Annotated in this window: 94 protein-coding genes, 2 tRNA genes, 1 other RNA gene and 1 pseudogene; 60 read left to right on the top strand and 38 right to left on the bottom strand. The window is 61.4% G+C overall.

What is annotated here, in order from left to right; genetic code table 11:
• Window positions 1–2: 2 nt before the first annotated feature.
• Window positions 3–689, bottom strand: a complete 687-nt coding sequence (locus ACF8Q6_RS23440; protein ID WP_121784109.1) for a histidine phosphatase family protein — start codon at window positions 687–689, stop codon at window positions 3–5.
• A gap of 179 nt (window positions 690–868) precedes the next feature.
• Between ACF8Q6_RS23440 and ACF8Q6_RS23435 the strand changes: the two genes are divergently transcribed.
• From ACF8Q6_RS23435 to ACF8Q6_RS23420, 4 genes are all read left to right on the top strand, one after another.
• The gene (locus tag ACF8Q6_RS23435; RefSeq protein ID WP_003249850.1) at window positions 869–1438 is read left to right on the top strand and encodes a GNAT family N-acetyltransferase; all 570 of its coding nucleotides are present in this window, start codon (window positions 869–871) and stop codon (window positions 1436–1438) included.
• A gap of 149 nt (window positions 1439–1587) precedes the next feature.
• On the top strand, window positions 1588–2457 hold the full coding sequence (gene tesB / locus ACF8Q6_RS23430; RefSeq protein ID WP_003249851.1) for an acyl-CoA thioesterase II: 870 nt from the start codon (window positions 1588–1590) through the stop codon (window positions 2455–2457).
• The gene (locus ACF8Q6_RS23425) at window positions 2454–3044 is read left to right on the top strand and encodes an HAD family hydrolase (RefSeq protein WP_003249853.1); all 591 of its coding nucleotides are present in this window, start codon (window positions 2454–2456) and stop codon (window positions 3042–3044) included. Before tesB ends, ACF8Q6_RS23425 begins: the two co-directional genes overlap by 4 nt.
• A gap of 164 nt (window positions 3045–3208) precedes the next feature.
• Window positions 3209–4219, top strand: coding sequence for an NAD(P)-dependent alcohol dehydrogenase (locus tag ACF8Q6_RS23420; protein ID WP_010955388.1), 1011 nt, complete (start codon window positions 3209–3211; stop codon window positions 4217–4219).
• Between the two features lie 88 nt (window positions 4220–4307).
• Here the strand turns inward: ACF8Q6_RS23420 and ACF8Q6_RS23415 are convergent, their stop codons facing one another.
• Window positions 4308–5009, bottom strand: a complete 702-nt coding sequence (locus ACF8Q6_RS23415) for a FadR/GntR family transcriptional regulator (RefSeq protein WP_003249857.1) — start codon at window positions 5007–5009, stop codon at window positions 4308–4310.
• A 259-nt stretch (window positions 5010–5268) separates the two neighbouring features.
• On the opposite strand from ACF8Q6_RS23415, the gene ACF8Q6_RS23410 reads away from it, so the two are divergent.
• Window positions 5269–6621: an MFS transporter gene (locus ACF8Q6_RS23410; RefSeq protein ID WP_392493014.1), complete on the top strand. Its 1353-nt coding sequence runs from the start codon at window positions 5269–5271 to the stop codon at window positions 6619–6621.
• 19 nt (window positions 6622–6640) lie between these two features.
• Entirely contained in the window at window positions 6641–7996 is a 1356-nt protein-coding gene (gudD, locus tag ACF8Q6_RS23405) for a glucarate dehydratase (RefSeq protein WP_392493015.1), read from the top strand.
• Window positions 7997–8229: 233 nt separating this feature from the next.
• On the opposite strand, the gene ACF8Q6_RS23400 is transcribed toward gudD, so the two are convergent.
• The gene (locus ACF8Q6_RS23400; RefSeq protein WP_014754542.1) at window positions 8230–9117 is read right to left on the bottom strand and encodes a LysR substrate-binding domain-containing protein; all 888 of its coding nucleotides are present in this window, start codon (window positions 9115–9117) and stop codon (window positions 8230–8232) included.
• Between the two features lie 99 nt (window positions 9118–9216).
• Here ACF8Q6_RS23400 and ACF8Q6_RS23395 point away from each other — a divergent pair, with 99 nt between their 5' ends.
• The 4 genes from ACF8Q6_RS23395 (at window position 9217) to ACF8Q6_RS23380 (ending at window position 16023) form a co-directional block, all read left to right on the top strand.
• Window positions 9217–10167 (top strand): 2-hydroxyacid dehydrogenase, encoded by a 951-nt coding sequence (locus ACF8Q6_RS23395; RefSeq protein WP_161775303.1) that lies wholly within the window; start codon window positions 9217–9219, stop codon window positions 10165–10167.
• Between the two features lie 94 nt (window positions 10168–10261).
• Complete coding sequence (locus ACF8Q6_RS23390) at window positions 10262–11605, top strand: MFS transporter (protein ID WP_014754540.1); 1344 nt, start codon at window positions 10262–10264, stop codon at window positions 11603–11605.
• A 416-nt stretch (window positions 11606–12021) separates the two neighbouring features.
• Window positions 12022–13413: an amino acid permease gene (locus ACF8Q6_RS23385; protein ID WP_003249863.1), complete on the top strand. Its 1392-nt coding sequence runs from the start codon at window positions 12022–12024 to the stop codon at window positions 13411–13413.
• Window positions 13414–13629: 216 nt separating this feature from the next.
• Window positions 13630–16023 carry a TonB-dependent siderophore receptor gene (locus ACF8Q6_RS23380; protein WP_392493016.1) on the top strand — a complete coding sequence of 798 codons (2394 nt, stop codon included), beginning with the start codon at window positions 13630–13632 and terminating at the stop codon, window positions 16021–16023.
• A gap of 128 nt (window positions 16024–16151) precedes the next feature.
• Here ACF8Q6_RS23380 and ACF8Q6_RS23375 read toward each other — a convergent pair whose 3' ends face one another.
• A complete protein-coding gene (locus ACF8Q6_RS23375) occupies window positions 16152–16799 on the bottom strand; it encodes a TetR/AcrR family transcriptional regulator (protein ID WP_129932622.1) in 648 nt (215 codons plus the stop codon).
• A 123-nt stretch (window positions 16800–16922) separates the two neighbouring features.
• On the opposite strand from ACF8Q6_RS23375, the gene ACF8Q6_RS23370 reads away from it, so the two are divergent.
• The 7 genes from ACF8Q6_RS23370 to ACF8Q6_RS23340 all read left to right on the top strand — a co-directional run bounded on the left by ACF8Q6_RS23370 (window position 16923) and on the right by ACF8Q6_RS23340 (window position 24617).
• A complete protein-coding gene (locus ACF8Q6_RS23370; RefSeq protein ID WP_004576153.1) occupies window positions 16923–18959 on the top strand; it encodes an NADH:flavin oxidoreductase in 2037 nt (678 codons plus the stop codon).
• A gap of 101 nt (window positions 18960–19060) precedes the next feature.
• Entirely contained in the window at window positions 19061–20368 is a 1308-nt protein-coding gene (locus ACF8Q6_RS23365; protein ID WP_392493018.1) for a M24 family metallopeptidase, read from the top strand.
• A gap of 13 nt (window positions 20369–20381) precedes the next feature.
• Window positions 20382–21191 (top strand): amino acid ABC transporter ATP-binding protein, encoded by an 810-nt coding sequence (locus tag ACF8Q6_RS23360; protein WP_004576155.1) that lies wholly within the window; start codon window positions 20382–20384, stop codon window positions 21189–21191.
• Window positions 21191–21832, top strand: a complete 642-nt coding sequence (locus ACF8Q6_RS23355; protein WP_004576156.1) for an amino acid ABC transporter permease — start codon at window positions 21191–21193, stop codon at window positions 21830–21832. The genes ACF8Q6_RS23360 and ACF8Q6_RS23355 overlap by 1 nt, the downstream gene beginning before the upstream one ends.
• Entirely contained in the window at window positions 21829–22488 is a 660-nt protein-coding gene (locus ACF8Q6_RS23350; RefSeq protein WP_144180677.1) for an amino acid ABC transporter permease, read from the top strand. The genes ACF8Q6_RS23355 and ACF8Q6_RS23350 overlap by 4 nt, the downstream gene beginning before the upstream one ends.
• A gap of 57 nt (window positions 22489–22545) precedes the next feature.
• Window positions 22546–23379 carry an ABC transporter substrate-binding protein gene (locus tag ACF8Q6_RS23345; RefSeq protein WP_004576158.1) on the top strand — a complete coding sequence of 278 codons (834 nt, stop codon included), beginning with the start codon at window positions 22546–22548 and terminating at the stop codon, window positions 23377–23379.
• Between the two features lie 230 nt (window positions 23380–23609).
• Window positions 23610–24617 carry an Ldh family oxidoreductase gene (locus tag ACF8Q6_RS23340; RefSeq protein ID WP_392493020.1) on the top strand — a complete coding sequence of 336 codons (1008 nt, stop codon included), beginning with the start codon at window positions 23610–23612 and terminating at the stop codon, window positions 24615–24617.
• Between the two features lie 358 nt (window positions 24618–24975).
• Here the strand turns inward: ACF8Q6_RS23340 and ACF8Q6_RS23335 are convergent.
• The 13 genes and pseudogenes from ACF8Q6_RS23335 to ACF8Q6_RS23275 form a co-directional block, all read right to left on the bottom strand.
• Window positions 24976–25389 (bottom strand): annotated as a pseudogene (locus ACF8Q6_RS23335) (restriction endonuclease); the annotation flags it as partial.
• Between the two features lie 52 nt (window positions 25390–25441).
• Window positions 25442–26803, bottom strand: a complete 1362-nt coding sequence (locus ACF8Q6_RS23330; protein WP_392493021.1) for a restriction endonuclease subunit S — start codon at window positions 26801–26803, stop codon at window positions 25442–25444.
• Entirely contained in the window at window positions 26800–28341 is a 1542-nt protein-coding gene (locus tag ACF8Q6_RS23325) for an N-6 DNA methylase (RefSeq protein ID WP_392493022.1), read from the bottom strand. Before ACF8Q6_RS23325 ends, ACF8Q6_RS23330 begins: the two co-directional genes overlap by 4 nt.
• 65 nt (window positions 28342–28406) lie before the next feature.
• Window positions 28407–29918, bottom strand: a complete 1512-nt coding sequence (locus ACF8Q6_RS23320) for an RNA-binding domain-containing protein (RefSeq protein ID WP_392493023.1) — start codon at window positions 29916–29918, stop codon at window positions 28407–28409.
• A 97-nt stretch (window positions 29919–30015) separates the two neighbouring features.
• Window positions 30016–33480 carry a type I restriction-modification system endonuclease gene (hsdR, locus tag ACF8Q6_RS23315; RefSeq protein WP_392493024.1) on the bottom strand — a complete coding sequence of 1155 codons (3465 nt, stop codon included), beginning with the start codon at window positions 33478–33480 and terminating at the stop codon, window positions 30016–30018.
• Window positions 33481–33786: 306 nt separating this feature from the next.
• Window positions 33787–34062, bottom strand: a complete 276-nt coding sequence (locus ACF8Q6_RS23310; protein WP_392493025.1) for a hypothetical protein — start codon at window positions 34060–34062, stop codon at window positions 33787–33789.
• Window positions 34059–35039, bottom strand: coding sequence for an integrase domain-containing protein (locus ACF8Q6_RS23305; protein WP_392493027.1), 981 nt, complete (start codon window positions 35037–35039; stop codon window positions 34059–34061). Before ACF8Q6_RS23305 ends, ACF8Q6_RS23310 begins: the two co-directional genes overlap by 4 nt.
• A gap of 946 nt (window positions 35040–35985) precedes the next feature.
• Complete coding sequence (locus tag ACF8Q6_RS23300; RefSeq protein WP_392493026.1) at window positions 35986–37242, bottom strand: integrase domain-containing protein; 1257 nt, start codon at window positions 37240–37242, stop codon at window positions 35986–35988.
• Between the two features lie 187 nt (window positions 37243–37429).
• Window positions 37430–37828, bottom strand: a transfer-messenger RNA (tmRNA) gene (gene ssrA, locus ACF8Q6_RS23295).
• Window positions 37829–37927: 99 nt separating this feature from the next.
• Window positions 37928–38218, bottom strand: a complete 291-nt coding sequence (locus ACF8Q6_RS23290; RefSeq protein WP_004576166.1) for a hypothetical protein — start codon at window positions 38216–38218, stop codon at window positions 37928–37930.
• Between the two features lie 322 nt (window positions 38219–38540).
• Window positions 38541–41351, bottom strand: coding sequence for an FAD-binding and (Fe-S)-binding domain-containing protein (locus ACF8Q6_RS23285; protein ID WP_392489609.1), 2811 nt, complete (start codon window positions 41349–41351; stop codon window positions 38541–38543).
• 75 nt (window positions 41352–41426) lie between these two features.
• Window positions 41427–42572, bottom strand: a complete 1146-nt coding sequence (gene lldD / locus ACF8Q6_RS23280) for an FMN-dependent L-lactate dehydrogenase LldD (RefSeq protein WP_003249907.1) — start codon at window positions 42570–42572, stop codon at window positions 41427–41429.
• Window positions 42573–42634: 62 nt separating this feature from the next.
• Window positions 42635–44305 carry a lactate permease LctP family transporter gene (locus tag ACF8Q6_RS23275; protein WP_010955372.1) on the bottom strand — a complete coding sequence of 557 codons (1671 nt, stop codon included), beginning with the start codon at window positions 44303–44305 and terminating at the stop codon, window positions 42635–42637.
• 257 nt (window positions 44306–44562) lie between these two features.
• Between ACF8Q6_RS23275 and ACF8Q6_RS23270 the strand changes: the two genes are divergently transcribed.
• Window positions 44563–45330, top strand: coding sequence for an FCD domain-containing protein (locus tag ACF8Q6_RS23270; protein ID WP_003249911.1), 768 nt, complete (start codon window positions 44563–44565; stop codon window positions 45328–45330).
• A 163-nt stretch (window positions 45331–45493) separates the two neighbouring features.
• Here the strand turns inward: ACF8Q6_RS23270 and smpB are convergent, their stop codons facing one another.
• Entirely contained in the window at window positions 45494–45976 is a 483-nt protein-coding gene (gene smpB, locus ACF8Q6_RS23265) for an SsrA-binding protein SmpB (RefSeq protein WP_014592415.1), read from the bottom strand.
• A 163-nt stretch (window positions 45977–46139) separates the two neighbouring features.
• Here smpB and ACF8Q6_RS23260 point away from each other — a divergent pair, with 163 nt between their 5' ends.
• Window positions 46140–46574 carry a type II toxin-antitoxin system RatA family toxin gene (locus ACF8Q6_RS23260; protein ID WP_003249916.1) on the top strand — a complete coding sequence of 145 codons (435 nt, stop codon included), beginning with the start codon at window positions 46140–46142 and terminating at the stop codon, window positions 46572–46574.
• Window positions 46575–46637: 63 nt separating this feature from the next.
• Here ACF8Q6_RS23260 and ACF8Q6_RS23255 read toward each other — a convergent pair whose 3' ends face one another.
• A complete protein-coding gene (locus tag ACF8Q6_RS23255) occupies window positions 46638–47174 on the bottom strand; it encodes an outer membrane protein assembly factor BamE (protein WP_023390041.1) in 537 nt (178 codons plus the stop codon).
• A gap of 97 nt (window positions 47175–47271) precedes the next feature.
• Between ACF8Q6_RS23255 and fur the strand changes: the two genes are divergently transcribed.
• Complete coding sequence (gene fur / locus ACF8Q6_RS23250; RefSeq protein ID WP_003249922.1) at window positions 47272–47676, top strand: ferric iron uptake transcriptional regulator; 405 nt, start codon at window positions 47272–47274, stop codon at window positions 47674–47676.
• Between the two features lie 364 nt (window positions 47677–48040).
• On the opposite strand, the gene recN is transcribed toward fur, so the two are convergent.
• A complete protein-coding gene (recN, locus tag ACF8Q6_RS23245; protein ID WP_003249924.1) occupies window positions 48041–49714 on the bottom strand; it encodes a DNA repair protein RecN in 1674 nt (557 codons plus the stop codon).
• Window positions 49715–49906: 192 nt separating this feature from the next.
• On the opposite strand from recN, the gene grpE reads away from it, so the two are divergent.
• From grpE to ACF8Q6_RS23205, 8 genes are all read left to right on the top strand, one after another.
• Window positions 49907–50464 carry a nucleotide exchange factor GrpE gene (gene grpE / locus ACF8Q6_RS23240; protein WP_012053755.1) on the top strand — a complete coding sequence of 186 codons (558 nt, stop codon included), beginning with the start codon at window positions 49907–49909 and terminating at the stop codon, window positions 50462–50464.
• Between the two features lie 101 nt (window positions 50465–50565).
• On the top strand, window positions 50566–52491 hold the full coding sequence (gene dnaK, locus ACF8Q6_RS23235) for a molecular chaperone DnaK (protein ID WP_010955366.1): 1926 nt from the start codon (window positions 50566–50568) through the stop codon (window positions 52489–52491).
• 197 nt (window positions 52492–52688) lie between these two features.
• The gene (gene dnaJ, locus ACF8Q6_RS23230) at window positions 52689–53813 is read left to right on the top strand and encodes a molecular chaperone DnaJ (protein WP_003249931.1); all 1125 of its coding nucleotides are present in this window, start codon (window positions 52689–52691) and stop codon (window positions 53811–53813) included.
• 13 nt (window positions 53814–53826) lie between these two features.
• A complete protein-coding gene (gene dapB / locus ACF8Q6_RS23225) occupies window positions 53827–54630 on the top strand; it encodes a 4-hydroxy-tetrahydrodipicolinate reductase (RefSeq protein ID WP_012053753.1) in 804 nt (267 codons plus the stop codon).
• Between the two features lie 326 nt (window positions 54631–54956).
• The gene (carA, locus tag ACF8Q6_RS23220; protein ID WP_003249935.1) at window positions 54957–56093 is read left to right on the top strand and encodes a glutamine-hydrolyzing carbamoyl-phosphate synthase small subunit; all 1137 of its coding nucleotides are present in this window, start codon (window positions 54957–54959) and stop codon (window positions 56091–56093) included.
• A gap of 105 nt (window positions 56094–56198) precedes the next feature.
• On the top strand, window positions 56199–59420 hold the full coding sequence (carB, locus tag ACF8Q6_RS23215) for a carbamoyl-phosphate synthase large subunit (protein WP_003249937.1): 3222 nt from the start codon (window positions 56199–56201) through the stop codon (window positions 59418–59420).
• A gap of 2 nt (window positions 59421–59422) precedes the next feature.
• Window positions 59423–59899 carry a transcription elongation factor GreA gene (gene greA, locus ACF8Q6_RS23210; protein WP_024717413.1) on the top strand — a complete coding sequence of 159 codons (477 nt, stop codon included), beginning with the start codon at window positions 59423–59425 and terminating at the stop codon, window positions 59897–59899.
• Window positions 59877–60326: a hypothetical protein gene (locus ACF8Q6_RS23205; RefSeq protein ID WP_012053750.1), complete on the top strand. Its 450-nt coding sequence runs from the start codon at window positions 59877–59879 to the stop codon at window positions 60324–60326. The genes greA and ACF8Q6_RS23205 overlap by 23 nt, the downstream gene beginning before the upstream one ends.
• A 12-nt stretch (window positions 60327–60338) precedes the next feature.
• Here the strand turns inward: ACF8Q6_RS23205 and yhbY are convergent, their stop codons facing one another.
• Window positions 60339–60647 (bottom strand): ribosome assembly RNA-binding protein YhbY, encoded by a 309-nt coding sequence (gene yhbY, locus ACF8Q6_RS23200; protein WP_003249945.1) that lies wholly within the window; start codon window positions 60645–60647, stop codon window positions 60339–60341.
• Window positions 60648–60749: 102 nt separating this feature from the next.
• Between yhbY and rlmE the strand changes: the two genes are divergently transcribed.
• The 16 genes from rlmE (at window position 60750) to ACF8Q6_RS23120 (ending at window position 76727) form a co-directional block, all read left to right on the top strand.
• The gene (gene rlmE, locus ACF8Q6_RS23195; RefSeq protein WP_003249947.1) at window positions 60750–61373 is read left to right on the top strand and encodes a 23S rRNA (uridine(2552)-2'-O)-methyltransferase RlmE; all 624 of its coding nucleotides are present in this window, start codon (window positions 60750–60752) and stop codon (window positions 61371–61373) included.
• A gap of 206 nt (window positions 61374–61579) precedes the next feature.
• Window positions 61580–63484, top strand: a complete 1905-nt coding sequence (gene ftsH / locus ACF8Q6_RS23190; RefSeq protein ID WP_012053749.1) for an ATP-dependent zinc metalloprotease FtsH — start codon at window positions 61580–61582, stop codon at window positions 63482–63484.
• An 8-nt stretch (window positions 63485–63492) separates the two neighbouring features.
• Entirely contained in the window at window positions 63493–64344 is an 852-nt protein-coding gene (gene folP / locus ACF8Q6_RS23185) for a dihydropteroate synthase (RefSeq protein WP_010955359.1), read from the top strand.
• Window positions 64345–64360: 16 nt separating this feature from the next.
• Window positions 64361–65701 carry a phosphoglucosamine mutase gene (gene glmM / locus ACF8Q6_RS23180; protein WP_239606833.1) on the top strand — a complete coding sequence of 447 codons (1341 nt, stop codon included), beginning with the start codon at window positions 64361–64363 and terminating at the stop codon, window positions 65699–65701.
• Between the two features lie 65 nt (window positions 65702–65766).
• Window positions 65767–66522: a triose-phosphate isomerase gene (gene tpiA / locus ACF8Q6_RS23175; protein WP_003249956.1), complete on the top strand. Its 756-nt coding sequence runs from the start codon at window positions 65767–65769 to the stop codon at window positions 66520–66522.
• A 4-nt stretch (window positions 66523–66526) separates the two neighbouring features.
• Window positions 66527–66925, top strand: a complete 399-nt coding sequence (gene secG, locus ACF8Q6_RS23170) for a preprotein translocase subunit SecG (RefSeq protein ID WP_003249958.1) — start codon at window positions 66527–66529, stop codon at window positions 66923–66925.
• A gap of 21 nt (window positions 66926–66946) precedes the next feature.
• Window positions 66947–67032 (top strand) — tRNA-Leu (locus ACF8Q6_RS23165).
• Between the two features lie 100 nt (window positions 67033–67132).
• Window positions 67133–67209: transfer RNA gene (locus ACF8Q6_RS23160), tRNA-Met, on the top strand.
• A 129-nt stretch (window positions 67210–67338) separates the two neighbouring features.
• Window positions 67339–67797 (top strand): ribosome maturation factor RimP, encoded by a 459-nt coding sequence (rimP, locus tag ACF8Q6_RS23155; RefSeq protein ID WP_003249960.1) that lies wholly within the window; start codon window positions 67339–67341, stop codon window positions 67795–67797.
• Window positions 67798–67856: 59 nt separating this feature from the next.
• Window positions 67857–69338: a transcription termination factor NusA gene (nusA, locus tag ACF8Q6_RS23150; RefSeq protein WP_003249963.1), complete on the top strand. Its 1482-nt coding sequence runs from the start codon at window positions 67857–67859 to the stop codon at window positions 69336–69338.
• A 27-nt stretch (window positions 69339–69365) separates the two neighbouring features.
• Window positions 69366–71906, top strand: a complete 2541-nt coding sequence (gene infB, locus ACF8Q6_RS23145; RefSeq protein WP_004575779.1) for a translation initiation factor IF-2 — start codon at window positions 69366–69368, stop codon at window positions 71904–71906.
• 116 nt (window positions 71907–72022) lie between these two features.
• Entirely contained in the window at window positions 72023–72421 is a 399-nt protein-coding gene (rbfA, locus tag ACF8Q6_RS23140) for a 30S ribosome-binding factor RbfA (RefSeq protein WP_003249967.1), read from the top strand.
• A 3-nt stretch (window positions 72422–72424) separates the two neighbouring features.
• The gene (gene truB / locus ACF8Q6_RS23135) at window positions 72425–73342 is read left to right on the top strand and encodes a tRNA pseudouridine(55) synthase TruB (RefSeq protein WP_003249968.1); all 918 of its coding nucleotides are present in this window, start codon (window positions 72425–72427) and stop codon (window positions 73340–73342) included.
• 147 nt (window positions 73343–73489) lie between these two features.
• On the top strand, window positions 73490–73759 hold the full coding sequence (rpsO, locus tag ACF8Q6_RS23130; RefSeq protein ID WP_003249971.1) for a 30S ribosomal protein S15: 270 nt from the start codon (window positions 73490–73492) through the stop codon (window positions 73757–73759).
• Between the two features lie 250 nt (window positions 73760–74009).
• The gene (gene pnp, locus ACF8Q6_RS23125) at window positions 74010–76115 is read left to right on the top strand and encodes a polyribonucleotide nucleotidyltransferase (RefSeq protein WP_004575780.1); all 2106 of its coding nucleotides are present in this window, start codon (window positions 74010–74012) and stop codon (window positions 76113–76115) included.
• A gap of 261 nt (window positions 76116–76376) precedes the next feature.
• On the top strand, window positions 76377–76727 hold the full coding sequence (locus ACF8Q6_RS23120) for a BON domain-containing protein (RefSeq protein ID WP_003249976.1): 351 nt from the start codon (window positions 76377–76379) through the stop codon (window positions 76725–76727).
• Window positions 76728–76802: 75 nt separating this feature from the next.
• On the opposite strand, the gene ACF8Q6_RS23115 is transcribed toward ACF8Q6_RS23120, so the two are convergent.
• On the bottom strand, window positions 76803–77105 hold the full coding sequence (locus ACF8Q6_RS23115) for a putative quinol monooxygenase (protein ID WP_392494431.1): 303 nt from the start codon (window positions 77103–77105) through the stop codon (window positions 76803–76805).
• Between the two features lie 60 nt (window positions 77106–77165).
• Between ACF8Q6_RS23115 and ACF8Q6_RS23110 the strand changes: the two genes are divergently transcribed.
• Window positions 77166–77579, top strand: a complete 414-nt coding sequence (locus ACF8Q6_RS23110; RefSeq protein WP_010955354.1) for a VOC family protein — start codon at window positions 77166–77168, stop codon at window positions 77577–77579.
• Window positions 77580–77682: 103 nt separating this feature from the next.
• Here ACF8Q6_RS23110 and ACF8Q6_RS23105 read toward each other — a convergent pair whose 3' ends face one another.
• The 13 genes from ACF8Q6_RS23105 to dksA form a co-directional block, all read right to left on the bottom strand.
• Window positions 77683–80619, bottom strand: coding sequence for a DUF748 domain-containing protein (locus tag ACF8Q6_RS23105; RefSeq protein WP_392494429.1), 2937 nt, complete (start codon window positions 80617–80619; stop codon window positions 77683–77685).
• Between the two features lie 78 nt (window positions 80620–80697).
• Window positions 80698–81567, bottom strand: a complete 870-nt coding sequence (locus ACF8Q6_RS23100; protein ID WP_392494427.1) for an oxygenase MpaB family protein — start codon at window positions 81565–81567, stop codon at window positions 80698–80700.
• Window positions 81568–81608: 41 nt separating this feature from the next.
• Complete coding sequence (acs, locus tag ACF8Q6_RS23095) at window positions 81609–83543, bottom strand: acetate--CoA ligase (protein WP_019752967.1); 1935 nt, start codon at window positions 83541–83543, stop codon at window positions 81609–81611.
• A 171-nt stretch (window positions 83544–83714) separates the two neighbouring features.
• Window positions 83715–85379 carry a glucose-6-phosphate isomerase gene (pgi, locus tag ACF8Q6_RS23090; RefSeq protein ID WP_012053741.1) on the bottom strand — a complete coding sequence of 555 codons (1665 nt, stop codon included), beginning with the start codon at window positions 85377–85379 and terminating at the stop codon, window positions 83715–83717.
• A 206-nt stretch (window positions 85380–85585) separates the two neighbouring features.
• Window positions 85586–86449, bottom strand: coding sequence for a pantoate--beta-alanine ligase (gene panC, locus ACF8Q6_RS23085; RefSeq protein ID WP_121784085.1), 864 nt, complete (start codon window positions 86447–86449; stop codon window positions 85586–85588).
• Window positions 86446–87246, bottom strand: coding sequence for a 3-methyl-2-oxobutanoate hydroxymethyltransferase (gene panB, locus ACF8Q6_RS23080; RefSeq protein ID WP_392490138.1), 801 nt, complete (start codon window positions 87244–87246; stop codon window positions 86446–86448). Before panB ends, panC begins: the two co-directional genes overlap by 4 nt.
• 262 nt (window positions 87247–87508) lie before the next feature.
• The gene (gene folK, locus ACF8Q6_RS23075; protein ID WP_010955348.1) at window positions 87509–87988 is read right to left on the bottom strand and encodes a 2-amino-4-hydroxy-6-hydroxymethyldihydropteridine diphosphokinase; all 480 of its coding nucleotides are present in this window, start codon (window positions 87986–87988) and stop codon (window positions 87509–87511) included.
• Window positions 87985–89367 carry a polynucleotide adenylyltransferase PcnB gene (locus ACF8Q6_RS23070; RefSeq protein ID WP_392490137.1) on the bottom strand — a complete coding sequence of 461 codons (1383 nt, stop codon included), beginning with the start codon at window positions 89365–89367 and terminating at the stop codon, window positions 87985–87987. Before ACF8Q6_RS23070 ends, folK begins: the two co-directional genes overlap by 4 nt.
• A 779-nt stretch (window positions 89368–90146) precedes the next feature.
• A complete protein-coding gene (locus tag ACF8Q6_RS23065) occupies window positions 90147–91589 on the bottom strand; it encodes a sigma-54-dependent transcriptional regulator (protein ID WP_392490136.1) in 1443 nt (480 codons plus the stop codon).
• Between the two features lie 4 nt (window positions 91590–91593).
• The gene (locus ACF8Q6_RS23060) at window positions 91594–94569 is read right to left on the bottom strand and encodes a sensor histidine kinase (RefSeq protein ID WP_019437283.1); all 2976 of its coding nucleotides are present in this window, start codon (window positions 94567–94569) and stop codon (window positions 91594–91596) included.
• Window positions 94553–94729 carry a hypothetical protein gene (locus ACF8Q6_RS23055; protein ID WP_003250005.1) on the bottom strand — a complete coding sequence of 59 codons (177 nt, stop codon included), beginning with the start codon at window positions 94727–94729 and terminating at the stop codon, window positions 94553–94555. The genes ACF8Q6_RS23060 and ACF8Q6_RS23055 overlap by 17 nt, the downstream gene beginning before the upstream one ends.
• A 243-nt stretch (window positions 94730–94972) precedes the next feature.
• Window positions 94973–95860 (bottom strand): tRNA glutamyl-Q(34) synthetase GluQRS, encoded by an 888-nt coding sequence (gluQRS, locus tag ACF8Q6_RS23050; protein WP_003250007.1) that lies wholly within the window; start codon window positions 95858–95860, stop codon window positions 94973–94975.
• A gap of 63 nt (window positions 95861–95923) precedes the next feature.
• Entirely contained in the window at window positions 95924–96370 is a 447-nt protein-coding gene (gene dksA, locus ACF8Q6_RS23045; RefSeq protein ID WP_003250009.1) for an RNA polymerase-binding protein DksA, read from the bottom strand.
• A gap of 210 nt (window positions 96371–96580) precedes the next feature.
• Here dksA and ACF8Q6_RS23040 point away from each other — a divergent pair, with 210 nt between their 5' ends.
• Together ACF8Q6_RS23040 and sfsA are read left to right on the top strand one after the other, a co-directional pair.
• Window positions 96581–97753, top strand: coding sequence for a pyridoxal phosphate-dependent aminotransferase (locus ACF8Q6_RS23040; RefSeq protein WP_392490135.1), 1173 nt, complete (start codon window positions 96581–96583; stop codon window positions 97751–97753).
• Window positions 97753–98466: a DNA/RNA nuclease SfsA gene (gene sfsA, locus ACF8Q6_RS23035; RefSeq protein WP_392490134.1), complete on the top strand. Its 714-nt coding sequence runs from the start codon at window positions 97753–97755 to the stop codon at window positions 98464–98466. Before ACF8Q6_RS23040 ends, sfsA begins: the two co-directional genes overlap by 1 nt.
• Here the strand turns inward: sfsA and ACF8Q6_RS23030 are convergent.
• Entirely contained in the window at window positions 98432–98773 is a 342-nt protein-coding gene (locus tag ACF8Q6_RS23030; RefSeq protein WP_221100956.1) for a Rieske (2Fe-2S) protein, read from the bottom strand. The genes sfsA and ACF8Q6_RS23030 overlap by 35 nt on opposite strands.
• A 148-nt stretch (window positions 98774–98921) precedes the next feature.
• Here ACF8Q6_RS23030 and ACF8Q6_RS23025 point away from each other — a divergent pair, with 148 nt between their 5' ends.
• From ACF8Q6_RS23025 to ACF8Q6_RS23010, 4 genes are all read left to right on the top strand, one after another.
• Entirely contained in the window at window positions 98922–99806 is an 885-nt protein-coding gene (locus ACF8Q6_RS23025; RefSeq protein ID WP_192907668.1) for a hemin ABC transporter substrate-binding protein, read from the top strand.
• A 50-nt stretch (window positions 99807–99856) separates the two neighbouring features.
• Complete coding sequence (locus ACF8Q6_RS23020) at window positions 99857–100840, top strand: FecCD family ABC transporter permease (protein WP_392490139.1); 984 nt, start codon at window positions 99857–99859, stop codon at window positions 100838–100840.
• Entirely contained in the window at window positions 100840–101607 is a 768-nt protein-coding gene (locus ACF8Q6_RS23015; RefSeq protein WP_392490133.1) for a heme ABC transporter ATP-binding protein, read from the top strand. The genes ACF8Q6_RS23020 and ACF8Q6_RS23015 overlap by 1 nt, the downstream gene beginning before the upstream one ends.
• 104 nt (window positions 101608–101711) lie before the next feature.
• On the top strand, window positions 101712–102596 hold the full coding sequence (locus tag ACF8Q6_RS23010; RefSeq protein ID WP_392490132.1) for a ChaN family lipoprotein: 885 nt from the start codon (window positions 101712–101714) through the stop codon (window positions 102594–102596).
• A 181-nt stretch (window positions 102597–102777) separates the two neighbouring features.
• Here ACF8Q6_RS23010 and ACF8Q6_RS23005 read toward each other — a convergent pair whose 3' ends face one another.
• Window positions 102778–103056 carry a TfoX/Sxy family protein gene (locus ACF8Q6_RS23005; RefSeq protein WP_010955337.1) on the bottom strand — a complete coding sequence of 93 codons (279 nt, stop codon included), beginning with the start codon at window positions 103054–103056 and terminating at the stop codon, window positions 102778–102780.
• A 157-nt stretch (window positions 103057–103213) separates the two neighbouring features.
• Window positions 103214–104776, bottom strand: a complete 1563-nt coding sequence (locus tag ACF8Q6_RS23000; RefSeq protein WP_392493517.1) for an AAA family ATPase — start codon at window positions 104774–104776, stop codon at window positions 103214–103216.
• Between the two features lie 115 nt (window positions 104777–104891).
• On the opposite strand from ACF8Q6_RS23000, the gene mrcB reads away from it, so the two are divergent.
• From mrcB to msrQ, 9 genes are all read left to right on the top strand, one after another.
• A complete protein-coding gene (mrcB, locus tag ACF8Q6_RS22995; RefSeq protein WP_392493516.1) occupies window positions 104892–107213 on the top strand; it encodes a penicillin-binding protein 1B in 2322 nt (773 codons plus the stop codon).
• A 15-nt stretch (window positions 107214–107228) separates the two neighbouring features.
• On the top strand, window positions 107229–108014 hold the full coding sequence (locus tag ACF8Q6_RS22990) for a tetratricopeptide repeat protein (RefSeq protein ID WP_392493514.1): 786 nt from the start codon (window positions 107229–107231) through the stop codon (window positions 108012–108014).
• A complete protein-coding gene (locus ACF8Q6_RS22985; RefSeq protein ID WP_003250034.1) occupies window positions 108014–108346 on the top strand; it encodes a YqcC family protein in 333 nt (110 codons plus the stop codon). Before ACF8Q6_RS22990 ends, ACF8Q6_RS22985 begins: the two co-directional genes overlap by 1 nt.
• A 408-nt stretch (window positions 108347–108754) precedes the next feature.
• The gene (locus ACF8Q6_RS22980) at window positions 108755–110479 is read left to right on the top strand and encodes an acetolactate synthase 3 large subunit (RefSeq protein WP_392493513.1); all 1725 of its coding nucleotides are present in this window, start codon (window positions 108755–108757) and stop codon (window positions 110477–110479) included.
• A 1-nt stretch (window position 110480) separates the two neighbouring features.
• Window positions 110481–110972 carry an acetolactate synthase small subunit gene (ilvN, locus tag ACF8Q6_RS22975; RefSeq protein WP_003250040.1) on the top strand — a complete coding sequence of 164 codons (492 nt, stop codon included), beginning with the start codon at window positions 110481–110483 and terminating at the stop codon, window positions 110970–110972.
• A 56-nt stretch (window positions 110973–111028) separates the two neighbouring features.
• Window positions 111029–112045 (top strand): ketol-acid reductoisomerase, encoded by a 1017-nt coding sequence (gene ilvC, locus ACF8Q6_RS22970; RefSeq protein WP_003250043.1) that lies wholly within the window; start codon window positions 111029–111031, stop codon window positions 112043–112045.
• 150 nt (window positions 112046–112195) lie between these two features.
• Window positions 112196–113047: a CDP-diacylglycerol--serine O-phosphatidyltransferase gene (gene pssA / locus ACF8Q6_RS22965; protein ID WP_028632592.1), complete on the top strand. Its 852-nt coding sequence runs from the start codon at window positions 112196–112198 to the stop codon at window positions 113045–113047.
• A 79-nt stretch (window positions 113048–113126) separates the two neighbouring features.
• A complete protein-coding gene (msrP, locus tag ACF8Q6_RS22960) occupies window positions 113127–114140 on the top strand; it encodes a protein-methionine-sulfoxide reductase catalytic subunit MsrP (protein ID WP_392493511.1) in 1014 nt (337 codons plus the stop codon).
• Complete coding sequence (msrQ, locus tag ACF8Q6_RS22955; RefSeq protein ID WP_392493509.1) at window positions 114140–114751, top strand: protein-methionine-sulfoxide reductase heme-binding subunit MsrQ; 612 nt, start codon at window positions 114140–114142, stop codon at window positions 114749–114751. The genes msrP and msrQ overlap by 1 nt, the downstream gene beginning before the upstream one ends.
• Window positions 114752–115322: the final 571 nt, after the last annotated feature.

Raw genomic sequence — 115322 nt, 5'->3', positions numbered from 1 at the left:
GGCTATTTTCCTGTGCTGGCCAATACGCGTTGCCAGTCCGGTTCGTTCAAGCGCCCCAGGATACGTGCCTTGCCATTGCCATCCACGGATACGAACAGGGCGCTGGCATAGTTGCTTTGACGTTCGCCGCCGGCAACGTGCTGCTGGCGGGCAAAGTGGTCGATGCAGCCGTTGTGAGTCACCAGCACCAGGTTGTGGCCCGCGCGTTTGTGTGCAAGCGCTTCGTTGGCGAACTGGCTGTCGCAGCTTTCGAGCCAGTCCTCGCTGGCCACCGCCTGACCCAGTATGAAGTGCGCGGTTTGCCGGGTGCGTAGTTTCGGGCTGCTGAGCAGGTCGGCTTTGTTCAGGCCCAGCTGGTGCAGCCCTTGGCCAACGCGGGCAGCGGCCTGGCTGCCGCTCAGGGTGATCCCCGTGGGGTCGTCCAGGCAGGGGCCGGGGGCGCTGTCGCAGCGTTCGGCGTGGCGGATCATCACGATCACCGCACCGTCGGCCCAGTCCTGCAGCAGGCCGCTGTCACTCAGTTGTTGCGCGTTGCCAAGGTCCACGATATGCGTCCTCGTCGCCAGCCAGGTGGTCAACGCCGCCACGACCATGCACAGGCCCAGGGCGGTTCCGACGGCTTTGCGAGTCAGGCGTCGCTTGCGCCGGGCATGAATGGCGGGGTGCCCCAGGGTGTTGCTCGATAGCATGCGTTGCTCCGTTGGCAGTGCCGCGGCTGGCGCGGTGGTGGATGGCGGCATCCTGCCAAGCGGCCTGTCGGGGGCCGGTGAAGGGCGTGTGAAAATTGCATTTGGCGGCTGCCGGCTGGGTGAAACCCGCGCCCGCGCCTACGCTGTAAACTGCAAGGCGGTAAACCGGAGCAGGCCCGATGACCCCCATCCTCGAACTGGAAAGCGCACGGCTGGTGCTGCGCCAATGGCATGACGATGACTTGCGCGAGTTCGCCGCACTGTGCGCCGACCCACAGGTGATGCGCTACTTTCCGGCGCCGCTGACGCGCGTTGAGGCGGCTGCGTTGATCGGCCGCGTGCGTGGGCATTTCAATGAGTACGGTTTTGGTTTGTGGGCCCTGGAGCGCAAGGACAGTGGCGCGTTCATCGGCATGACCGGGTTGCTCAATGTCAACTTCGACGCGCCTTTTGCCCCGGCGGTGGAGATCGGCTGGCGCCTGGCACGCCGTCACTGGGGCCTGGGCTTTGCCAGCGAGGCGGCGTGGACCTGCCTGCGTTGTGCTTTTGCCCAATTGCGCCTGGAGGAGGTCGTGTCGTTCACCAGCGAATGCAACCTGCCGTCGCAAAAGGTGATGCAAGCCATCGGCATGCAGCAGGACCTGCACGGCAGCTTCGAGCACCCCCGGCTGCCCATCGGCCACCCGCTGCGCCCGCATGTGCTGTACCGGATCGATCGCGCGCACTGGGAGCGCACCCTGCGCGCCTGAATGCACAGCCATGCCCGGCGCGAATGACAAACGCTGTATCATTTGCCTACTTGGAAGGCGCTTGCCCGTAACACGTTCAGCGCCTGTGAAATCGAGCGCCGCTCGGGCGGCGCATCGCGAGCTAGGCTCGCTCCTACGGAGAACCGCCGATGAGTCATGTGTTGGACGACCTGGTCGACCTGTTGAGCCTCGAATCCATCGAGGAGAACCTGTTCCGTGGACGTAGCCAGGACCTGGGCTTCCGCCAGCTTTACGGTGGCCAAGTGCTGGGCCAGTCGTTGTCGGCTGCCAGCCAGACAGTCGAGGACGCGCGCCATGTGCATTCGTTGCACGGCTACTTCCTGCGCCCGGGCGATGCCAGCCTTCCAGTGGTGTACTCGGTAGACCGCGTGCGCGATGGCGGCAGCTTCAGTACACGACGGGTGACGGCGATCCAGAAGGGCCAGACCATCTTCACCTGCAGTGCATCATTCCAGTACGACGAGGAAGGCTTCGAGCACCAGGCGCAGATGCCTGACGTGGTCGGCCCGGAAAACCTGCCTACCGAAGTCGAACTGGCCCGTGCCATGGCCGACCAGTTGCCCGAGCGCATTCGCGACAAGGTGCTGTGTGCCAAGCCGATCGAGATCCGCCCGGTCACCGAGCGCGACCCGTTCAACCCCAAGCCGGGCGACCCGGTGAAATACGCCTGGTTCCGCGCCGACGGCAACCTGCCGGACGTGCCTGCCCTGCACAAGTACATGCTGGCCTACGCCTCGGACTTCGGCCTGCTGACCACAGCGTTGCTGCCCCATGGCAAATCGGTGTGGCAGCGCGACATGCAGATCGCCAGCCTCGACCATTCGCTGTGGTTTCACGGCAACCTGCGCGCCGACGAGTGGCTCCTGTACGCCACCGATAGCCCCTGGGCCGGCAACTCCCGTGGCTTCTGCCGCGGCAGCATTTTCAACCAGGCCGGGCAACTGGTGGCATCGTCGAGCCAGGAAGGCCTGATTCGCCATCGCAAGGACTGGGCATGAGCCTGGGCGAGGTGCGCAACTGGGTGTTCGACATGGACGGCACCCTGACCGTGGCCGTGCACGACTTCGCCGCCATTCGGGTGGCGCTGGACATCCCGGCCGAACACGACATCCTCACCCACCTGGCGGCCTTGCCGGCAGAGGAAGCGGCGGCTAAGCATGCCTGGTTGCTGGAGCACGAAAGGGACCTGGCAACGGCCTCCACGGCGGCCACCGGGGCGGTGGAGCTGGTGCGTGAGTTGGCCGGGCGCGGGTGCCGGCTGGGTATTCTGACCCGCAATGCGCGTGAGCTGGCACATGTAACGCTGGAGGCCATCGGCCTGGCGGACTGCTTCCCGGTGGAACACATTCTCGGGCGTGACGAGGCTGCGCCCAAACCGAGCCCGGATGGGTTGCTGAAGATTGCCAGCGCCTGGGGCGTGACGCCGAGCGAACTGGTGATGGTGGGGGATTACCGCTTTGACCTGGACTGTGGGCGGGCGGCGGGGGCGCGCACGGTGCTGGTGAACCTGCCGGACAACCCCTGGCCGGAACTGGTGGATTGGCATGCGGCAGATTGCCGAGCGTTGAAGGTGATGCTGGGCTGACGCGTGTGTTGGCAATGCGGGCCTCTTCGCGGGCATGCCCGCTCCCACAGGTATTGCGCACGTCTCGGGGCCTGTGGTGCCCCTGTGGGAGCGGGCGTGCCCGCGAAAGGGCCGGATCTGTCTATGCTGAACCCCATTCTTTGCTCTGATACGGAGACCCACCCATGAGCAGCAAGGCCATCTACGTACAACCCGGCGGCGGCTACGACAAGGTCGAGGTCGGCACCTGCGAGGCCCAGGCCCCCCAGGCCGGCGAGATTACCGTGCGCCTGCACGCCAGTTCCCTCAACTACCACGATTTCGCCGTGGTCAGCGGCATGTGGGGCCCGAGCGAGCGACGCATCCCCATGGCCGATGGCGCCGGCGAGGTGGTTGCGGTGGGGGCTGGCGTCACTGAGTTCCAGGTCGGCGACAATGTGGTCAGCACCTTCTTCCCCGACTGGCTCGATGGCCAGGCCAATGTCGAGGGCTTTGCCCGGGTGCCCGGCGACGGCATCGATGGCTACGCCCGTGAGCAGGTGACTGCCCGCGCCACCGCCTTCACCCTGGCACCCCAGGGTTTCAGCCATGCCGAGGCTGCCACCCTGACCACCGCCGGCCTTACCGCCTGGCGGGCGCTGATGAGCGATGATCACCTCAAGCCCGGCGACACGGTGCTGGTGCAGGGTACCGGCGGTGTGTCGATTTTCGCCCTGCAGTTCGCCAAGCTGGCGGGCGCGACCGTGATCGCCACCTCGTCCAGCGATGCCAAGCTGGAGCGCCTGAAGGCCCTGGGTGCCGACCACCTGATCAACTACAAGAGCACCCCGGCCTGGGGTGAGAAGGTGCGCGAGCTGACTGGCAACCGCGGTGTCGATCATGTGATTGAAGTGGGCGGCCCGGCGACGCTGGAGCAGTCGATGATTGCCGCGCGCATTGGCGGGCATGTTTCGCTGATCGGCATCCTTACCGGGGTGGCCGGGCAGTTGCCGCTGGTGCAGGCGCTGGTGCGGCAGATTCGGCTGCAAGGGGTGCTGGTTGGCAGCCGAGCGCAGCAGCAGGCGATGGTGCGGGCGATCGATGCCAACGGCCTGCGGCCGGTGGTGGACAAGCATTTCGAGCTGGAACAGATCGTCGAGGCGTTCCGTTACCAGGAGAGCAACCGGCATTTCGGCAAGATCTGCCTGACCTGGTGAAGTGAGGGCAGGGTAGCTGGAGGTAACGGCCACCCTGCACGCCACTCTGTTCGTAGCCTCAAGCCCGAGGCCTTGCACTGCCTGATAGTCAGTCCGGCAGTAGCCGGTCTCGGCTGTTGGACAGGTGCAGGCACACTGCCGCCCGCGCGGCATCCGGGTCTTGTCGGCGGATGGCATTGAGGATCGCCTCATGCTCCAGGTTGGCCAGGTACGCTTGCCGCGCCAGCTTGGCCCCCGCGCGCTCGGCAAGGGCCATGCGGTTGCGCGGTATCAGGCCGTTACCCAGTTGCAGCAGCATCTCGGTGAAATACAGATTGCCGGTGGCCTCGGCAATCAGCAGGTGAAATCGCCGGTCGGCTTCGATGCAGCTGTCGCCGGCAGCGGCCAGGTCCTGATAGTCATCCAGCGCCTGGCGCATGCGCGCCAGTTGCCCCTCATCACGACGCAGTGCGGCCAGCGCGGCAGCCTGGCCTTCAAGGCCAATACGCAGCTCCAGCAGATCGCGCACATTCGCCGCGCTCTCCGCCGCAACGCGCAGCCCGGCCTGGGCCTGGCGCTCCATCACGAACGTACCGATCCCGTGGCGCGGCTCCACCAACCCCGAGGCCTGCAGCTTCGACAAGGCTTCGCGAACCACTGTGCGGCTGACCCCGTGCTCGCGCACCAAGGTGTTTTCCGAAGGCAGTTTGTCGCCTGGTTTGAAGGTGCCCAGCAAAATCTGCTGGGTCAGGCTGGAAACCAGGTCATGGGCACGGCTGTGGCCGCGTTTGCGCGCGTGTTCGGGTTCCATGTGTGATCCGCTTCTTGATTTGCTTGTACGACAAGTTAATCGATAGAAATATTTTTTGCCGATTTTTCGCGCATCCAATTCAGCATGTAGTTGATCTGTTTTTGCACGTTAGGATCAAATTGGCATTGTGACAGCTTGTATTTTGCTATTTTGCCGACGTTAATGATCTTGTCGTACAACCTCGCTGCGAATAAGCTCCTCCCCACTGCCATGTCAGACAACCCGACCCGCACAAAAACAATTAGTGGGAGATCCGCAAGTGAACGACACCCTCGCTCCGTCTGCCCGGCATGAAGGCGACGCGTTGGCCAGTGCCGTGGCCAAGGTCAAGCGCCACGTCCTGCCGCTGTTCGTCATCATGTTCATTGTCAACTACCTTGACCGCGTCAACATTGGCTTCGTCCGCCCGCACCTGGAAAGCGACCTGGGCATCAGCGCTGCGGCCTATGGCTTCGGTGCCGGGCTGTTCTTCATCGGTTACGCGCTGTTCGAAGTCCCTTCGAACATGCTGCTGCAAAAGGTCGGTGCCCGGCTGTGGCTGACCCGTATCATGTTCACCTGGGGGCTGGTGGCCACGGCCATGGCCTTCGTGCAGAACGAAACCCAGTTCTACGTGTTGCGTTTTCTGCTCGGGGTGGCCGAAGCAGGCTTCTTTCCTGGCGTGATCTACTACTTCACCCGTTGGCTGCCAGCGGCAGAGCGCGGCAAGGCCATTGCCATCTTCCTCAGTGGCTCGGCGCTGGCTTCGTTGATTTCCGGGCCGCTGGCCGGGGCGTTGATGCAGATCCAGGGCCTGGGCCTGCATGGTTGGCAGTGGATGCTGTTCATTGAAGGCATGGCCTCGGTGGCGCTGTGCTTCTTTGTGTTCTTCTGGCTCGACTCCAAGCCGCAGGACGCCAAGTGGCTGAGCAAGGCCGAGCAGGACGCGCTGGTCGCCACCATCGACCGCGAGCAGCAAGCGCGTGAGGCCATCGGCGCGGTCAGGCCGTCGGCCTGGAGCCTGCTCAAGGACCGCCAGATCGTACTGTTCTGCCTGATCTACTTCTGCATCCAGCTGACCATCTATGCCGCCACCTTCTGGCTGCCCAGCATCATCAAGCGCATGGGCGACCTCAGTGACATGCAGGTTGGTTTCTTCAACTCGATCCCTTGGCTGATCTCGATCCTGGCCATGTACGCCTTCGCCGCCGGTTCCGCTCGCTGGAAGTTCCAGCAGGCCTGGGTGGCCGGCGCCCTGCTGGTCGCTGCCACGGGCATGTTCATGTCCACCACGGGTGGGCCGGTGTTTGCCTTCGTCGCCGTGTGCTTCGCCGCGATCGGCTTCAAGTCAGCGTCGTCACTGTTCTGGCCAATCCCCCAGGGCTATCTGGACGCCCGCATCGCTGCGGCGGTGATTGCCCTGATCAACTCGGTCGGCAACCTCGGCGGCTTCGTTGCCCCCACCACCTTCGGCTTGCTGGAGCAGCAGACTGGCTCGATCCAGGGCGGGCTGTACGGCCTGGCGGTGACCTCGGTGCTGGCGGCGATTGCCATCTTCTTCGTACGCACTCGCCCCAAGGGCGCCTCTTCCGATGACCTCAAGGCCCCTTCGGCCCTGGGCCAGACCCACTGATGACTGCGAGACAACAACCATGAATATGCAGACCAATCCCGCCGTACATGCCAGCACCCCGGTGGTCACCGACTTGCGCGTGGTCCCCGTGGCCGGCCATGACAGCATGCTGCTCAACCTCAGTGGCGCCCATGGTCCGTTCTTCACCCGCAACGTGGTGGTGCTGCGCGACAGCGCCGGCAATACCGGCCTGGGCGAAGTGCCCGGCGGCGAGAAGATTCGCCAGACCCTGGAGGACGCCCGCAGCCTGGTGGTCGGCCAGCCGATCGGCCATTACCAGCGTGTGCTCAATGCCATGCGCCAGACCTTCGCCAACCGCGACTCGGCGGGCCGCGGCCTGCAGACCTTCGACCTGCGCATCACCGTGCATGCGGTGACGGCCATCGAGTCGGCGTTGCTCGACCTGCTCGGCCAGCACCTGAATGTGCCGATGGCAGCATTGCTGGGCGAGGGCCAGCAACGCGATGCGGTGAAGATGCTCGGCTATCTGTTCTACATCGGCGACCGTCAGCAGACCGACCTGGCCTACCGCAACGAAGCCGACAGCGATGACGACTGGTTCCGCCTGCGCCGCGAAAAGGCCCTGACCCCGGAAGCAGTGGTGCGGCTGGCCGAGGCCGCCAAGGCGCGCTATGGCTTCAGCGACTTCAAGCTCAAGGGCGGCGTGCTGCGTGGTGAAGAAGAGATGGAGGCCGTGACAGCGCTGGCCGAACGCTTCCCCGAAGCGCGCATCACGCTCGACCCCAATGGCGCGTGGTCGCTGAAGGAGGCCATCGCCCTGTGCCGCGACAAGCACAATGTGCTTGCCTACGCCGAAGACCCCTGCGGCGCCGAGAACGGTTACTCGGGCCGCGAGGTGATGGCCGAGTTCCGCCGCGCCACCGGGCTGCCCACCGCGACCAACATGATCGCTACCGACTGGCGACAGATGGGCCATGCCATTCAGTTACAGTCGGTGGACATTCCGCTGGCCGACCCGCACTTCTGGACCTTGCAGGGTTCGGTGCGGGTGGCGCAGATGTGTAACGACTGGGGCCTGACGTGGGGGTCGCACTCGAACAACCACTTCGACATTTCGCTGGCGATGTTCACCCAGGTGGCGGCTGCTGCGCCGGGGGATATCACTGCGATCGATACGCACTGGATCTGGCAGGATGGCCAGCGGCTGACGCGTGATCCGCTGCGCATTGTCGATGGGCATGTGCGGGTACCGGCGCGGCCGGGCCTGGGCGTGGAACTGGACGAAGACCAGCTGGCCAAGGCCCATGAGTGCTACCGCAACATGGGGCTGGGCGCGCGCGATGACAGCGTGGCAATGCAGTTCCTGATCTCGGGTTGGAGCTTCGATAACAAACGACCTTGCCTGGTACGGTAAGGCGGCTGGCCGCTCCCACCGGGATTGCGCTAGCTTCTAGAAATTGAGCAAGCCAGTTGTTTCCCCAGGTACTGCATCAGCCTCAAGCCTGCGGGGGCACCTGTGGGCTTGCCCCGCGAAGCATCCAACACAGTGCATGGCACCGGCTCCGCCGGTGTTCGCGGCTAAAGCCACTCCCACAGGGATTGCACCTGGCTTCAGGCTGGTGTGGGGCCTGTGGGGGGGCCAGGCCCTCAAGCGGCTTCAAAAAAGGCCCGCGCCATTGCAACGAAAGACCCCAGCACCGGGTTGGGGTTGTCCCGGCAGAACGCCAGGAAGATTTCTGCCTGTTGCTCCATCCCCTCCAACGGCCGGAATACCACCTGCTCCAGGCGCAGTGCCTGGGCAGAGGCCGGCACCACGGCACAGCCCAGTCCCACATTGACCAGGCCCAGAATCGAATGAGTCTGACCCAACTGGTGCAGGTAGCGCGGCTGCACTTCGTGCCGCGCAAACAGGTTGGCAATACGGTCATGGAAATACCGCCCTTCGTTGGCGCTGTACATCACGAACGGCTGCTGGTCGAAGTCGCTGGGTGTCAGCCGTTCGTGGTTCGCCAGCGCGTGCCCGGCGGGCAGGGCGGCGACGAAGGGCTCGCGGTGGATTGGCAAGTACTCCACCCGCGCGCTGGGCAGTACCTGGCGCACCAGCCCGACATCGATCAGCCCTGCTTCCAGGTCATGCACCTGAGTGCTGGAGACGCGCTCGCTGAGCACCAGCTCGATGTCCGGCAGCGTCTGCCCGGCGTGCACCAGCAAACGGGGGACCATGCTGTACGCCCCAACGGCGGTGAAACCCAGGGTCAGGCGGCCTGCTTCGCCGTGGGCGATGCGCCGCGCGGAGTGGCTGGCTGATTCGGCAATCTGCAAAATGCGCCGGGCATCCTCGAGGAAGCTCGCGCCCGCCAGGGTGAGCCGCGCCTGACGGTTGTTGCGCTCGAGCAGCAGCACACCCAAGGCATGCTCCAGCAGCTGGATCTGGCGGCTAAGGGGTGGCTGGGTCATGTGCAGGCGGGTAGCAGCGCGACCGAAATGCAGCTCTTCGGCCACGGCCACGAAGCAACGCAGCTGGTGCAATTCCACGATTCAAATCCTGAATTATTCAATCCAGCATCTATATTAGACCTGTATCAAATGCAGGCCTAGCATCGACTCATGTCTTCTCAATGCCGGAAGCCCGCGATGACTCACACCCCCATTGAAGTGCTGCTGACCCAGCCCGTACCCGAGGCGATCGATGCCCAACTGGTCAGCGCCTACCACGTGCATCGGTTGTACCAGCAGCACAACCCGCAACAGCTGCTGGACGAAGCCGCACCGCGCATCCGCGGCGTGGTCACCGGCGGTGCCAAAGGCCTGTCTACCGCGCTTATGGACCAGTTGCCTGCCCTTGAGATCATCGCCATCAGTGGCATCGGTACCGATGCGGTGGATCTGCGCCATGCGGCCAGCCGCGGCATCCATGTCACCACCACCCCGGGGGTGTTGACGGCCGACGTTGCCGACCTGGCCATGGGGTTGATCATCAGCAGCCTGCGTCGCCTGGGCGAGGGGGAGCGGCTGGTGCGCGATGGCTTGTGGGGCAAGGTCGACCTGCCGCTGGCGCGCAGGGTCAGTGGCTGCGCGCTGGGCATCGTCGGCCTTGGCCAGGTGGGCAAGGCCATCGCTCGCCGTGCCGCCGCCTTCGACATGAGCATCGCCTACAACGGCCGGCGCGAGCAGCCAGAAACGGGCTATCGCTATGAGCCGGATCTGGTTGAGTTGGCGCGCTCGGTGGATGTCCTGGTCGTGGCCGCTTCTGCTGACGGCGGGCAAGTGCTGGTGACGGCCGAGGTGCTGGAGGCGCTGGGGCCACAGGGTTACCTGGTCAATGTGGCACGTGGCAAGTTGGTCGATGAAGACGCGCTGGTGGAAGCGTTGCGCGAGCAGCGTATCGCCGGGGCAGGGCTGGATGTATTTGTCGATGAACCACGGGTGCCGCCGGCATTGCTGGACCTGAACCAGGTCAGCCTGCAACCGCACCGGGGCAGCGCGACGCTGCAGACCCGACTGGAGATGGGGCGCATGGTGCTGGACAACCTTCAGGCCTGTTTCCGAGGTGAAGTGCCACCGAATCGGGTGATCGACAGTTAGCCCCCTTTCGCGGGTACAGGTACTACAAGGCCCTTGCGGCCACCCCTTCTGCGTACAAGAACAATCGCTTCCATCGAGAAGCAAGAGGGTCCACATGAACAGCAAATCCGCCGTTGCCGCACCGCAGGCCGTGGCCGGGATCGGTCGCCATCGCTTCCTGGTGCTGGCGCTGATCTTCGTCATTACCGTCATCAACTACGCCGACCGCGCCACCTTGTCGATCACCGGCACCGAGGTGCTCAAGGACCTGGGGCTCGATCCGGTCATGCTGGGCATGATCTTTTCTGCCTTCGCCTGGGCCTACGCCCTCGGCCAAGTGCCGGGGGGCTGGCTGCTCGATCGCTTCGGTGCCCGCCGCGTGTACGGTATCAGCCTGATCCTCTGGTCGCTGTTTACCTTGCTGCAAGGCACTGTGGGCTGGATGGGGCTGGCCGGCGTCTCGGCAGCGGTGGCACTGTTTTCAATGCGCTTCATGCTTGGGCTGGTGGAGTCGCCGGCCTTCCCGGCCAACTCGCGCATCGTCAGCTGTTGGTTCCCGACCCAGGAGCGTGGCACTGCATCGGCACTGTTCAATTCGGCGCAGTACATGGCGGTGGTGGTGTTCGCCCCCTTGATGGCATGGATGACCCATGCAATGAGCTGGGAGCAGGTGTTCATCTGGATGGGGCTTCTGGGCTTGCTGCTGAGCCTGTTCTGGTTCCGCTTGTACCATGAGCCCCACAGCGCACCTGGGTTGAGCCGTGAAGAGCTGGAATACATGCGCGAAGGTGGCGCCCTGGTCGACCTGGAAAAGGAACGCAAGGCTGCCAAGAGCAAGCCGACCCGGGCAGAGCTTGCGCAACTGTTCACCAGCCGCAACCTGTGGGCGGTGTACCTTGGCCAGTACTGCATCACTGCGCTGACTTACTTCTTCATCACCTGGTTCCCGATCTACCTGATCAAGGGCCGTGGCATGACCATCATGGAGGCCGGCTGGGTGGCCGCACTGCCGGCAATCTGTGGTTTCACTGGCGGTATTCTGGGTGGCTTCGTATCCGACTGGCTGATCCGCCGTGGCGTGCACCCGTCCAGGGCGCGCAAGACCCCGTTCATCATCGGCATGGGGCTGTCCACCAGCCTGGTGCTGGCCAACTATGTGGATGGCAACGCGGCGGTCATAGCCCTGATGACCCTGGCGTTCTTCGGCAAGGGCCTGGCTGCGGTGGGCTGGGCGGTGCTGTCGGACGTGGCGCCGAAGAAGATGGTCGGCCTGTGCGGTGGCGTGTTCAATGGCATCGGCAACATTGCCGGCATCGTCACCCCGTTGGTCATTGGTTACGTGGTTGCCAGCACCGGCTCGTTTCACAACGCACTCTGGTTCGTGGCCGCCCATGGCGTGCTGGGGATCCTCGCTTACCTGTTGCTGGCCAGGCGCTTCGAGCGTACCGGGCAGGCGTAGGCAGACGCCTTGGCAACAGAGGCCCCGGGAAACCGGGGCTTTTTTGTTGGCGGCTTGCAGAAGCGGGTTCATCGAGCGTCGGCGTGCGGCGAAGATATCGGCACCGGCAACACATCCAAATGAAAAACAAAAGCACCAAATGGCCCGGTGGCGCGATCGGGCATGCCATTCGCGACATCTGGCGCTATTGGAAATGCCCTGTCGTGATCGAACAGTTCCGGGGCGTTCTCGTGTAATTAGCCACAGCCCTGCGGGGCTTAAATGAACCCCGAACCGCACTGACACCTTGCTCTGTGACGCGTGCCAAATATCAACAACAGCGCGCGAACAACGTGTCGACTTATTGATTTCAAAGGAGATATTTTCGCCTACGCCTGCCCGTCCTTCCTTGTGTCAGCAAAAAGAGAACAACATCAATGAACACCGTGGGATCTGATGGCAACCTTGCACAAGGTTTCAAGCCACGTCATGTAACGATGCTGTCCATCGCCGGCATCATCGGCGCCGGACTTTTCGTCGGCTCTGGCCATGCCATCGCGGCAGCCGGGCCAGCAACCATAATTTCCTATTTCGTGGCCGGGACCTTGGTGGTACTGGTCATGCGCATGCTCGGCGAAATGGCCGTGGCGCACCCCGACACCGGATCGTTTTCCACCTATGCCGACCAGGCCATTGGCCGCTGGGCCGGCTATACCATCGGCTGGTTGTACTGGTGGTTCTGGGTACTGGTGATTCCTATCGAAGCATTGGCCGCCGGGCATGTGCTGAACGCCTGGTTCCCGCAGGTGGACAGCTGGATCTTCGCCCTGGCTTCGGTGTTGCTGCTGGCCGGTACCAACCTGTTCAGCGTGGCCAAGTACGGCGAGTTCGAGTTCTGGTTCGCCATCCTCAAGGTCACCGCCATCCTGGGTTTCATCGGCCTGGGCTTCGCCGCGCTGATGGGCTGGCTGCCCAACCGCGAGGTCAGTGGGCTGAGCGGGCTGATGGCCGAATACGGCGGCTTTGCACCGAAGGGCTGGTCGGCGGTGGTCGGCGCGTTCATCACTGTGATGTTCAGCTTCATCGGTACAGAGGCAGTGACCATTGCCGCGTCCGAGTCCAGCGACCCGTCGCGCAACATCGCCAAGGCCACCCGCTCGGTGATCTGGCGTATCAGCACCTTCTACATCCTGTCGATCTTCGTGATCATTTCGGTGGTGCCGTGGAACGACCCGCAGCTGGCGGTGGTGGGTTCGTACCAGCGTGCGCTGGAAATCATGAACATCCCCAACGCCGCGTTCATGGTCGACCTGGTGGTGCTGGTAGCCGTTACCAGCTGCATGAACTCGTCCATCTACATCGCTTCGCGGATGATGTTTTCGCTGGCCAAGCGCGGTGACGCCCCGGCCTTCCTCAACAAGACCTCCAAGGTCGGTGTACCGCGTGCTGCAGTGTTCGGTAGCACCCTGATCGGTGCGGCCATCGCGGTCCTCAACTACTTCGCGCCGAAGGGCGTGTTCGAGTTCCTGCTGGCCAGCTCCGGCGCCATCGCCCTGTTGGTGTACATGGTTATCGCCATCTCGCAGCTGCGCATGCGCCGCCGACTGGAGCGCGAGAACACCGAACTGAAGTTCCGCATGTGGCTGTTCCCATACCTGACCTGGGCGGTGATCATTTTCATTGCCGGGGCGCTGGCGGTGATGATGTACACGCCTGAGCATCGGGCGGAAGTGAGCTCGACATTGGGCCTGGCGATCGTGATTTCCTTCCTGGGGATCGTGACGTCGAGGGGCCATGCGCAACCGGTGGCAGCGCGATCGATGGGGTGATTCAGTTCACCGGGCTGTAAGGCTAAGGGCACCCGAGGATGGGTGCCCTTTGTTTTTTGGGTTTGAGAGAGCGTTTGGATAAACAGGTGCTCGCAGATAACCGCCCCGGTAGCGCAATTCATTGAAAATAAATGAGGTGTTTTCTCATTCTCGTTCGGCATGTAGAGAAGGCCGGATTACAGGCCAGCCCGCCGACCCCCGACACGGAGCGAGAGAATGAGTTTTACCCCGGTTCCACAGCGCCACCCCTTGAGTCGTGCCCTGCATGCTGCACTGTTAGGGCTGGCAGTCAGCACCTACGCACTGCCGTCGCTTGCACAGCCTTTGAGCGCTGATCACAACGCCCCGCTCAAGCAATGGAGCATTCCCGCGGGCCCGCTGGCGCCGGCACTGGACCGCTTTGCACGCGAGGCGGGCATCAGCCTTTCGTTCGATGCGCAGAACGTGGCCAACCGCAATACCAACGGGGTGCAGGGCGCGCTGGATACACAGTCGGCACTGTCGTCGCTGCTGCGCGGAACCGAGTTGCAGATTGAGCCGCAGGGCCCGAATGCGTATCTGGTAATACCGCAACCAAAGCCTGCCGGCCCGCTGGAACTGGGTGCGACCGAGGACTACCGCCTGGCGCCTGTCATCATCAATGCCAAGGTCAAGGCCAGCGCCGACGATGACGCCAACTCGGTGGTTGCCAAGGAGCTGTGGGTTGGCGGCAAGGTAGCGACCAGCATCCTCAACACGCCCGCGTCCGTGTCGGTGGTGACCAACAAGGAAATGCAGCAGCGCAGCGTCAGCACCACCGAAGAGGCGCTGCAGTACACCCCCGGCGTGGTCAGCGACTACTACGGTTCGGACGACCGCAACGACTACTTCCTGATCCGCGGCTTCCAGGCCACCACCTACCGAGACGGCCTGACCCTCAGCTCGATGCGTGGTGTGCGCGAAGACCCTTACGCCTACGAGCGTATCGAAATTCTGCGGGGTGCCAACTCCACCCTGTTCGGCCCGGCAGACCCGGGTGGCTCGGTCAACTTCGTGACCAAGCAACCGCGTTTCGAGAAGTTTGGCCAAGGCTACGTGACCTACGGCTCCTATGACCATGCCGAAACCGGGATCGATGTAGGCGATGCACTGAACGACGAACAAACCCTGGCCGGCCGCTTCACGGCCAAGATGCAGAACAGCGACCGCGAGTACGACCACTCCCAGGACGATAACCGCTTCGTCATGGGCGGCCTGACCTGGGCGCCGACCGACTTCACCTCGGCCACGGTGGTGCTGGATTACCTGAAGACCAACAGCTCGCCGAACAGCGGTGGCTACCCGCTGGACAAGGAGTACGACCGCAGCGACTTCTACGGCGAGCCCGGCTACAACTTCCACGATGTCGAGCGCACCAGCCTGAGCGGCAACATTACCCACGACTTCGACAACGGCTTCACCCTGCGCAGCAACCTGCGCTACAGCGAGCTGACCGATGACTTTGGCTACGCCTACCTGAGCGACAACGCCTCGCGTGTTGGCACCACCATTCCACGCTACGTCTTCGGCACCGACAGCGATGCCGATCAGCTCAATGGCAACTTGATGCTGCAGTACGATGCCCAGTTCGAGCACATCGACAGCAGCACGCTGGTGGGCGTCGAGTACCTCGACTCGACGACCAAACAGAGCTCGGTCTACGGCCTGGCGCCCTCCATCGACATCGCCAACCCGGTATTCACCGGCGTGCCTGGCGGCATCACGCCCTATACCCGCAAGAAGAATGACGCCACCACCAAGGCGGTTTTCCTGCAGCAGAACCTGTCGTTCTTTGACCGCGTCATCGCGACCGCAGGCGTGCGTAATGACTCGATGGACCTGTCGAGCAAGGAATACATCGGTGGCGAGCAGACGGAAAAGGACAACTTCTCCGAAACCTCCTACCGCGCGGCACTGACCTATATCGTCAACGATGAAGTGTCGACCTACGTGAGCATGGTGGAGTCCGTCTCGCCCCCGCAAGTGGGCGTTACCCCGCAGACCGGCAAGCAATACGAAGTGGGCATCAAGTATTCGCCCATGGGCATGGACGCACTCTTCTCCGCCGCTGTTTACGACCTGACCCAGGAGAACGTCACCATTGCCGTGGTGTTGCCAAGCGGCATTATCGAGCAGCAGACGGTGGGCGAGTCACGCGTGCGTGGCCTTGACCTGGAAGCCAAGGCGCAAGTCACGCAAGACATCAGCGTGATTGGTGCTTACTCCTACATGGAGTCCGAGGTGCTGCGCGGGTCGCTGTATGACGGCTCTTCCTTGAAGGGCAATGAGTTCACCACGGCGCCCAAACACACCGCATCGTTGTGGAGCTACTACGACATACCTGGCACTGACGTGAGCGTCGGCCTGGGCGCGCGGTATGTGGGGGCGTACTACATGGATGCTGCCAATACCAAGAAGAGCGATGGGACCACGTTGTTTGATGCGGCGCTGAACTACAAGATCGCCAAAGGGACCGACCTGGCGCTGAATGTGAGCAACCTGTTTGACGAACAGCATGTGGTGGGGTCGGGGACGGCGAATTACTACAACCCGGGGCGTGAGGTGACGGCGAAGGTGAGTTACAGCTGGTAAGGTGGCCAGGGGATGGCACGGGTTGCGCCCCTGTTCGTGGGTAAACCCGTGCCTACAGGTGCGCAAGATCCTGAAGCTTGCAATGAACCCCCGTATCTTCAAAGAGGCTCATTTGTGAGTCGGTGTTTTTAGACCTTCAAATCGGCCCCGCTAAAACCGTTGCGCTGATAAAAGCGCTCCAGCTCACGGGCTTCCGGCTCCCTGCCGGTGAATATCTTCAGGTACTCGGGAATGTAGCGCATGCGCTGGGCCAGGGGCTCCCGGGTTTTCATGCTGATGTAACCGATTTGCGTCAGGTAGATGGAACGGGCGCGGGTAATCGCAGCATCGTGTTCAAAGCCGAAACGGTCGAACATCTGCCGCAATGCCTCGACGCGTTGCGCGTCTGCCTGGCCGATTTCCTGCGCCACTTCCGGCGACTGCAGCGCCCAACTGCGCATGGCGAACTCGAATTGCGAGTCGAACAATTCGCTATTCAGCCAGCAGTCGAAGACGTTGAGAATCGCCTCGGTGATGGACTCGGCATAGGCCTGGGATTTGGTCACCAGGTTGAAGGTGTTCTTATTTTTCCATTGCTCGATCAAGGCCACGAGCAAGGCATCGCGGTCTTCGAAAAACCAGTAGAAGCTGGTGCGCGACAAATTCAGTTTTTTGGCCAGCGGCATCACGCGCACGGCATCCACACCTGACTCGGTCAGGCTTTCATAGGCCGCATTGAGCCAGCCTTCCAGTGAACCTCGGCCTGCTGCTTCCGCCTTTGAGGTGGTTCCTTTCATGGGCATTTCTTCCCTTTTCAATGTGCGCTTTGTGGCAACTGTACACCATCGTCAAGAGTATTGACACCTGTGTACACAGGGGCATATTGTCGGCGTGCCTGATGACCTGTTTGCGAGACCGATATGAAAAACGATCCGCTACTTCAGCCTTATCGCCTCAAGCATTTGACCCTGCGCAACCGCATCATCACCACGTCCCACGAACCGGCCTACCCGGAAGACGGGATGCCGAAAAAGCTCTACCGGGCCTACCACGTTGAACGTGCCAAAGCCGGCGTAGCCATGACCATGACCGCAGGCTCCGCCGCGATCTCCCGTGACAGCCCACCTGTGTTCAACAACATTCTGGCCTACAAGGACGAAGTGGTCGGCTGGATGAAAGACCTGACCGACGAGTGCCACGAACATGGTGCAGCGGTGATGATCCAGCTCACTCACCTGGGCCGGCGTACCCGCTGGGACAAAGGCGACTGGCTACCGGTGGTGTCGCCCTCCCACAATCAGGAACCCGCACACCGCGCCTTCCCCAAGCAGCTTGAACAGTGGGACATCGACCGCATCATTCGCGACTATGCCGATGCCGCCGAACGCATGAAGGCCGCCGGCCTGGATGGCATCGAACTGCAAGCCTACGGCCACTTGATGGACCAGTTCTGGTCGCCACTGACCAACGAACTGGAAGGGCCGTACGGCGGCTCGCTGCAAAACCGCCTGCGCTTCACCTTCGATGTGCTCACGGCCATTCGCAAACGCGTGGGCCCGGAGTTTATTGTCGGCATTCGCTACACCGGGGACGAAGTGCTCGCCGGTGGCCTGCAAAAAGAGGAGGGCTTGCAGATCTCTCAACTGTTGAAAGACAGTGGCATGATCGACTTCCTCAATGTGATTCGCGGCAACATCGCCACCGACGCCGGGCTGACCGACATCATCCCGATCCAGGGTATGCGCAATGCTCCGCACCTGGACTTTGCCGGCGAAATCAAGACGCTGACCGGCTTCCCGACCTTCCATGCAGCAAAAATTCCCGACGTGGCCACGGCGCGTCATGCCATTGCCTCGGGGTTGGTGGACATGGTCGGCATGACCCGCGCGCACATGACCGACCCGCACATCGTGCGCAAGATCATCGAAGGCCGTGAAGACGATATCCGCCCTTGCGTAGGCGCCAACTATTGCCTGGACCGCATTTACAACGCAGGCGCGGCCTACTGCATCCACAACGCCGCGACCGGGCGTGAAACCACCATGCCTCATGAAATACCCAAGGCTGTGCAGAAGCGCAAAGTGGTGATTATCGGCGCCGGCCCTGGCGGCCTGGAGGCGGCACGTGTGGCAGGCGAGCGCGGCCACGAGGTGGTGGTGTACGAGCTGGCGGACAAACCCGGCGGGCAGATTCGCCTGACCGCACAGTCCGAGCGGCGCAAGGAAATGATCAGCATCATCGACTGGCGCATGGCGCAATGCGAGCGCCTTGGCGTGAGGTTCCACTTCAATACTTGGGCAGACACCGCGATTGTGCTCGATGAAAACGCCGACGTGGTGATCGTGGCGACCGGGGGCATGCCGCACACCGAAGTGCTGGAGCACGGCAATCAGTTTCTGGTTTCAAGCTGGGACATCATTTCCGGCGACGTGAAGCCTGGGCGCAATGTGCTGGTGTACGACGATGCGGGCGACCACGCCGGCCTGCAAGCCGCCGAATTCATCGCCCGCAGTGGCGCCAAGACTGAAATCATGACCCCCGACCGCTCGTTCGCGCCAGAAGTCATGGGCATGAACCTGGTGCCCTACATGCGCGCGTTACAGCACCTGGACACCACCTTTACCGTCACCTACCGGCTCAAGGCCGTAGAGAAACAAGGCGACCAATTGCTGGCCACGATCGGCACCGATTACAGCGACCTGACCAAAACGCGCCTGGTGGATCAGGTGGTGGTCAACCACGGCACCCGGCCGCTGGACGAGCTGTATTTCGACCTCAAACCCCTGGCCAGCAACGAAGGTGCCTTGGAGTACATGGACCTGATTGTCGGCAAGCCGCAAACCGTTGTCAGCAACCCCGAAGGGCGCTTTCAGCTGTTCCGCATTGGTGATGCAGTGGCGTCGCGCAATACCCATGCGGCCATCTACGATGCCCTGCGGCTGGTCAAGGACCTCTAGCTGCCGCATCTCGCCCACAACAATAAAGACAGCCGTCACCAGATTTAGAAACCTTTTAGTTACTGCCCCGAAAGTTGGTCTGACTCAGCGGAGGTTGTTGCATGCAAACGGGTTCTGATTCCATTGAGCTGCTCACGGCGTTAACCGAACGCGACCTGCGCTTTCGCAGCGATGCCAAGGTCACTGAACATGCCATCGCGCCGGTCGACACGGCGTTACTCGATGCGTATGCCGCCATCGATCGCAAAGCCTTGCGCCATTACCGCCTGGAGCGCATTCGCGAGCAACTGCGCGCCCAGGATTACGCCGGCATTCTGTTGGCCGATCCGATCAATATTCGCTATGCCACCGACACCAATAACCTTGGTTTGTGGGTGATGCACTCGCCCAGCCGCTATGTGTTCGTCGCCACCGACGGCCCGGTGGTGCTGTTCGAGTTCACCAGCAGCCGGCACAACAGCGAGCACGTTGAAACCATCGATGAAATTCGCCCGGCGATTCCCTGGCTGTACTTCCTCGCCGGCCCCCGCGTGCAGGAAAAAGCCGAGCGCTGGGCACAGGAGGTGGCGGACCTGATGGCCCGTCACGGTGGCGGCAATCGCCGCTTGGCGGTCGACCGCTGCGACCCTTGGGGCGCGCAGCGCCTGACACACCAGGGCATTGAGCTGTTCGATGCGCAGCCATTGATGGAGCAGGCACGCTTGATCAAATCGGCTGAAGAAGTGGCCAGCCACCGGGTGTCCATGGGCGTGTGTGACCTGGCCATTGCCCGGATGCGCACAAGCCTGGTGCCGGGGGTTACTGAAAACCAGCTGTGGAGCATCATGCACGGCACCAACGTCGCGCATGGCGGAGAATGGGCCGAAAGCCGCCTGCTCAGCTCCGGTCCGCGCACCAATCCGTGGTTTCAGGACGCCACCGACAAGGTCATCAAGGCCGGTGAAATGGTCTGTTTCGACACCGACATGGTCGGGCCCGGCGGTTACCTTTCAGACATCTCGCGCAGCTTCATCTGCCCCGGCAAGGCACCGACCATGGCCCAAGGCGACTTGCTGGACATCGCCTCACAGCAGATCAACCACAACGTCGAACTGCTACGCCCGGGCCTGTCCTTTCGCGAGTTCGCCGAGCGCTGCTGGCCGGTGCCCCAGCGCTTCGAGCACAACCGCTACATGATGATGCTGCACGGTGTCGGGCTGGTGGACGAGTACCCCAGCGTCGCCTACGCCGTGGATTTCGCCGAGTGGGGGTACGACGGCCTGTTCGAGGAAAACATGGTGGTGTCGGTGGAAAGTTACATCGGTGAACAAGGCGGTGGGGAAGGGGTGAAGCTCGAAGAGCAGGTGCTGATCAGCGCCAACGGGCCGATCAAACTCTCGCGCACACCCTTGGTCGACGGCGATCGATAGCTGGAGCAAAACCATGAGCAGCATGACTGTGATCGAAACCGCACCCACCTTGGCGCCGCGCCCGGTGGCCAGCGCCGAACCGTTCTTGCGCCTGGAAGGCATTCATAAACAGTTTGGCCCTTACCCCGTTTTGCACGACGTGTGTTTTGAAATGAACAAGGGCGAGGTGGTGGCCATTATCGGCCCCAGTGGGTCGGGCAAAAGTACCTTGCTGCGCTGTATCAACCAACTGGAGCCACCGACCAAGGGGCGGGTCAGCATGGATGGCGTGCACATCGAAGCTGGCAAGGCATTGCCCCGTACAGAGCTGCTGAAGTTGCGCCGGCGCATTGGCATGGTGTTCCAGTCGTTCAACCTGTTCCCGCACCTGACGGTGCTGCGCAACGTCAGCCTGGCGCAAATCCGCACCTTGGGCCGCAGCGCCAAAGAAGCCGACGCACGCTCCTTGCAACTGCTTGAACGCGTTGGGCTGGCTGACAAGGCCCAGCATTATCCGGCCCGCTGCTCTGGTGGTCAGCAGCAACGGATCGCTATTGCCCGCGCCCTGGCACTGGACCCTGAGCTGATGCTGTTCGATGAGCCGACCTCGGCGCTGGACCCCGAGTTGGGCCTGGAAGTGCTGGCGGTGATGAAAGAGCTGGCCGGCGAAGGCATGTCGATGATTGTCGTTACTCACGAGATGCACTTCGCCGAAACCGTGTCCGACCGGGTGGTGGTCATGGCTGACGGGCGCATCATCGAACACGGGCCGAGCCAGCGAGTGATGCGCGAGCCCGAGCATGAACGGGTGATTCAGTTCCTTCAGGCAGTGAGGAATCGCTGATGAAAGACATCCTGATGATGCTGTTGAACGGCATACCCTGGACCATTGCCGTTACCGTGCTCGCATTCTGCGTCGGCGTAGTGCTGGGGTTTCCCATCTGTGCCCTGCGCATGTCCAGGTTCAAGGTGCTGAGCATTCTGGCTGCCATGCTGGTGCTGACCCTGCGCTCAATCCCCCCGATTGTCTGGCTGTTTTTCATCTTCTTCGGCATCGGTGGCGGCTATATCAGCCTGTCGCCGTTTACCGCAGCGGTGGTTGGCCTGGGGCTGATCACGGCGGCGCATATGTCCGAGGTTTACCGCGGTGCATTCGCGGCGATTCCCGCCGGCCAGTTCGAAGCCGCCTATGTGCTTAACCTGTCGGCGCCGCAACGGTTTTTCGACGTGGTGTTGCCGCAGTTGGTGCGTATCGCCATTCCCACCTCAGCCACCTACGCCATTGGCCTGCTCAAGGATTCGGCCGTGGCCTCGACGATTGGCGTTGGTGAAATCAGCTTTCAGGCTTACCAGGTTTCACAGCAAACCTTTCAGGGCCTGAGCGTCTACAGCGCGGCGGCGGTGGTGTACCTGGTGCTCAGCGTACCAGTGGCCTTGTTCTCTCGTTGGCTGTCGGCCACGTTGAAACAGAGGATTGCCCGATGAGCGAACTGCTGACGATGTGGGGGCAATGGTTGCCGGAGTTGTGGAAGGGCTTTGTGCTGTCGATGCAGGTCACGGCCGTGAGCCTGGGCCTGGGCGTTGTGCTGGGGCTGTTGCTGGCACTGGGCGTTTCGTCGCCGAGCCGCTGGTTGCGTTACCCCTCGCTGGTGGTGGTGGAACTGGGGCGTGGCGCACCGGCGTTGATCCTGCTGCAGTATTTCTACTTTGGCCTGCCCAGCGTCAACCTCACCCTGACCTCGTTCTGGGCTGCTGCGCTGGCCATGGCTTACTGCACGGCGGCCTACACCAGTGAAATCATTCGCGGTGGCATCGAGTCGGTGGCCGCAGGGCAAACCGAGGCCGCCGAAGTGATCGGCCTCAACCGGTTCGACGCGCTGCGCTTTGTGATCCTGCCTCAGGCCTTGCGGGTAGCGCTGCCATCGCTGCTGGGGTTCTCGATCATGATGTTCCAGGCCTCGTCGCTGTGTTTCACCATCGCCCTGCCAGAAATTGTCAGCCGGGCGTCCTCCATTGGCTCTTCCACGTTCGAGTACATGCCGGTGCTGATACTGGCCGGTTTGATGTATGCCGCTGTCTGCGCCCCGGCGACCCTGGGCGTGGCAGCGCTGGAAAAAAGACTGGCCCCCAGCCAGCCATAACAACAAATCCACTCGCGCCGATTTCGGCTGCTGCTCTCTTATTGCAAAGGTGACGTCATGACTCGCTCATTCAAGCGTTTTACCCGTTGGATGTTCTTGTGCTCGACCTTGGCCGGCGCCCCTTACGCCCTGGCCGAATGCACCCCCGCGAACCAGTTTGAAACCATCACCCCGGGTGTGCTGACCGTGGCGGCGTATGTGTTCCCGCCTTACTCGATACCCGGGCCGAACAACCAGTTGAGCGGCGTGGACGGCGAGATCATCAAGCGCATCGCCGAGCGCGAATGCCTGAAAGTCAAAACCATGGTGGTGGACACGGCAGCCGTCGTCCAGGCAGTGGTGGCAAAGCGCGCCGATGTCGGCATCGGTGATTGGTATCGCACGGCAGAGCGCAGCAAGGCGTTGGGCTTGTCGGCACCGTTGTACCTGGACGTGATGGGCATCATTTCGGATGAGGGTTACACGAAGATTTCCGAACTGGATGGCAAGCGTATCGGCACCGTGCAGGGCTACCTGTGGGTGGACGATTTGAAGAAAGCCTTTGGCGATAACCTGGTGCTCTACCCAAACCCCGTGGCCATGGCCCAGGACCTGGCGTCCAGGCGCATCCAGGTTGGCGCGGACAGCTTCGCGGTGGCCGTGTCTTCGCAGCAGAAGGGCGGCTACCCCGGCAAGAGCATCAAGGTGTCCGAGCCCGATCAACGGGTCAAGGCCACGCTTGAGCCCGGGCAGAGCGCCTTCCCGTACACCAAGGCCAACGCCGCCCTAGGCGAGGCGCTGGGCAAGAACATCCAGGCCTTGCATGCCTCGGGCGAAATCGCAGAAATCCTCGCCTCGTTTGGCCTGGACCGCGAGGCTGCAAAAGTGGGTGAGCCGAGGATGATTCAGTAAAGATGACTAACTGAACGACCCAAATCCTGTGGGAGATTACCCAGCCCTCCGGGCTGCGCTGTCGCGCAGAGAACAAGGCCCGTGAGCGCGCCGCATACCCTGTGGGAGCGGGCGTGCCCGCGAAGAATCCAACGCGGTGGTTGGCACCGGCTGTGCCGGTGTTCGCAGGCAAGCCCGCCCCTGCAGGTTTTCAGCCTGCGGCACACCTACTATCCGGGAACACTGAAACCATGGACGACGAAAACCCCGAAAAGCGCCTGTCCCTGACCGATGCCACCACCTTCGCTCGACAGCTCTGCCTGGCCCACGGCGCCAGCCACGCCGTGGCCTCGGCGCTTGCCGCCGCCACGGTATCAGCTCAGGCCCATGGCCAACACGAACTCGGTTTCGGCCATTTGCCGGACTACCTAAGCGGCTTTGCCACCGGCCGAATCGCCACGGCGGCCGAGCCCATCGTGACCCAGGTCGCGCCGGCCATGATCCGCTGCGACGCCGCCCGAGGCATCGCGCAACTGGGGTTCGATCGCGCCTTCCCAGCGCTGTGCAGCAATGCGCACCAACTGGGTATCGCCCTGTTTGCGCAGTACAACGCGTTCACCTGCGGCGAGTTGGGCTATTACACCCGTCGCCTGGCGCGCGAGGGGTTGGTTGCGTTGGCGTTCACCAATGGCTCACCGCTGCTCACCGTGGCCGGCCAGAGCCGGCCGCTGTACTCCACCAACCCCATTGCATTTGCCGCCGCCAGTGACACGGGGCGGTTACTGGCGATTGACCAAGCTAGCAGCGCCACGGCCTACGTGAACCTGTTGCGGGCTGCTGAAGCGGGGGAGGCGATACCGGCAGGCTGGGCGGTTGATGCACAAGGCAATGAAACGCGCAGCGCGCGGGAGGCATTGCATGGGACGTTGCTGGCGTTTGGGGGCGGTCGTGGGGCTAATATTGCGTTGATGGTTGAGGTGCTTGCGGCGGGGGTGACGGGGGCCAATTGGTCGTTGGATGCAGGCGATTTTCGTGCTGGGAGCGAATCGCCTGGGGCTGGGATGCTGGTGGTTGGTATTGCTCCCAGGTTGCTGGATGAGTGCTTTGCTGCACGGTTGGATGAGCAGATGGCTCGGCTTGAAGCCTTGGGGGTTTACTTGCCGGGGAAGGGGAAAGAGGAAGCTTATGATTGTGCGGTTCGTGAGGGGATCAGCTTGCCGGTAGCGGCGTACGATGCGTTTAGGGGGCAGGTGGGGTAGTTATACACGTTTCTAATAGCGGCCGTGCCAGAAAACGCTAGGCGCAGCGGTTACGTTTGAAGAGTCTTTGATGCCTAGCAGGTCGGCGTGTTCGGACTTGAGGTGCCGGGGTAATCTGAAATAAGTCTGTAAAAATTTGTTTTTATTCACTAATAATTGATCAGTCCAATTGCTTGGAATGCCACTTGGAATGCTGCGTAATCTGGCTTCCCATGGACGATGCTTTGTGAGATCAGCCTCCTTCAGGATTCGAGATCGAAGTGTAGTGGACGGCTTTTGATAACCACTTTCATCCCTAATTTAGATTACCTAGGAGCGACACTCAGTTGCGCTCAGGTATTGGGGCATTGAGCACGGCTCAGCCGAGCGGTTTGTCAAAGTAATCGCTGTCGAGCCTGGGCACCTTGTAAAGCTGCGAGCTGACGCCCACCTCGTGGTGGAGCATCAGGTTGACCAGGCGTTTACCGTCTACCAGCACCAACCCCTCGACCGAGCGCGCGAAGTCAAAGGCCTGGACGGTGAAGCCGGAAGTGGTGATGAATACACCGCGTTTGGCTTTCTGCCCGGCCAGGGCGCCATAAAATGCCTGCAGGTCGGGGCGGCCGACTGTGCTCTGCCAGCGCTTGGCCTGCACGTAGACCTTTTCCAGCCCCAATGCGTCAAGTGAGATCATGCCGTCAATGCCACCGTCGCCACTGCCGCCGACTTGCTGCCGCGCCTGACGGCTCGCGCCGTAGCCCAAGCTGTGCAGCACGTCGAGTACGATGTGCTCCAACTGGTCGTAGGTCGGGACTGACATAGCTCTTTCCATCACTGATAAAGGCTTAGCCCAACGTAGCAGATCGGCGACTGCGCTTTGCCCTGGGCGCGGCGGCGCGTTGTGCCTTGATGCGATCCAGCAGCACGCTGGCCGGTTCGTCAGTCGGGTCCTGGGGCACCAGTTCGCCTCGGAAAGCCTTGGCTAGGATACTTTGGCTCAGTCGGTCAATACGCGCTTGGGCAGCTTTGACACGGATTTCTAGCTGATCCGCGAAGGTGAAGAGTTTATCGACGCGGCGGATTATTTCGCCTTGCTCCTCAACTTCGGGTACTGGGAATACGAAATCCCGACACTGCGAAAGCGATATATTGATCTGCCCCGCTGAACCCTTCGTTTCGTTAATGATGCGGCGGAGGTTCTCGCCACCGAGAAGAACAATCGAAATCCATCCTGAGACAATATTCTTGCTTGGACGAAATAGCGTAATAGCCTGATTTATATTCCACTCGGGATGGTTCGAGGGAATGGTTGCGACTTTCCCTAGCGGCGGACCTACTATATTCATCACGACATCGCCTGGTAGCGTTATCGATTTGGATGATGAATGGTGGTGAACACTTTTTGAGATGTATTGAGGGCGATACTCAAAATCAATCTGTTGATTGACGATGTTATACACCTTAAGAAACGGAATTCCCGACTCTAAAAATCCCTCTTTGGGGGTTCCTCCGCTTTGCACCTTTTCGCACACGTCTGCCGCACGCTGGTAACTCCAGTTCACTTCTGCACCATGCCGCCACTCCTCCGTCAGCTGTCCAGACACGGCAGCGGTAAGTACGGACTGTCGAAAGTGCTTGAGTAGCGCGGGAATTCCGTCGATGCGGGCTTTGAGGGTATCGATCTGGGCCAGTAGTTCATCGAGCTTGGCGGAGATGCGGGTTTGTTCGGCCAGAGGCGGTAGAGGGAGCGGAAAGGTTTCAAGTTTTTCTGAGTCGATACTCTGTACGGTCGTTCCATCCTTGGCGCATGCCGACAGAATGTCTGTGCCAAAGCTTCTGAGCATATAAAAAAAGAATTTTGGTACAACACCTTCGGTAGGCCGAAAAACCTTGATGTCCTGATTGACCGTTAACTGGACAGCTGCCAAGGCTACCGGAAACGTGTGCTGAAGAATTCCGCTGCGTGTGACCATTAATACCGAATTGGCTGGATAAAGCGTCATGCCTGCCTGGTTTATGGCGAGCTGTGAAATCCTGTCTTCGGTGTCATTAAGGACGCTCTTCTTCATGTCCTTGGGTGATACCCAAGGCACATCGCGGCTCAACCAGAAATTGGGGTTGGCCTTCGATGGGGTCTTACCACCTGATATCCCGCCAACATCCGCAATAGAAAAACTCGTCCAGCCAGTGGGCATTACAGTATTCATTCCTCCGTCCCCACTTCCAACCCCATCACCTCCGCCATCAACTGCTTCTGCGCCGCCACCTCATCCCCCGCCCCCAGCGCCTTCATCAGCTCTTCCAACTCATGCAGCGCCTCGGTCAGTTCAGCCATGGCCTCACCTGCCAGCACTTCCGGAGCGGGCAGGTCGGCGGCATCCAGGCTGCTGTCGTCCTTTAGCCAACTGATATCTAGCGAGTCACTACGCTCGTTGCGGATGTAATCACGGGTAAAACAGCGGAAGCGGCTGGCGTCACCAATACCCTCGACGTTCTCCGCGCGCGGGCTTCCACCGTTGTGATCCTCACCATAGGCGTCTTCGAAGGGTTTGAGGTGCGTAGCCCCGAAGGGCGTGCGCTTGCCGAAGCTGGGCATATTACTGCGCAGGTCATAGATCCACACGCGCTTGGTGCAACCTTCCTCCTGGCGCGGATTTTCCACTGTGCCCTTCTGAAAGAACAGCACGTTGGTCTTCACTCCCTGTGCGTAGAAGATGCCAGTAGGCAGACGCAGGATGGTGTGCAGATTGCACTTGTCCATCAGGTCGCGGCGCACGTCAGTGCCGACCCCGGCCTCGAACAGCACATTGTCCGGCAGCACCACAGCGGCGCGGCCGCCCGGCTTGAGGCCACGGTAGATGTGTTGGAGAAAGGCCAACTGCTTGTTACTGGTGCGGTACGTGAGGTCATCACGAGTCGGGCCACCGCCACCCTTGGCAGTGCCGAACGGAGGGTTGGAGAGGATGACGTCGACTTTGGGTAAATTGGCCCCGGTCTGACCTAGGGCATTGCCCAGGTGCACCACGCCTTCTTCGTCGCCTTCCATGCCATGTAGCAGTGTGTTCATTAGCGCCAGACGGCGAGTGCCGGGCACCAGTTCTACGCCAACAAAGGCGCGATTGCGCTGGAATGTCTGGGCTTTGGCATCGAGGTCGTAGTAATCGTCGGTTTGACTTTTGATATAGGCGTCAGCAGCGATCAAAAAGCCCGCAGTACCGGCGGCCGGGTCTTGTATGGTCTCGCCCGGCTGCGGCTTGATGCAGCGGATGATGCTGTCGATCAGCGGGCGCGGGGTGAAGTACTGGCCGGCGCCAGATTTGGTTTCGCTGGCGTTCTTTTCCAGCAGGCCTTCATAAAGATCGCCGAGGCCGTCTTGGCGGGCGCTGAACCAGTCGATGCCGTCGAGGCTCTTGATCAACTGCTCGAGGTGGCGCGGTTCCTTGAGGCGAGTCTGAGCGTCGGCGTAGATGGCAGCAATCAGCGGGTCCGGGTTTTTGCCAAGGTCCAGCAGCATCTGGCGGTAGTAATCAAGCAAGTTAACGCCGGACTTGCCAGCCAGGTATGGCCAGCGCGCGCCTTCGGGCAGCTTGTGGCCAAAGCTGTCGTTGTTCTGCACCTGTTCGTATTCCATCTTGATGAACAGCAGCAGCACGAGCTCGGTGACATAGTCGCTGTAGTTGATGCCATCGTCGCGCAGGACGTCGCAGAGGTTCCAGAGTTTCTGGACGATATCGGAGTTTGTCATGGGTACCTGTGGCGAAGTTTGTAAAGCTTCAGATTGCGCTGGCGCAAAGAAGTGGTTGTCTGGGCTCAGTCGTCTGAGAAGCGTTGTTCGGCTTTTAGCGCTCGGCCGGCTGCAGTCAGGCGATAGCGTTGCTTGCTGCTATTGGGCTTGTCTGGAATGGTCATCTCGACCACGCCAAGCGCCAGTAGTGGGGCCAAAACCTGCTCGCGGAACTTGCTGCGGTTGCTGCGCCCGACGAAAGTCATTAGCTCTGGCGCAGTGTGATCACCTGTCATTTTGGACAGCAGCGTTACCTGCTCTTGCTGCAAAGACAGACGAGTTTCGGCTTGTTCTCCTTCGGCAGCGGACTCAGTCCCTACTTGGGCCCTACTTGGTCCCGACTTAGTCCCTACTTGGTCCCCACTTGGGCCCGAAAGAGGCCCTTTTTCAACGGCGCGCTGAATCACCACCTTGAACTGATTACTCTGCCGGTCGTCCTCCAGCCGTATCATTGGCCAAGCATCGATAGCGCGCGGGATGCCGGTGCCCAAGCCGCGATAGGGGAGAATGTGCACAGCATGGGAGGTGAGCGTCGGGTTACGCCGGTTGGACAGGCCGAATCGAATTTTCTCGGTATCGAGCACGTCAGGCAGGTGCCCGGGACTGATCAGTTCGATGCGATCGGCGAAGATCATGATCCGGATGGAGGCGCTGACAAAGTAGTCGCGGTGGATAAGGGCATTGACCAGCAGTTCTTCAAACACCTCCTCCGGCACCTCCAGCTGGCCAAGGGTATTGAAGCCCTGCTGGCGCTGCACATGGTGTAGGTTGCGCTTTATGAAGGCAAGGCTGCGTCGATACTGTTCCTGCAGATTGCCGTCGATATCTTCGCTGTCTAGATAGTGGCGGTCATGCAGAACCGTGCCCGGAAACGCCACGGCCTTGATATCGAACGCCGGGCACAGCCGTTGAGGCGCTTGGCCGAAGAGCAGCAATCCGGCCAAATTGGGTATGTCTCCACTGGCGAGGCCAAGATTTTCCAGGATGCGGATGGTTTCCAAACCTGTCTGTTCGGGGCTCTGCCGAAAGCGTCTTTGGAAGTACTCGCCAAGCGCTTTGGCGTCGATATCCGCCACGCTGCTACCCGCGACCGGTACCGCATCGGCGCACACCAGCCCGGCCCGCTGGAACAAACGCTGCAGTTCTTCACGGGCCGTGACCCGACGCTTGTCGGCGCCGTTCTTTACCCAGATGCGACCCTGGTTGTCGACATAGGGTTTATTCAGCCCTTGTTCGACTGTCACCACCATGACCAGCCCATGCTCGGTCTGAAGGTTGCTGGACAATGGATTGATCGCCGGACGGACATTCTGTGATGCCGCGTTGGAGAGCAGTTGATTGAGTCGCGAAATGTCGGCGCTACTCAACCCGCTCACCGTGCCGGAGTCGTCTACGCCAATCAGCAAGTAGCCACCGGACGTATTGGCGAACGCCACCAACTCGGCTGCCAAGGCATCAATATTGCTGAAATCGCGCTTGAACTGATGGCGGCTGTCCTCACCACGGTCAAGGATCTGATGAAGCTCGGCAGGGGTCATTAAGCGTCTCTAGGTGTTGCAGTCGATAACTCGTGAATAGGAGGGCATTATCCCTCATGAACGAGTACGGTGGCCAACCCAGCGTTCAGGATCGGCCTCATCCCGTCTGTGCCCACAGGTTGTCATTCAGGGCGTCCAGTACCACGCCCAGGTTGCCGCCGAGCATCTTGTCCAGCCGCGTGCTGCCGCCATCGCTCTTAAACGCCTCACCAATCTGCTTCTTGTCAATAACGACCTCGTGCACCAGCTGCTTGGCCAGGCGGTCAAGCCACTTACGCTGAATTTGAGTCCAAGGCTGCAGGGTATAAATCGTCTCCATCGCCTTGGTTACGCGCTGCTCGAATGGTAGCAAAGCCTCTCCGAGGGCGGCGCGGCGGATGAAGCCGACGATACTGGCAGCGATTTCCTGGTTGGTTTGGTTGCGCCAGGCGCTTTGCAGGTTCACCTCACTGTAGCCATGCCCGTCGAGCAGCAATCGCACTTCGCGCAATTGTTCACGGGTCAGGTCTTGCGGGCGGTTGACCACTACGCCGAGGGCCACTGACTGGTTCAACTGGTTCTTAATGAAGTCGTTGAAGCTTTCTAGGTAGTCGGCGGGCTTTTGGTAATCGCCGTAGCTTTGTTCACGGACCATCAGTTCGTCCGCATGGGTGGAGATCACCGGGTAGTTCAGCGATCCCTGCAGGGCATTAACCGTTGCGAGCTGATCGAGTAGCTGGGCATGCTGCTGGATGAACTGGGCAGCTTGCTGTGGGCCGAGCTGGTGCAGGTGCTGATGCAGTTTGTCCGGGGCTACGCCCCAGGTGTTCTCTAGTTCGGCAAGCTTATCCTTTAGGGTTGGCTTTTGCTCGGCCTTATGGGTGGCCTTGCGCAGGATGCGCATAACCCGCTGGCTAAGCTGGTCCAGAACGTCATGGGCATGGCTGGTGTCTGGCTGGTTACCTGGGGCATCGAGGCTAGCGGGATTGGTCAGTTCGCTGACCAGTTGTTCGAGGCTGATGCTCGGGTCTTTCACCAGCGGCTTCATCGTATCTACTGGCTCGAGGGCGGCGTAAAGGTCTACCGGATCGTAGATCTTGAATACCGTCTTGCCGATTTCATCGCAGCGGCGAGTCGCGCGGCCTTTCATCTGTTCGTAGAGGATGCGCGAACGCACCCTGCGCATGAACACCAAGTGGCAAATGCGCGGCACGTCGATACCAGTGGTCAACAGGTCGACCGTGATGGCAATGCTCGGGTAGCGCTCGTTCTTGTACTGGCGGATCAGTTGTTTGACCTTGTCACTCTGCCCGGTAATGATCTGTACAGCCGCCTGATTGTAATCCTCGCCGTGAACGTCCTTGAAGGCTTCGTCGAGGAGGTTTTTGACCCGCTCGGCATGGGCCTGGTTAACGCAGAAGATCATCGTTTTTTCGTCGCCCGACGGGTCGAGTTCTTGTGCCAATTGCTCGCAGATGACCTTGTCGAAGCCGGGTGTAATGACACGGCGATTGAAGGACTCGATTTCGAAGTCGAGTTCGTCCTCGAGCTCGGCGACATCCACCTCGCCGGTGCTTGTATCGATGACGCTAACGCTCTCGCCCTTGGCAAAGTGGATGCCGTTTTGGCTCAGCAGGGTCTGGTAGCGGACCGGGGGTTCGTGATCGATCAGCCAGTCGTCAGCCACGGCCTCACGGTAGCTATAAGTGAATATCGGAGCACCGAAGACTTCGCTGGTGTGCTTGGCTGGCGTGGCGGTTAGCCCGATGCGGCAGGCGTCGAAGTAGTCGAGCACGCGACGATACTGCGACAGGTACTGGTTGAAGTCGCGCACCGCCAGTTCGCCTTCAGTCATTTCCTGGTCGAGGGTGTAACCGCGGTGGGCTTCGTCAACGATGATGCAGTCGAAGGCATCGATGGGCGGCGGAGTGTCCGACTGGAAGATGCGCTTGACCATGGCCTGTACAGTGGCGACCTGCACCCGTGTTTCAGCTTCAGCAGCCATGTCGCCTAGTTCTTTGACGTCGTAGATCTGCGCCAGCGTGTGGTTCTGTTCCAGCGTCGCCTCGTTGAAGGCTTCGATGGCCTGCTCTCCCAAAGCGCTGCGATCGACCAGGAAAAGAATACGGCGAAAGCGCTCGGCCTTCAGAAGGCGGTACATCAAGCCAATGATAGTGCGCGTTTTGCCGGTTCCGGTCGCCATGGCCAGCAGACAGTTGCGGCGATTGGCGGCTAGGGCCTGTTCGACGGCGCGGATGGCGTTCTCCTGATAGTCACGCAGCTTGAGGTAGGCGAAGCCTTCCTGCTGTAGTTTCACCTCGGCGTCCTCACGGCTGCGTTTGAGCTGGTCGAGTAGGCCGCTCGGCGTGTGGAAGTCTTGCAGCGGCCGGCGCAGGTTGGCCGGGCTGCGCAAGTCACGAAACCAGATGCCAGACAGCTCGGCGAGCTGCTTAATGAAGGGCCGGCCATTGCAGGCGAAGGCAAACGGGACTTTGAAGTGGCCGCCCTGGCCATCCGCCCAGCCCGTGTTCTGCCCGGCCGGTTGCAGATTGTCGGTAACGATCAGTTGGCGTGAATAGCGCTCGGCTTGGGGAATGCGGTCCGCTATGTTGACACGCTTGCGCTTGGCTTCGACGATGGCGCCTGGGATTAGGCCGGCGAACAGCACGTAATCAGCATTTTCTTTCGGCTTGCTGGTTGGCCATTCGGCGATGGCCTTGTTCTTGCCCTTTTCGGGCCGAGCGCCCTTGCTGTAGGTAAGATCGAGCGAATCGGCCTCCCAGCCGGCATCGTTCAACTGTTGATCGATGAGAATACGGGTGAGGTCTTCATTGAGGTCGAACTGGCTGCTTGCCTGCTGAGTTTTACGCGTGACCTGCTGGGCAGCTTGCGGCTGATCTTCAAGCTGTTGTTGCAGCACTTTCAGCCGCGCCTCGAAATCAACTCGAGCCTTCGATAGCTCTGCCTCGCGTTCAAGGGCAATCTGCTCGTAGACGCGGGCTTCCTCGTTCATCTGCCCAACAAGATTGGCTTGCTCTTGCCTTTCTTGCGCCAATAGCTCGGCTAATTGGTGGTTGTTCTCCAATTGCTGGCGACTGTCGCCGAGTTCTGCGCGAAGTTTTTCGATCTGCCCCTGCAGCTCACGTAGAGGCTCACTCGGATCGGCCGGAACAATGAAAGGCCCAGGCTTGAAGGTGTTGCCGCCCGTGCCAAATGACTGGTGATACCAGATCGCCAAGGCGCGGGCGACCCTCAGCCCGTCCAGTGCCTCACGATGCTGGGTGCGGAATTCGTGGGTAGCCTTATTGCCTTCGATGCGCAGCGTATGGAGTAGGTTACGGATGTTGCCGTCGAGCTGGATTTCACGGCTCAGGCGGAACAGAAGATCAGCTTGGGACGTGGTGGCGTCGAACTCAACGCCCGCTCTTACCGCCAGATCCTGGGCGAGCGCTTCGCCCAACTGGCGCAGTTTGATCAGCGTCGTGTTGGGGTCGCTGGAAAATACTCGCTCGGCCGCATTGGCAAGCTGGAAAAAAACCGGATCGTGTTCTTTGAAAAAGGCGAAGTTGCTGTTCTCTGCCATGTTCCATCCCTTGAGTTCGTCACCAGCCATCCCGAGAGTGGTGGCGCTATAAAGGCATAATGCCAGACGAAACGTGGTGCGTGTATAACCGTAAGCCCCCGATCCGGCGTGATCAGTTACCGGCCGAGATTGAGGTCTCACTCTAGGATCCGGCGCTACATTGCTACTTACGCAAGGCCGGGGCGGCCCTGAAAAGTCATGATTTTATCAGCACTGAGGAAATTGCTTGTAGCTGCGTCGAGGCGGTGGTTGTCCGAGGCGGAGGTGGAGGTGGCGATTAGCGATAATTAGGAACGGAAGTTCGGCTCAACGTTTAAAAACCCATGACCTTTCCAGGCGTCGTGCGAGCAGTCGGATAGTGAGCAAATAGTAATATCGGGTTGCTTCACTGCGCCCGGTGAGGAAGTGTTCGAGAAACCATACCAAATGCTTCCGCTGCCAGGCCCAAGGATTTGCTCGCTGCCAGCGCTTTGCGATTTCAGATTGGATAAACGCCGCCTGCCGCAAATGGCGTTGCCGCGTGGCGTGCGACCCGGTCAGCACGCCAGCCAAGAACAACTCCATATCGAATCGCTTGCTCATGACCGTCCTCCAATGTAGGCCGCAACCACATCGATCCGACCATGCCCCAACTCATAGCTGATTTGCCTTCGGGCCTCACGATCTAGGTTCCTATCTGCCTGGCAACATTGGCCGCCGTTGATAGGCGCGGGGTGTTGGGTGATTTGCTCATAGCGTTCACATGCATACGCCGCTCGTAGCTCATGGAAGCCTTTGAGCTTGTGTGCATGCAGCACGTCCCGCGCTGGGCGGATGATTTCCTGCAGAACATTCAGATAGCTTTCGTCTGGCGAAATTAGGTTGCGGCTACCTGCAGGCGACACCTGCCGTGCAAACCCAAGGGCACCTCGAACATGGTCGTCCACCGCAATCCAACGTGGCGCTGAGGCGCCGGCGCGGCCACCTTTGGTGCCATCCTGAATGTTAATCCTGCCTAGGTCGTTAGCCTCACGGCTTAGCCGTGGCAGGTCAGCCAAGATGGCCTCACGCAAGCGCATGCCGGTGGCTCGCGCCAACAGAACGATCGCGGCGGCTCGTAGCTGATGTTTGCTAAAAAGCGCATCGACGATCTGCTTAACCTGTTCGCGGTTTTGCCCCTGCGGCACTGAGCGGCGAATCCCAGTTCGCTGCATACTTAACGCCTTGTTCGGACTTGGCAATTTCACGCACTGATCACCGCGAAGCGCCGCCATGGTCCTGTTAACGCTGGATAGGCGGTTTTGCGCGGTGCTGACGGCGAGATCACCCCGCCCAACCACGTCGCGCAAATACGCCGCATAGTCGGCCAGTACCTTTCGATCAATCTGCCGCGCATCATTGATGCCCGGCCCCTGTTCGGAGCGGCACCATTTCACGAATGCCTGCCACCGATCACAGTGCGCCTTGACCGTGCCGTAATGACCGCCGCCGAACATATCTTTCAGTGCCTGCGGTCCTGCGTAGCTCAATTGCCTGCCGTAGCCGAAATTGCGGCCGTCGCGCCTACCCACCAATGCCATATTGGTCACCTCATCTTCTTCTCTCCAGTCCTCGCCCCACGTCATCCCGCCAAGAATGCTGAGTGTTATCAGGGATCAAGGCCCCTGCGACCTGTGGGGAATGTCCTCTACGCGGGACTGGCGGCTCCTTACAACCGGGAGCAAGGGCATCTCATGATCTGGCCTCCTGAGCACCGTTACCGGTGGGCGGGTGGAGGCAGCACTGGCTGACGAGACCAGCGCCTGAAGATCCTGAACCAGGTGCAAGCAGTAATGCGATGACCGGGGCATGCCTGACTGTCAGTCAGGTGCAGTCCATTCCGTGGTCTGCGGCACCATCATCTACAAGGCTGTTGCTGGTGACATCTGCATTTGTCACGCCGATTGTCACGAGGGGGAATGCCGCAAAGCCAGGTGCGATCGGGGCTGCAGCAGTGGTAGAAGTGCCCGTCTCTTTCCAGAAGAAAGAGACGGGCGCAGGTTGGCGCAATATTCGGCCAAGCGGATAGGTTGCTGCAGGGCAGCGAGGTACGGTGTATCTGGCGCACGAGCGCTATATGTGTAAGAGCATCCATCACATGGGTAGTGACCGTACGAGCTGCCGGATGCGAATCGTACTTGGGCTGAACCACTGCGGGAGCGGCGTGACCTTGAAGGTTCGGGTCACCTGGGGTGCTGTCATCGACAGCGCTTGCACGGCCAGTTCTACGCCTGTGGATAAACCCGGTCAAGGGCCGAAACTCAGTGCTCTTGGGGACGTGAAAAGCGGTTATCCATCGGTGGAATTCCGTGGTACATCCTGGACAACGTCGTGGCTTTTAGCTTTTCAAAGTGAGGTCCTTCCAAACAGGGCGGCTTTGCAGTCCTGTTTGGAAGGACCCGCGCTTAGAAGCGGATAAACGAGACTGCTTGCCCTGAGTCTTGAGCGCTCAGTTGTTGTTGCTGCCGTTCTTGCGCCTGCATAGCGCTAGCGTATCGGCACCACGTTCTTGTCTCTGATTTGTCCGTATGCTGAGGCGAGCAGGCTGCCGGTCGCGGCTTTCTGGATGTACTCACTCCACCAAGCCATCATCGGGCGACGGCGCTCAATGTAGTCGGCTCGGTTGTAGGCGCTGCGCACCTCATCCTTGTCGACATGCGCCAGTGCGACCTCAATGAGTTCGGGCTCCCACCCATGTTCATTCAAGATGGTGCTGGCCATCGAGCGCATACCGTGGCTGACCAAGCGATCCTGAAAGCCCATGCGTTTCAATGCCATGTTGGCGGTCTGGCTATTGGCGTGGGTGCGTGGATTTCTATCGGCCGGGAAGACGTATTCGCGATGGCCGCTGTGAGTCTTCAGTGACTCCAATAGTGCGACAGCATGATCACTCAACGGGATGCTGTGTGGACGGCGCTTCTTCATACGCTCCGGTGGGATAGTCCAGACACGCCTTTCGAAGTCGATGTCTGCCCAGCGAGTAGTCGCCGCCTCGGCGGGGCGAGTCATCGTGTGCAACTGCCATTCGATCAGGCAGCGGGTGGTGCGTTTGATGCTGGCGTTCGCGATCTCCAGCATGAGCTCGGGGAGCTCTTCTGGCGGAAGCGCAGCCATGTTCTCTTTCTTGGGCTTCTTGAATACTGCCCTGATGCCGGTGAGCGGGTTGGCGAAGATCAGGCCGGAGTTGACGCCGTAGGTCATGATCTCGTTTAGCCGCTGGCTGAGACGCTTGACCGTTTCCAGGCTGCCTTTGGCTTCGATTGGGCGAAGCAGTCCGATCACCATCGGCGCAGTGATTTTCGCGAGTGGGGTCGTCTTCAAATCGGGGAACACGTGCAGCGTGAGCGACCGCCAAATGTCCTCGGCGTAGGCTGGGGTAACCGAGTCTTTTTTGAGCTCGAACCAGGCGGTAGCCACGTTCTCGAAGGTGTGTTCCGTTTCTGCGCGCTTGGCTTCATTCAACGTATTGCGCTGCACCTTCGGATCGATGCCTTGGGCGAGCAGCTCGCGCGCTTCGACTGCCTTCTTTCGTGCGTTCGCCAGTGACAGTTCGGGATAGGTCCCGAAGCCGATGTTGATGCGCTTTTTGGTCACCGGTTCGCGGTAGTTAAAATTCCACAGCAACGAGCCGTTGCTGCGTACCCGGAGCTGCAAACCGTCACCGTCAGTAAGGACGTAATCCTTGGACGCGGGTTTGACTCCCTTGAGCTGTCGATCGGAGAGGCGGAGGTTTTGAGCAGGCATGAGATTCTCCTCAGGCACTGATTCGGTATTCCAAAGATTAGCACCGGGTGAGGTGGAATACCGCCTGGAATACCCGAACGGCTGGAACTCAAAAACTCTCAAAAGATCGCAAAAGCGCTGGAAGCCGCGTATTTGCTGGATCGCAGGCACAAAAAAAGACGTCCGTGGACGTCTTTTTTTGATCATTTGGTGGAGCCGGGGGGATTTGAACCCCCGTCCGCCAGTACTCCGCTGTCGGTACTACATGCTTAGCCGTGTCTACTGATTTAATCCGCAGCCGCCCGACGGGCAGGGTGCTTTGGATGAGTTGTGTAAGTTTTAGTCACTTCGCCCACAACGTGCTACGCGACGATCCTGTTCTGTATGACAATCAGTTCGGGTTTACAGGCATCCCCTAGTGATTGCTGGAGCCGAAGCTACCAGAAGCAACGGGTCAAGAGGACTGCTTACGCAGCCAGCTTGTACTCCGCGCCGTAGTTTTCGTCATTGGCAACTATAAAAGTTGCAACAGTGGATTTACGAGTTCTGTTACCAACTCGGCATGCACCTAGAGTTTCGCTACCGGCGTCGAATCCTAATCGGCCCCACGCTAGCGTTACGCTACCGCACCTTACGGTACGTGAGACGGAGTATACGCCATTGCGCGGGCGACGTCGACAGCCGGTCCAGTCGCCCGCTTTTGGGCTCACGCGCCGCCGCTGCTGCTGCCGCTGCCTTTCTCGGTTTTTTCCAGGCGCTCCAGCACTTTGCTGGTGATGGCAATGCATTCCTTGGTGTCGCCCGAGGCCTGGGCGGCCTTGGCTTTGTCGACGTGCTCGGTGATGGCTTTGTCCAGGCCTTCGGAAGTGGCGCCGGCGGTGGCCATGCTGTCGTCGATCTTTTGCAGGTTGGCGGCGCAGAGGTCATCGGCGGCGAACACCGGCGAAGCCAGCAGGGTGGCGGCCGCGAACAGGGCCGAAAGTGCGGTACCTTTCATGGGTGTCTCCTCTGGGGCCTCTGGAAGGTGGGCCTGTAAGGTGGACTGCGGGGGATTGGCGGGGGTTCAATCGGGATGGTGGCGGGGCGATATTGAGGTGGGAATGGCACCGGCGTTGCCGGTGTTCGCGGGTTTACCGCGGATACGGCGGGCTGTGTACAACCACCGATGTGTGGGCACCATCAATCGGTGTAGGAGCGGGTTTACCCGCGAATGCGGTGGTGGCTGCGACGGTGGACGGCGGGTGGGGATTGGCCAGCAGGGCCGGCCTCTTCGCGGGTAAACCCGCTCCTACACAACGCTCCCCACCTATATCAACGCGTTAGAGGCTGCGGGGCCGGGTGACGCGGTCTACCAGGTAGACCAGGCCGTGGTAGTCGATGCCGCTGTGGCTCGACAGGCCTATCTCGCAGGTGCGGCTGGTGGAAATACCTTCGCTGCAATACTGCACGGCGTCCTTCAGGCTGCGCAGCGAGTGGGCGTTCAGCTCGGGGGTGGTAAAGCCTTTGTCACCGGCAAACCCGCAGCAATGAATGCCTTCCGGGATCACCACCTGTTTACTGCAGCGCCGCGCCAGGTCGATCAAGGCCTGGCTTTCGCCCAGGTGCTGGGTGCTGCAGGTCACGTGCACGGCTACCGGTTCGTCCTGGGGGGTGAACTCCAGTCGTTCGAGCAAGTGAGTGCGGATGAAGCGCACGGGGTCGTACAGGTCCAGCCGGGTGTCGCCCAGGTCCTGCACCAGGCGCAGGGTGCAGGGGCTTGTGTCGCAATAGATCGGGTCGAGGCCGCCGCGGCTGGCGTGCAGCAGGGCGGTGATCAGCTCCTGGCGTTTGTGTTCGGCCTGCTCGGGGTAGCCCTTGGAGGCGAACGGCTGGCCGCAGCACAGGCTGTCGGCGTTGTCGGGGAACACCACCTGGTAACCGGCCTTTTCCAGCAGGGCGCGGGTTTTGTCCAGCAGCGAGCTTTGCTCGCGGTCGGCATAGGCCGGGCCCATTACCCGGGAGACGCAGGCGGCCAGGTACACCACGCGGGGGCGGGCGTCGTTGCTGGTGGCGCCGAAGGCCAGCGGGCGCAGCGGTTGCGGCATGGCCGGGGTCCATTGGGGCAGGCGGCCTTTGCTGGCTTTGCTCAGCGAAGCGCTTAGGCGGCCCAGGCGCGGGGCGCCTAGCAGCTTGCGTGCGGTGTTGGCGGCGGTCAGGGTCAGGCGCGCACCGCTTAGGGCAGTGTGGAAATGCTCGGCCAGCCAGTCGGCGGTTTTAGCGTGGTCGGCGGCCTGGCTGCGCAGTTTCTTCACCAGCTCGCCAGTGTTGATGCCGACCGGGCAGCGCTGGGCGCACAGGCCGGTAGCGGCGCAGGTGTCGATGCCCTGGTACTGGTAGCTTTGCATCAGTTCACGGGTATCGATGCCGGCGCGCTGCTTGGCCTGGATGTCACGCCACATGACGATGCGTTGGCGTGGGCTGAGGGTCAGTCCCTTCGACGGGCACACCGGTTCGCAGAAGCCGCACTCGATGCACTTGTCGACGATTTCGTCGGCGGCAGGCAGCGGCTTGAGGTTTTTCAGGTGGATATCCGGGTCGTCGCTCAATACCACGTCGGGGTTGAGGATGCCGTTGGGGTCGAGCAGGCGCTTGAGCTTCCACATCAGCTGGTAGGCATCGTGGCCCCACTCCAGCTCCACGAAGGGCGCCATGTTGCGCCCGGTTCCGTGCTCGGCCTTGAGCGAGCCGCCAAACTCCACCGCCACCAGCTGCGCCACGTCGTCCATGAACGCCTGGTAACGGGCGACTTCTTCGGCGCTGTTGAACCCCTGGGTAAAGACGAAGTGCAGGTTGCCTTCCAGCGCGTGGCCGAAAATGATCGCTTCGTCATAGTGATGCTTGTCGAACAGCTGGATCAGGCGGTTGACGCCTTCGGCCAGTTGCTCGACGGGGAAGGTCACGTCTTCGATGATGACCGTGGTGCCGGTCTGGCGCACGGCACCGACGGCGGGGAAGGTGTCCTTGCGGATTTTCCACAGCTGGTTGTACACGGCCGGGTCTTCGCTGAAGTCCACCTGCTGTTCCAGCGGGAAGTCGGCGATCGAGGCCATGATCTGCTGCAGTTGCTCGTGCAGCAGGCTCTGGCTGGCGGCGCGGGATTCGATCAGCAGGGCGCAGGCATTGTCCGACAGGCCTTTTACCCACAGCGGCATGCCGGGCATGTTCTGCACCGAGCGCAGGCTGCGGCGGTCGAGCAGTTCCACAGCCGAGACCGGCTGCTGCTTGAGCACGGGTACCGCGCGGCAGCAGCTTTCGACGCTGGGGAACACCAGCAGGGCGCTGGCCTTGTGCGGGTGGTCGGGCACGGTGTCGTACGTGACGGCGCTGATGAAGCCCAGGGTGCCTTCCGAGCCGACCAGCAGGTGCTGCAGAATGTCCAGCGGCTGGTCGTAGTCCACCAGTGCGTTCAGTGACAGGCCGGTGGTGTTCTTCAGCCGGTATTTGTGCCGGATGCGTTCGGCTAGCGCGGTGTTGGCGCGGGTTTCGCGGCCCAGGCGGGCCAGTGCTTCCAGCAGCTCGGCGTGGCTGCTTTCGAAGGCGGCGACGCTGGCCGGGTCTTCGCTGTCCAGGCGGGTGCCGTCGGCCAGCACCAGGCGCAGGCCCGCCAGGGTGTGGTAGGTGTTCTGCGCGGTGCCGCAGCACATGCCACTGGCGTTGTTGGCGACGATGCCGCCGATCTTGCAGGCGTTGATCGAGGCCGGGTCGGGGCCGATCTTGCGCCCGAAGGGGGCCAGCCAGGCGTTGGCCTGGGCGCCGATCACGCCGGGTTGCAGGCGAATCTGCTCACCCTGGCGACGGATTTCGCGGCCGTTCCAGTTATCGCCGAGCACGATCAGCACCGAGTCGCTGATGGCCTGGCCAGACAGGCTGGTGCCGGCAGCGCGGAAGGTGACCGGCACCCGCTCGCGCTGGGCCAGTTTGATCAGGCCGACCACTTCGTCCTCGGACTCGACGCGCACCACCAGCTTGGGGATCAAGCGGTAGAAGCTGGCGTCGGTGCCGAAGGCCAGGGTGGAGGTGGGGTCGTCGAAGCGGCGTTCGGCGGGGATCAGGCGCTCGGCATCACGCAGGAACGCGGCGGGCAGGCTCATGCAGTCTCCTCGCGGGGCTGTGGCGTCTGTGCGCTACATGCCCCGGGTCATTCAGGCGGTGGTTCTTGCAGGCGTTCAGGCGCCCAGTTCGCGTACCAGCGAGTCGCGGGTGATCTCGCTGATCGACTTGGCACCGGTCAGCACCATGGCCACGCGCATTTCCTTTTCGAACAGCTCAAGCAGGTTTTTCACGCCGGCCTGGCCATGCACGGCAAGGGCATAGAGGAAGGCGCGGCCGATCAGGACGGTGTCGGCACCTAGGGCGATCATGCGCACCACGTCCAGGCCACTGCGAATGCCCGAGTCGGCCAGAATCTTCAGGTCACCTTTGACCGCGTCGGCAATGGCCGGCAGGGCACGGGCGCTGGACAGCACGCCGTCGAGCTGGCGGCCGCCGTGGTTGGACACCACGATACCGTCGGCACCGAACTTGACCGCATCGCGGGCGTCATCGGCATCGAGAATGCCCTTGATGATCATCGGGCCGTCCCAGAACTCGCGGATCCACTCCAGGTCCTTCCAGGAAATGGACGGGTCGAAGTTGTTGCCCAGCCAGCCGATGTAGTCGGCAAGGCCGGTGGGGTTGCCACGGTATTTGGAGATGTTGCCCAGGTCATGCGGGCGGCCCATCACGCCCACATCCCATGCCCACTCGGGGTGGGTCATGGCTTGCAGCACGCGGCGCAGCGGGCCGTTCTTGCCGCTCATGCCAGAGTGGGCGTCGCGGTAGCGGGCACCGGGTACGGGCATGTCCACGGTGAACACCAGGGTCTTCACGCCGGCGGCCTTGGCGCGCTCCAGCGCATTGCGCATGAAGCCGCGGTCCTTGAGCACATACAGCTGGAACCACATCGGCCGGTTGATGGCGGGCGCCACTTCTTCGATCGGGCACACCGACACGGTCGACATGGTGAACGGGATGCCATGGGCGGCCGCCGCGCGTGCGGCCTGCACCTCGCCACGGCGGGCGTACATGCCGGTGAGGCCGACCGGGGCCAGGGCCACCGGCATGCTCAGGGTTTCGTCGAACAGCTTGGTTTCCAGGCTGAGCTCGGACATGTTGTTCAGCACGCGCTGGCGCAGGGCGATGCCGGCCAGGTCCGAGACGTTGTGGCGCAGGGTGTGTTCGGCGTAGGCGCCGCCGTCAGCGTAGTGGAACAGGAAGGGGGGCAGCTTGCGTTGGGCCGCGGCGCGATAGTCGGTAGAGGCAGAAATGATCATGGATTCTCGCAGCGTTGCTTGTGGGAGTGCCGGGCGCGCGACGGCGCCCGGCCCCTTTCACTTTAGTGATGAACCAGCATGCCGGTCAGCCAGTAAGCCTGGACCAAGGTGATCAGGCCGACGATGGTGGCGAAGAACAGGCTGTGCTTGACGGTGAAGCGGAACAGGTCGGATTCCTTGCCGACCAGGCCGGTAGCGGCGCAGGCCACGGCGATCGATTGCGGCGAGATCATCTTGCCGGTTACGCCGCCGCTGGTGTTGGCCGCCACCAGCAGGGTGTCGTTGACCCCGATCTGGTGCGCGGTGGTGGCCTGCAGCGAGCTGAACAGGGCGTTGGACGAGGTGTCCGAGCCGGTCAGGAACACGCCCAGCCAGCCGAGGAACGGCGAGAAGAACGGGAACGCGGCGCCGGTACCGGCCAGCACCAGGGCCATGGTCGAGGACATGCCCGAGTAGTTGGTGACGAAGGCAAAAGCCAACACCATGCCGATCGACAGAATCGGCCAGCGCAGTTCCCAGAAGGTTTCTTTGAAAGTGGTAAGACCAGTTTTGAAGTTGATCTTCAGCACCGCCATCGAGATCAGCGCCGAAAGGAAGATCGCGGTGCCGGTGGCCGAGATCGGGTCGAGCTTGAACACCGCTGGCATGGCGGTTGGCGCGGCAACGATCGGTGCGGTCTTGATCACCAGCTGGTCGAGGTGCGGGATGGCGAAGTTGAACACGAAGTTGTACATCGCGCCGCCCGGAGCGAAAGCCGCCTTGAAGGGCTTCAGGGTCCAGATGGTGACCAGCACGGTGAGGATCAGGAACGGCGACCAGGCCTTGAAGATCTCGCCAAAGCTGTACGGGCTAGGCTGGCTGCCGCTTGGCTGCACAACGGCTGCGCCGACACTGCCTTTGGCCTCGCTGAACGCACGCTTGGGCTGCCAGACTTTCAGGAACAGGGTAAGGCAGATCAGGCTGGCCAGTGCCGAGGTGATGTCTGGCAGTTCCGGGCCGATGAAGTTCGAGGTGAAGTACTGGGTGACGGCAAAGCTCAGGCCGGCAACCAGGGCGGCAGGCCAGGTTTCCTTCACGCCACGCAGGCCGTCCATCATGAACACCAGCCAGAACGGCACGAACAGCGACAGCAGCGGCAGCTGGCGGCCGGTCATGGCGCCGATGTGGAAGGCGTCGATACCGGTAACCTGGCCGGCCACGATGATCGGGATGCCCAGGGCGCCGAAGGCCACTGGCGCGGTGTTGGCGATCAGGCACAGGCCGGCAGCGTACAGCGGGTTGAAGCCCAGGCCCACCAGCAGGGCGGCAGTGATGGCCACCGGTGCGCCAAAGCCTGCCGCACCTTCGAGGAAGGCGCCGAAGCAGAAGCCGATCAGCAGCACTTGCAGGCGCTGGTCGTCGGTAATCGACAGCACCGAGCTGCGGATCACTTCGAACTGGCCGCTCTTGACCGTGAGTTTGTACAGGAACACCGCGGCAACGATGATCCAGGCAATTGGCCAGAGGCCATAGAGGAAGCCGTAACCTGCGGCGGCGAGGGCCATGTCGACAGGCATCTGGAAGGCGAAGATCGCCACCAGGATCGACAGCGCGAGGGTGATGCTGCCCGCTACGTGGCCCTTGAGGCGGAACACGGCGAGGGCCAGGAAGAAGAACACGATAGGGATGACCGCCGCCAGTGCGGACAGGCCAAGACTACCAAGCGGGCTATAGAGTTGTTGCCAGGTTTGCATATGGGGTGGCCCCTAATTGTTGTTGGTCAGGCACTGGCATTGGATAATTGGTAAGACCAATTTACAATGGCTGGGCGCTAGGTTAAAAGCGCTGCCGTAGGTGTGTCAATTTGTCCTGTGCAAAACTTTGGTCGCGTACCGATGAGCGGGCATCTGATGTGCTGGGAAAATCGCGGCTTGATGGGTGTTTGCGTGGCCTGGATCGGCGAGAATAGGCACCCCCTGAAATTTGCCGGGGGGTTTGTGGAGAGCATGTGATGGTTTTTGATCAGGTACGCCAACGGCGCCTGTCCGACGACATTGTCGATCGGCTGGAAGGGATGATTCTGGAAGGCACGCTGACCTCGGGGCAGCGGCTGCCGGCCGAGCGCGTCCTGGCCGAGCAGTTTGGTGTGTCCCGCCCGTCACTGCGTGAGGCGATCCAGAAGCTGGTGGCCAAGGGGCTGCTGGTCAGCCGTCAGGGCGGGGGCAATTTTGTGGCGGAGTCGTTGGGGTCCACCTTCAGCGACCCGTTGCTGCAGTTGCTCGAACACAGTGCCGAAGCGCAGCGTGACCTGCTCGAGTTCCGCCATACCCTGGAGGCGTCCTGCGCCTATTACGCTGCCCAGCGTGCCACCGAGCCGGACCGGGCGCGGTTGAAGGCGGCCTTCGATACGCTGCAGGACTGCTATGCCAGGGTCGATGAGGTGACCCGTGCGGAAGAGGGCGCGGCTGATGCGCGCTTCCACCTGGCGATCGCCGAGGCCAGCCATAACGCGGTGTTGCTACACACCATCCGGGGGCTGTTCGACCTGCTCAAGCGTAACGTGGTGACCAACATCGGCGGCATGTACCAGCAGCGCACCGAAACCCGGGACATGCTGATCAGCCAGCACCGGGAACTGTACCTCGCGATTGTCGAGGGCAGGGCGGAGGATGCGCGAGAGGTGTCCAGCCGGCACATTTTGTATGTGCAGGAGGTGCTGCATGAGGCGCACGAAGAAGCCCAGCGGGTGGCGCGGGCAGAGCGGCGCAGCGGGCGCTGAGAGCACGTTCTTTGTGCTGTAACGCGGGGCCTGTGGGAGCGGCCTTGCGTCGCGAAAGGGTCGCAGAGCGGCCCCAGGATCGGCGTCGATGCGCAGATTGCTGGGGCTGCTTCGCAGCCCTTTCGCGACACAAGGCCGCTCCCACAGCGGCCAGGCAGGCTGGTTAGTCTTCCTTGCCCTTGTTCCGCACAGCCCGCTGCAGCTCGCGGTTGGAATCGCGTTCGCGCATGGTGTCGCGCTTGTCGAATTCCTTCTTGCCCTTGCCCAGTGCGATTTCGCACTTGATCAGGTGCTTGCTCCAGTACAGCGCCAAAGCCACACAGGTGTAGCCTTTTTGCGCCACAGCCGCTTCCACGCGCTCGAGCTCGCGCTTGTTCAGCAGCAGCTTGCGGGTGCGTGTAGGGTCGGCGATGACGTGGGTGCTGGCCGTGGTCAGCGGGGTGATGTGGCTGCCGAACAGCCAGGCCTCACCGTCCTTGAGCAGCACGTAGCTGTCAGTCAGGTGCGCCTTGCCGGCTCGCAGGCTTTTTACTTCCCAGCCGGACAGGACCAGCCCGGCCTCGAACTTGTGTTCGATGAAGTAATCGTGTCGCGCTTTCTTGTTTTGCGCGATGGTCCCGGTCGGATGTTTTTTTTGCTTAGCCATAGGGGCGGCATTATAGGCAAGTCCGCGCGTCGTCCGCTATGGGATTTCGGTGTGCTTGAGCCACTGGAATGAATACCGGACAATACAAACCCTGTCATACGCACAGAACCTGTTTTCGGCACGCTGCGAAGCGCCGCCACCCAGCCTTGGAAGTGACGCCTGGATGACTACCCATATTCAACGCTCCGCCCTGCTGCCATACCCCGCCCAGGCGCTTTACGATCTGGTCAACGATGTGGCCAGCTACCCTGAGTTTTTGCCGTGGTGCTCGGCCTCGACGGTGATCGAAACCAGCGATACACACATGCGTGCCAAGCTCGAAGTGGCCAAGGGGGGTATGAGCCAGCACTTCGTGACGCGTAACGTGCTGGTGCCGGGGCAGTCCATCGAGATGAACCTCGAAGAAGGGCCGTTCACCCAGCTGCATGGTGTTTGGGTGTTCAAGCCACTGGGTGAAAAAGCCTGCAAGATCAGCCTGGACCTGTCCTTCGATTACGCCGGGCCGATTGTGCGCGCCACGTTGGGCCCGCTATTCAATCAGGCGGCGAATACGCTGGTCGATGCGTTCTGCCAGCGTGCCAAGCAATTGAATGCCTGACGTATAAGGCGCAAACAAAAAGCCCGGACCAGGTCCGGGCTTTTTTGCATCTGCTGCTCGCGGTTAGCGAGTTTCCAGCGGTGCGGGGGTCGGGACCGGGGTGGTCTCGATGGTGTCGATCTCGCGCTGGATGGACTCTTCGGTCGAACCAGGCTTGGCCGGTTTTTCTTCAGGTTGCGCTGCTGGCTGTTCGGCCTGGCCTGGCTCGGTGGCTGGGCTGACGGTGGTGTCGCTGCTGCCGCCGAGGATTTCCTGATCGCGGCTGACGCCTGGCATGAAGTCGCCAGACAGGCTGACCAGTTGATCGCTTTCGTTGAAAAATACACTCATGCGTTCTTGCTGACGCTTACCGCCACCAGGCTGCAGGCTGTACAGGTAATCCCAGCGATTGGTGTTGAAGGTGTCCTGAATCAGCGGGTTGCCCATGATAAACCTTACTTGCCGGCGGGTCATTCCCGGGCGTAATTGGTCTATCATGTCTTGCGTGACGACATTGCCCTGCTGGATGTCGATTTTGTAAACCCCGGGAAACGAGCAACCGGCGAGTGCGAGCAGTCCCACTAGGGTGAGGCTGGTTAGCAAGAGCTTGGTGTTTTGCATCGGTGGGCGACTTCCACTATCTTGGCTGGACAACGTAAACCCCGATCATACCCGTATTAAGAGAAGCTGCGAAGCAGCATCGGCGAGAAAGCTGACCATGGTTGAAAATAGCGAATTGCGCAAAGCCGGTCTCAAGGTGACCCTGCCTCGAGTCAAGATCCTTCAGATGCTCGACTCTACCGAGCAGCGTCACATGAGTGCAGAGGATGTCTACAAGGCGCTGATGGAGGCTGGCGAGGATGTAGGCCTGGCCACCGTCTATCGCGTGCTGACCCAGTTCGAGGCGGCGGGTCTGGTGGTTCGCCACAACTTCGACGGCGGTCATGCAGTGTTCGAGCTGGCCGATGGCGGTCACCACGACCACATGGTGAACGTGGATACCAGTGAAGTCATCGAATTCATGGACGCCGAAATCGAGAAGCGCCAGCGCGAGATCGTAGCCGAGCATGGCTTCGAGCTGGTGGACCACAATCTGGTCCTGTACGTGCGTAAGAAGAAGTAACGATTTTTCGTTATGGATAGCAAAGGCGACCTTCGGGTCGCCTTTGTGCTTTATAGCCGGGCTGAAAGAGTGTGAGATTCCTGTGGGAGCGGCCTTGTGTCGCGAAAGGGCTGCGGGGCAGCCCCAGCGATAGGTGGGTTGAAGCTGAAATCCTGGGGCCGCTTTGCGACCCTTTCGCGACGCAAGGCCGCTCCCACAGGGATCGCGCCAGCTTTTAGAAATTGAGCAAGACAGCTGCTCCCACAGGATTGAGCCAGCTTTTAGAAATTGAGCAAGACAGCTGCTCCCACACGGATCGCGCCAGCTTTTAGAAAATTGAGCAAGACAGTTGCTCCCACAATGACTGCGTCTGCCGGGCAGGGGCTCAGGCCTTGCCGCTCACCACCATCTTGCGTGCATGGGCCAGGGATTCCTTGGTCAGGTCGATACCGCCGAGCATCCGCGCCACTTCTTCCACGCGCTCGCGCTTGCCAAGGCTAGCCACGGCGGTGTGGGTGGTGTCGCTGTTGCGCACCTTGTGCACGAACAAATGGTGATGCCCCTGCGCCGCCACCTGCGGCAGGTGGGTCACGGTCAGTACCTGGCCGCGCTCGCCCAGGCGCCGCAGCAGTTGGCCGACGATTTCTGCCGTTGGCCCGCCAATACCCACGTCGACTTCGTCGAACACCAGGGTAGGAATGCGCGAGGTCTGTGCGGTAATGACCTGGATCGCCAGGCTGATACGTGACAGTTCGCCACCCGACGCCACCTTCGCCAGGGCCTTGAGCGGCTGGCCAGGGTTGGCACTGACCAGCAGTTCGATCTGCTCCAGGCCATGGGGTGACAGTTCGGCGCCTTCGTTCGCTGTCAGTTCGATGCAGAAGCGCCCGCCAGGCATGCCCAGGCGCTGGATTTCCTGCTCCACTGCGCCTGCCAGCTGCTGCGCCGCTTGCTGGCGCAGGCCGCTGAGTTCGCGCGCCTTCTCTTTATAGTGCTGGGCGTAGGCGGCAAGCTCTTCGCCCAGCCGCTCGATCGACTCGTCACTGGCGTTAAGGCCTTCCAGCTCCTCCATCAGTTGCTGTTGCAGGTGGGGCAGCTCGGTGGGGTGCACCCGGTGTTTGCGCGCCAGGGTGTAGATGGTGTCCAGGCGCTCTTCCAGGGCTTGCAGGCGCATCGGGTCGGCGTCGAAGTTGTCGAGGAAGCGGTTGAGTTCGCCCACGGCTTCCTCGACCTGAATCTGCGCGCTGGCGATCAGGTTGGCCGCTTCGTTCAGTGCCTTGGGCGAGTTGGTGGCGGCGCCCAGGCGGTTAAGGCTGGAGGTGAGGGCGCTCAGCACATTGCCCGAATCACTCTCGCTGCACTGGTCGATGACCTGGCGGCAGATGCCGAACAGGGCTTCGGCGCTGGTCAGGTTCTTGTGTTCCTGCTCCAGCTGCTCCAGTTCGTGCTCGCCCAGGCCGAGGTTGTCCAGTTCTTCCAGCTGGTAACTGAGCAACTGGTGGCGGGCGCGCTGCTCGTCGCCCGAGTTGGACAGGCGCTCCAGCTCCAGGCGGGTCTGGTTCCAGCGCTTGGCTGCAAGCTGTACCTGGCGGGCCAGGTCGACGGCGCCGGCATACTCGTCAAGCAGGCGGCGGTGGGTGTCGGTCTTGAGCAGGGACTGGTGCTCGTGCTGGCTGTGGATATCGATCAGCAGTTCGCCCAGCGCCTTGAGGTCGCCGAGCGGGCAGGGCGTGCCGTTGATGTAGCCGCGGCTGCGGCCTTCGGCGGTAATCACCCGGCGCAGGATGCACAGGCCTTCGTTGTCCAGGTCGCGCTCGGCCAGCCAGGTGTGGGCTTCGGGAATGTCCACCAGGTCGAACGTGGCGAGGATGTCTGCCTTGTCGGTGCCGGGGCGCACCACGCCGCTGTCGGCACGGTCGCCCAGGGCAAGGCCGAGGGCGTCGAGCATGATCGATTTGCCGGCACCGGTCTCGCCGGTGATGACGGACATGCCACGGGCGATTTCGAGGTCGAGGTGCTCGACGATGGCGTAGTTGTGAATGGACAGGTGCACCAGCATGGGGGCGGCTCCCGGAAATCAGGTCTGGTTATTTATACAGTACTTTTTTCAGGCCTGCCAATGCCCCTTCGCAGATTCTGTTGCAGCCTCGAAAACCACCTTGCCCCTTGAACCTGGTTTTTCCGGCCCCATATAGCCGACATCCAAGGCGAGCCTGGCTCGCAGTCCACAAAATTGCGCAGGAGAGACCCCATGGCTGATGAGCAGCTGAACGAGAAAGACCTTAACGTGGAAGAAACCGGTGCAGGCAATGCAGCTGATACCCGTGTTCTGGAGCTCGAGGAACAGCTGGCCGCAGCCAAGGACCAGGCGCTGCGCGCCGTTGCCGACCTGCAGAACGTACGCCGTCGTGCCGAGCAGGATGTGGAAAAAGCCCACAAGTTCGCCCTGGAGAAGTTCTCCAGCGACTTGCTGCCGGTGATCGACAGCCTGGAACTGGCCCTGGCTCACTCCAGTGCCGAGGATGAGCACGTCAAGCAGATCCGCGAAGGGGTCGAGCTGACCCTGAAGATGTTCCAGGACACCCTCAAGCGCTACAACCTTGAAGCTGTCGACCCGCACGGCCAGCCGTTCAACCCTGAGCACCACCAGGCCATGGCCATGCAGGAAAACGCCGAGGTCGAGCCAAACAGCGTGCTGAACGTGTTCCAGAAGGGCTACCTGCTGAACGGCCGCCTGCTGCGCCCCGCCATGGTGGTGGTCAGCAAGGCGCCGAGCGCGGCGCAACCCTCGATCAATGAAAAGGCTTGAAATCCTTCGGGGCATCCCCATCTAGGTGTCAAGCCTTCAAGTATTACCGCAGTTGGCCAAAGTAGTCGCTGCTACCAAATTCAAGTTTCGGGAGAGTTAACATGGGTAAAATCATCGGTATCGACCTGGGGACCACCAACTCGTGCGTCTCCATTCTGGAAAACGGTAACGTCAAAGTCATCGAAAACGCCGAAGGTGCGCGTACTACCCCTTCGATCGTGGCCTACGCCAACGATGGCGAAATCCTGGTTGGCCAGTCGGCCAAGCGCCAGGCGGTCACCAACCCGCACAACACCCTGTTCGCAGTGAAGCGCCTGATTGGCCGCCGCTTCGAAGAAGATGTCGTGCAGAAAGACATCAAGCTGGTGCCGTACAAGATCGTCAAGGCGAACAACGGTGACGCCTGGGTCGAGGCTGCTGGCAAGGAAATGGCTCCGCCGCAGATCAGCGCCGAAGTCCTGAAGAAAATGAAGAAGACCGCCGAAGACTACCTCGGCGAGCCAGTCACCGAAGCGGTCATCACCGTTCCGGCCTACTTCAACGACAGCCAGCGTCAGGCGACCAAAGACGCCGGCCGCATCGCTGGCCTGGACGTAAAACGCATCATCAACGAGCCGACTGCCGCTGCACTGGCGTATGGCATGGACAAGGCCAAGGGCGACCACACCGTCATCGTTTATGACCTGGGTGGTGGTACCTTCGACGTTTCGGTCATCGAAATCGCCGAAGTCGACGGTGAGCACCAGTTCGAAGTACTGGCTACCAACGGCGACACCTTCCTGGGTGGCGAAGACTTCGACATGCGCCTGATCGACTACCTTGTCGACGAGTTCAAGAAAGAGTCGGGCATGGACCTGAAGAACGATCCTCTGGCCCTGCAGCGCCTGAAAGAAGCCGCAGAAAAAGCCAAGATCGAGCTGTCGTCCGCTCAGTCGACCGACGTCAACCTGCCGTACATCACTGCAGATGCCACCGGTCCTAAGCACCTGAACGTGAAGATCTCCCGCGCCAAGCTGGAGTCGCTGGTCGAAGACCTGGTCAAGCGTACCATCGAGCCTTGCCGCATCGCCCTGAAAGACGCCGGCATCGACGCCAGCAAGATCGACGACGTGATCCTGGTCGGCGGTCAGACCCGCATGCCGCTGGTGCAGAAGGAAGTGGCCGACTTCTTCGGTAAAGAAGCGCGCAAGGACGTGAACCCGGACGAAGCCGTCGCCATGGGTGCTGCCATCCAGGGTGCGGTACTGGCCGGTGACGTGAAGGACGTACTGCTGCTGGACGTCAGCCCGCTGACCCTGGGTATCGAAACCATGGGTGGCGTGATGACCGCGCTGATCGAGAAGAACACCACCATCCCGACCAAGAAGTCGCAGGTGTTCTCGACTGCCGACGACAACCAGAGCGCCGTGACCATTCACGTGCTGCAAGGTGAGCGTAAGCAGGCTGCGCAGAACAAGTCGCTGGGCAAGTTCGACCTGGCTGACATTCCGCCAGCACCGCGCGGCGTGCCGCAAATCGAAGTGACCTTCGACATCGACGCCAACGGCATCCTGCACGTAGGTGCGAAAGACAAGGCCACCGGCAAGACTCAGTCGATCGTGATCAAGGCCAACTCCGGCCTGTCGGACGAAGAGATCGAGCGCATGGTGCGTGACGCCGAGGCCAACGCCGAGGAAGACCGCAAGTTCGAAGAGCTGGCGGCTGCCCGTAACCAGGGTGACGCGCTGGTTCACTCGACCCGCAAGATGGTCGCTGACGCAGGTGACAAGGTTACCGCTGAAGAGAAAACCGCCATCGAGGCCGCCGTTGTTGCCCTGGAAGCCGCTGTCAAAGGCGACGACAAGGCTGCCATCGACGCCAAGGTTGAAGAGCTGTCCAAGGTCTCTGCCCCGGTTGCCCAGAAGATGTACGCCGAGCAGTCGGCTGAACAGCCTCAGGGTGGCGCGCAGCAGGCCGAGCCGGAAGCCAAGCACGATGACGTGGTTGACGCCGAGTTCGAAGAAGTGAAAGACAACAACAAGCAGTAATCCCTGCATGTTGTCGGCCGGTTCACCGTCGTTTGCCGGTGAGCTGGTAGGATGTCGCCGCGCGGGGGCTTGCTCCCGCGTTGGCGTATCTGGAATTCGAGAATTTTTACAGCATCTGTCAGCGGCTCTTGAGGGCCGTAAGTGGGTGCTGATGGCGTGGCGCAGATGCCACACGCCCAACAAGGTGCAAATGACCTATGTCCAAGCGTGATTATTATGAGGTCCTGGGTGTCGAGCGCGGCGCCACTGAAGCGGACCTCAAGAAGGCTTACCGCCGTTTGGCGATGAAGTACCACCCGGACCGCAACCCGGGCGATAAAGAATCGGAAGACAAGTTCAAGGAGGCCAACGAGGCCTACGAGGTGCTGTCAGACGCGAGCAAGCGTGCGGCCTTCGACCAGTATGGCCATGCGGGTGTCGACCCAAGCATGGGTGGCGGTGGTGCTGGCTTTGGTGGTGCCAATTTCTCCGACATCTTCGGCGATGTGTTCAGCGACTTCTTCGGCGGCGGCCGCGGGGGTGGTCGAGGCGGTGCCCAGCGCGGCAGCGACCTGCGCTACACCCTGGAGCTGAACCTGGAAGAAGCGGTGCGTGGCACCACGGTCAGCATCCGCGTGCCTACCCTGGTCAACTGCCAGCCTTGCGACGGTTCCGGTGCCAAGAAGGGCTCGACCCCGTCCACCTGCCCGACCTGCGGTGGTATCGGCCAGGTGCGCATGCAGCAAGGCTTCTTCTCGGTGCAGCAAACCTGCCCGCGCTGCCATGGCCAAGGCAAGATCATTACCGACCCGTGCACTTCGTGCCATGGTGAAGGGCGTGTCGAGGAATACAAGACGCTGTCGGTCAAGGTGCCGGCAGGTGTCGATACCGGCGACCGCATCCGTCTGTCGGGTGAGGGCGAGGCCGGTACTCATGGTGGCCCGACTGGCGACCTGTACGTGGTGATCAGCGTGCGTGAGCACGAAATCTTCCAGCGCGATGGCAAGCACTTGTACTGTGAAGTGCCGATCAGCTACACCGATGCTGCCCTGGGCGGCGAGCTGGAAGTGCCGACCCTGGATGGTCGCGTGAAGCTGAAGATTCCGGAAGGCACCCAGACCGGTAAGCAGTTCCGTCTGCGTGGCAAGGGTGTTGCCCCGGTGCGTGGGGGTGGTGCGGGTGACCTGCTGTGCCGTGTGGCCGTAGAAACCCCAGTCAATCTCAGTCGCCGTCAGCGCGAGCTGCTCGAAGAGCTGCGTGATTCGCTGGAAGGGGACAGTTCCCACTCGCCCAAGGCCAGCGGCTGGTTCGATGGTGTGAAGCGCTTCTTCGGCGATCTCTGACAAGGAACAGGTTATGCGACGTATTGCAGTGATGGGCGCGGCGGGGCGGATGGGCAAAACCCTTATCGAAGCCGTGCAACAAACCTCGGGCGCGGGGCTGACCGCGGCGATCGATCGCCCTGACAGCTCGTTGGTCGGGGCTGACGCCGGAGAGCTGGCGGCACTTGGCCGAATTGGCGTGCTGTTGTCTGACGACCTGGCCAAGGTTGCCGACGAGTTCGATGTGCTGATCGATTTCACTCACCCCTCGGTGACCCTGAAAAACCTCGCGTTCTGCCGCAAGCACGGCAAGGCGATGATCATCGGCACGACCGGTTTTACAGTCGAAGAGAAGCAGCTGTTGGCCGAAGCTGGCAAGGACATTCCAATCGTGTTCGCCGCCAACTTCAGCGTGGGGGTCAACCTTAGCCTCAAGCTGCTGGATATGGCTGCGCGGGTGCTGGGCGATGATGTCGATATCGAAATCATCGAGGCGCACCACCGGCACAAGGTCGATGCGCCGTCGGGTACTGCACTGCGCATGGGTGAAGTGGTTGCCAATGCGCTGGGCCGTGATCTGCAGGAAGTGGCCGTGTATGGCCGTGAAGGGCAAACCGGCGCGCGCGATCGCAAGACCATCGGTTTCGCTACCGTGCGTGCCGGCGATGTGGTGGGCGATCACACCGTATTGTTCGCTGCCGAAGGCGAGCGCCTGGAAATCACCCACAAGGCCTCCAGCCGCATGACCTTCGCCAAGGGTGCCGTACGTGCGGCGCTGTGGCTGGATGGGCGCGAGCCTGGGCTGTACGACATGCAGGATGTGCTTGAACTGCGTTAAGTCGTGAGTGGGGTGTTGGCTGCTTCGCGGGCTTGCCCGCTCCCACAGGTACAGGGTTGCTCTTGGGCTGGTGCGATCCCTGTGGGAGCGGGCGAGCCCGCGAAGAGGCTGGCGTGGATGTCAGCCTGTCGCATCGATGTGTTTTAGAGACACATATCCGGTAGACCGAAAACACACTTTTCTGTAAGCTACAGCTTTAGTGTGTCCACTAAAAGCGCGCAGCGAATTGAATTCAGCACATGAAAGCGGGGTGACGTGTCCATACGTCACTCCGCTTTTTTGCAACCTGCGATCGCCCTTTCATGCTTGATTTACGGGAGGTCTTCTTGACAAAGCCAGCCATACTCGCCCTTGCCGACGGCAGTATTTTCCGCGGTGAAGCCATCGGTGCCGACGGTCAGACCGTTGGTGAGGTGGTATTCAACACCGCTATGACCGGCTACCAGGAAATCCTTACAGACCCTTCCTACGCGCAGCAAATCGTTACCCTGACCTACCCGCACATCGGCAACACCGGTACTACTCCGGAAGACGCCGAGTCGAACCGCGTCTGGTCCGCTGGCCTGGTCATCCGTGACCTGCCGCTGCTGGCCAGCAACTGGCGTAACACCCAGTCGCTGCCTGAGTACCTCAAGGCTAACAACGTCGTTGCCATCGCCGGCATCGACACCCGTCGCCTAACCCGTATCCTGCGTGAAAAGGGCGCCCAGAACGGCTGCATTCTGGCGGGTGACAACATCAGCGAAGAAGCCGCCATCGCCGCTGCCCGCGGCTTCCCGGGCCTGAAGGGCATGGACCTGGCCAAGGTCGTCTCCACCAAGGAACGTTACGAGTGGCGCTCCAGTGTGTGGGAGCTGAAAACCGACAGCCACCCGACCATCGACGCTGCCGACCTGCCGTACCACGTGGTTGCCTTCGACTATGGCGTCAAGCTGAACATCCTGCGCATGCTGGTGGCCCGCGGCTGCCGCGTGACCGTGGTGCCAGCCCAGACCCCGGCCAGCGAAGTGCTGGCACTCAACCCGGACGGCGTGTTCCTGTCCAACGGCCCGGGTGACCCTGAGCCGTGCGACTACGCGATCCAGGCGATCAAGGAAATCCTCGAAACCGAGATCCCGGTATTCGGCATCTGCCTCGGCCACCAGCTGCTGGCCCTGGCTTCCGGCGCCAAGACCGTGAAAATGGGCCACGGCCACCACGGTGCCAACCACCCGGTCCAGGACCTGGATACCGGTGTGGTCATGATCACCAGCCAGAACCACGGCTTCGCCGTTGACGAGGCGACCCTGCCGGGTAACGTTCGCGCCATTCACAAGTCGCTGTTCGACGGCACCCTGCAGGGTATCGAGCGTACCGACAAGAGCGCGTTCAGCTTCCAGGGCCACCCTGAAGCGAGCCCTGGCCCGACCGACGTCGCGCCTCTGTTCGATCGTTTCACCGATGCCATGGCCAAGCGCCGCTGAGCATCCTGCTTCAAGGCCCCGGGCCGGCATACGCCGCGCCCGGCAGCGCCTGACCCAGATTGTTCAAAGCGGCTTGCCGACTGACCCCGGATTTGAGTGACCACCATGCCAAAACGTACAGACATCAAAAGCATCCTGATTCTCGGCGCTGGCCCGATCGTGATCGGCCAGGCCTGCGAATTCGACTACTCCGGCGCGCAGGCCTGTAAAGCCCTGCGCGAGGAAGGTTTCCGCGTCATCCTGGTGAACTCCAACCCAGCCACCATCATGACCGACCCGGCCATGGCCGACGCCACCTACATCGAGCCGATCAAGTGGCAATCGGTGGCCAAGATCATCGAGAAAGAGCGCCCGGACGCCGTCCTGCCGACCATGGGTGGCCAGACCGCCCTGAACTGCGCCCTGGACCTGGAGCGCCACGGCGTTCTGGAGAAGTTCGGCGTAGAGATGATCGGTGCCAACGCTGACACCATCGACAAGGCCGAAGACCGCTCGCGCTTCGACAAGGCCATGAAGGACATCGGCCTGGAGTGCCCGCGCTCCGGTATCGCCCACAGCATGGAAGAGGCCAATGCGGTCCTCGAGAAGCTCGGCTTCCCATGCATCATTCGCCCCTCGTTCACCATGGGCGGCACCGGCGGCGGTATCGCTTACAACCGTGAAGAGTTCGAGGAAATCTGCACCCGTGGTCTGGACCTGTCGCCGACCAAAGAGCTGCTGATCGACGAATCGCTGATCGGCTGGAAGGAATACGAGATGGAGGTGGTCCGCGACAAGAAGGACAACTGCATCATCGTCTGCTCGATCGAGAACTTCGACCCGATGGGTGTGCACACCGGTGACTCGATCACGGTTGCCCCGGCACAGACCCTGACCGACAAGGAATACCAGATCATGCGCAACGCCTCGCTGGCGGTGCTGCGTGAAATCGGTGTGGAAACCGGCGGTTCCAACGTCCAGTTCGGCATTTGCCCGAACACCGGCCGCATGGTCGTCATCGAGATGAACCCGCGCGTATCGCGTTCGTCCGCCCTGGCCTCCAAGGCCACCGGCTTCCCGATCGCCAAGATCGCCGCCAAGCTGGCCATTGGTTACACCCTCGACGAGCTGCAGAACGACATCACTGGCGGTCGCACCCCAGCGTCCTTCGAGCCGTCGATCGACTACGTCGTCACCAAGCTGCCACGCTTCGCCTTCGAGAAATTCCCGAAAGCCGACGCCCGCCTGACCACCCAGATGAAATCCGTGGGTGAAGTCATGGCCATCGGCCGTACTTTCCAGGAATCCCTGCAGAAAGCCCTGCGCGGCCTGGAAGTCGGCGCCTGCGGCCTCGACCCGAAAGTCGACCTGGCCAGCCCGGAAGCCGCCAGCATCCTCAAGCGCGAACTGACCGTGCCGGGTGCCGAGCGTATCTGGTACGTGGCTGACGCCATGCGTTCGGGCATGACCTGCGAAGAAATCTTCAATCTGACCGGCATCGACATGTGGTTCCTGGTGCAGATGGAAGACCTGATCAAGGAAGAAGAGAAGGTCAAGACCCTGGCCCTGTCGGCAATCGACAAGGACTACATGCTGCGCCTCAAGCGCAAGGGCTTCTCGGACCAGCGCCTGGCAGTCCTGCTGGGCATCACCGACAAGAACCTGCGTCGCCACCGCCACAAGCTGGAAGTGTTCCCGGTGTACAAGCGCGTCGACACCTGCGCCGCCGAGTTCGCCACCGACACCGCCTACCTGTACTCCACCTACGAGGAAGAGTGCGAGGCCAATCCGTCGACCCGCGACAAGATCATGATCCTGGGTGGCGGCCCGAACCGTATCGGCCAAGGTATCGAGTTCGACTACTGCTGCGTACACGCAGCCCTGGCGCTGCGTGACGACGGTTACGAGACCATCATGGTCAACTGCAACCCGGAAACCGTCTCCACCGACTACGACACTTCCGACCGCCTGTACTTCGAGCCGCTGACCCTGGAAGACGTGCTGGAAGTCTGCCGCGTCGAGAAGCCGAAGGGCGTGATCGTTCACTACGGCGGCCAGACCCCGCTGAAGCTGGCCCGCGCTCTGGAAGAAGCTGGCGTGCCGATCATCGGTACCAGCCCTGACGCCATCGACCGCGCCGAAGACCGTGAGCGCTTCCAGCAGATGGTTCAGCGCCTGAACCTGCTGCAGCCGCCAAACGCCACCGTGCGCAGCGAAGAAGAAGCCATCCGTGCTGCCGGCAGCATCGGCTACCCGCTGGTCGTGCGTCCGTCCTACGTACTGGGCGGCCGTGCCATGGAGATCGTCTACGAGCTGGACGAGCTCAAGCGCTACCTGCGTGAAGCGGTACAAGTGTCGAACGACAGCCCGGTACTGCTCGACCACTTCCTCAACTGCGCCATCGAGATGGACGTGGATGCGGTGTGCGACGGCACCGACGTGGTCATCGGCGCGATCATGCAGCACATCGAGCAGGCCGGCGTACACTCCGGCGACTCGGCGTGCTCGCTGCCACCTTACTCGCTGAGCAAGGAAGTGCAGGACGAAGTCCGCGTTCAGGTCAAGAAAATGGCGCTGGAGCTGGGCGTGGTCGGCCTGATGAACGTGCAGCTGGCCCTGCAGGGCGACAAGATCTACGTGATCGAAGTCAACCCGCGTGCCTCGCGTACCGTACCGTTCGTGTCCAAGTGCATCGGCACGTCCCTGGCGATGATCGCGGCCCGCGTCATGGCGGGTAAAACCCTGAAAGAGCTGGGCTTCACCCAGGAAATCATCCCGAACTTCTACAGCGTGAAGGAAGCCGTCTTCCCGTTCGCCAAGTTCCCAGGGGTTGACCCGATCCTCGGCCCTGAGATGAAATCGACCGGTGAAGTCATGGGTGTCGGTGACAGCTTCGGTGAAGCCTTTGCCAAAGCCCAGATGGGTGCCAGCGAAGTGCTGCCGACGGGCGGTACCGCGTTCATCAGCGTGCGCGACGACGACAAGCCACAAGTGGCCGGCGTTGCCCGCGATCTGATCGCCCTGGGCTTCGAAGTGGTTGCCACTGCCGGCACCGCCAAGGTTATCGAGGCGGCTGGCCTGAAAGTGCGCCGTGTGAACAAAGTGACCGAAGGTCGCCCGCACGTGGTCGACATGATCAAGAACGACGAAGTGTCGCTGATCATCAATACCACCGAAGGTCGCCAGTCGATCGCCGACTCCTACTCGATTCGTCGCAATGCGCTGCAGCACAAGATTTACTGCACCACTACCATTGCGGCTGGTGAAGCCATCTGCGAAGCGCTGAAATTCGGTCCGGAAAAGACCGTTCGTCGCTTGCAGGATCTGCATGCAGGACTGAAAGCATGAGCATTACCAAATACCCGATGACCGTCCAGGGCGCTCGCGCCCTGGAAGAAGAGCACCTGTTCCTGAGCAAGACCGAGCGTCCGCGCCTGAGTCAGGCCATTGGTGAAGCGCGTGAGCTGGGTGACCTCAAGGAAAACGCCGAATACCATGCCGCCCGCGAGGAGCAGGGCATGGTCGAAGCGCGTATCCGTGATATCGAAGGCCGTCTGCAGAATTCGGTGGTCATCGATGTGACCACCATCCCTCACACCGGCAAGGTGATTTTCGGTACCACCGTGGTACTGGCCAACACCGAAACCGATGAAGAGGTGACCTACCAGATCGTTGGCGAGGATGAAGCTGACGTGAAGCAGGGCAAGCTGTCGAGCGGTGCACCCATTGCCCGTGCCATCATCGGCAAGGAAGAAGGTGATACTGTCGTCGTCAAGACGCCTAGTGGCACGGTCGAGTACGAGATTGTCGAAGTCAAGCACATCTGACCGACGCCTGCGGGCGCCGTCCCTCGAGGGGATCCTCTGGCAACTGGCCCAGGTTTTCTGGGTCGGTGGCCTGTGGGTGTTCCATGTAGGGCTGGTGCCTGCGCTCAAGGTCAGTGGCCTGGCCCCGCTGCTGGTACAGGATATCGCCGGGCAGATCGACCGCTGGTTGATCGGCGTGGCGTTGCTTGGCTTGTTGACCCAGCTGGCAGTGCTGGCGAGGGTGGACGGCCTGGCGGCCTGGTGGCGGCAGTTCCGCGGCCAGATGCTGTTGCTCGGCTTTGGTGCCTGCGTGGGGTATTACACCTTGCGCTACGGTATTTCCGTGGGCGAGCGCTGGCAGATGTTCTGCTTCCTGGTGCTGGGTTTTTCCGGCATCGTGCTGGTGGCCCAGCCGGTACCGGTCAGGGCGCGTTCACCGCGCCACTGATCGGAGCTACCGTTACTTGTAACGGTGGATGTTGGACAGCTGCTTGTTCGGCTGTGGGTTCTTGCGGTAGATCAGGGCTTTCTTGCCGATGGTCTGCACCAGCTCGGCACGGCCGGCCTTGCACAGCTCGGCGATGGTCTCGGCGCGTTCTTCGCGGTCTTCCGAGCGAATTTCGACCTTGATCAGCTCATGGTCGACCAGAGCGCGCTCCAGTTCGGCGATCACGCCTTCATTCAAACCGTTGCCAGCAACGATCAGGACCGGCTTCAGGTCATGACCAATGGACTTGTATTGCTTCTTCTGCTCGTTATTGAGCGGCATAATCTGACCCTTTCCGTCTGATTCTGTAAAATTGACCGGCATTTTACCCGAGGGCCACCGGCTCCGCCCAGTCAATCACGACGCATATCATCGAGGTGCCCCGTGGTACAACGTTCCAAAAGCAGCGCAAACTGGCTGCGAGAGCATTTCAACGACCCTTTTGTGAAGCAGGCGCAGAAGGATGGGTATCGCTCGCGTGCGAGCTACAAACTGCTGGAGATCCAGGAGAAGGACCGCCTTATCCGCCCAGGCATGAGCGTGATCGACCTCGGCGCGGCCCCTGGTGGCTGGTCCCAGGTGACCAGTCGTCTGATTGGTGGCCAGGGTCGCCTGATCGCTTCCGACATTCTGGAAATGGACTCGATCGCCGACGTAACCTTCATTCAGGGTGACTTCACCCACGACGAAGTGCTGCAGCGCATTCTCGAAGCGGTGGGCGATTCGCATGTAGACCTTGTCATTTCCGACATGGCCCCCAATATGAGTGGTACGCCCGCGGTGGACATTCCGCGTGCCATGTTCCTCTGCGAGCTGGCCCTCGATCTGGCGACCCGCGTACTCAAGCCCGGGGGCGACTTCCTGATCAAGATTTTCCAAGGCGAAGGTTTTGACGTGTACCTCAAGGACGTGCGCAGCAAGTTCGACAAGGTACAAATGCGCAAGCCGTCGTCGTCACGGGACCGTTCCCGCGAGCAATACCTGTTGGGCAGGGGCTTCAAAGGGTAATGAAAGGTGTGAAGCGGGGTGGTCGATAGTTAATTCCAATCGGCCACTGCGTCAGGATCGTCCGAACTTCGTGTAGTCTAGCTTTCACAAAGGGTTACAGACGGTGCCTGCGGCTGCGTAGGTAATGTAGTAAGTTAGGGCGATGAATATCATGCGAGGCACGGCTGCGTCGTGCGCCGGCCTCAGAGGGTAGCTAATTGAACGACATGGCAAAGAATCTGATCCTGTGGTTGATCATCGCAGCTGTCCTGGTGACAGTGATGAACAACTTCTCCAGCCCTAACGAGCCGCAGACCCTCAACTACTCCGACTTCATCCAGCAGGTCAAGGATGGCAAGGTCGAGCGTGTGACCGTCGATGGCTACATCATTACTGGCAAGCGCACCGATGGCGACAACTTCAAGACTGTGCGCCCGGCCATCACCGACAATGGCCTGATCGGCGATCTGGTCGACAACCACGTGGTCGTCGAAGGCAAGCAGCCTGAGCAACAGAGCATCTGGACGCAGTTGCTGGTGGCGAGCTTCCCGATCCTGGTGATCATTGCCGTGTTCATGTTCTTCATGCGCCAGATGCAAGGGGGCGCGGGCGGCAAGGGCGGGCCGATGAGCTTCGGCAAGAGCAAGGCACGCCTGCTGTCCGAAGACCAGGTCAAGACCACGCTGGCTGACGTTGCGGGCTGCGACGAGGCCAAGGAAGAGGTTGGCGAGCTGGTCGAGTTCCTGCGCGATCCGGGCAAGTTCCAGCGCCTGGGCGGCCGTATCCCGCGCGGTGTGCTGATGGTTGGCCCACCCGGTACCGGTAAGACCCTGCTGGCCAAGGCCATTGCGGGCGAGGCGAAAGTACCGTTCTTCACCATTTCCGGTTCGGACTTCGTGGAAATGTTCGTGGGTGTCGGTGCCAGCCGTGTGCGCGACATGTTCGAGCAGGCCAAGAAGCACGCCCCGTGCATCATCTTCATCGACGAAATCGACGCCGTTGGTCGCCATCGTGGCGCCGGCATGGGCGGCGGTCACGACGAGCGTGAACAAACCCTCAACCAGTTGCTGGTGGAGATGGACGGCTTCGAGATGAACGATGGCATCATCGTCATCGCCGCCACCAACCGTCCGGATGTGCTCGACCCTGCGCTGCTGCGCCCCGGCCGCTTCGACCGCCAGGTGGTGGTTGGCCTGCCGGACATTCGTGGTCGCGAGCAGATCCTCAAGGTGCACATGCGCAAGGTGCCGATCGGCGAGAACGTCAACCCGGCGGTCATCGCACGTGGTACCCCAGGCTTCTCCGGCGCCGACCTGGCCAACCTGGTCAACGAGGCTTCGCTGTTTGCTGCGCGTTCCAACAAGCGCCTGGTCGAAATGAAAGAGTTCGAGCTGGCCAAGGACAAGATCATGATGGGCGCTGAGCGCAAGACCATGGTCATGTCCGAAAAGGAAAAGAGAAACACGGCCTATCACGAGGCTGGCCACGCCATTGTCGGTCGCCTGGTGCCTGAGCACGACCCGGTCTACAAGGTTTCGATCATCCCGCGTGGTCGTGCCTTGGGTGTGACCATGTTCCTGCCGGAAGAAGACCGCTACAGCCTGTCCAAGCGTGCGCTGATCAGCCAGATCTGCTCGCTGTATGGCGGCCGTATCGCCGAGGAGATGACCTTGGGCTTCGATGGCGTGACCACCGGGGCGTCCAACGACATCATGCGCGCCAGCCAGCTCGCCCGTAACATGGTGACCAAATGGGGCCTGTCCGAGAAGCTTGGCCCGCTGATGTATGCAGAGGAAGAGGGCGAGGTGTTCCTCGGCCGCAGTGCCGGCAGCCAGCATGCCAGCGTGTCCGGCGAGACGGCCAAACTGATCGACTCCGAGGTGCGCAGCATCATCGATCAGTGCTACGCCACTGCCAAGCAGTTGCTGATCGACAACCGCGACAAGCTCGAGGCGATGACCGAAGCGCTGATGAAGTACGAGACCATCGATGCCGATCAGATTGACGACATCATGGCTGGGCGCACACCACGTGAGCCACGTGATTGGGACGATGACAAGCACTCGGGCACGCCCGCGGCCCAGGATGAGCGTCCGGAATCGCCAATCGGCGGCCCAGCGGCTGAACACTAAGGGCATCTATGAGCTCAGTGCAGTACCCCACCCGGTTGCCTTGCGGCAGCCGGGTTCTTGATTTGTCGCATACCCATGTCATGGGTATTCTCAATATCACCCCCGATTCCTTCTCCGATGGCGGTCGCTTCAGTCAGCGCGACGAGGCCCTGCGCCACGCCGAAGCGATGGTTGCCGCCGGCGCAACGCTGATCGACATCGGTGGCGAGTCCACGCGCCCAGGTGCGCGCGCAGTCTCGGTGACCGAAGAACTGGAGCGTGTGGCGCCAATGGTCGAGGCCATCAACAGCCGCCTCGACGTGGTCATTTCGGTCGATACCTCTACGCCTGCCGTCATGCGTGAAGCGGCACGCCTGGGGGCCGGTCTGATCAACGACGTGCGGGCCCTGGAGCGCGACGGCGCCTTGGACGCTGCGGCGGATACCGGTCTGCCGGTGTGCCTCATGCACATGCGTGGCGAGCCAGGCAACATGCAGGACGATCCGCAGTACCAGGACGTGACCGCCGACGTCACCCGTTATCTTGAACAGCGGATGGCCGCCTGCGCGGCAGCGGGCATTGACGCTGATAGAATCATCCTTGACCCGGGCTTCGGTTTCGCCAAGACACTGGCGCACAATCTGAGCCTGTTCAAACACATGGAAGCGCTCTATCGCCTTGGGCGCCCACTGCTGGTGGGCGTTTCACGAAAGAGCATGATCGGCCTGACGCTGGAACGTCCGGTCGGCGAGCGCTTGTACGGCAGCCTTGCGCTGGCGGCGTTGGCCATGACCAAAGGGGCGAGCATCCTTCGGGTACATGACGTGGCCGAAACCGTTGATGTGGTACGCATGATCGCTGCGGTGCAAAACGCCGAATAAGAACATTGGAGTCCCTATGAGCAGAAAATACTTTGGTACCGACGGCATTCGTGGCCGCGTCGGCGAATACCCGATCACGCCTGACTTCATGCTGAAGCTTGGCTGGGCGGCCGGCATGGCCTTCCGCAAACAAGGCCATTGCCGCGTCCTGGTGGGCAAGGACACGCGTATCTCCGGCTACATGTTCGAGTCCGCACTCGAAGCCGGCCTGTCCGCGGCAGGTGCCGATGTGATGCTGCTCGGGCCGATGCCGACACCGGCCATCGCTTACCTCACGCGTACCTTCCACGCCGAAGCCGGCATCGTCATCAGTGCCTCGCACAACCCGCACGATGACAACGGCATCAAGTTCTTCTCGGGTCAGGGCACCAAGCTGCCGGACGAGGTCGAGCTGATGATCGAAGAGCTGCTCGACCAACCGATGACCGTTGTCGAGTCGGGCAAGCTGGGCAAGGTTTCGCGTATCAACGATGCCGCCGGCCGTTACATCGAATTCTGCAAGAGCAGCGTGCCGAGCAGCACCAGCTTCGACGGCCTCAAGCTGGTGGTCGACTGCGCCCATGGTGCTACCTACAAGGTTGCGCCCAGCGTATTCCGTGAGCTGGGTGCCGACGTGACCGTGCTGCATGCGCAACCGGACGGCCTGAACATCAACGAAGGTTGCGGCTCGACACACATCGAATCGCTGCAGGCTGCTGTACTGGTCGGGCATGCCGATCTCGGCATTGCCTTTGACGGTGACGGCGATCGCGTGCTGATGGTCGACCACACGGGCGCCATCGTCGACGGTGACGAGCTGCTGTTCATCATCGCTCGCGACCTGCAGGAGCATGGCAAGCTGCAAGGCGGGGTGGTCGGTACGCTGATGAGTAACCTGGGCCTGGAGCTGGCGCTCAAGGACCTGGACATCCCGTTTGTGCGGGCCAAGGTCGGCGACCGTTACGTCATGGCCGAGCTGTTGGAGCGTGAATGGCTGGTCGGCGGTGAAAACTCCGGTCACGTCGTGTGCTGCAACCACACCACCACCGGCGATGCGATCATTGCCGCGCTGCAGGTGCTGATGGCGCTCAAGCGGCGGGGTGAAACCCTGGCTCAGGCCCGTCAGGCCCTGCGCAAGTGCCCGCAGGTGCTGATCAATGTGCGCTTTGGCGCCAGCAAGGTCGACCCGCTGGAGCACCCCGCCGTCAAGGAAGCCAGTGCCAAGGTTACCGATGCGCTGGCGGGGCGTGGTCGCGTGCTGTTGCGCAAGTCCGGTACCGAGCCGCTGGTGCGGGTCATGGTTGAGGGCGAAGACGAAAGCCAGGTGCGGGCCCATGCTGAAGCACTGGCCAAACTGGTCAGCGAAGTTTGTGTCTGAAGGCGCTTGCCAGCGCAGATCTGGTTGGGTAAGATCTGCGCCCACTTTGACCGACGAGGTAAAGCATGCGTCGCCCTATGGTAGCTGGTAACTGGAAAATGCACGGTACCCGCGCTAGCGTCGCTGAGCTGACCAAAGGCTTGAGCAATCTCGCCTTGCCGAGCGGAGTGGAAGTCGCCGTATTTCCACCGGCCTTGTTCATCAATCAGGTGATTGATGGCCTGGCAGGTAAAGAAATTACTGTCGGCGCACAGAATTCTGCTGTACAACCCGAACAGGGTGCGCTGACCGGGGAAGTTGCTCCGGAGCAGCTGGTTGAAGCAGGTTGCAAGTTGGTGTTGATTGGTCACTCGGAGCGTCGCCAGATTATTGGTGAAACCGACGAAGTGCTCAATCGCAAGTTTGCAGCGGCCCAGGCCAAAGGCTTGAAGCCAGTGCTTTGCATAGGGGAAACCCTTGAGGAGCGCGAGGCTGGCAAAACGCTCGAAGTTGTCGGGCGTCAACTAAGCAGTATCATCGAAGCATTCGGTGTTAAGGCTTTTGCCGATGCAGTAATTGCCTATGAGCCTGTATGGGCCATCGGTACGGGCCTTACGGCCACGCCACAGCAGGCCCAGGATGTGCACGCCGCCATCCGCGGCCAGTTGGCGGCAGAAGATGCTGAAGTGGCTGCGAAGGTGCAGTTACTATACGGCGGCAGCGTGAAGGCGGCCAATGCGGCCGAACTGTTCGGCATGCCGGATATCGATGGGGGGCTCATTGGTGGGGCTTCCCTGAACGCAGACGAATTCGGTGCAATTTGTCGCGCCGCAGGAAACTGAACAAATGCTGGAAACAGTCATCGTTGTTTTTCATCTGTTGGCAGCGCTGTCGCTTGTAGTGCTGGTTCTGTTGCAACAGGGTAAAGGTGCTGAAGCAGGTGCATCTTTCGGTGCGGGGGCTTCAAATACCGTGTTCGGGAGCCAAGGCTCTGCAACGTTCCTAAGTAAATTAACTGCTATACTCGCTGCCACTTTCTTTTTGACAGCACTTGGGTTAGGATACTTCGCGAAGCAACAAGCTCACCAGCTTAGCCAAGCAGGTCTTCCAGATCCAGCAGTGCTAGAAGTGAAAGAGCCGCAAAAACCGGCAGTTAATGATGATGTACCGGTGCTCCAGCAGCAGAAGAGCGAAACCACCAGTAATACGGGTGATGTACCTCCTCCGGCTCAAGAGCAGAAGTAACGGGTTTCAAGTAGTAGTATTGCCGAGGTGGTGGAATTGGTAGACACGCAACCTTGAGGTGGTTGTGCCCATAGGGTGTAGGGGTTCGAGTCCCCTTCTCGGTACCAATTAAAGCTTGAGAGCCCGCTTTAGCGGGCTTTCTTGTAGGTGAATGTTTGGATTTGACCCTCAACAGGGTTCGGTCTTATACTTTTGCCCCAGCTTTGTCGCGGGGTGGAGCAGCTTGGTAGCTCGTCGGGCTCATAACCCGAAGGTCGTTGGTTCAAATCCAGCCCCCGCAACCAGCTTCAGCGGAGCCCCTTTTCAGGGGCTTTTTGCTAACCGAACAGTTTCGGCGTCGTTGTCCTACGGCGCTTTCAGGGATGGGCGCTTCGCCCATTTTTTATTTGCACAGCATGCACGAGGGGGTTCAGGTGTCGAGCAAGCTAGAACAGTTGCAGGCCTTGTTGGCCCCGGTTGTCGAGGGTCTGGGCTATCAGTGCTGGGGGATCGAATACGTTTCCCAGGGTAAGCATTCGGTACTGCGCATCTACATCGACAAGGAAGGCGGTATTCTGGTGGACGACTGCGAAGCAGTCAGCCGTCAGGCCAGCGCAATCCTCGATGTGGAAGATCCAATCAGCAGTGAGTACACCCTCGAGGTGTCTTCTCCAGGCATGGATCGCCCACTGTTCACGCTGGAACAGTTTGCCTCGCATGCCGGCGAACAAGTGAAGATCAAGCTGCGCTCACCCTTCGAGGGTCGTCGTAACTTCCAGGGCCTTCTCCGCGGTGTGGAGGAGCAGGATGTGGTGGTCCAGGTGGACAACCAGGAGTTCCTGTTACCGATCGACTCGATCGACAAGGCCAATATTATTCCCAGTTTTGACTGAGACGTGCCGGGCCCGGCGGACTATCCGGGCCCAATGGCTTGCGCAAGGCGAGGCGTACGATGAGCAAAGAAGTACTGCTGGTTGTTGAATCGGTATCCAACGAAAAAGGTGTACCGCCCGGCGTCATTTTCGAAGCGCTGGAAGTGGCCCTGGCCACTGCAACCAAAAAACGTTTTGAGGACGAAGTCGACCTACGTGTGGAAATCAACCGCCACACCGGTAGCTACGAGACTTTCCGTCGCTGGACCGTGGTCGACGAAGCCGATCTTGATGATCCGGCGATCGAGACCTGGCTGGACAAGATCAAGGACACCCACCCTGAAGCCAAGGTCGGTGACGTGATCGAAGAGAAGATCGAGTCCATCGAGTTCGGTCGTATTGCCGCCCAGACCGCCAAGCAGGTCATCGTGCAGAAGGTCCGTGAGGCCGAGCGTGCCCAGGTGGTCGATGCCTACCGTGAGCGCGTTGGCGAGATCATCTCCGGTACCGTAAAAAAGGTTACCCGCGACAACGTCATCGTTGACCTGGGCAACAACGCCGAGGCCTTGCTGGCTCGCGAAGACATCATTCCGCGCGAAACCTTCCGTGTTGGCGTGCGCCTGCGTGCGCTGCTCAAGGAAATTCGCACCGAAAACCGTGGCCCACAGCTGATTCTGTCGCGCACTGCGCCGCAGATGCTGATCGAGCTTTTCCGCATTGAAGTGCCGGAAATTGCCGAGGGCCTCATCGAAGTCATGGCTGCTTCCCGTGATCCGGGTTCGCGAGCCAAGATTGCCGTCCGCTCCAAGGACAAGCGTATCGATCCGCAAGGTGCCTGTATCGGCATGCGTGGTTCGCGCGTCCAGGCCGTATCCGGGGAGTTGGGTGGTGAGCGTGTGGATATCGTCCTGTGGGACGATAACCCGGCGCAGTTCGTCATCAACGCCATGTCGCCGGCTGAAGTCGCGGCGATCATCGTTGATGAAGATGCCCATGCCATGGACATCGCCGTCGCCGAGGACAACCTGGCCCAGGCCATTGGCCGTGGCGGTCAGAACGTTCGCCTGGCCAGTCAGTTGACCGGCTGGACCCTGAACGTGATGACCGAGAAGGACATCCAGGCCAAGCAACAGGCCGAAACCGGTGACATCCTGCGCAATTTCATCGAGGAACTGGAAGTCGACGAGGAGCTGGCCCAAGTGCTGGTCGACGAAGGCTTCACCAGCCTTGAAGAAATTGCCTACGTACCGTTGGAAGAAATGCTCAACATCGATGGCTTTGACGAAGACATCGTCAATGAGCTCCGCGCTCGAGCCAAGGACCGTTTGTTGACCAAGGCCATCGCTACCGAAGAAAAACTGGCAGACGCCCACCCGGCCGAAGACCTGCTCTCCCTTGAGGGCATGGACAAAGACCTGGCGGCTGAACTGGCGGTGCGCGGCGTGGTTAACCGCGAAGACCTGGCCGAGCAGTCGATCGACGATCTGCTCGACATCGACGGCATCGACGAAGAGCGTGCCGGCAAGTTGATCATGGCCGCCCGAGCCCACTGGTTCGAGTAATTAGGCGCGGCCTGAGGAGAGAAGTGCATGACGCAAGTCACGGTGAAAGAACTGGCCCAAGAGGTCGAGGCACCGGTAGAGCGCCTGCTGCAGCAGATGCGTGAGGCAGGTCTGCCGCACACCGACGCCGGTCAGGTAGTGACCGACAATGAGAAGCAGACCCTGCTGACTCATTTGAAAAGCAGCCACAAGAGCAAGGCGGAAGAGCCGCGCAAGATTACCTTGCAGCGCAAAACCACCAGCACCCTGCGTGTCGCCGGTAGCAAGAGCATCAGCGTAGAAGTACGCAAGAAGAAAGTTTTCGTGCAGCGCAGCCCTGAAGAAATCCAGGCTGAGCAGAAGCGTGAGCTGGAAGAGCGCCGCGCGGCTGAAAATGCCGCTCGCGACAAGGTCGAGGCCGAAGTTCGCCAGCGCAACGAAGAGCAGGCTCGCCGTCAGGCGGCTGGCTCTACCGCCGCCGCCCCTGCGCCTGCTGCCAAGCCAGAGCCGGCTCCTGCCGCTGCTCCGGTCGCTGCGCCGGCCCCGGTAGTCGCAGACGCCCCGGCCTCTGAAGACGCCGCAGCCCGTGCTGCCGAGCGCAAGAAAGACGAGACCCGTCGCAACGAAAGCCGTACCCGTGATGACGACCGTCGTCGTGGCGAGGCGCCTCGTGTGTCGATTAAGGTCAAGGTCAAGGAGAAGGAAAAGGCGCCGACTCCGCGTGCTGCTCCGCGCACTACCGACGAAGAGAGCGATGGCGCTCGTCGTGGCCGTGGTGGCAAGAGCAAGCTGAAAAAGCGTAATCAGCACGGCTTCCAGAACCCGACCGGCCCCGTCATCCGTGACGTGACCATCGGCGAGACCATCACCGTCTCCGAGCTGGCCAACCAGATGTCCGTCAAGGGCGCTGAAGTGGTCAAGTTCATGTTCAAGATGGGGACCCCGGTCACCATCAACCAGGTGCTCGACCAGGAAACCGCTCAGCTGATCGCCGAAGAGCTGGGCCACAAGGTCACGCTGGTCAGCGACACCGCCCTGGAAGACTCCCTGGCCGAATCGCTGAAGTTCGAAGGCCAGACCGAGTCGCGTGCGCCGGTGGTTACCGTCATGGGTCACGTTGACCATGGTAAGACCTCGCTGCTCGACTACATCCGTCGTGCCAAGGTTGCCGCTGGCGAAGCCGGTGGTATCACCCAGCACATCGGTGCCTACCACGTGGAAACCGACCGCGGCATGGTCACCTTCCTCGATACCCCAGGTCACGCTGCGTTTACCCAGATGCGTGCCCGTGGTGCCAAGGCGACCGACATTGTCATCCTGGTGGTGGCGGCGGACGACGGTGTGATGCCGCAAACCCGCGAAGCCGTTCAGCATGCCAAGGCAGCCGGTGTTCCGCTGGTCGTTGCAGTGAACAAGATCGACAAGCCAGGTGCTGACCTCGATCGCATCCGTAACGAGCTGTCCGTCGAAGGCGTTACCTCCGAGGACTGGGGTGGTGACACGCCGTTCGTCAAGGTTTCGGCCAAGATGGGTACCGGTGTCGACGAGCTGCTCGAAGCCGTTCTGCTGCAGGCCGAGATCCTCGAACTGACCGCTACCCCAACCGCGCCAGGTCGTGGTGTGGTCGTCGAATCGCGCTTGGACAAGGGCCGTGGCCCGGTGGCGACCATCCTGGTTCAGGACGGTACCCTGCGTCAGGGCGACATGGTCCTGTGCGGTTCCAACTATGGCCGCGTACGCGCCATGCTCGACGAGAACGGCAAGCCTGTGAAGGAAGCTGGCCCGTCGATCCCGGTCGAAATCCTCGGCCTGGACGGTACTCCGGAAGCCGGTGACGAGCTGTCCGTGGTTGCCGACGAGAAGAAAGCCCGTGAAGTTGCCCTGTTCCGTCAAGGCAAGTATCGCGAGGTCAAGCTGGCCCGCGCTCACGCCGGCAAGCTGGAAAACATCTTCGAGACCATGGGTCAGGAAGAGAAGAAAACCCTCAACATCGTTCTCAAGACCGATGTGCGTGGTTCTCTGGAAGCGCTGCAGGGTTCGCTCGGCGGCCTGGGCAACGACGAAGTGCAAGTGCGCGTGATTGGTGGTGGCGTCGGTGGTATCACCGAGAGCGACGCCAACCTGGCGCTGGCTTCGAATGCAGTACTGTTCGGCTTCAACGTGCGTGCCGATGCCGGTGCGCGCAAGATCGTCGAGCAGGAAGGTCTGGATATGCGTTATTACAACGTGATCTACGACATCATCGAAGACGTCAAGAAGGCCCTGACCGGCATGCTCGGCAGCGATGTTCGCGAGAATATCCTGGGTGTCGCCGAAGTACGTGACGTGTTCCGTTCGCCGAAGTTCGGCGCCATCGCTGGCTGTATGGTCATCGAGGGTACCGTGTACCGCAACCGTCCGATTCGCGTACTGCGTGATGACGTTGTGATCTTCGAAGGCGAGCTGGAATCGCTGCGTCGCTTCAAGGACGATGCTTCCGAAGTCCGTTCGGGCATGGAGTGCGGTATTGGCGTCAAGAGCTACAACGACGTCAAGGTCGGCGACAAGATCGAAGTCTTCGAGAAAGTCCAGGTGGCTCGTACCCTCTAAGGGCGAGCGAGCCGCAAGCGCCTGCTACAGGGCGGCTTGCGGTACCTCTTCAGGTAGCGCCCGGTCAGGCATTCGTCTGTCCGGGCGTTTGCCGCTTTAAGTTACAGGTAGCAAGAATGGCCAAAGAATATAGCCGTACCCAACGTATTGGCGATCAGATGCAGCGCGAGCTGGCCGAGCTGATCCGTCGCGAAGTCAAGGACCCGCGTGTCGGTCTGGTGACTATCACCGCCGTGGACGTGAGCCGTGACCTGGGCCATGCCAAGGTGTTCATCACCGTCATGGGCGAGGAAACCCCGGATGCCGTGCAGCAATCGCTCAAGGCATTGAATAGCGCCGCCAGCTTCCTGCGTCTGCACCTGGGGCGTTCGATGCAACTGCGCAGCGTGCCGCAGCTGCACTTCCATTTCGATGAAAGTGTCAGCCGTGGTGTGCACCTGTCGGCGCTGATCGAGCGTGCAGTGGCCGAAGACCGCCTGCACAAGGATGCCGACGAGTCGGACACCAAGGAGTAAGCGGTGGCCCAGGTCAAACGTATCCGCCGCAATGTCAGCGGCATCATCCTGCTCGACAAGCCGCTGGGCTTCACGTCCAATGCCGCCTTGCAGAAAGTGCGTTGGCTGCTGAACGCGGAAAAGGCCGGCCATACCGGTAGCCTAGACCCGCTGGCGACCGGCGTGTTGCCGCTGTGCTTCGGTGAAGCGACCAAGTTTTCGCAGTACTTGCTGGATTCCGACAAGGGCTACGAAACCGTCATGCAGATGGGGCAGACTACCAACACCGGCGATGCTGAGGGTGAGGTGCTGCAGACCCGCGACGTGACCGTTGGTCGCGCCGACATCGAAGCGCTGCTGCCCCGTTTCCGCGGCCCGATCAGCCAGATACCGCCTATGTACTCGGCGCTCAAGCGTGACGGCCAGCCGCTGTACAAACTGGCACGTGCAGGAGAGGTAGTGGAGCGTGAGGCGCGTTCTGTTACTATTAACCGCTTGGAGTTGCTCGAGTGCGAAGGCACCCGTGCACGGTTGAGCGTAGGATGCAGCAAAGGCACCTATATCCGCACGCTGGTGGAGGATATCGGTGAAGCCCTTGGTTGCGGCGCCTATGTCGCCGAGCTGCGCAGGACCCAGGCAGGGCCCTTTGCGCTGGCACAGACGGTCACCCTCGAGGAACTCGAACAGGCCCATGCCGAAGGTGGCAACGAAGCGCTCGACCGCTTCCTGATGCCATCGGACAGCGGGCTGCAGGACTGGCCGTTGGTCAGCCTGTCGGAACACAGTGCGTTCTACTGGCTGCATGGCCAGGCGGTACGCGCGCCGGACGCGCCACAATTTGGCATGGTGCGGGTACAGGATCACAACGCACGCTTCATCGGTATCGGTGAAGTGAGCGAAGACGGGCGCATTGCGCCGCGTCGGCTGATTCGGTCGGAATGACCGAAACCGCGGGGTCAGGCAGTTGCCGAGCCCCACGGCATCAAGGGTGGCTGTCAGTAGGCACGGTCACACCTTTTTTATTAATACAGGGATTTGTCCCTGGCCTATTGGACCCCGCTTGCGGGATCCGTTATCAGGAGAAGCCAAATGGCCCTCAGCGTTGAAGAAAAAGCTCAGATCGTTGCCGAATACCAGCAAGCCGCCGGCGATACCGGTAGCCCGGAAGTGCAGGTTGCTCTGCTGACCGCCAACATCAACAAGCTGCAAGGCCACTTCAAGGCCAACGATAAAGACCACCACTCCCGTCGTGGTCTGATCCGTATGGTCAACCAGCGTCGTAAGCTGCTGGATTACCTGAAGGGCAAAGACACCACTCGTTACAGCGCCCTGATCGGTCGCCTGGGCCTGCGTCGCTGATAGCGGCCTGGTCAGTGGTGTGCGTGGGGTGTCGCAGGCTTCGGCAGGGCTGTTTTGCAGCGCTGCCGTTGGGCACTTCACGCGTATCTCCGAGGTTGGCAGCCTGGCAATGCTGAGCGGTTTTTCCGCTTGGTGCCAGGCTCCCAGCCTCGTGTTGTATCTGGACGGTCAATGGGGCCGATTCCCCGTTCTGCCCAAGAATTCGCAAGAAACCAGTTCCCCCAAGAGCCACTGAAAAAGGTAGGAAACCGTGAACCCGGTAATCAAGACTTTCCAGTTCGGTCAATCGACCGTCACTCTCGAAACGGGCCGTATTGCCCGTCAGGCAACCGGCGCCGTGCTGGTTACCGTCGACAACGACGTCACCGTGCTGGTGACTGTGGTAGGCGCCAAACAGGCTGATCCAGGCAAGGGTTTCTTCCCGCTGTCGGTTCACTACCAGGAAAAGACCTACGCCGCTGGCAAGATCCCAGGTGGCTTCTTCAAGCGTGAAGGCCGTCCTTCCGAGAAAGAGACGCTGACCTCGCGCCTGATCGACCGTCCGATCCGTCCGCTGTTCCCGGAAGGCTTCATGAACGAAGTGCAGGTTGTCTGCACCGTGGTTTCCACCAGCAAGAAGACCGACCCGGACATCGCCGCGATGATCGGTACCTCGGCTGCCCTGGCCATTTCCGGCATTCCGTTCGAAGGCCCGATCGGCGCTGCCCGCGTTGCCTTCCACGAAAGCACTGGCTACCTGCTGAACCCGACCTACGAGCAACTGGCTGCCTCGAGCCTGGACATGGTCGTTGCCGGTACCTCCGACGCCGTACTGATGGTTGAATCGGAAGCTCAAGAGCTGACCGAAGACCAGATGCTGGGTGCCGTACTGTTCGCCCACGACGAATTCCAGGCTGTTATCCAGGCTGTCAAGGAGCTGGCTGCCGAAGCTGGCAAGCCGACTTGGGACTGGAAACCTGCCGTTGCCAACACCGAGCTGTTCAATGCTATCCGCGCCGAGTTCGGCGAAGCGGTTTCGCAGGGCTACACCATCACCGTCAAAGCCGACCGCTATGCGCGTTTGGGTGAGCTGCGTGACCAGGCGGTTGCCAAGTTCTCCGGTGAAGAAGGCCAGCCTTCGGCTTCCGAAGTAAAAGACATCTTCGGCGAAATCGAATACCGCACCGTTCGCGAAAACATCGTCAACGGCAAGCCACGTATCGACGGCCGCGACACCAAGACTGTGCGCCCGCTGAACATCGAAGTGGGTGTGCTGCCGAAAACTCACGGTTCGGCACTGTTCACCCGTGGCGAAACCCAGGCCCTGGTCGTTGCGACCCTGGGTACTGCCCGTGATGCCCAGCTGCTGGACACCCTCGAAGGCGAGAAGAAAGACCCCTTCATGCTGCACTACAACTTCCCACCGTTCTCGGTAGGTGAGTGTGGCCGCATGGGCGGTGCTGGCCGTCGCGAAATCGGCCACGGCCGTCTGGCCCGCCGTTCGGTTCAGGCCATGCTGCCTGCTGCTGACGTGTTCCCGTACACCATCCGTGTGGTTTCGGAAATCACCGAATCCAACGGTTCCAGCTCCATGGCTTCGGTCTGCGGTGCTTCCCTGGCCCTGATGGACGCCGGTGTGCCGATGAAGGCGCCAGTTGCCGGTATCGCCATGGGCCTGGTCAAGGAAGGCGACAAGTTCGCAGTCCTGACTGACATCCTGGGTGACGAAGACCACCTGGGCGACATGGACTTCAAGGTAGCCGGTACCGCCAAAGGCGTCACCGCGCTGCAGATGGACATCAAGATCAACGGCATCACCGAAGAGATCATGGAAATCGCCCTGGGCCAAGCCCTGGAAGCGCGCCTGAACATCCTCGGCCAGATGAACCAGGTCATTGGCCAGTCGCGTACCGAACTGTCGGCCAACGCCCCGACCATGATCGCGATGAAGATCGACACCGACAAGATCCGTGACGTCATCGGTAAAGGCGGCGCCACCATTCGCGCCATCTGCGAAGAGACCAAGGCTTCGATCGACATCGAAGACGACGGCTCGATCAAGATCTTCGGCGAAACCAAGGAAGCGGCAGATGCTGCCAAGCAGCGCATCCTGGGCATCACCGCCGAGGCCGAGATCGGCAAGATCTACGTCGGCAAGGTCGAGCGCATTGTCGATTTCGGCGCCTTCGTCAACATCCTGCCTGGCAAGGACGGCCTGGTGCACATCTCCATGCTGAGCGATGCTCGCGTCGAGAAAGTCACCGACATCCTCAAAGAAGGCCAGGAAGTCGAAGTGCTGGTACTAGACGTGGACAACCGCGGCCGTATCAAGCTGTCGATCAAAGACGTTGCTGCGGCCAAGGCCTCGGGCGTCTAAGTGACCGTCACGCAATAGAGAAAGGGCCCTTCGGGGCCCTTTTTTCATGTGGGCGGGAACCTTTTGCGGACTTGCATCTTGCATGCAGGTTTACCGCGCAGATTGCAAAATGCACGACCGCAGCAGTGATGGCGTGTTGCTAACTGATTGATTTAAAAGGAAATAAACGGAGAAGCCAAGCTGGCACAGCCCATGCAACTACCTTCATACCTGACGCCAGGACATACGGCGCAGACCCTTCGAAAAACAGGAGTGACCCACATGAAGAAGTTCGCCATTGCTGCCGCTACTGCTACCGCTCTGACCCTGACCATGGCTAACGGTGCATTCGCCGCTGAGCCAACCCAGGCTCCAGTCATGTTGGCGGCCAACACCGTCGACAACGCCAAGCAAGAAGGCTCCGACACTTGGATCACTACCAAGGTCAAAGCTGATCTGCTGACTGAAAAAGGCATCCCAGGCAGCGACATCAAAGTCGAGACCAGCCAAGGTGTTGTTTCGCTGTCTTCTGATGTGAAGGTTACCGAATCGCAGAAAGCAGAAGCGGTGCGCATCACCAAGAACATCAAAGGCGTCAAGAGCGTAATGTCTGATGGCCTGAAAGCCGAATAAGGAATGTCCCGTCGGCCAAATGGATTTGGCCACTTTCATCAAAGCCCTGGCCCGTGCCAGGGCTTTTTCTTGCGCTCAATACACCGGGTTGCGCGCGATCACATCGCTTTCGAAGCATTCCTGTTCAAGGATCAGAGGCGCCACCAATGGGCGGCTGTCGCGAAAATGCGCGGTCTGGGTATGCGCGTCATACGCCGCATCATCGCGGTAGATTTCGTACAGGTAGATCACCTCCGGATCGACCCGGTCCTGCGACACATCGAACACCAGGCAGCCTGGCTCACTCGCCACGGAAGCTGCAGCATTGACCTTGATTGCACTGAGGAACGCTTCGGCGCATCCAGGCTTCACTCGGGTCTTGATGAACAGGCTATACACAAATCTCTCCTTTTGTTTTAAATTCAATAATGAATTGTATACAAAAATGGAGCCCCGCCAATGTCCGAATTGCCTGCTCGCCCTGGCCGCCTGAATGGCTTGCGCCACATTGCCCTGCTGGTGCCTAACCTGGAGGAGTGTGAACGCTTCTACGTCGATGTGCTGGGCATGGAAGTGCTGAACCGCGCCAATGAGGACCTGGTGTACCTCACCTGCGGTAACGACAACCTGTCATTGGGGCGCGGGGCAGGGGCGGCCAACGGGTTGCAGACCCTGGATCACTACGGGTTCATTGTCGACAGCGTGGAGGAGTTGGAAGCCTGGTACCAGTACTTCAAGGCTCATGGCGTGACCTTGCTCGACCGGCCGTTCAACCATGGTGACGGCGCACGCAGCTTCCACCTGCTGGACCCGGCCGGGAACAAGGTTCAACCGCTGTATCACCCGGCGGTGTCGGGGCAGCGGTTGGTTTGAAGCCCGTACTGGCCTCTTCGCGGGCACGCCCGCTCCCACAGGTAGTGCGTAGGTCTGTGGGGGCTGGCGTGCCTGCGAAAGAGGTCAGGCCTGCCGGAGGCGATTACTCGGCATCCAGATGCATCGGCGTAATCACCCGCCCATCGCTTTCAGGCTGCCCCAGGCTGGTGTCGATGAAGTACACCCGGTCATCTTCAAGCTTGCCCTTGTCCACGAGGTAGTCCTTGATGCTGCTGGCCCGTTCCTGGCCCAGTGTACGCAGCAAGGCGGTACTCTCAGCCCAAGACTTGATCACCGCGGCGCGCAGCTTGGCGGTACGCTCGTCACGGCTCAGTTGCTCCCATTCTGCTGGCGGCTGCTGTTTCAGGCGGGTGCGGTAAATGCCTTCGAGCATCGCGGGCTTGTCGCTGTCGTCCACGACCAGCATCGAGGCATTGGCCGGCACCTTGTCACCCCGTCGCTGCAGGATCTTGTACCAGGTGGCCTGGTACTCACGCTCAAGGCGCTGTTGGGCAATCAGAGGGCCGTCGCTGGCCTGGGCGCTGGTGCCTTCGATTTCCAGGCGCAGTTCCGGGCGCTCTTTCAGCGCGGATGCCAGCTTGTCCAGGGACGACTGCGCCTCGCCGCTGAGTTCGCTGGAGCCGGGGGCGAACGCCACATTGCCAAGGTCTTCCGAGCTACCGCCGCTGATCAGCCCGCCAATGAATTTGAATGGCGCCTGCGCCGCGCGCAGCACCAGGTTGCGCAGGGTTTGCCAAACAATCGGCATCACGCTGAATTGCGGGTTGTTGAGGTCGCCAGACACCGGCAGCTCGATCGAGATCTTGCCCTCGGTATCCTTCAGCAATGCCACCGCCAGGCGGATCGGAAGGTCGACCGCATCCGGGCTGTCGACTTTCTCGCCCAGCTGCAGTTGCTCCACTACTACCTTGTTCTCGGCCTTGAGCTGGCCGTTGGTGATCAAGTAGTGCAGGTCCAGGTTCAGCCGCCCCTTGCGGATGCGGAAACCGGCGAACTTGCCGGAGTAGGGCGTGAGCGTGGTCAGTTCGACGCGCTTGAAGCTGGTGGCAATGTCCAGGCTGGCCAGTGGATTGAACGGGTTGAGTGCGCCCTTGATGGTAACCGGTGCGTAGCGGTCTACCTTGCCCTTGACGTCGACCTTGGCCGGCTGTGGCTTGCGGTTGTCGATGGTGCCGATCTGTCCGTTGAGTTGCTGGATGGCTGTGGCGAAGTTGGGGGTTAGCGACAGGTCGGCAAAGTTGGCCGAGCCGTCATTGATGTCGATCTGCCCGATATGGATGCCAAGCGGCTTGTTGCTGCTGGCCGTGGTCGGCTTGGGCTGGCTGCTCGCCGGGGCGTCGGCCGGTTGCGGGATCAGCAGATCATTCACGTTAGTGGTGCGGTCTTCGTTGATGATGAAGCGTGCATAGGGCTGCAGCAGGGTCACCTTGTCGATCGACAGAGCATCGCCGTGCACGTAGGACAAGCCGTCGACGTTCACCTGCTGCCATTTGACGAAGTCGCGGCTCTTGATGGTGTCGAGGGTATGCAACTGGCTGACCTGCGCCTTGCCGGTCACATTGAAGGCCAGCGGCGCGGTGTTCTTCAGGTCGACCTTGAGGTCGCTCGAGAGCATGCCGCTGCGCAGCTCCAGCAGGATGAACGGGCTGATGTAGGCCTGGGCTACACGCAGGTCGATGTCGCGGGTGCTCACATCCAGCTTTGCCCATATCGGTGCCAGGTTGACCTGGCCTGCAGCCTGCAGCTTGCCTTGCTTACCCACACCTGTATCGAGTTTGAGGGTGAAGGGCGACTGGTTGAGGCTGTCGAAACCTTGCAGGTCGGCATTGAGAGGACCAATGTCCAAGGCTACCGGTGCCTTTTGGCTGCGATCTTCCAGGTGTACCAGGTAGTTGCGCAACTGCACGTCCTTGAGCAGCACTTGCCAGGGTTTGCTTGGCTCTTTGGCCGCTTTCTCTTCAGGCGTAGGTGCTGCGGCCGCCGGCTCGGCCTTTTCCTTCGGCGTGGCCTTGGCGGGTTGGCTGGCGAACAGCTTCTGCCAGTCGAGCTGGCCATCTTTTTCCAGCGCCGCCCAGGTTTCGAGCTTTTCGCTGCGAACCTTGCCCACCGTGACCTGCTGCTTGACCAGGTCAATGGAGGTTTCGCTAACCTCCAGGCTGGCCAGGCGTGCCAACGGTCGGCCATCGGGCGCCTTGATGGCGAAGGGCGCGATGCGCACGGAGACGTTATCCAGCAGCAGCTCGGTCTGTTTGGCGAGGTTGAGCTTGTAGTGCGTATCGAGGCTTACCACGCCGTCTTCCAGCACCAGTGGCACGGCATCGCGCACGTAGGGCCAGAACAGCTTCATCTTGCCGTCTGTGACCTTCAGTGTGCCTTCGGAGGCGATCGGCGACAGGCTCAGCGTGCCCTTCCAGTCGATGCGTCCGCCATTGGGGCCGCTGGCCACCAAGGTCATGTCGGCGTTGTCGTTGGGCAGGGTGCTGAGGTTTTTCAGCTCCAGATTCATGTTGTCGTAGAGGAACTCGATCGGCTCGCTGGGCCGCAGGTCCTCGAAGTGCAGGTAGCCGTCGACGAGCCTGATACTGCCAATACGCAGCGGGAACGGGTCGCTGGGCGGCTCTTCGGGTTTGGCTTCGTTGGCCGGGAGTTTGAACAACCCGGTCAGGTTGAGGGTACCGTCCTTGGCGAACAGCACTTCGTTGCGCGGTTTGTCGAGTTCCACCGCTTCCAGATGCAGGGCTTTTGTCCACAGGCTGTCGAGGGAGGCGTTAGCGTAAAGACGCTCGAAGCCGACCTGCTCCTTGCCCGGCTCGCCGATCTGCAGGCCCCACAGCGTCAGCTCGAGGCTAAAGGGGTTAAGTTCGATCCGTTCGAGTTGGGCCGGCACGGTGGCGTATTGGGCCAACTGCTGGTTGACAATGCGCAGTGCGACACCAGGAAGAATGAGAAAGCCAAGCAGGCTATACAGGGCTACCAAGGCCACGATTGCGCCAGCGGCGCGAGTCAATCCTTTGTACATGTGTCGCTTCGTCTGTCTAAGCAGGAGTGCTTGGAGTATGGCACGTTAAATCAGTTCCGCAGTGGCCACCCTTTTCGCTCAATCAATGCCCATTCGCCGTTTGGCCCGGTGTGCCGAGCCGTCGCGCATTGCCCAGCGCAGTACCGGCGCGGTGCGGCGCAGGCCCAGGCGGATCAGGCGCTGCTGCAGGGGCCCGTGCTGCAGGCCGAGCAGTGCCTGGGCCCAGCCGGGCAGCAAGTCGATACCCGCGTGCAGCATCAGTTTGCCAACCGGCTGTGCAAGGCGGCTGGGAGCAGGGGCGTCGAGCAGGATTCGTATCACCTCATGGCTGCGCGCATCACAGTGCAGCTGCGGGCGTATGTGTTGCAGATAGTCTTCAACTTGCTGGCACGAGCGCGGCACGTCACGGGCACCAAGACGCTCGGCGATCAGGGCGATTTCGTTGTAATAGGCATCCTGCTCGGCGCGTGGCAGGTGTGGGTTGCGGTAACGCAGGTGGGCGGCGAGGAAACGGCTGACCTCCGCTACATGCACCCAGGTCAACAGATCCGGGTCGCTGGCCGCATAAGGGCGGCCATCCGGTGCAGTGCCGGTGACCTGCAGGTGAATGGTGCGCACTTTGTCGATCAGCCACTCGGCATCGCCAGTGGCGCCGAAGGTGGTGCCGGAAATGAACTGGCTGGTGCGGCGCAAGCGGCCGAGCAAGTCTTCACGAAAATTGGAGTGGTCCCACACACCGGCCAAGGCCAAGGGATGCAACAACTGCAGCATCAGCGCGCTGATGCCACCGACCAGCATGCTCGGGAAGTCGCCATGTACCCGCCAGCTAATACTGTGCGGGCCGAACAGGCCGGGGTCGCCCTTGGGCGATTCCAGGTCGAGCTGGCCGAGGGCCAGCCCAGTGAGGCTCATGACCTGGGTTTCGATACGGCGACGAAGGGCTTCCATGGCGACCTGCTGTACAGGGCGGCCAGATTTGCGGCCGCCGGTTACTGGTTGAGGCGTTTGTCGATCAGGCCCTGTACCACGCTTGGGTCGGCCAGGGTCGAGGTATCGCCCAGGTTTTCCAGCTCATTGCAGGCGATTTTGCGCAGTATACGCCGCATGATCTTGCCTGAGCGCGTCTTGGGTAGCGCTGGCGCCCACTGAATCAGCTCAGGCTTGGCGAAGCTGCCGATTTCCTTGCTGACCAGGGCCAGCAGCTCGGCCTTAAGCGTGTCATCTGGTGTCACGCCATTCATGGTCGTGACGAAGGCGTAGACGCCTTGGCCCTTGAGGTCGTGGGGGTAGCCGACCACCGCGGCTTCGGCCACGCTGTCATGCAGCACAAGTGCGCTTTCCACTTCAGCGGTGCCAATGCGGTGCCCGGACACGTTGATCACATCGTCGATGCGCCCGGTGATCCAGTAGTCGCCATCGGCATCGCGGCGGGCACCGTCGCCAGTGAAGTAGTAGCCGGGCAAGGGCTTGAAGTAGGTGTCGACCATCCGCTGGTGGTCGCCGTAGACACTGCGGATCTGCCCGGGCCAGCTGGCTTTGATTGCCAGCACGCCGGCGCCGGGGCCTTCGATCAGTTTGCCTTTTTCGTCCAGTAGCACCGGCTGCACGCCGAACATTGGCTGGGTAGCGCAGCCGGGTTTGAGTGACTGCGTGCCGGGCAGCGGGGTGAGCATGATGCCGCCGGTTTCGGTCTGCCACCAGGTATCCACAATCGGGCAGCGCTTCTGCCCGACCTCCTCGAAATACCATTCCCAGGCTTCCGGGTTGATCGGCTCGCCGACGCTGCCCAGCAGGCGCAGGCTTTTGCGTGAGGTGCCCTGCAGTGGCGCAGAGCCCTCGCGCATCAGTGCGCGCAGGGCGGTCGGGGCGGTATAGAAAATGTTCACCTGGTGCTTGTCCACCACTTGCCAGAAACGCGAGGTATCCGGGTAGTTGGGCACGCCTTCGAACATCAGCGAGATTGCGCCATTGGCCAGCGGGCCATAGACGATGTAGCTGTGGCCGGTCACCCAGCCGACATCGGCGGTGCACCAGAACACCTCGCCGTCACGATAATCGAACACCACCTTGAAGGTCATCGTTGCCTGCAGCAGGTAGCCGCCGGTGGTATGCAGCACCCCTTTGGGTTTGCCGGTGCTGCCGGAGGTGTAGAGGATGAACAGCGGGTCTTCGGCCTCCATCGGTTCTGGGGGGCAGTCGTCGCCGGCATCCTTCGTCGCTTCGTGATACCAGAGGTCGCGGCCCTCGGTCCACGCAACATCGCCGCCAGTGCGACGCACCACCAATACGCTACTGACCGCAGGGCAACTGGCCAGGGCCTTGTCGACGTTCTGTTTCAGCGGGATGCGTTTGCCGCCACGCACGCCTTCATCGGCGGTGATCACGGTGCGGCAGTCGGCATCGAGAATGCGGTCTCGCAGCGCATCGGGGGAGAAACCGCCGAACACCACCGAGTGGATGGCGCCGATGCGGGTGCAGGCGAGCATGGCAAAGGCGGCCTCGGGAATCATTGGCATGTAGATGCACACCCGGTCGCCTTTCTTCACACCGCGCGCTTTCATTGCATTGGCCAGGCGGCAGACCTGACGGTGCAGTTCGCGGTAGGTGATGGCCTTGGAGTCCTTGGGATCGTCGCCTTCCCACAGCAGGGCCGTTTGCTCGCCGCGCTGGGCCAGATGACGGTCGATGCAGTTGTAGCTGACGTTGAGTTGCGCACCGTCGAACCAGCGGGCCTTGCCGGTATGCAGGTCGCATTGCTGCACGCTTGACCAAGGCTTGATCCAGTCCAGACGTTTGGCCTGTTCGGCCCAGAAGGTGTCTGGGTCTTCGACCGACTGGCGGTAGAGGCGGCGGTAGTCTTCGGGGGTGAGGGCGGCGGACTGGCTGACGGCCAGGGCCTGGGGGTATTTGCGGATATCGAACATGGCGGGTGGTCCTGCTCTTGTAAGGGGCGATGGACTGCAACGGCTATTCGATAGGACAGTGTAGCTGGGAGCGGTGTTCAACCTGTGGCGGCCTCTTCGCGGGTAAACCCGCTCCTACGAAGTAACGCTGGTAGGCGGGTTTACCCGCGAAGAGGCCGGCACAAGCTCGGATCAACCGCGGTGACGGCCGCGGAAGTAGTTGATCAGGCCTTGGGTGGAACCGTCTTCGGCGCTGTCTTCCAGGCTACCGACCAAGCGCTGGTAAACGCCCTTGCCCAGCTCCTTGCCCAGCTCGACGCCCCACTGATCGAAGGCGTTGATACCCCAGATAACGCTCTGTACGAACACCTTGTGCTCGTACATGGCCACCAGCGCACCCAGCCGGCGCGGGCTGATGCGCTCGACCACCAACGTGTTGCTCGGGCGGTTACCCGGGATCACCTTGTGCGGGGCCAGCTTTTCGATGTCTGCTTCGTTGAGGCCTTTAGCGCGCAATTCGGCTTCGGCCTCCTCGCGGGTTTTGCCCAGCATCAGCGCCTGGCTCTGCGACAGGCAGTTGGCGTACAGCCACTGGTGGTGGTCGGCCACCGGGTTGAAGCTCACCACTGGCACGATGAAGTCGGCCGGAATCAACTGGGTGCCCTGGTGCAGCAACTGGTGATAGGCATGCTGGCCGTTGCAGCCCACGCCGCCCCAGATTACCGGCCCGGTGTCGGTCTTCACCGGGGTACCGTCTTGCAATACGCTCTTGCCGTTGGATTCCATGTCCAGCTGCTGCAAGTGCTTGGTGATGTTGCGCAGGTAGTGGTCGTACGGCAGGATCGCGTGGCTGTTCGCGTCCCAGAAGTTGCCATACCACACGCCCAGCAAGGCCAGTAGCACCGGCATGTTCTTGTCGAACGGTGCGGTCTGGAAGTGCTGGTCCATGGTGTAGGCGCCGGACAGCAGTTCCTTGAAGTTGGCAGTGCCGATGGCCAGGGCGATCGGCAGGCCGATGGCCGACCACAGCGAGTAGCGCCCGCCCACCCAGTCCCACATCGGGAAGATGTTTTCTTCGCGGATGCCGAACGCTACAGCAGCGGCCTTGTTGCTGGAAACTGCAATGAAATGGCGGTACAGCTCGGCTTCCGAGCCGCCTTGGGCCAGGTACCAGGTACGCGCGGCCATGGCGTTTTTCAGCGTCTCGAGGGTGTTGAACGACTTCGACGAGACGATGAACAGGGTGGTTTCGGCGCGCAGGTTGGCCGACAGCTCGTGGAACTCGCTGCCGTCGATATTGGCCAGGTAGTGGCAGCGCACGCCGCGCTGGGCATAGGGTAGCAGCGCTTCGGACACCAGCTCGGGGCCCAGGAACGAACCGCCAATGCCAATGTTGACCACGTCGGTGATCGGCTTTTCGCTGTAGCCGCGCCACAGGCCATCGTGAATGCGGCCGACCAGTTCGGTAATCTGGTTGAGCACCTTGTGCACTTCCGGCATGACGTTCACGCCGTTGACGCTGAGTTTGTCACCTACGGGCCGGCGCAAGGCGGTGTGAAGCACCGGGCGGCCTTCGGAGGCGTTGATGATCTCACCGCTGAACATCGACTTGATGGCGTCTTGCAGGCCCACTTCATTGGCCAGGCTGACCAGCAGGTCGCGGCTTTGCTCAGTGATCAGGTTTTTTGAGTAGTCGAGGAACAGGCCGCAAGCGCTAAGGGAAAACTGGTCGAAGCGCTTGGCATCGGCGGCGAAGGCTTCGCGCATGCTAAAGCTTTGCATGGCGTCGCGGTGTTTCTGAAGCGCCTGCCAGGCGGGCAGGGCCGTCACATCGTGGGGTGTACGGTAATACGCCATTGCGCGGGGTTCCCTTGGTGCGTGGTGAGGGCTTGGACACGGCAGTCGTTGCCGGGTTCAGGCTGGCACCATTATAGGCAAAGGCCACGTGCTGGGAATGGGTATGGCAGGGGGATTTTGGGGGCATTGCAAGCAAGCCCGCCCCTACAGGTAAACGTGCAGGAGCGGGCTTGCCCGCGAATGGGCTGTAAGGCAACCCAGGACCGTTATGCGGTCTTCTCTTCCACATGCAGGTAGAGGTTGTCGATCAACCGTGTGTTACCCAGGTAAGCCGCCGCAATCACCACCAGGTCTCGATCATCGATCATTGCCGGGCGCAAGCTTACGGCATGGCGTACTTCCAGGTAATCCGGGCGGAAACCCGCTGCGCTCAGTTGCGCCAGGCCTTCAGCGACCAGCGCGGCAAAATCCCGCTGGCCACGGCCGATGCCCGCTGCAATGTGCTGCAGTGTGCGGTACAGCGCTGGCGCAGCAGTACGCTGCTCTGGCGTGAGGTAGCCATTGCGCGACGACAGCGCCAAGCCGTCTTCGGCACGCACGGTGGGTTCGCCGATGATCTGGATCGGCATGTTCAGGTCGCGCACCATGGCGCGGATCACCGCCAACTGCTGATAGTCCTTCTCGCCGAACACGGCAAGGTCTGGCTGGACCATGTTGAACAGCTTGTTGACCACGGTGGCCACGCCCTCGAAATGCCCAGGCCGGCTGGCGCCGCACAGGCCTTCGGAAAGCTGGGGCACGCTGACGCGTGTTTGCACGCTCATGCCGTCGGGGTACATCTCTTCCACGGTGGGCGCGAACAGCAGGTTGCAGCCGGCCTGCACCAGGCGCTCCTGGTCGGCTGCCAGGGTGCGTGGGTATTTGTCGAGGTCTTCGTTGGCGCCAAACTGCAGCGGGTTGACGAAGATACTGGCGACCACGAAATCGGCGCGCTGGGCAGCCTTGGTCACCAAGGCCGCATGGCCGCTGTGCAGGTTGCCCATGGTCGGCACGAAACCGATGCGTTTGCCCTCACCGCGCGCGCGGGCCACTGCCGCGCGCAGTTCGCGGACGGTCTTGACTGTATTCATGCACTGAACCCGTGTTCGCTGCCTGGGAAACTGACTTGCTTGACCGCCTCGACGTAAGCGACGAGGGCGCTATGGATATCCGGTTGGCCCTGCATGAAGTTCTTCACGAACTTCGGTACCCGGCCGCTCAGCGACAGGCCGAGCATGTCGTGCAGTACCAGTACCTGGCCATCGGTGGCGCTGCCGGCGCCAATGCCGATTACCGGGATGCCAACGGCATTGGTGATTTCCGCCGCCAGCTCGCTGGGTACGCACTCGAGCAGCAGCATGGCCGCACCGGCCTGTTCCAGGGCAATGGCGTCGGCGCGCATCTGCCGGGCCTGGGCCTCCTGGCGGCCCTGCACTTTGTAGCCGCCCAGCACGTTGACGGTTTGCGGGGTCAGGCCCATGTGCGCGCACACCGGTACACCACGTTCGGCCAGCAAGCGGATGGTTTCGGCCAGCCAGGCTGCGCCTTCGATCTTGACCATGTGGGCGCCGGCCTGCATCAGTGTGGCGCTGTTGGCAAAGGCCTGCTCCGGCGTGGCGTGGGCCATGAACGGCAGGTCGGTGAGGATCAGCGCGCCGTCATTGCCGCGTTTGACGCTGGCGGTGTGGTAGGCCATCTCCGCCGTGGTGACCGGCAAGGTGCTGTCGTGGCCCTGCAGGACCATTCCCAGCGAGTCGCCCACCAGCAACACTTCAACGCCGGCCTGGCTGGCGACCTTGGCAAAGGTCGCGTCGTAGCAGGTCAGCATGGTGATTTTTTCACCCTTGGCCTTGAGGCCGTTAAGGGTGGTAAGGGTTACTTCAGGCATGTAGGAAATTCCTCGTTCAGGCGCTGTAAAAAACGACTGCATTCAACGCGTGTAGTCATCTTCCGGAGCGGCACATCATCGCGCGTGATGTTCGGGCACAGGTCCGTCCGGGCCTAAATACGGGTATGCGGCACTTTGGTGCCACACGGGACGCCTATAGTCGTGAGCGAGGTGGGGGAAGTCAATCACCCTGTTACCGCATTGTTACGATCAGGGTGTTACTGGCGTTACCGAGGTGGCAATGCAGGCTGGAACGCCCGGTCTACAGGCGTTCCAGGCCGACGAACGGGCATTCGTCGAGCAGTTGCGCGAGGGCACGACCATCGGCCAGGCGGAAATCGCCCGGTACCAGCTCGGCCAACGGATACAGCACGAAGGGGCGGGCATGCATGTGGTAATGCGGCACTTTCAGGCGTGGCTGGTCGAGCACCTGGTCACCGAACAGCAAGATATCCAGGTCCAGCGTGCGTGGGCCCCAGCGTTCCTTGCGCACGCGGCCCTGGTCGTTTTCGATGGCCTGCAGCGCATCGAGCAATGCCAGTGGTGCCAGGGCGGTGTCCAGGGCGGCGACAGCGTTGGTGTAGCGCGGTTGGCCGGGCAGCAGCGAATCACTGGTGTACAGGGCCGAGGCGGCTACCAGGCGCGTGGCTTCTACCTGGTCGAGCGCCTGCAAGGCGCTACGCAACTGCTCGGCAGGTGCGTCCAGGTTGCTGCCCAGGCCTACGTAGGCGCGAATGGTCACTCGAACGCCTCGTCGCCACTGCGCTTGCGTTTGCTGCCGCTGCGCTTGCGCTTGCGCGGGCCGGCACTGTCGTCACGGCTACCAAGCTCGCGGATCATCTCGCGGCGCTCGCTGTCGTTTGCGTCCTGGTAATCGGTCCACCACTTGCCCAGGTCGTCGGTTTCTTCCCCGGCGCTTTCACGCAGCAGCAGGAAGTCGTAACCGGCGCGGAAACGCGGGTTGTCCAGCAGCATGTCGGCGCGCTTGCCGCTGCGGCGCGGCAGGCGCTCCTGCATGTCCCAGATTTCGCGGATCGGCAGGGTGAAACGCTTGGGGATGGCAATGCGCGCGCACTGCTCGGCGATCAGGTCGTGGGCTGCACCGTTCATGGCCGGGATCGGCGGCACGCCCTGATTCTGCAGGTGCAGCACACGGGCCGGCAGAGCTGGCCAGAGCAGAGCAGCAAACAGGAAGGCTGGCGTCACCGGCTTGCCCTGCTTCACGCGCAGGTCGGTGTTGTGCAGTGCCTGGCTGATCAGCGTGTGGGTGTAGGTCGGCCGCTCGTCCAGCGCGTGGGCACTGGCCGGGAACAGCGGTTCGAACAACTCCAGGTCAACCAGCATTTCGAAGGCGATGGCACCTTGGCCGCTGAGGAACAGCTTGAGGCATTCCTCGAACAGGCGCGCGGGTGGAATCTCGCGCAGCATCGGGGCCAGGCCGCGAATCGGCAGGTAGGTGTGCTTTTCGATGCCAAAGTCGAGCTTGGCAGCAAAGCGCACCGCGCGCAGCATGCGCACCGGGTCTTCCTGGTAGCGCTGGGTCGGGTCCCCGATCAGCCGCAGCAGGCGATTGCGCACGTCGTGCACACCGTTGGCGTAATCGAGAATGCGCTCGCTGACCGGATCGTAGTACAGGGCGTTGATGGTGAAGTCGCGGCGTTGCGCGTCCTCTTCCAGGGTGCCGTACACGTTGTCTCGCAGAATGCGGCCACTGGCGTTATGCGACGAACGGTGGGCATCGCCCTGGTCGTCCTCGGAGTGGTGGGCGCGGAAGGTGGCGACTTCAATGATCTCACGGCCGAAATGCACATGGACCAATTTGAAGCGACGACCAATGATGCGGGCGTTGCGGAACTCGGCACGGACCTGTTCGGGGGTGGCGCTGGTGGCGACGTCGAAGTCCTTCGGCGTGATGCCCAGCATCAGGTCGCGGACACAGCCACCGACCAGGTAAGCCTGGTAGCCGGCGCTTTGCAGGCGCTCCACGATGTTCACCGCATGACGGCTGAACTGGTGGCGCTGCAGCGAGTGCTGGCTCTTGTTGATCACCTCGGGCGTGGTGCGCCTGTGGTGCGGGCCCGGTACGGGCGGGCGGAAAGACTGGAACAGCTTCTTCAGCATGGGATGCACTGTGTGAAGGAATGTTCGGCCAAGAATAGGAGAATGGCCGCATGATGGGCGGGGATTCTAGCATTTACTCGGGGAATGGTGTAGGCGGGTAGCAGGATGCCTGCCAGAAGGGTAGAAACGACAAGGGGAGCCTAAGCTCCCCAAGAAGTCGTTACGTGCTCTTATTGTTTTTTTGCTGGGCTTCTTGTTTTTGTTGAGTGCCCTGTCCACAAATCTCGAAGCTTGTGAACGACCCCCAAACCGGGGGTAAAGAGCAAACGGATTGCTTTGGCCGCTGATGACACGTTGATCTGTCGATCCAACCAGTTCAGGCGCTGCTTTTAGTGCAGTTTTTGTTGTTCTCTGCCTGGTTGTGGGGCAAGCCCCAAACACGCATCCTCTCCAAAAGAATCAGTTAGCTGCGCCTCCGCCATCTTGTTTTTATTGTGCGTGAGCCGTTTCGTCTTGTTCTTATTCTGAGTTGCAGTGCTTGTTATTGTTCTTGTACCAAACATATAGCAGGTGCCGTGCCAACTTTTCAAAACTCAGTAAAATCAAGGGGTTGGGCGGGTTCTGCAATTTTTGGCAGGTCGAAAATGTCGTAATTTCGTTACCGTACGCCTCGGGGACTGTTACGGCGGAAAGCTTGGGTAACAGATTTTTACGGGAGGTGAGGTGTTACCTGGGGTGTTCGCCGTGACACGTTCAGCGCCTGTGAGACCGAGCGCCGCGCGGGCGGCGCTCGGTCTCACCGACGCCGCATAGGCTACGGCGTGCGGTGCGCAGGTGGGTTATTCGCTGGTAGCGTTGCTCTTGCGCCGTGGGATGCCCAGGCGCTGGCGGCGTTCCCACAGGCACTTGCGGCTGACGCCGAGCTTGCGTGCCAGTTCGGTCTCGGTCATGTGGTCCTGGTGTTCAAGCACGAAGTGCTGGAAGTAGTCTTCCAGCGACAGGTCTTCGGTCGGCTCGTGGCTGGCATTGCCCGCGTTGGCCACCACCAGGGCATTGTCGAGGATGTCATCCTCTTCCAGGTCGCTCAGCTCGATGTCGATGCCCAGCAGCTCGGCGGAAATTTCTGCGCTCTCGCTGAGAATTACCGCGCGCTCCACGGCGTTTTCCAGTTCACGCACGTTACCGGGCCAGCTGTAGTGACGAATGGCTTGCTCGGCCTCGGCCGAGAAGTGCAGGTCGTCGCGGCCGATGCGAGCGCTCTGGCGGGCGAGGAAGACGTTGGCGATCTCGTTGACGTCGCTGCCCCGCTCACGCAGGGCCGGCAGCTTCAGGGCGATGACGTGCAGTCGGTAATACAAGTCTTCACGGAACTGACCGGCCTTGGCCAGGTTTTTCAGGTCGCGGTGGGTCGCGGCGATCAGGCGCACATCGACCTTTTGCGACTGCACCGAACCTACCCGGCGTATCTCGCCTTCCTGCAGCACACGCAGCAGGCGAGCCTGGGCTTCCAGCGGCAGTTCGCCAATTTCATCGAGGAACAGCGTACCGCCATCGGCGGCCTCCACCAAGCCGGCGCGCCCGGCGCTGGCGCCGGTGAACGCGCCTTTTTCGTGGCCGAACAGTTCGGATTCGATCAGCGTTTCGGGGATGGCCGCGCAGTTCACCGAGATCATCGGTGCCTTGGCCCGGCGAGACAGGTTGTGCAGGGCGCGGGCCACCAGCTCTTTACCGGTGCCCGACTCGCCCTGGATCAGCACATTGGAGTCGGTAGGCGCGACCTTGCGGATCTTGCTGTACATGTCCTGCATGGGCTGGCACGAGCCGATGATGCCGATCTCGCCATTGGCTGTTGCCGCGCTGCCTTTGTCGGACGGCGTAGCCTTGCCATTGCTGGCGCGTGGCTCGGCAGGCGGTGCAGCAGCGGGGGCGTTCTGCCGGTCACGCAGAATACGCGCTACTGCCTGCAGCATCTCGTCGTGGTCGAAGGGCTTGGCGATGTAGTCCACCGCGCCCATTTTCATCGAGTCCACCGCTGAGCGCAGGCTGGCGTAACTGGTCATGATCAGCACCGGGGTGCCTTGGCCGAGCTTGATCAGCTCAGTGCCGGGCGCGCCTGGCAGGCGCAGGTCGCTGACGATGAGGTCGAAAGTGGCAATGCTGAAGCGTTCCTGGGCTTCCTGCACCGAGCCGGCCTCGCTGACCTGGTACTGGTTCCGCTCAAGCAGGCGGCGCAGGGCCGAGCGGATGATGGTTTCGTCTTCGACGATCAGAATGTGCGGCATTGATTCAATTCTCTCGACGGTCTCGAATTTCAGGGGACGTCGCTACGACATGCCGGGGCAGGGTCACGCGGATCCGGGTGCCACGTTGCCGTTCGATATCGGCCGGGCTGTCGATGGTGATTTGCCCATAATGCTCTTCCACGATGGAATAGACCAGAGCGAGCCCCAGTCCGGTTCCTTCGCCCGGGTCCTTGGTGGTGAAGAAGGGTTCGAACAGGCGGTCCATGATGTTCTTCGGAATCCCGCTGCCTTCGTCTTCGACGATCAGGTCGACGGTGTGCTCGTTAACCTCGCTGCGCACGCGCACGGCGCTACCGGGCGGCGAGGCATCGCGGGCGTTGGAGAGCAGGTTGATCAGCACCTGGGCCAGGCGCTGCGGGTCACCTTCGGCCCAATGGTCCGGGTCGCAAAGGTTGAAGAACTGTACTTCGAAATTGCGCCGGTTCAACGCCAGCAGACCGATGGCATCTTGTGCCACTTCGGCCAGGCACACCGGTTCCTCGCTGTTCTGGTGGCTGCCACCGGCATGGGCAAAGCTCATCAGCGACTGGACGATGCGCGATACGCGCTTGGTCTGGTCAAGGATCTGGCTGGACAACTCGATGATTTCGCCATCGTCTTCGCGTTCCTCGCGCAGGTTTTGCGCCAGGCAGGCGATGCCGGTGATCGGGTTGCCGATCTCGTGGGCCACGCCGGCGGCCAGGCGGCCGATGCTGGCCAGGCGCTCGGAGTGCACCAGCTTGTCTTCCAGTGCCTGGGTTTCGGTAAGGTCTTCCACCAGCAGTACCAGCCCGCTGTTACCGGGGGCCAGTGGCTCGTCGATGGCTGCCTTGTGCAGGTTCAGCCAGCGCGGCTGGCCGTCCAGCGCCAGGCGCTGCTTGTGCAGGTGCTCGTCGGGCACGTTGATGAAGCCTTGCAGCAGGCCGCGCCAAGGCTCGTCGATGGTGACCAGGCGCGAGCCGACCACATGCTTGGCGGCGATGCCGGTGAGTTCTTCCATGGCCTTGTTCCACATCAGGATTTCCTGGTCCTTGGCCAGTGAGCAGACGCCCATGGGCAATTCCTGCAGGGTCTGGCGATGGTAGCGGCGCAGGGCATCGAGTTCGGCGGCCAGCCCGGTCAGGCGCGAGTGGTAGTCTTCCAGGCGGCTTTCGATGAAGTGGATGTCTTCGGTCACGTAGTTTTCGTTGCCGGACTTGTACGGCAGGAAAGTCTCGACCATGTCCTGGGCCACGCTCGGCCCCATCAGGCCGGACAAGTTGGCTTCGATGCGGTCGCGCAGGCGGCGAAGGGCATAGGGGCGGCGTTCGTCGAACGGCAGGTAGAGGTCGCGCAGTGCTTGCTCGACTTCCTTTTGCGCGGCCTTGGCGCCCAGCGGCTTGGCCAGCTGGGTGGCGAATTCCTGCGGCGAGGCGGCGTGCAGCTCGCGGCGCTGCGGACGGCGCACGTTATCCACGGCACAGGCTTCGGCCGCGCTGACCTCTTCGGTGCTGGCGTTGGTGAACAGTGAGATCAGGGTGAACAGCAGCACGTTGGCTGCCAGCGAGGCGATGGCTGCCATGTGCCAGCTGGTGTCGTCCAGCACATAGATCATGTCCACCAGCGGAATGTAGAAGCCCTGCAAGTTGCCGAGAAGTGGCAGCAGCATGGTCACCATCCACACCAGGGTGCCGGCCAGCAGCCCGGCGATGAAACCGCGGCGGTTGGCGGTTGGCCAGTAGAGCACCGACAGCACCCCAGGCAGGAACTGCAAGGTGGCGACGAAGGCGACGATGCCCAGGTTGGCCAGGCTCTGGTGGTAGTTCTGGCTCAGGTAGAACATGAAGCCTGCGGTGATGATGGCGACGATCAGTGCACGGCGGGTCCACTTCAGCCAACGGTAGATGTTGCCCTCGGCCGGCGGCTGGTAAAGCGGCAGCACCAGGTGATTCAGGGCCATGCCCGACAGCGCCAGGGTGGTGACGATGATCAGGCCGCTGGCTGCCGACAGGCCGCCAATGTAGGCCAGCAGTGCCAATGCCTGGTTGTTGGCGGCGATGCCCAGGCCCAGGGTGAAGTACTCGGGGTTGGTGCTGGCGCCCAGGCGCAGGCCGGCCCACAGCACCAGCGGCACGGCAAGACTCATCAGCAGCAGGAACAGCGGCAGGCCCCAGCTGGCGCTGACCAGCGAGCGCGGGTTGAGGTTTTCGGTAAAGGCCATGTGGTACATGTGCGGCATGACGATGGCCGAGGCGAAGAACACCAGCAGCAGGGTGCGCCATGGGCCTTCCTGCAGGGGGGTGTGCAGGGCGGCAAGGGCGGTCTGGTTCTGCAACAGCCAGACTTCCAGCTCGTGCGGGCCGCCGAATACGCCATACAAGGCATACAGGCCGATGCCGCCCAGGGCCAGCAGCTTGATCACCGACTCGAAGGCGATGGCGAAAACCAACCCCTCATGCTTCTCGCGCGTGGCGATGTGCCGCGAGCCGAAGAAGATGGTGAACAGAATGATCAGCGTGCAAAAGGCAAAGGCCACCCGGGCCTTGACCGGTTCACCGGTAAGGATGCTGATCGAATCGGCCACCGCCTGGATCTGCAGGGCCAGCAACGGGAGCACGCCAATCAGCATGATGATGGTGGTCAAGGCCCCGGCCCAGGTACTGCGGAAGCGGAAGGCCAACAGGTCGGCCAGCGATGACAGCTGATAGGTGCGGGTGATCTTGAGGATCGGATAGAGCAGCACCGGCGCCAGCAGGAATGCGCCAGACACCCCCAGGTAACAGGCAAGGAAGCCGTAGCCGTACTGGTAGGCCAGGCCAACCGAGCCATAGAAGGCCCAGGCACTGGCGTAGACGCCCAGCGACAGGGTGTAGGTAAGTGGGTGGCGAATGATCGAACGCGGGATCAGCCCGCGCTCGCTGATCCAGGCCACGCCGAACAGCACCATGAGGTACCCGGCGCTAATCAGGATCATCTGGGTCAGGCTAAAGCTCATCGGCATCTCGTTGGCTCTGCAGGATGAAGGTGACGACGATCAGGATCAGCCAGAGCAGGTAGGGGCGGTACCAGGCTCCGGTCGGTTCGATCCACCAGTCCATGATGGCCGGGGAGAACAGGTAGATTCCCACGACCAGAAGCAGGACCAAACGATAGATGTACATGCTGGCCTCGATGGTTGGGCGCTGCGGGCTTGAACTTATTATTGGCGCAAATGGCAGGGGGGATGCTAGCGGGAATCCACAGCGTTCGCCAAGGGTTTGAATTTACTGGGCTTTTGTTTTTGAGAGGTGGAATGAATGTGCCGGCCTCTTCGCGGGTGAACCCGCTCCTACAGGTAAAGCGTTGCCTCTAGGTTTATTGAGGACCCTGCGGGCGCGGGCGCGCCCGCGAAGAGGCCGGAAGGTTCAGCGCAGATCAGCCTCTGGCACGGTGGTCCGCTGCGCGATCGCTTCCGGCCGCCATTGCGTGCGCGCGACTGCCAGCACCTCTGCCGGCGTCGCCAACAGCAGTTCCGGGTCTGTCTCCTGCCCCAGCGCCCGCAATGCCCGCAGCAGCAGGGGGGTAGCATGCTCCGCCTGCAGTGGCGGCGAACGGTACGACTTGCCCAGCTTGTGCCCATCCGGCTGCACGATCAGCGGAATATGCAGGTAACGCGGCTGTGAGAAGCCCAGCAGTTCCTGCAGGTACAGCTGGCGCGGGGTGTTGTCGAGCAGGTCGGCACCCCGCACGATGTCGGTAACACCCTGCCAGGCATCGTCCAGCACCACGGCCAGCTGGTAGGCGTACAACCCGTCACGACGCTGGATGACGAAATCGCCCACCTCACGCCCCAGGTGTTGCTGGTACTCACCCTGCACTCGGTCGGTAAAGCGGTAGATCAGCTCTGGCACCCGCAAGCGGATGGCTGCCCCTTCACGGGCATGCCCGGCGTTGCGGCAAAAGCCTGGGTAGATGCCGTTGTAGCGTTCCAGCTGCTTGCGCGAGCAGGTGCATGCGTACGCCAGGCCCATGTTGAACAGGCGGTCTACCACGGCAGCATAGGCATCGTGGCGCTGGCTCTGGAATACCACTTCGCCATCCCAGTGCAGGCCATAACGTTCCAGTGTCTGGAGGATGGCATCGCGGGCGCCGGGCATTTCCCGGGGCGGGTCGGTGTCTTCCATGCGCAGCAGCCAGCGGCCGTTGACGGCGCGGGCATCGAGCCAGGAGGCGAGGGCGGCGACCAGCGAGCCGAAGTGCAGGAAGCCGCTGGGGGTGGGGGCGAAGCGCCCGATGTAGCTGGAGTCGGTCATGGTCAGGCTGGGCATATAAATGAAACGGGGCGCATGATGCGCCCCGTTCAGGTGGAAGAAAGATCAGCCTTTGCCGACCGTTTTTTCCTTTTTCTCGGCAATTTCCTTGCAGTCGAAGCACAGGTCGGCGGTAGGGCGGGCTTCCAGGCGGCGCAGGCCGATCTCGATGCCGCACGACTCGCACCAGCCGTACTCTTCGTCCTGAATCTTCTGCAGGGTTTTATCGATTTTCTTGATCAGCTTGCGCTCGCGGTCGCGGTTGCGCAGTTCGAGGGCGAATTCCTCTTCCTGAGATGCGCGGTCTGCGGGATCTGCGAAGTTGGCTGCTTCTTCTTTCATATGGTCAACGGTCTTGTCGACGCCGACCATCAGCTCTTGCTTCCAGCCAGTGAGGATCTTGGTGAAGTGCTTGCGCATGGGCTCACCCATGTACTCCTCACCCTTGGTCTCCTGATAGGGTGCAACCCCATAAAGATTCTGGTTGGCTTTTTGCTTTTCTAGGGTGGACATGAATAGACCGCCTCTCACTCATCTGATCCAATGCGCAGGATGCTCCATCTCCGGCGACCGCCGGCCCTGCGACTGCGAGCCGCCGAACTTACCAGATAGATCGGGGGTGCGCTACCCCGCCCGATCCTGCTAATTGACACCGGCCTGAGCGGTACGTTCGGTGGTGTGCAGAGGTAGAATCTCCAGTTTAGACCCAATTGAGAGAAGGTCATGGCCCAACCCTACAGTGCGCGCAGCCGCGCCATCGAACCTTTCCACGTCATGGCGCTGCTGGCGCGGGCCAACGAGCTGCAGGCGGCCGGGCACGACGTGATCCACCTGGAAATCGGCGAGCCGGACTTCACCACGGCCGCCCCAATCGTCGCGGCCGGCCAAGCCGCGCTGGCCGCCGGGCACACGCGCTACACCGCCGCACGCGGTCTGCCGGCACTGCGTGAGGCAATTGCCGGTTTTTATGGGCAGCGCTATGGCCTGAACATCGACCCGGAACGCATCCTTATTACCCCAGGTGGCTCCGGCGCGCTGCTGCTGGCCAGCAGCCTGCTGGTGGACCCGGGCAAGCACTGGCTGCTGGCCGATCCGGGTTACCCGTGCAATCGCCACTTTCTGCGCCTGGTCGAGGGCGGGGCCCAATTGGTACCGGTGGGCCCGGATGTGAACTACCAACTGACTGCCGACCTGGTTGAGCGCTACTGGGACAAGGACACCGTCGGAGCCCTGGTCGCTTCGCCGGCCAACCCGACCGGTACCGTGCTGGGGCGCGAGGCGTTGGCCTGCCTGGCCAAAACCACCCAGGAGCGGCATGGCCATCTGGTGGTGGACGAAATCTACCATGGCCTCACCTATGGCATGGACGCGCCAAGCGTGCTGGAAGTCGACGACTCGGCATTTGTTCTGAATAGTTTTTCCAAGTATTTCGGCATGACCGGTTGGCGCCTTGGCTGGCTGGTGGCCCCGCCCGGTGCGGTCGCCGACCTGGAGAAACTGGCGCAGAACCTGTACATCAGTGCGCCGAGCATGGCCCAGCATGCCGCGTTGGCCTGTTTCCAGCCCGAGGCGCTGGCCATTTTCGAAGAGCGCCGCGCCGAATTCGCCCGCCGTCGCGACTACCTGCTGCCCGCCCTGCGTGAACTGGGCTTCCGCATTGCCGTCGAGCCGCAAGGCGCGTTCTACCTGTATGCCGATATCAGCGCTTTTGGCGGGGACGCGTTCGCATTCTGCCGACACTTCCTGGAAACCGAGCACGTGGCGTTCACGCCGGGCCTGGACTTCGGTCGCCACCTGGCCGGGCACCATGTGCGCTTCGCTTATACCCAGAGCCTGCCGCGCCTGGAAGAAGCGGTGCAGCGTATTGCCCGTGGCCTGCAGAGCTGGCAAGGCTGATGCGTTTCTCTCCTACACTCGAGCAGGGTCGCCTGCTGCGTCGCTACAAGCGTTTTCTGGCCGATATCGAACTGGCCAGCGGCGAGCAGATGACTATCCACTGCCCGAATACCGGCTCCATGCTCAACTGCATGCGTGAAGGTGGGCAGGTGTGGTTCAGCCGCTCCAACGACCCAAAGCGCAAGCTGCCAGGGACCTGGGAAATCAGCGAAACCCCCCAGGGGCGGTTGGCCTGCGTGAATACCGGGCGGGCCAATGCGTTGGTCGAAGAGGCCCTGCGCGCCGGCACAATCACTGAACTGGCCGGTTTCACTGCACTCAAGCGCGAAGTGGCCTATGGCGAGGAAGGCAGCCGTATCGACTTTCGCCTGGAGTTCGAGGGTGCCCCGGCCTATGTCGAGGTCAAGAGTGTGACGCTGGGCTACCCCGACACTGCAGTTGCGGCCTTCCCTGATGCGGTGACTCAACGTGGTGCGAAACACTTGCGTGAGCTGGCAAAGCTGGCCCGGCAGGGCGTGCGGGCCGTGCAGCTGTATTGCGTGAACCTGACCGGTATCGACGCTGTGCGCCCGGCTGAAGAAATTGATACAGCCTACGCCCAGGCGCTGCGCGCTGCCGTAGCGGACGGGGTGGAGGTGCTGGCCTACGGCACTCGGCTGGACGCCGAGGGTATCGTCATCAATCGCCGCTTGCCGGTGCTGCTGACCCCTTGAACCAGATGCCCTGGCTGTCTTCGTGGCAGCCCAGGGGCTGCAGCTGCTCACCCTCACAGGGGCCTGCCACGCATTCGCCGTTTTCTATCAGGAACAGCGCACCGTGATGGGCGCAGTGGATGAGGCTGGCGCTGTCATCCAGAAACGCGTCCTCTGCCCAGTTCAGCGGGATGTCCCGATGCGGGCAGCGGTTGCGGTACAGGTACACCTGGCCTTGGCGACGCACGCCGAACAGTTCGAGGCCGTCTACGCTGAAGGCGCGGCTTTGGCCCTCAGCGAGGCCAAGGGATGTACAAAGGAAGTGCATGGCAAGGATGACCCGTGAAACACGTGATGGCTTGACGCTCCAATGCGAATAATTATCAAATTGATCGCATTCGCTGCGCCCGGCTGCCTATGGTGCGCAGTTCCGCCGCTCGCCACAAGGCGTGTAGCCCGCCTTCAGAAGGAACCCGATGATGCGCCGTCCAGCTGCTTTTCTCGCTCTGTGTGCAAGCCTTGTGCTCTCTACCCAAGCCTTGGCAGCCGAGCTGCCGCAACGCTGGGTCAGCGCGGGTGGCGCCTTGAGCGAGTGGATAACCGCATTGGGAGGTGAAGCGCGCCTGGTTGGTGTGGACACTACCAGTCAGCACCCGGCCTCGTTGAAAGCCTTGCCCAGTGTGGGTTATCAGCGACAACTGTCGGCCGAGGGCATTCTCAGCCTGCGCCCGGATGTGCTGGTCGGCACCGAGGAAATGGGGCCGCCACCGGTACTGGCGCAAATCCGCAAGGCCGGCGTGCGGGTCGAGTTGTTCTCCAGCAAGGCCGAGCTGCCGGCTGTAGATGAAAACCTCAGGCACCTGGGGCAGTTGCTCGGTGCAGAGCAGCAAGCGTCCGCGCTTGCTGCGGACTACCGCCAGCGGCTCGATGCGTTGCATGCCAACGTCAAGCTGGCCCAGGCCGGGCAGCAGGCTCCTGGGGTGTTGCTGCTGGTCGGCCATGCCGGGGCCAAGCCGCTGATCGCCGGGCAAGGCACGGCCGGTGACTGGCTGCTGGACCAGGCGGGTGGGCGTAACCTGGCCGCGCACCCAGGCTACAAGAACTTCTCCAACGAAGCCTTGGCGGCGCTTGACCCGGATGTGATCGTGTTTTCCGACCGGGCGCTGGCCGATGAGCAGGCCTTGCAGGCGCTGTTGAAAGAAAACCCCGCGCTGGCTGCTTCGCGGGCCGTGCGTGAGAAACGCCTGGTCTCACTGGACCCGACGCTGCTGGTCGGCGGGCTCGGGCCTCGGCTACCGGCGACCTTGCAGTCGCTGGCAGCCACCTTCTACCCGGCTGCTCAGGCCAGCTTCGCACAATGAAACAGCGGGTCTCTCCACGTACGTTGTTCATTAGCCTGAGCCTGCTGTGCCTGTTGGCAATCTGGCTGTCACTGGCGCTGGGGCCAGTCAGCCTGCCGATGTTCGATACGCTGCGCGCTGGCCTGCGCCTGTTGGGGCTGCGCGTTTCCGAAGATGGCCTGCAGCAGGCCGAGATGATCCTTGGCCAGATCCGTCTGCCCCGTACCCTGTTGGGATTGGCGGTGGGCGCGGTGCTGGCGCTGTCCGGGGTGGCCATGCAGGGGCTGTTCCGCAACCCGCTGGCCGACCCCGGGCTGGTAGGGGTTGCCGCCGGCGCTGCGATGGGGGCAGCGGTTGCCATTGTTGGCGGCGCCTGGTTTGGCGGCCTGCCGGATGCTTTCGCGCCTTATCTGCTGTCGTTCTGCGCGTTTGTCGGCGGGCTTGGGGTAACTGCGCTGGTCTACCGCCTGGGGCGCCGCGATGGCCAGACCAACGTCGCCACGATGCTATTGGCTGGCGTGGCCATGACCGCGCTGGGGGGCGCGGCCGTGGGGCTGTTCTCTTACCTGGCCGATGACGCCACCTTGCGCACGCTGACGTTCTGGAACCTTGGCAGCCTCAATGGCGCCAGCTATGAGCGGCTGTGGCCATTGTTGCTGGTGGCGACAGGGGTGGCGGTGTGGCTGCCGCGCCGGGCCAAGGCGCTGAATGCCCTGTTGCTGGGTGAGTCGGAGGCGCGTCACCTGGGCGTTGACGTGGAGCGGCTCAAGCGTGAGCTGGTGTTCTGCACGGCGCTGGGCGTGGGGGCGGCAGTGGCGGCAGCCGGGTTGATCGGCTTCATCGGCCTGGTGGTGCCGCACCTGGTACGTCTGCTGGCCGGGCCTGATCACCGTGTGGTGCTGCCTGCCTCGCTGCTGGCCGGCGGTGTACTGATGTTGTTCGCCGACCTGGCGGCGCGGCTGCTGCTGGCGCCTGCCGAGCTGCCGATAGGTATCGTCACGGCCTTCATTGGTGCGCCGTTCTTCCTGTTCCTGCTGATGCGAGGGCGCGGCTGATGTTGCATGCAGAGGGCCTGTACCTGCGCAGGGGCAGCAATGAGGTGCTGCACGACATTCACCTGCAGTTGCCTCCGGGGCAGGTCGTGGGTGTGCTCGGTCCCAACGGTGCCGGCAAGAGCAGCCTGCTGAGTGTGCTGTGCGGTGAACTGGCGCCCGACCGCGGGCGGGTAACGCTGCAGGGCCGCCCGCTGGGCGATTGGGCCGGACAGGAACGGGCAAGGCGCCTGGCAGTGTTGCCGCAGGTGTCCAGCCTGGGTTTCTCGTTTCGGGTGGAGGAGGTGGTAGGCATGGGGCGCATGCCTCATGGCACCGGTCAGCGGCGCGATGCGGAAATTGTCGAAGCGGCGTTGCGGGCGGCAGATGCCTGGCACCTGGTAGAGCGCAGCTACCTGGCGCTTTCCGGCGGCGAGCGGCAACGGGTACACCTGGCCCGCGTGCTGGCGCAACTATGGCCGGGGGAGGAGGGCAGCACGTTGTTGCTCGACGAACCGACCTCGATGCTCGACCCGCTGCATCAGCACACCACCCTGGAAGCCGTACGCCGCTTCGCCGACTGCGGTGCTGCAGTGTTGGTGATCCTGCATGACCTGAACCTGGCGGCACGTTACTGTGACCGTATCCTGTTGCTGGAACAGGGGCGCTGCCACGCGTTTGCCACGCCCGAAGAGGCACTGACCCCAGCGGCACTGAAGGCGGTGTACGGTATTGACGTGTTGGTGCAGGCGCACCCCGAGCGCGGGCACCCGCTGATCATCACCCGTTGATGTTCTCAACGCGTGCAGGGCCTTTGTGAAAGTGGCCTTGTCTTGCGACCGGCCCGCCCCCGGTGCAGGCCATTTAAAGTGTGGATGACATGGAGTAACTGCCGATGCGACACCCGATGCTGTCCGGTTTCTCGCTGTGCCTGGTACTGGCGATAGGCGGCTGTCAGGCCAGCCTGCCGCCGTTGCCCGCCTGGCAGAGCAGTGAAGGTCGCACGCACGCCGAGCTGGGAAAGATTGTCGACCTGTCCAATGGGCAGGTCATAAGCCCTGAAACGCTGGTGCAGCACCTGGCCGATGCACCCCGAGTGCTTGTCGGCGAGAAGCATGACAACCCTGACCATCACGCGCTGCAACTGTGGCTGCTGCGCGCTCTTCAAGGCCAGCGCACTCAGGGCAGCCTGTTGCTGGAGATGCTGCAGCCCGGCCAGCAATCGCGGGTGGACAAGCTGGTGGGGCAGCCTTTGCCGGAAGACTTGCCCAAGGCACTCGCCTGGCAGGAGGGCTGGGATTGGCAGTTGTACGGGCCGATTGTCACCGAAGCCTTGCAGCATCGGGTGACGTTGCTGGCCGCCAACCTTTCGCCCGCCGAGATGCGTCAGGCCTATCGACAGCCGGCGCCGGTGCAGGGCGAAAAGTCCAATGCACCCGCGGTAAAGGCTGCCTTGCTGGAACAGGTGCGCGCCGGGCATTGCGGGATGCTGCCGGAAAACCAGTTACCGGCGATGCTGGCCGTTCAGCAGCAGCGCGACCGGCGCATGGCCGAGCGCTTGCAGGCGGCACCGCAACCGGCACTGCTGTTTGCCGGGGCTTACCATGTGCGCAAGGACCTGGGCATACCCTTGCATCTGGCTGACCTGGGGACGTCGGGAGAGAGCAAGGTTTTGCTGCTGGCTGAGGTGGGTGAGCGAGTCGAGCCTGGCGAGGCTGATTATGTGTGGTACACGGCGGCGATGCCGGAGCAGGATTATTGTGCGCAGCTGCGGCGTTGATCCTGAAAAAGCACAGGCAAAAAAAAGACCCGGCAAATTGCCGGGTCAATAACCGTGATTAGCCTGATGAGGAGATAATCTGAGAGTCCGAACCAGGGGCTCTTAGCTTATCCAACCAGTCTCGCGACCAGTTGTGATAATCATAACAATTCTCATTTAGCCGTCAATCCCTTTACCCCGATTATTTTGGTTTTTTTTGCGTAGGGTTTTTCGCGTCCAATTGTTGGTTGAGTGCTTCCTTGCGTTCGAGCGGCAAATCGTTCCAGTGCATGTCCAGCAGGGCGCCTTCAATGGCATACAACAGCACCTTCGATGCACGGAACCCTCGTGTCTTCACGGCCTGGTACGCACCCACCGCGCCCAGGCGGCGCAAATCCGATGCACTGTGGATGCCGGCTGCATGCAGCCACTGCGCAGACGTCTTGCCAAGGTTCTTCAGATGCTGCAATTCATCGTTCATCGAGCCTCCTTGCGATGGCTGAACGGGAATGGGGGATAAATCGCGAGCAGGTCTGAGAGGAGTGTAGCGGGCGTTGGGAAATGTGCGGCTTTTTGCCATCGGGGGATGAGCGGCCTGTGCCTGCCCCTTGGCGGGCAGGCACAGGAAGATGACGAACTTACAGGCCAGGCAACCGCTGGCGAATCTGCTCGATCACTTGATCCATGCTGCCGGCAGCCTGGGTATCGACGTGGGTGCTGTGCACCAGCTCCTGCGCATCCAGCGCCTCACGGCTGGCCTGCTGGGCCTTGATCACCTCCAGCGTGGCATCCGACGGGTCGCTGTTTTCGGCCTGGCGCTGCTCCAGCCAACTGGCGATGACCGCCTCTGGCGCGTGGCAGTCGAGTATGAGGAACGGCACGCCGGTCTGGCTGGCAACCTCTGCCGCAGCCTGGCGTTGCTCACGCTTGAGGTAGGTGGCGTCCAGCACCACCGGGAAACCGGCGCGCAGCACGGTCGCTGCCACCTCGTGCAGGCGCTGATAGGTCGCTGCGCTGGCGTCCTGGTCGTATATGCCCGTACTCAGCTGGCCGGCGTCGGCCTGCTGTTGTTCGCCGAACAGGCGCTTGCGCTCTACGTCCGAACGCACGCGCACTGCACCCAGGGCCTCGACCAGGCGCATGGCCACGTGACTTTTCCCCACCGCCGAAACACCATGGGTGATGGCCAGCAGGCGCGACGGGATGGCGCTGTAGCTTTCGGCCAGGTTGGCGTAGTTGCGGTAGGTGCGCAGGGTGGTGGCACGCTGAACGCCATCAGCGTCGGCCGGCATGCTGAACAGTGCGACCTTGGCCCGCACCAGCGCGCGGTAGGCTTTGTAGAAGTTGAGCAGTTCCAGGCCTTCGTAATCCCCCGTCAGTTCCAGGTACTGGCTGATGAAGCGCCGGGCCAGGCATTTCAGGCCGCGGTCTTCCAGGTCCATGGCCAGGAAGGCGGTGTCGGCGTAGACGTCGGTCAGTCGGAAAGGCTCGTTGAATTCGATGCAATCGAAGATCACCACCTTGCCATCGATCAAGGTGGCGTTGCCCAGGTGGATGTCACCGTGGCACTCACGGATGAAGCCCTTGGCCTTGCGCTTTTCCAGCAGCCCTTGCAGGCGCTCGAAGCTGCTGCGGGCCCAGGCCTGCAGGGCGTCAAGTTGCTGCAGATCGGCTTTGTCGCTGAGGAATGGGCGAATCTGCTCGAAGTTCTGCTCCACCGGGGCCATCACGCTCTCTGGCGTGCCCAGCGGGTGCTCCATCGGCACACGTGGGGCCTGCAGGTGAAACTCGGCAATCTGCCGGGCCATCTGGTCGATGTGCGTGGCGTTCAGTTCGCCATTGGCCTGCAGGGTGTTGAGCATCTGGCCCTGGGGGAACTGGCGCATCTTCAGCACATACTCGATGGCATCACCTTCGCCACCGATCTGCGGTGCGTCGACGCTACCGGTGATCGGTAGCACTTCCAGGTACAGGCCTTCGGTCAGGCGCTGGTTCAGGCGCAATTCCTCGTTACAGAAATGCTGGCGCTGGTCCAGTCCGGTGAAGTCCAGGAAGCCGAAATTCATCGGTTTCTTGATCTTGTAGGCGTATTCGCCAGTGAGCAGGACCCAGGAGATATGCGTCTCGATGAGCTGAAACCCCTCCACGGGGTGAGGGTACAGGGCAGGGTTCTGCAACGCAGTAATAAGAGCTTGGCTCACGGCAAATCCTTCCGGGGCAAGGGAATTCGAATGCGCCATTATGGTCAATGGTGCCGTCCCTGCCTACCGCCGGGCCGTCTGCCCAGCCTTTATAAAGTGCGTATAATCCGCCGCCATGACCCGAACCCGAAATTCCCGCACCCCTCAGAAACGCCCGACCGGCCGCTCCCGCGCCTGGCTGGGCTGGGCTTTGAAGCTCAGCCTGGTTGGCCTGGTGATCGTTGCCGGCTTCGCGGTTTACCTCGATGCCGTCGTCCAGGAAAAGTTCTCCGGCAAGCGCTGGACCATCCCGGCCAAAGTGTATGCCCGACCGCTGGAGCTGTTCACCGGCCAGAAGTTGAGCAAGAACGACTTCCTCACCGAGCTCGATGCGCTCGGCTACCGTCGCGAAAGCGCCGCCAATGGCCCGGGCGCTGCGTCCGTCAGCGGCAATACCGTCGACCTCAATACCCGTGGCTTCCAGTTCTACGAGGGCATGGAACCGGCGCAGTTCGTCCGCGTGCGCTTCTCTGGCGATTACGTTGCGGGCCTTTCCGGTGCCAACGGCAAGGCGCTTGACGTGGTGCGGCTGGAGCCGCTGATGATCGGCGGCATCTACCCGAAAAATCTCGAAGACCGCATCCTGATCAAGATCGATCAGGTACCCAAATATCTGCTCGAAACCCTGGTGGCCACGGAAGATCGCGAGTTCTACAGCCACTTCGGCGTGTCGCCAAAGTCCATCGTCCGGGCCATGTGGGTCAACACGTCGTCCGGCTCGATGCGCCAGGGTGGCAGTACCCTGACCCAGCAATTGGTGAAGAACTTTTACCTCACCAGCGAGCGCAGCCTCAGCCGCAAGCTGACCGAGGCGATGATGGCGGTCCTGCTCGAACTGCACTACGACAAGCGTGAAATCCTTGAGGCTTACCTCAACGAGGTGTTCGTCGGCCAGGACGGTCAACGCGCGGTGCACGGCTTTGGTCTGGCTAGCCAGTTCTTCTTCAGCCAGCCGCTGTCTGAGCTGAAACTGCATCAGATCGCCCTGTTGGTGGGCATGGTCAAAGGCCCGTCCTACTACAACCCGCGGCGTCACCCCGAGCGTGCCCTGGCTCGCCGCAACCTGGTGCTCGACCTGGTGGCCGAGCAGGGCGTGGCCAGCCAGGCAGAAGTCGATGCGGCAAAGAAAATGCCGCTGGGCGTGACCAAGCGTGGCAGCCTGGCCGACAGCTCGTTCCCGGCTTTCCTCGACCTGGTCAAGCGACAGCTGCGCCAGGACTACCGCGATGAAGACTTGACCGAAGAGGGCCTGCGTATATTTACCAGCTTCGACCCGATCCTGCAGATGAAGGCTGAAACCTCGATGAGCGAGACCTTCAAGCGCCTGGCGGGCCGCAAGGGGGCAGACGATGTGGAAGCGGCGATGGTCGTGACCAACCCTGAGACCGGTGAAGTACAGGCGCTGATCGGTAGCCGCCAGGCAGGCTTCGCCGGCTTCAACCGGGCCATCGATGCTGTGCGGCCGATCGGCTCGTTGGTCAAGCCGTCGGTATACCTGACTGCGCTGGAGCAGCCGAGCAAGTACACCCTGACCAGTTGGGTGCAGGACGAGCCATTTTCGGTCAAGGGCGCTGACGGCCAGGTCTGGCGCCCGCAAAACTATGACCGCCGCCCGCATGGCACTATCTACCTGTATCAGGGGCTGGCCAACTCCTACAACCTGTCGACCGCCAAGCTTGGCCTGGAAGTGGGTGTGCCGAACGTGATCAAGACCATTGGTCGTTTGGGCGTGAATGTCGACTGGCCAGCATTCCCGGCCATGTTGCTGGGGGCGGGTGGCATGTCGCCGATGCAGGTGGCAACCATGTATCAGACCATCGCCAACGGCGGCTTCAACACGCCGATGCGCGGCATCCGCAGCGTGCTCACCGCCGAGGGCGAGCCGCTCAAGCGCTACCCATTCCAGATCCAGCAAACCTTCGACCCAGGTGCCATTTACCTGGTGCAGAACGCCATGCAGCGCGTAATGCGCGAAGGTACAGGGCGCTCGGTGTACAACACCTTGCCACGCTCGCTGACCCTGGCGGGCAAGACCGGTACCAGTAACGACTCGCGTGACAGCTGGTTCTCCGGCTTCAGTCAGGATCTGCTGGCCGTGGTGTGGATGGGGCGTGACGATAACGGCAAGACACCGTTTACCGGCGCCACCGGCGCCTTGCAGGTGTGGACCAGCTTCATGAAGAAGGCCGACCCGCTGCCGCTGGACATGCCGCAACCGGACAACGTGGTGCAGGCCTGGATCGACCCCTACAGTGGCCATGGGTCTGATGCCAGCTGTCCGGGAGCGGTGCAGATGCCGTATATTCGCGGGAGCGAACCGCCCGCCGGCGCGACCTGTGGCGGCGAGGAAAATCCGGCTGAGTCGGTCATGGACTGGGTCAAAGGCTGGATGAATTAAGCACAGGCTGCATTGATGAGGTGTGATGTGAACAAGTGGCTGTTTCCTGCCGTGACGGCGTTGGCTGTGCTCCAGGGGTGCTCCAGCGTCCCGCGTGGCAATATTCCGGTGGTCGACTCGAGCACCCGCGTGTCCAACAGCGAACGCGTGAAGGCCAACCGCTCGGCGGGTGGCTATAACACCGGCACCGCCCAGGCGCAGACGCTGCCGGAGGATTCCGGTGTCACCGTGATGATCCCGCAGGGCGCAGGCGCATCGGGCATCCAGACATTCCCGGCGTCCAATGGCGCTGCGCCGATCAGTACCTCGCCGATCACCCCAGGGCCTGTCAGTTCGGCGCCGATGACCACCAATCCCAACCCGATTGCCGATGAACCCTTCGACATTGCCGCGATGAACAGCACCCCGCAAAGTGCCAGTGCGCCAACCGGTATTCCGCGCAGCGCCGCCGCCGGTGGCCTGTCGGCCGACGAGCAACTGGACGGTCCTGTGCTGGCACTGTTGACCACGGCGCAGACGCAGCAGGGCAGCGGCGACTTCAACGGTGCCGCTTCGAGCCTTGAGCGTGCCCAGCGCATTGCTCCGCGTGAGCCGCAGGTGCTGTATCGCCTTGCCCAGGTGCGCCTTTCGCAAGGTGATGCAGCGCAGGCCGAGCAGTTGGCGCGCCGCGCCCTGACTTACGCCAACGGCCGCCCAAGCCTGCAGGCAGAGCTTTGGAACACGATCGCCCAGGCCCGTGAAAAGCAGGGTGACAGCGCTGGGGCTGCGCTGGCCCGGCAAAAGGCGCGGGTCAATTCGTGATGATCGAACAACGCGTGCTGGATATTGCCGACCACCTGCTCTTGATCGAGCGCGAGCTGCAGGTGCAAGGCTGGTGGGATGACGAGCCGCCAAGCGACGAGGCACTGGCCAGTACGGTGCCGTTCGCCGTGGATACCCTCAGTTTTGAGCAGTGGCTGCAATGGATCTTCCTGCCCCGCATGAAGATCATCATCGAGCTGGGCCACCCGCTGCCCAATGCATCGAGCATCCTTGTCATGGCCGAGACCGTGTTTACCGACCGGCCGGAGCAAAGTCGTGAGCTACGCCGCCTGTTGGCAGCTTTTGATCAATTGATCGCTCCTTCCGCCTGATTTCTTCAGTTTTTCCGTCAAGGGCCGCAGATTGTGGCCCTTTTTTTTGGAAATCTTCTTAATTCTGCTGCTGAAGCGATTTTTAGTGGTGGCAGGAATTCATCTTGGGGAAAAATTGGCAATAATTTTTCTTGACTTGTTGGCGCCGAATCACAAGAATCCAACTTCCGCTGTAGAGGGACTGCCAGAAGCAGACCCGCTAAGCAGATCATGAGGTGCACACCCGCGCCGACCTGTTACACCCCGCAACGCGTTACCTCGCGCTGGGTGGGAAACCCCCGCAACACTCTGGGGATTTCCCAATACTTGCTCAGTCAGTGCTGACGTTCGCTCATGCTCTGCTTGGCAGTAAACCTATTAAGACCCGTCCAGTGAGGGCGGTATTCTGGCGTTTTAGAGGTGAACAACGTGGAGCTTTTATCTGGCGCTGAGATGGTCGTCCGCTTCTTGCGTGACGAAGGCGTTAAGCACATCTACGGGTACCCTGGTGGTGCTCTCCTGCATGTTTACGACGCACTGTTCAAAGAACCGGAAGTGGAACACATCCTGGTTCGTCACGAGCAGGCGGCCACCCATATGGCGGACGGTTACGCTCGCGCCACCGGCAAGGCCGGTGTGGTGCTGGTAACCTCCGGTCCTGGCGCAACCAATGCCATTACCGGTATTGCCACCGCCTACATGGACTCGATTCCGATGGTCATTCTGTCCGGCCAGGTGCCTAGCACCATGGTGGGCACCGATGCCTTCCAGGAAACTGACATGATCGGTATCTCGCGGCCGATCGTGAAGCACAGCTTCATGATCAAGAATCCGACCGAGATCCCTGAAGTTCTGAAAAAAGCTTTCTACCTGGCGCAATCCGGTCGTCCAGGTCCAGTCGTGGTCGACATTCCAAAAGATATGACCAACCCGGCTGAGAAGTTCGAATATGTCTACCCGAAAAAGGTCAAGCTGCGCTCCTACAGCCCGGCGGTCCGCGGTCACTCCGGTCAGATCCGCAAGGCTGCCGAGATGCTTCTGGCGGCCAAGCGCCCGGTCGTCTACTCCGGTGGCGGTGTGATCCTCGGCGGAGGCTCCGAAGCCCTGACTGAAATCGCCAAGTCGCTGAACCTTCCGGTCACCAATACCCTGATGGGGTTGGGTGGCTTCCCGGGTACCGACCGCCAGTTCCTCGGCATGCTTGGCATGCATGGCAGCTACACCGCCAACATGGCCATGCACAATGCCGACGTCATCTTTGCCGTCGGTGCGCGTTTCGACGACCGCGTTGTAAACGGTCCGGCCAAGTTCTGCCCGAACGCCAAGATCATCCACATCGACATCGACCCGGCGTCGATCTCGAAGATGATCAAGGCCGACGTGCCAATCGTCGGCCCGGTCGACAGCGTGCTCAACGAGATGCTCGGCATCCTCAAGGAAATCGGCGAGCAGCCTGACAAGGCGGCGCTGGATGCCTGGTGGAAGCAGATTGACGAATGGCGTGGCAATGGCGAGTTGTTCCCTTACGACAAGGGCGATGGCAACGTCATCAAACCGCAAAAAGTCATCGAGACACTGTGCGAAGTGACCAATGGCGATGCCTTCGTCACTTCCGACGTGGGCCAGCACCAGATGTTTGCCGCGCAGTACTACCGCTTCAACAAGCCAAACCGCTGGATCAACTCCGGTGGCCTGGGCACCATGGGCTTCGGCTTCCCGGCGGCGATGGGCGTCAAGCTCAACTTCCCGGATCAGGACGTGGCCTGCGTGACCGGCGAAGGCAGCATCCAGATGAACATCCAGGAGCTGTCCACCTGCATGCAATACGGCCTGCCGGTGAAGATCGTCAACCTCAACAACGGTGTGTTGGGCATGGTCCGCCAATGGCAGGACATGGCCTACAACGGTCGTCACTCGCACTCGTACGTCGAGTCGCTGCCTGACTTCATCAAGCTGGCTGAGGCCTATGGCCATGTGGGTATCCGCATCACCAGCCTGAAGGACCTCAAGCCGAAGCTGGAAGAAGCGTTTGCGATGAAGGACCGTCTGGTGTTCATCGACATCGCGGTTGACCGCAGTGAGCACGTCTATCCGATGCAGATCAAGGATGGCTCGATGCGTGACATGTGGCTGAGCAAGACGGAGCGTACCTGATATGCGGCACATCATTTCCCTGCTGCTGGAAAACGAACCAGGTGCGTTGTCCCGCGTGGTCGGCCTGTTCTCCCAGCGCAACTACAACATTGAAAGCCTGACTGTAGCGCCGACCGAAGACCCGACCCTGTCGCGTCTGACGCTGACCACCGTTGGCCATGACGAAGTGATCGAACAGATCACCAAGAACCTGAACAAGCTGGTCGAAGTGGTCAAGCTTGTCGACCTGTCGGAAAGCGCTCACATCGAGCGTGAACTGATGCTGGTCAAGGTCAAGGCCACCGGTGCCCAGCGTGCCGAGATCAAGCGCACCACGGATATCTTCCGTGGCCAGATCGTCGACGTGACCGCCAGCGTGTACACCGTGCAGCTGAGCGGTACCAGCGACAAACTGGACAGCTTCATCCAGGCGATCGGCACTGCATCGATTCTGGAAACCGTGCGCAGCGGCGTTACCGGCATTGCCCGTGGCGACAAAGTGCTCAGCATCTAAATCCAAAAAATTAGCGATGGCTCCGCAGGGGCCGAGATATAACCAGGGGTATTTTCATGAAAGTTTTCTACGATAAAGACTGCGACCTTTCCATCATCCAGGGTAAGAAAGTCGCCATCATCGGTTACGGCTCCCAGGGCCACGCTCAGGCGTGCAACCTGAAAGACTCCGGTGTAGACGTTACCGTCGGTCTGCGTAAAGGTTCGGCTACCGTTGCCAAGGCTGAAGCCCACGGCCTGAAAGTTGCCGACGTTGCTACCGCTGTCGCTGCGGCTGACCTGGTCATGATCCTGACCCCGGACGAGTTCCAGGGTGCTCTGTACAAGAACGAAATCGAGCCGAACATCAAGAAGGGCGCTACCCTGGCCTTCTCTCACGGTTTCTCGATCCACTACAACCAGGTTGTTCCGCGTGCCGACCTTGACGTGATCATGATCGCGCCGAAAGCCCCGGGCCACACCGTTCGCTCCGAGTTCGTCAAAGGCGGCGGCATCCCTGACCTGATCGCTATCTACCAGGACGCTTCCGGCAACGCCAAGAACGTCGCACTGTCCTACGCTTCGGGCGTGGGTGGTGGCCGTACCGGTATCATCGAAACCACCTTCAAGGACGAAACCGAAACCGACCTGTTCGGTGAGCAGGCTGTTCTGTGTGGCGGTACCGTCGAGCTGGTCAAAGCCGGTTTCGAAACCCTGGTCGAAGCTGGCTACGCGCCGGAAATGGCCTACTTCGAGTGCCTGCACGAGCTGAAGCTGATCGTCGACCTCATGTACGAAGGCGGCATCGCCAACATGAACTACTCGATCTCCAACAACGCCGAATACGGTGAGTACGTCACTGGTCCGGAAGTCATCAACGAAGAATCCCGCAAGGCCATGCGCAATGCCCTGAAGCGCATCCAGGACGGCGAGTACGCGAAGATGTTCATCTCCGAAGGTGCTACCAACTACCCATCGATGACCGCCAAGCGCCGCAACAACGCCGCTCACGGCATCGAAATCATCGGCGAGCAGCTGCGCTCGATGATGCCGTGGATCTCGGCTAACAAAATCGTCGACAAGACCAAGAACTAAGTCTTATCGAAAGATGAAAAACGCGGCTTCGGCCGCGTTTTTTCGTTCTGGCATCCAGCTTCTGGTATAAAGCAGACCAGTGGCTCGCTGTCAGAACCTGTTTCGCGGGCCCGTGTCGAACATTTTCCATCCTGTTGCAAGGTACCCTCCATGAGCGAACGTCCCGAAGAGCCGAACAAGCCCTCCGACGCCGAAAGCCTGCTACCTGTCGATGAGCACGTTGAAGAAGGGCATGACGCCGAAGGCCGCAAGGTGCGCCACCGCGGCATCTACCTGTTGCCCAACCTGTTTACCACCGCCAACCTGTTTGCCGGTTTCTATTCCATCATCAGCTCGATGAGCGCACAGAGCGCCCTGAGTGCCGGCGACCCGCGCGAGGCGAGCAAGTACTTCGCTTTTGCCGCTATCGCCATCTTCGTGGCCATGGTGCTCGACGGCCTGGACGGCCGCGTTGCGCGCATGACCAATACCCAGAGTGCCTTCGGTGCCGAGTATGACTCGCTGTCGGATATGGTCGCCTTCGGCGTGGCCCCGGCTTTGCTGGCCTTCGGCTGGGCGCTGGGTGACATGGGCAAGGTCGGCTGGATGGTTGCCTTCATCTATGTGGCCGGTGCCGCGTTGCGCCTGGCGCGCTTCAATACCCAGGTCGGTACCGCCGACAAGCGCTACTTCATCGGCCTGGCCAGCCCGGCTGCCGCAGGTGTGGTGGCGGGCACCGTATGGGCGTTCAGCGACTATGGCATCCAGGGCTCCAAGCTGTCGTTCCTGGTCGCGCTGCTGGTGGCTGCTGCTGGCATGCTGATGGTCAGCAACATCAAGTACAACAGTTTCAAGGAGCTGGACCTCAAGGGGCGCGTGCCGTTCGTGGCGATCCTGGCGGTGGTGCTGGTGTTTGCCGTCGTGTTCAGCGACCCGCCGCGTATCCTTCTGTTGATCTTCCTCGCCTATGCAGCATCGGGGCCGATCCAGTTCCTGCTGAGGGCGCGCCGTCGCAAAGCGTGAAAATCACTTAACGCTGGAATAACCTCACGGCTCCATAGTCTTACTGGTACATCCGTTACTCAGTGCTATGGAGCCGTTCATGCTTATCAAGCTTCCCAGGTCTTCCGAGTGCAAGGCGTCGGAGATCACCCCCGAAGGCATTTACCTTTCCCGTCGTACCCTGCTGGGTGGCTCATTGGCTGGCCTGGCGCTAGGCGCATTGCCGGGCGGGGTGGGCGCGGCGCAAATGTCGCGTTATGCCGATGTACAGGCGGGGGCCGCGCCGGCCTGGTTCACTGGCAAGCTCGCGGCCACGCGCTGGCAGGCGGTGACGGTGAAAGACGAGGCGATCACGCCGTTCAAGGATGCCACTCACTACAACAACTTCTACGAGTTCGGGCCCGACAAGGGCGACCCGGCGGCCAATGGCGACAGCCTGAAAACCGAACCGTGGTCCATTGTGGTGGATGGTGAGGTGGGCAAGCCCGGACGCTATGCATTGGAGGACTTCGTCAAACCCTATCAGCTTGAGGAGCGGATCTATCGGCTGCGCTGCGTAGAGGCGTGGTCGATGGTCATTCCGTGGCTGGGGTTTCCTTTGGCTCAGGTGCTCAAGCAGGTTGAGCCGACTTCCAGTGCGCGTTATGTGCGTTTCGAAACGCTGAAGGATCCGCAGCATATGCCTGGGCAGCGTTCAGGATTCGCCTTGATCGACTGGCCTTATAGAGAAGGATTGCGCCTGGATGAGGCGATGCACCCCTTGGCAATTCTCGCGGTGGGTATGTACGGCCGGGAACTGCCCAACCAGAACGGTGCGCCGTTGCGTTTGGTGGTGCCTTGGAAGTATGGCTTCAAGAGCATCAAGTCGATTGTGCGTATCAGTCTGGTAGCGGAGCAGCCCGGCACTACCTGGGAAGGGCTGGCGCCGGATGAATATGGTTTCTATGCCAATGTGAACCCGACAGTCGACCACCCGCGCTGGAGCCAGGCGCGCGAACGTCGCTTGCCCAGCGGGTTGTTCAGCCCCAATGTGCGGGAGACGCAGATGTTCAATGGCTATGCCGATGAAGTGGCGTCGCTGTATACCGGGCTCGATCTGCGGAAGAACTACTGATGCGTTACCCCTGGTTTCGCTTGGCCATCTTCATCGTGGGCTGCCTGTTCCCGGTATGGTGGCTATATGAAGCGGCGATGAACCTGCTGGGGCCTGATCCCGGGAAGATCATGATGGACCGCCTTGGGCTTGGGGCGCTTACCTTCCTGTTGGTGACCTTGAGCATGACGCCACTGCAGAAGCTGACGGGCTGGTCTGGTTGGATCGTGGTTCGCCGGCAGCTGGGGTTGTGGGCGTTCGCTTATATAGTGCTGCACATCCTCTGTTACCTGTTCTTTATTCTTGGGCTGGATTGGGGGCAGTTGGCTGTGGAGCTGCGCAAGCGGCCCTACATTATCGTGGGGGCGCTGGGGTTCCTGGGTTTGCTGGTGCTGGCGGTCACCTCGAACCGGTACAGCCAACGGCGGCTGGGGGCGCGGTGGAAGAAGCTGCACAGGTTGGTGTATGCGGTGCTTGGGTTGGGCTTGCTGCATTTCCTTTGGATCGTGCGTTCCGACCTTCGGGAATGGGCGATCTATGCGTTTATTGGGGCTGTGTTGATGGTATTGCGGATACCTGCTGTTGCGCGGGCGCTTCCCAGGGTTGTCAGGAAGCAGGGTAGGGCGGTTTGAGAGTGGGGGGGCTGACAAGGGCCTGTCTTGAGGTAGCGATGGCTGTGGAGGGGGCCCGCCTTTGTTTCTCTGGCGTCTGTGAGATCGAGCGCCGCGCGCGTCCGGCTCGAGACATCCATCGCCTGTGAGACCGAGCGCCGCCCGCGTCCGGCTTGAGACATTCACCGCCTATGAAACCGAGCGCCGCGCGGGCGGCGCTCGATCTCATAGGCGCTGAAACTGTTGTGGCGAACACTTGGCAGCCCCGATACGGTATTTCCCCCTTATATTTCACTTTCTTGAAATTAAAGGTTGACGCCCTCTCGAATCCCCTTATAATGCGCCCCACTTCCAGCGACATCGGAACGAAAAACTCCTTGAGATTCAATGAGTTAAGTAGTGAAGGCAAAAGCTGGAAGGGCTACGATCGAATGATCGAAAGCGGTTGAAAATGGTGGTTGACAGCGCTTTCAAGTGCTGTATGATTCGCCTCCCGCTACGAGAGATCGCAGCGAGCCAAGTGTTTGAAGCTAAACGAGTTTCTCGCAAAAAACTTCAAAATAAACGCTTGACAGGCTCTGAGGAAAGCGTA

Source organism: Pseudomonas sp. GLN_2 (genome assembly GCF_043106005.1).
GTDB lineage: Bacteria > Pseudomonadota > Gammaproteobacteria > Pseudomonadales > Pseudomonadaceae > Aquipseudomonas > Aquipseudomonas alloputida.
The sequence above is the reverse complement of the archived record's forward strand: the minus strand, read 5'-3'. Positions and strand labels throughout refer to the sequence as shown.

Bases quoted from the DNA above. Each gene is read 5' to 3' on its own strand.
- carB (WP_003249937.1), top strand. From the start codon at position 56,199: ATGCCAAAACGTACAGACATCAAAAGCATCCTGATTCTCGGCGCTGGC.
- rbfA (WP_003249967.1), top strand. From the start codon at position 72,023: ATGGCCAAAGAATATAGCCGTACCCAACGTATTGGCGATCAGATGCAG.
- panC (WP_121784085.1), bottom strand. From the start codon at position 86,449: ATGAATACAGTCAAGACCGTCCGCGAACTGCGCGCGGCAGTGGCCCGC.
- ACF8Q6_RS23325 (WP_392493022.1), bottom strand. From the start codon at position 28,341: ATGACAAACTCCGATATCGTCCAGAAACTCTGGAACCTCTGCGACGTC.
- tesB (WP_003249851.1), top strand. From the start codon at position 1,588: ATGAGTCATGTGTTGGACGACCTGGTCGACCTGTTGAGCCTCGAATCC.
- folP (WP_010955359.1), top strand. From the start codon at position 63,493: ATGAGCTCAGTGCAGTACCCCACCCGGTTGCCTTGCGGCAGCCGGGTT.
- ACF8Q6_RS23390 (WP_014754540.1), top strand. From the start codon at position 10,262: ATGAACAGCAAATCCGCCGTTGCCGCACCGCAGGCCGTGGCCGGGATC.
- ACF8Q6_RS23340 (WP_392493020.1), top strand. From the start codon at position 23,610: ATGGACGACGAAAACCCCGAAAAGCGCCTGTCCCTGACCGATGCCACC.
- dksA (WP_003250009.1), bottom strand. From the start codon at position 96,370: ATGTCCACCCTAGAAAAGCAAAAAGCCAACCAGAATCTTTATGGGGTT.
- ACF8Q6_RS23375 (WP_129932622.1), bottom strand. From the start codon at position 16,799: ATGAAAGGAACCACCTCAAAGGCGGAAGCAGCAGGCCGAGGTTCACTG.
- pssA (WP_028632592.1), top strand. From the start codon at position 112,196: ATGAGCGAACGTCCCGAAGAGCCGAACAAGCCCTCCGACGCCGAAAGC.
- ACF8Q6_RS23355 (WP_004576156.1), top strand. From the start codon at position 21,191: ATGAAAGACATCCTGATGATGCTGTTGAACGGCATACCCTGGACCATT.
- ACF8Q6_RS23300 (WP_392493026.1), bottom strand. From the start codon at position 37,242: ATGCCTGCTCAAAACCTCCGCCTCTCCGATCGACAGCTCAAGGGAGTC.
- ACF8Q6_RS23285 (WP_392489609.1), bottom strand. From the start codon at position 41,351: ATGAGCCTGCCCGCCGCGTTCCTGCGTGATGCCGAGCGCCTGATCCCC.
- ACF8Q6_RS23060 (WP_019437283.1), bottom strand. From the start codon at position 94,569: ATGCCGATGAGCTTTAGCCTGACCCAGATGATCCTGATTAGCGCCGGG.
- ACF8Q6_RS23365 (WP_392493018.1), top strand. From the start codon at position 19,061: ATGCAAACGGGTTCTGATTCCATTGAGCTGCTCACGGCGTTAACCGAA.
- secG (WP_003249958.1), top strand. From the start codon at position 66,527: ATGCTGGAAACAGTCATCGTTGTTTTTCATCTGTTGGCAGCGCTGTCG.
- ACF8Q6_RS23320 (WP_392493023.1), bottom strand. From the start codon at position 29,918: ATGACCCCTGCCGAGCTTCATCAGATCCTTGACCGTGGTGAGGACAGC.
- rpsO (WP_003249971.1), top strand. From the start codon at position 73,490: ATGGCCCTCAGCGTTGAAGAAAAAGCTCAGATCGTTGCCGAATACCAG.
- ACF8Q6_RS23290 (WP_004576166.1), bottom strand. From the start codon at position 38,218: ATGAAAGGTACCGCACTTTCGGCCCTGTTCGCGGCCGCCACCCTGCTG.
- pgi (WP_012053741.1), bottom strand. From the start codon at position 85,379: ATGGCGTATTACCGTACACCCCACGATGTGACGGCCCTGCCCGCCTGG.
- ACF8Q6_RS23100 (WP_392494427.1), bottom strand. From the start codon at position 81,567: ATGGAAGCCCTTCGTCGCCGTATCGAAACCCAGGTCATGAGCCTCACT.
- msrQ (WP_392493509.1), top strand. From the start codon at position 114,140: ATGCGTTACCCCTGGTTTCGCTTGGCCATCTTCATCGTGGGCTGCCTG.
- ACF8Q6_RS22985 (WP_003250034.1), top strand. From the start codon at position 108,014: ATGATCGAACAACGCGTGCTGGATATTGCCGACCACCTGCTCTTGATC.
- acs (WP_019752967.1), bottom strand. From the start codon at position 83,543: ATGTTCGATATCCGCAAATACCCCCAGGCCCTGGCCGTCAGCCAGTCC.
- dnaJ (WP_003249931.1), top strand. From the start codon at position 52,689: ATGTCCAAGCGTGATTATTATGAGGTCCTGGGTGTCGAGCGCGGCGCC.
- ACF8Q6_RS23025 (WP_192907668.1), top strand. From the start codon at position 98,922: ATGATGCGCCGTCCAGCTGCTTTTCTCGCTCTGTGTGCAAGCCTTGTG.
- ACF8Q6_RS23330 (WP_392493021.1), bottom strand. From the start codon at position 26,803: ATGAATACTGTAATGCCCACTGGCTGGACGAGTTTTTCTATTGCGGAT.
- ACF8Q6_RS23005 (WP_010955337.1), bottom strand. From the start codon at position 103,056: ATGAACGATGAATTGCAGCATCTGAAGAACCTTGGCAAGACGTCTGCG.
- ACF8Q6_RS23010 (WP_392490132.1), top strand. From the start codon at position 101,712: ATGCGACACCCGATGCTGTCCGGTTTCTCGCTGTGCCTGGTACTGGCG.
- ACF8Q6_RS22990 (WP_392493514.1), top strand. From the start codon at position 107,229: ATGAGGTGTGATGTGAACAAGTGGCTGTTTCCTGCCGTGACGGCGTTG.
- tpiA (WP_003249956.1), top strand. From the start codon at position 65,767: ATGCGTCGCCCTATGGTAGCTGGTAACTGGAAAATGCACGGTACCCGC.
- ACF8Q6_RS23055 (WP_003250005.1), bottom strand. From the start codon at position 94,729: ATGTACATCTATCGTTTGGTCCTGCTTCTGGTCGTGGGAATCTACCTG.
- recN (WP_003249924.1), bottom strand. From the start codon at position 49,714: ATGCTGGTGCACCTGTCCATTCACAACTACGCCATCGTCGAGCACCTC.
- ACF8Q6_RS23440 (WP_121784109.1), bottom strand. From the start codon at position 689: ATGCTATCGAGCAACACCCTGGGGCACCCCGCCATTCATGCCCGGCGC.
- ACF8Q6_RS23275 (WP_010955372.1), bottom strand. From the start codon at position 44,305: ATGCAAACCTGGCAACAACTCTATAGCCCGCTTGGTAGTCTTGGCCTG.
- gudD (WP_392493015.1), top strand. From the start codon at position 6,641: ATGAATATGCAGACCAATCCCGCCGTACATGCCAGCACCCCGGTGGTC.
- fur (WP_003249922.1), top strand. From the start codon at position 47,272: ATGGTTGAAAATAGCGAATTGCGCAAAGCCGGTCTCAAGGTGACCCTG.
- ACF8Q6_RS23345 (WP_004576158.1), top strand. From the start codon at position 22,546: ATGACTCGCTCATTCAAGCGTTTTACCCGTTGGATGTTCTTGTGCTCG.
- gluQRS (WP_003250007.1), bottom strand. From the start codon at position 95,860: ATGACCGACTCCAGCTACATCGGGCGCTTCGCCCCCACCCCCAGCGGC.
- ilvC (WP_003250043.1), top strand. From the start codon at position 111,029: ATGAAAGTTTTCTACGATAAAGACTGCGACCTTTCCATCATCCAGGGT.
- ACF8Q6_RS23420 (WP_010955388.1), top strand. From the start codon at position 3,209: ATGAGCAGCAAGGCCATCTACGTACAACCCGGCGGCGGCTACGACAAG.
- ACF8Q6_RS23425 (WP_003249853.1), top strand. From the start codon at position 2,454: ATGAGCCTGGGCGAGGTGCGCAACTGGGTGTTCGACATGGACGGCACC.
- ACF8Q6_RS23065 (WP_392490136.1), bottom strand. From the start codon at position 91,589: ATGCCGCACATTCTGATCGTCGAAGACGAAACCATCATCCGCTCGGCC.
- dapB (WP_012053753.1), top strand. From the start codon at position 53,827: ATGCGACGTATTGCAGTGATGGGCGCGGCGGGGCGGATGGGCAAAACC.
- ACF8Q6_RS23270 (WP_003249911.1), top strand. From the start codon at position 44,563: ATGGTTTTTGATCAGGTACGCCAACGGCGCCTGTCCGACGACATTGTC.
- grpE (WP_012053755.1), top strand. From the start codon at position 49,907: ATGGCTGATGAGCAGCTGAACGAGAAAGACCTTAACGTGGAAGAAACC.
- smpB (WP_014592415.1), bottom strand. From the start codon at position 45,976: ATGGCTAAGCAAAAAAAACATCCGACCGGGACCATCGCGCAAAACAAG.
- mrcB (WP_392493516.1), top strand. From the start codon at position 104,892: ATGACCCGAACCCGAAATTCCCGCACCCCTCAGAAACGCCCGACCGGC.
- ACF8Q6_RS23395 (WP_161775303.1), top strand. From the start codon at position 9,217: ATGACTCACACCCCCATTGAAGTGCTGCTGACCCAGCCCGTACCCGAG.
- ACF8Q6_RS23110 (WP_010955354.1), top strand. From the start codon at position 77,166: ATGTCCGAATTGCCTGCTCGCCCTGGCCGCCTGAATGGCTTGCGCCAC.
- ACF8Q6_RS23255 (WP_023390041.1), bottom strand. From the start codon at position 47,174: ATGCAAAACACCAAGCTCTTGCTAACCAGCCTCACCCTAGTGGGACTG.
- ACF8Q6_RS23030 (WP_221100956.1), bottom strand. From the start codon at position 98,773: ATGCACTTCCTTTGTACATCCCTTGGCCTCGCTGAGGGCCAAAGCCGC.
- msrP (WP_392493511.1), top strand. From the start codon at position 113,127: ATGCTTATCAAGCTTCCCAGGTCTTCCGAGTGCAAGGCGTCGGAGATC.
- ACF8Q6_RS23370 (WP_004576153.1), top strand. From the start codon at position 16,923: ATGAAAAACGATCCGCTACTTCAGCCTTATCGCCTCAAGCATTTGACC.
- ACF8Q6_RS23260 (WP_003249916.1), top strand. From the start codon at position 46,140: ATGACTACCCATATTCAACGCTCCGCCCTGCTGCCATACCCCGCCCAG.
- ACF8Q6_RS23015 (WP_392490133.1), top strand. From the start codon at position 100,840: ATGTTGCATGCAGAGGGCCTGTACCTGCGCAGGGGCAGCAATGAGGTG.
- panB (WP_392490138.1), bottom strand. From the start codon at position 87,246: ATGCCTGAAGTAACCCTTACCACCCTTAACGGCCTCAAGGCCAAGGGT.
- ACF8Q6_RS23350 (WP_144180677.1), top strand. From the start codon at position 21,829: ATGAGCGAACTGCTGACGATGTGGGGGCAATGGTTGCCGGAGTTGTGG.
- ACF8Q6_RS23310 (WP_392493025.1), bottom strand. From the start codon at position 34,062: ATGAGCAAGCGATTCGATATGGAGTTGTTCTTGGCTGGCGTGCTGACC.
- ACF8Q6_RS23380 (WP_392493016.1), top strand. From the start codon at position 13,630: ATGAGTTTTACCCCGGTTCCACAGCGCCACCCCTTGAGTCGTGCCCTG.
- yhbY (WP_003249945.1), bottom strand. From the start codon at position 60,647: ATGCCGCTCAATAACGAGCAGAAGAAGCAATACAAGTCCATTGGTCAT.
- ACF8Q6_RS23040 (WP_392490135.1), top strand. From the start codon at position 96,581: ATGGCCCAACCCTACAGTGCGCGCAGCCGCGCCATCGAACCTTTCCAC.
- infB (WP_004575779.1), top strand. From the start codon at position 69,366: ATGACGCAAGTCACGGTGAAAGAACTGGCCCAAGAGGTCGAGGCACCG.
- ilvN (WP_003250040.1), top strand. From the start codon at position 110,481: ATGCGGCACATCATTTCCCTGCTGCTGGAAAACGAACCAGGTGCGTTG.
- ACF8Q6_RS23415 (WP_003249857.1), bottom strand. From the start codon at position 5,009: ATGGAACCCGAACACGCGCGCAAACGCGGCCACAGCCGTGCCCATGAC.
- glmM (WP_239606833.1), top strand. From the start codon at position 64,361: ATGAGCAGAAAATACTTTGGTACCGACGGCATTCGTGGCCGCGTCGGC.
- ftsH (WP_012053749.1), top strand. From the start codon at position 61,580: ATGGCAAAGAATCTGATCCTGTGGTTGATCATCGCAGCTGTCCTGGTG.
- sfsA (WP_392490134.1), top strand. From the start codon at position 97,753: ATGCGTTTCTCTCCTACACTCGAGCAGGGTCGCCTGCTGCGTCGCTAC.
- ACF8Q6_RS23435 (WP_003249850.1), top strand. From the start codon at position 869: ATGACCCCCATCCTCGAACTGGAAAGCGCACGGCTGGTGCTGCGCCAA.
- lldD (WP_003249907.1), bottom strand. From the start codon at position 42,572: ATGATCATTTCTGCCTCTACCGACTATCGCGCCGCGGCCCAACGCAAG.
- ACF8Q6_RS23070 (WP_392490137.1), bottom strand. From the start codon at position 89,367: ATGCTGAAGAAGCTGTTCCAGTCTTTCCGCCCGCCCGTACCGGGCCCG.
- hsdR (WP_392493024.1), bottom strand. From the start codon at position 33,480: ATGGCAGAGAACAGCAACTTCGCCTTTTTCAAAGAACACGATCCGGTT.
- ACF8Q6_RS23120 (WP_003249976.1), top strand. From the start codon at position 76,377: ATGAAGAAGTTCGCCATTGCTGCCGCTACTGCTACCGCTCTGACCCTG.
- ACF8Q6_RS23360 (WP_004576155.1), top strand. From the start codon at position 20,382: ATGAGCAGCATGACTGTGATCGAAACCGCACCCACCTTGGCGCCGCGC.
- ACF8Q6_RS23105 (WP_392494429.1), bottom strand. From the start codon at position 80,619: ATGTACAAAGGATTGACTCGCGCCGCTGGCGCAATCGTGGCCTTGGTA.
- dnaK (WP_010955366.1), top strand. From the start codon at position 50,566: ATGGGTAAAATCATCGGTATCGACCTGGGGACCACCAACTCGTGCGTC.
- nusA (WP_003249963.1), top strand. From the start codon at position 67,857: ATGAGCAAAGAAGTACTGCTGGTTGTTGAATCGGTATCCAACGAAAAA.
- ACF8Q6_RS23305 (WP_392493027.1), bottom strand. From the start codon at position 35,039: ATGGCATTGGTGGGTAGGCGCGACGGCCGCAATTTCGGCTACGGCAGG.
- ACF8Q6_RS23385 (WP_003249863.1), top strand. From the start codon at position 12,022: ATGAACACCGTGGGATCTGATGGCAACCTTGCACAAGGTTTCAAGCCA.